Source organism: Mesorhizobium sp. WSM4845 (genome assembly GCF_055811455.1).
Window position 1 is genome coordinate 88088 of sequence record NZ_JBVVQA010000012.1, and the last position, 86568, is coordinate 174655.

Genomic DNA, 86568 nt, shown 5'->3' on the forward strand with positions numbered 1-86568 from the left:
GGGGTTACTCGGCGGGCCCGCCCCCTCTTTAAAACCCTGGGCCCAAAAACCCCAAACCTCGGCCGCCCCCCGGGGCCCCCCCCAACCGGGGGCGCCCCCGCCCGCCCGGGGGGCGGGGGACCGCGTTGCCACCTCGTCGACGCTCATACCAGGCTTGAACAGGCTGGAGCCAAGGCCGAAGACGCTGACACCGGCCGCCTTGTAGCCGGCAAAGTCCTTCTCCGACACGCCGCCGACCGCGCCGACCAGCGTCTCAGCCGGCAAAACGGCGCGCATCGCCGCGATCCCGGCCGCGCCGAGCACGCTGGCCGGGAAGAATTTCAGCGCCGAGGCGCCGAGCCCGATGGCTTGGAAGGCTTCGGTCGGCGTGAATACGCCCGGCATCGTCACCATGCCGTAATTCATGGCGCGACCCATGACCTGCGCATCGATGTTGGGGCTGACCAGCAGCCGCCCGCCGGCCTTGTTCAGTCCGTCGACATCGGCTGCGGTCAACACAGTCCCGGCGCCGACCAATGCCGTCGCCGGCAGCGCCTCAACAATTCTCGCGATGGAGACAAACGGATCCGGCGAATTGAGCGGCACTTCGATCGCTTCGATGCCGGCCTCGAAGATCGCCCGGCCGACGGCCACCGCCTCGTCCGGCTTGAGGCCGCGCAGGATGGCGACAAGCCCGCGCTCGAGCTTCGGAAACGATGCGGTCTCGGTCATGCGGCAACTCCGCTGTTGTCGATCATGTCTGGGCAATCATGCCATTTTTGCGCGCCGCCTCGATGAGGCCGGCACGCACCGCCTCGTCGGCATCGACGGCTCTCACCGCAAGCCCGGCAAGACCGAGCGCCTCAGTGTAGAGGGTGCCGAGCGCGCCGGATGCGACCAGCACGATCGACGCCGCGCCTTTTCGATAGCGGCGGCTGGCCGAGGCGATCTCGCCGCCGATCAGCAGGCCGGACAGGCAGGCAGCGGCATCGTCGGGTTTCAGATCCTGCAATAGGCCCGCAGCGCGGATCGAGAACAGCCTCGATGTGACATCGCCGCCCTCGGCCAGCGCGATCTCGCACCAGCGCTGGAAAAACGGATTGCCTGGTGCAACCGGCTTGGGCTGCTCGCCCAGCGAATGGCGCAGGATCGAATGCGCCGCCAGCACCGAAAACAGCTCGCCGGTCGGCCAGGTGCCAAAACCGGCAACGGCGCCGTCCTCGACCAGCACCCATTTGGAGTGGGTGCCGGGCATGCAGACGAGATGGCGGCCTGTTGCCGGCAAACCGGCGCCGGCAAGCTGCGTTTCCTCGCCGCGCATGACGTCAGGCGCGTCGGCCTGGCGCTGGGCAAGGCCCGGCACGATGCGGATGTCGCGGCGCTGGCCGGGAACGCGCGCAGCACCGGCAAGGATGGCGCCGATCGGCGCCGGCACGCTGACATAGGGCGCCTCCAGCCAGCCCTGGCGAGAGCCGGCCATGCCGCAGATGATCACGGGCATCGCTTCCGGCGCGCCCATCGCCGCCAGATGTCCTTCGAGGAGGGTCGAAAACCCGGCCGCCTGCGCGGTGATCAGCCCGTCGTCGCCGCGACGCTCGGCGAGGACATTTCCGGCCTCATCGACCAGCCAGACCCTGAGACGGGTGGTGCCCCAATCGACGGCGGCCACAGAAGGCACGTTGCTCGCTGAGTTCACAGGAAGCCCCCGTCGACGATCAGCATCTGCGCGGTCAGCATGCGCGAAGCGTCCGACGCCAGGAACAGCACCGTGCCGACGACGTCTTCCGGCTGCATCACCTGCTTGATGCATTGCTTGGCCACGTGGGCGGCGAGCGCCTGTTCGGTGACCCAGAGCTGCTTCTGCCGCTCGGTGATCACCCAGCCGGGTGCGATCGCATTGACGCGAATGCCGTCGGCGCCGAGCTTGCCGGCAAGCCCCTTGGTCAGGCCGACGATCCCGGCCTTGGCGGCGGTATAGGCCGGCATGTCGGGGTGATTGATTAGGAACGACGTCGACGTGAAGTTGATGATCGAGCCGCCGCCGGCGCGCTTCATGCCCGGCGCCACCGCCTGTGCGGAGAAGAAATGCGGGCGCAGGTTGACCGCCTGGTTGTTGTCCCAGAACTCCACGGTGACGTCTTCCACCGCGTGGCGATCGTCAAGTGCTGCATTGTTGACCAGCACGGTGACGTCGCCATGCGCCTCTGCGGCCCTGGCGGCCGAAGCCCGCAGCGCCTCGACGTCGCGTATGTCGGTCTTGAGATAGAGGGGGCGGCGGCCGAGATCCTTTTCGATGCGGTCGGCCAGCGCCAGGCTCGGGGCGTCGGCGATGTCGATGAAGGCGACCTTTGCCCCCTGGCGGGCAAAACCCTCGGTCAGCGCCGCGCCAATTCCGGAGCCGCCGCCGGTAATCAGCACCGAAGCGCCCTCAAGGTCGGCAAAGCGCGCCGATGGCATCATTTTTTTCTCCCTGCGCATGACCCCGAAAATCGGTTTCGATTTTCGGAAACGATCATGCGCAAAATCAAAGTGCTACAGCGTCGTTTGCGCATCCAAAAGGACGCGCGGCGCCGTAGGCTCGGTCGGCGCGCATCCTAGCCAGACCGGTCGGGGGAGCAAGGGAGAAAACGCAAATTCGCGGGCTTATGTCTGACAAGTCGCTCGTCAGATCCCTTGAGCGCAAGGTGCCACGGAGCGAATTTCTGGGATAGCCGAGCGTGGCATCGAAACCAACCGGCCCGCCGAACAGGAATCGTTGCTGCCGGCGCAGCCGAACTGGGCAAGGCGCTCCGCCTGCGCCTCACCTACGCCCAGCAGGCAATCCTCAAAATGTCGCGATTGGCAGATGACCGGGGAGGTTGTAAGGGCAAGCAGCCCATCCGATCCGCCGGAGATCCGCCATGCCTCTGAAAATCGCTGTCCAGATGGACCACATCTCCACCGTCTCGATTGCCGGCGACACGTCGTTTGCGCTGTCGCTGGAAGCGCAGCGACGCGGCCACCAGTTGTTCCATTATACGCCCGACCGGCTGTCGCTGCGCGACGGCAAGGTGTTTGCCGGCGTCGAGGAAATGCAGGTCCTCGACGAGAAGGGCAATCACTATTCGCTCGGCGAGAAAGTGCGCACCGACCTGTCGGAGATGGACGTCATCCTGCTCAGGCAGGATCCGCCGTTCGACATGAACTACATCACCACGACGCACATACTCGAGCGCATCCATCCCAGGACGCTGGTGGTCAACGACCCGGCCTGGGTGCGCAATAGCCCGGAAAAGATCTTCGTCACCGAGTTTCCCGACCTGATGCCGGAAACGCTGATCACCAAGGACAGCCAAGAGGTTGCCGCCTTCCGCAAGGAGTTCGGCGACATCATCGTCAAGCCGCTCTACGGCAATGGCGGCGCCGGCATCTTCCACCTGCACGAGGCCGATCGCAACCTCGCCTCGCTGCTCGAAATGTTCGGCCAGATGTTCCGCGAGCCCTACATCGTTCAGCGTTATCTGAAGGAGGTGCGCGCCGGCGACAAGCGCATCATCCTGATCGACGGCGAGCCGGTCGGCGCCATCAACCGGGTGCCGGCCGAGACTGATTCACGCTCCAACATGCATGTCGGCGGCCGCGCCGAAAAAACGGAACTAACGGAGCGCGAACGCGAGATCTGCGCCCGCATCGGCCCGTCGCTGAAGGAGCGCGGCTTTATCCTCGTCGGCATCGACGTGATCGGCGACTACATGACCGAGATCAACGTGACGTCGCCGACCGGCGTGCGCGAGGTGCAGCGTTTTGGCGGCGCCGATATCGCCAGCCTGTTCTGGGATGCGGTCGAGGACAAACGCAAGTAGCGTCCATGCTTGGCGGAACAGCGGCTTTCCGGTCCGTAGCCGATGCGACGCCATCAAGGCACACCGTTCGATTGTTCCCGTAATGTTCTTGCCTTTGCCCAAAATCTGTGGTTGTCTCAGATGACGCCGTTCGCGGCATGATCGCATGGGCTTCGGGCGAGCCCATGTCCGGGGGCAGAAAAATGGTTGCGCGGGTCCGCACGGTCGCTTTCCAGGGCATCGAGGCCGTGCCGGTCGACGTGCAGGTGATGATCGCGCCCGGCAAGGTTAACATGCACATCGTCGGCCTCGGCGACAAGGCGGTGGCCGAAAGCCGGGAGCGGGTGCAGGCGGCGCTGCACGCATCGGGCCTGTCGATGCCGTCGAAGAAGGTCACCGTCAATCTGGCGCCCGCCGATCTGCCCAAGGAAGGCAGCCATTACGATTTGCCGATCGCGCTTGGCCTGATGGCGGCGCTTGGCGCCATTCCAGGCGACATGCTGGCCGGCTATGTCGTGCTTGGCGAACTGTCGCTCGACGGCACCATCGCCGCGGTGGCCGGCGCGCTGCCGGCGGCGATCGGCGCCAATGCCGAAGGCAAGGGCCTGATCTGTCCTTTCGCCTGCGGCCCGGAAGCGGCGTGGGCCGGCAAGGATTTCGACATCCTGGCGCCGCGCAGCCTGATCGCCATCGCCAATCATTTTCGCGGCACGCAAGTGCTGTCGCGGCCGGAGGCCGGCATCCATGCCTCGGCGCGCGACCTGCCGGATCTTGCCGACATCAAGGGCCAGGAGACCGCCAAGCGGGCACTCGAAGTGGCGGCCGCCGGCGGCCATAACATGCTGATGATCGGTCCGCCAGGATCGGGAAAATCGATGCTGGCGCAGCGGCTGCCGTCGATCCTGCCGCCGCTGGCGCCGCAGGAATTGCTCGAAGTCTCGATGATCGCCTCGGTGGCCGGCGAGCTTGGCGAAGGCAAGCTGACCGACCGGCGGCCGTTCCGCGCGCCGCACCATTCGGCCTCGATGGCGGCGCTGGTCGGTGGCGGCCTGCGCGTGCGGCCGGGCGAGGCCTCGCTGGCCCACCACGGCGTGCTGTTCCTCGACGAGTTTCCCGAATTCTCGCCGCAGGCGCTCGATGCGCTGCGCCAGCCGCTGGAGACCGGCGACTGCATGATCGCCCGCGCCAATCATCGCGTCACCTATCCGGCGCGCATCCAGCTGGTCGCGGCGATGAACCCGTGCCGCTGCGGCATGGCCGGCGAGCCTGGCTATCGCTGCCTGCGCGGCGACCGTTGCCGCACCGACTATCAGGCGCGCATATCAGGCCCGCTGCTCGACCGCATCGATCTTCGGATCGAGGTGCCGGCGGTCTCGGCCAGCGATCTGATCCGGCCGGACCGGGCGGAGAAAAGTGCCGATGTGGCGCTGCGCGTGGCCCGCGCGCGGACAACCCAGCGCGAACGTTTCGAGCGGCTCGGCGCGACCTCCGTCACCACCAACGCGCACTGCTCACCCTCTGTTATCGAGGAGATCGCGATGCCGGATGCATCAGGCCTGTCGCTGCTCAGGGATGCCAGCGAAAAGCTTGGCTTTTCAGCGCGGGCCTATCACCGGGTGCTGAAGGTGGCGCGGACGCTGGCCGATCTCGAGGCCAGCGAGACGGTCGGCCGCATCCATCTGGCCGAGGCGATTTCGTACCGCATGAGTTCGGAGCGAATGGCGCAGGCGGCGTGACGTTCCCCTCCCCCTTGAGGGAGGGTGACCGGCCCGAAGGAGCTCGACAGTCTGACGCTACGCAGCCTGATCGCTATCGCCAGTCATTTCGGCGGCAGCTACTTAACCGGAATCATGAGATGTGCGTAGGGAGTGCCCGCCCACATCACATATGGCTTGGACGTGTCAGGTTTGGGGTCCGCCGGATAGCCCTGCATCATGTCCATTGCATTGACGACCATCACGTGCGGGCCGGTCTCTATCCAATTGTTGCCTTCCTCGGGCTTCGTCGCAAAAGGATCGGTGTTGCTGCCGTCGCTGCCGCCGGCCAGCATATACATGAAGCCGACCTTGCCCTTGGGCGGTTCCTTCTTTTCCATCCACGCCATTGCCCATTCCATCGAGTTGGCATCGCCACACATTGGATCCGGGCCAGGCGTGGCCGGGTGGTCCGGCATGCACCAGAAGCCGTTTGTACCCTCGCGCAGTGTGCGCATCGCACCCTTCTCATCCATAGCGTGGATCGCAGCGCCGCTTGCTACAGCGGGGGGTGCAGCGGATTCAGCGCTCTTGATCATCGCAGCGTCATCGGCGGCTGCGCCTTGCATCGCAACCAAACTGCCCGCCGCCGCAATCGCAGCGACCGTCAGAAGCCGTTTCATGGCCGTTCTCCGGTTTTGAGTTCTTGTGCATGATGTCGGACGCACGGCCTCCCAGAGCCGTTTGTCGGTGGTTAAATCGTAGCAGATCGCGTGCACCGGGACAACGATGTTTTAGCAATTGCTAATATCTGTCGGGCTATACTAAAACTCTGTTCGCGCTATCGAGGGGCTTTCCTTCGCCTTCAGCTCCAGCCGCCGCGCGTGCAGCACCGGCTCGGTGTAGCCGTTGGGCTGGACCCGGCCCTTGAATACGAGGTCGCAGGCGGCGAGGAAGGCGATCGACTTGTCGAAGTCAGGGGCCATCGGCCGGTAGAGCGGATCGCCTGCATTCTGGCGGTCGACGACGCCGGCCATGCGCTTCATCGTCTCCATCACCTGGTCTGAGGTGCACACGCCGTGATGCAGCCAGTTGGCGATGTGCTGCGAGGAGATGCGCAGCGTGGCGCGGTCCTCCATCAGGCCTATGTCATTGATGTCAGGCACCTTCGAGCATCCGACGCCCTGGTCGATCCAACGCACGACATAGCCCAGAATGCCTTGCGCGTTGTTGTCGAGCTCGTTCTGGACCTCCTCCAGCGACCAGTTCGGCCGCACCGCTACCGGCACCGACAAGATGTCGTCGAGCTTTGCCTTGGGGCGGCTCTTCAGCGCCGCCTGCACAACGTGGACGTCGACCTTGTGGTAGTGGGTGGCGTGCAGCGTTGCTGCTGTCGGCGACGGCACCCAGGCGGTGTTGGCGCCGGCCCTGGGATGGGCGATCTTTTCCGCCAACATCGCCGCCATCAGATCGGGCATCGCCCACATGCCCTTGCCGATCTGGGCGCGGCCGGCCAGCCCGCATTCCAGCCCGGTGTCGACGTTCCAGGCTTCGTAGGCGGCAATCCAGACGGCCTGCTTCATGTCGCCCTTGCGGATCATCGGGCCGGCTTCCATCGAGGTGTGGATCTCGTCGCCGGTGCGGTCGAGGAAACCGGTGTTGATGAAGACGACGCGATCTTTGGCGGCGCGGATCGCCTCCTTGAGGTTGACGGTGGTGCGCCGCTCCTCGTCCATAATGCCCATCTTGATGGTGTTTTTCACCATGCCGAGCAGCGCCTCGACACGGTCGAATATCTCGACGGCGAAGGCGACTTCCTCCGGCCCGTGCATCTTGGGCTTTACGACATACATCGAGCCCGCGCGGGAATTGGCGCGTCGTCCGTTCGGGCCGACATCGTGCAGCGCGATCAGCGCCGTCATCGCCGCATCCATTATGCCTTCCGGAACCTCGCTGCCGTCGCGGTCCGTAATCGCCGGATTGGTCATGAGGTGGCCGACGTTGCGGATCAGCATCAGCGAGCGGCCGGGCAGGGACAGCGTGCCCCCATCAGGCGCGGTGTACGACCGGTCGGGATTGAGTTTTCGCGTAAACGTGCTGCCGGCCTTGGTGATCTCCTCGGCAAGGTCGCCCTTCATCAGGCCGAGCCAGTTGCGGTAGACCAAAACCTTGTCCTGCGCATCGACTGCCGCGACAGAATCTTCGCAGTCCTGAATGGTGGTCAGCGCCGATTCCAGCACGATGTCGGCAATGCCGGCCGGATCGGTCTTGCCGATCTGGTTGCTGCGGTCGATCACAATCTCGATATGCAGGCCATCGCGGGTCAGCAGGACGGCTTCGGGATTATCGGCGTCGCCGCGATAGCCGGCAAACTGTTTGGGATCGGCGAGCGTGGTGGCGCCGGCGCCCTCGCCCAGCCGCAGCATGCCGTTGGCCACGGAAAGCCCGTTGACCCCTGCCCATTTGCCTGAGGTGACCGGCACCGACTCGTCGAGAAAATCCTTCGCCCAGGCAATGACCCTGGCGCCGCGCACGGGATTGAATCTCCCGCCCTTCTCGGCGCCGTCGGTCTCGGGAATGGCGTCGGTGCCGTAGAGCGCGTCATAGAGCGAGCCCCAGCGCGCGTTGGCGGCGTTCAGCGCATAACGCGCATTCATCACCGGCACCACCAATTGCGGCCCGGCAACCACCGAGATCTCGGGGTCGACATTGTCCGTCGCTACGGAGAAGGCCGGCCCTTCCGGCACGAGATAGCCGATTTCCCTCAGGAAATCCTTGTAGGCTTCCATGTCGCTGGGCGCGCCATTGTCGTGATACCAGCGGTCGATCTGGCCTTGCAGCGCGTCGCGCTTTGCGAGCAGAGCCCGGTTCTTCGGCGCCAAATCATCCACGATGGCCGAGAAGCCGGTCCAGAAGGCGTTGGCTGCAATGCCGGTGCCCCGCAGCGCCTCGTTCACGACGAAATCATAAAGTTCGCGGGCAATCCGCAATCCGGCGATTTCGACGCGATCGGTCATCGGGGCTTTCTCCAGGCGAAAGGCTTTGGCCGGGCCTTTGACATGTCAGGGTGGCAGGGTCAATTCAGCTTAGGGTGAAGGTAGGGCAAATCGCTTCCATTTCGAATGCCGCCTCACCCTTTGCGTTGACGCAGGCTGGTGCGGCTCCCCCTTCTCCCACAAGGCGCCCTACACCGCGATCCTTGGCCTGCCCGACGCCACTGCCACCACATGCGCCTCGATGAACATGCGCTGGCCCTCGACGGTCGAGACGCGGAATTCGCTGGCGATCTCGATTTCGGCGCTGTCGGTGCCGGCGTCCCTGGCCCGCCCGGCGGCAATGGCGCGGACATCGGTTTCCGCTGCCGCGATCGCCGCCGCCTCGTCATTGAAGTCGCGCACGCTTTCGCCTGAGGCGACGCGAAACAGCCCTTCCTGGGGCTGGCTGACGCGCGCCTCCGCCGAAACCCTGACCTGGCCGACGACGGCGCCGAGCGCATTGGCGACATCGGTATCTTCGGGCACCAGGCAGTCATGGCCGACCAGCGGTGGCAGCCCGGCATAATGCAGCGGCGCCGAGGCGCCGAGGCCGATGACCGGGCGGTCGAGCGCGACGCTCAGCCGTGCGATGCCGGGATGGGAATCGACGGCGCGCTGGACCAGCGCGTGCGCCACGGTCGCCGCGCCATCCAGCCCGTCCTCGGCAAAGGCGGTTTCGAGGATGACTTCCGCCGACAGCCGGGTCAGCGTGGTCAGCACCCGTTCCGAGATCGCCTCCGGCGTGGCGGCGATCGCCTGTCCGCGGCCGTCGCGCTTGCGGGCGAACAGCTCGGCGCCGAGCCGAGCCGTGGCGGCATCCCAGTTGGCCTGCTTGCCCAGCACATGGGCGGCGTCCGACGGCGTGAAGCCGGCGACATGCACCAGCCCGCGCGACACCAACCGGTTCAAGGTGGCGTTCTGGGCGTTTGATGTCAAAAGCCTGTCGACGGCGAGAGGCGTCGAGCCGATCAGCTCATAAAGCTTGGCCTCGGCGCCGGTCAGGCCGGCAGCCAGCCGCTGCGGCACGCCAGTCCTGACCGCCAGCCGGCCATCCATGCGGCTGGGGTTGGCCGCGCGGATTTGGCGTTCCAGTTCGACGGTCACCGCTTCGCCATGCATCATGCCGGCCAGCGCCAGCGGCACCAGGCGGCGCGGCCCGAGCAGGATTCTTGGGTTGAGCGCGCCATCCTCCAGCGCCACTTCGGAATCGCCGCCGAGCCCAAAGGTGCGCATGGCCACCGCCTCGACCATGGTGCGGAAGCCGCCGACGGTGGCGCCTTCCGGGTCAAGCCTGGGACGGCCCTGGTCGAGCACGGCAACGTCGGTGGTGGTGCCGCCGATGTCGGACACGACTGCATTGTCGAGGCCGGTCATGTGGCGAGCGCCGACAAGGCTGGCGGCCGGGCCTGAAAGAATCGTCTCGATCGGCCGCTGGCGGGCGAAGGCGGCCGAAACCAGCGCGCCGTCGCCGCGCACCACCATCAGCGGGGCGGCGATGCCGCGCGCGGCAAGAAAGCCCTCCGTCGCCGCCACCAGCCGGTCGATCATCGAGATCAGCCTGGCGTTGAGCAGCGTCGTCAGCGCCCGGCGCGGGCCGCCGAGCTTGGCCGAAAGCTCGTGGCTGGCGGTGACCGGCAGGCCGGTCTTTTCGCGGATCAGGTCGCGAGCGGCGAGCTCGTGCGCCGGGTTGCGGGTGGCGAAATAGGCGCAGACGGCAAAGCCGGACACCGAGGCGCCGAGTTCCGGCAGCGCAGCCTCTAGCCCGGACAGGTCGAGCTTTGCCGCATTGCCGTGGACATCATGGCCGCCGGGGCAGAACACGACAGGGTCCGTGCCAAGTGCCGCCTTCAGCCCGTCGCGGGCAAGGTCGCCCTCGGCAAAGCCGATCATCACCAGCGCGACGCGGCCGCCTTGGCCCTCGACCAGCGCGTTGGTGGCAAGCGTCGTCGACATCGACACCAGTTTTATCGCTGCAGGGTCGGTGCCTGCTTTCTGCAGCACCGCGTCGACCGCACCCGATATGCCGACGGCGAGGTCGTGGCGCGTCGTCAGCGCCTTGGCCTTGGCCAGCACTTTGCCGTTAGGACCGCCCGCCTCCGACCACAGCACGGCGTCGGTGTAAGTGCCGCCGGTGTCAATGCCGAGGAACAGGGGCGATGGTTTGGTGATCATTCTGGCGGGTCCGGCGAATTTCGTCCCCGCCCCTTAGCCGATACGGAACGGCGGATAAAGCCGCGAGCGCTGGGCCACGATGAAGTTCGATCTCCCCCCTTGTGGGGGAGATGTCCGGCAGGACAGAGGGGGGCGCTGTCCCGCCGGCCTTGCCGTGGTTACATCCCGCCCCGGCCGTTCATTCGGACGGATGCCCCTGGCCAGCCGCAATCACAATATGCTGGCAGACATTGTCGATGTCGCGGATAATGTCGTCATTCCAGAAGCGCAGGACGGTCCAGCCATCCTGTTTCAGCCGCAATGTCCTTGCCTCATCGCCGGCAACAGCATCGCCTTGCGCATGCTGGGAGCCGTCGACCTCGACGATCAGTTTCTTTTCTGGGCAAGCGAAGTCGACGATATAGCCGGCGATCGGGAATTGTCGGCGGAAGCCAAGCCCCATCAGCCGGTGCGCGCGAAGCTCGTTCCAGAGCTTCAGCTCGGCTGATGTCATGACCTTGCGCATCGATCTGGCGTTTGCGCGATGTTTTGGCGGCAACGGCGTGTGAGGCATTGTGCTGCTGAAATTAGCGCTCTACGGCGCCCCCCTCTGTCCTGCCGGACATCTCCCCCACGAGGGGGGAGATTGGCGCTTGGCCGCTGCGCCAGCTACCCCACAAACCCCACGCGCTTGTGGCTGCCGTCGCAAAACGGCTTGTTGGCCGAGTGGCCGCAGCGGCAGAGGAAGGTGCGTGTCGTGCGGTCGACCGTGTGGCCGGTGCCGGTGACGATCTCGACATTGCCTTCGAGCTTGAGCGGGCCGTTGGTCGTCGGCGTCACCGTCAGCGGGCCATTGCGCGCGGCCAGCGCCGGCGTGTCCTTCAGCGCCGGCTCGCCGGTGGCGGCAAAGCCTGATTTGCTGTGGCTGCCGTCGCAGAACGGCTTGTTCTCCGAAGCGCCGCAGCGGCACAGCGTGGCGCGATAAAACGTTTCGCCGCCGAGCACGATCTCGGCATGCAGCGCCAGCGGGCCGTTTTCCCGGATGCGCACCGTGTTGACCACCGGCGGCTTTTCCTGCGGCCCGCCATCCTTCCTTACATAGGTGATGGCGCCCGACGGGCAGCGTTCGGCAATCGCCACGATCTTCTCGACGCTGGCCGCCTCGGGATGGATCCACTGGCCCTTCGCGTTGGGCACGAAGACATCCGGATCGCCCAGCACGCAATTGCGCGAATGGATGCAGCGCCGGCCGGAAAAGCCGACATCGATCTTTTCGCCTTCGACCGTGCCTGCCATAGCTGCGCTCCTTCGCTGAAGGCGTCACGCTATGGCGGTGGCAGGGACGGCGTCAAGTTGGAAGGCGCCCTTCTCCCCCAGCCCCCAGCCTCCGAAATGGCGAAACATCCAACCAACCACCGCGTGGCTGTCGACAAATTCCTTGGTTCGGATCGCATGAAGATCGCTTAGTTTCGATATCGATAATCCTTGCTGATAAATTTTCTAATTATTTCAATATGTTATATTAAGTACCGGAAGTACCAGATGTATCTGAACCCTATGTTGACTTTTAGGATACGTTGGTTCAGTGTTGTTAACGCAGATTCGCAACGGGATATGCCCATGCCAGTTACAGCAGACAAACCAGCGCCATACGCGCCCGCGTCCGCGATCTTGGCCCTTATAGAACGACATCGAAACAAGGGGCTTCCGTCGCCTGTCGACGCTGACGTTCTTGGGCGAGCAGGAATCTCGGAAAGCCTTATCCCACGTACTATTCAAGCACTTCAGACGCTGGATTTGCTAGATGAAAGTGGTAAGCCATCCCCAGTTTTTGAGGGACTGCGGCTTGCGCCAGAAGCGGAATATAAGGCACGTCTGACCGACTGGTTAAACGCGGCCTATGCTGATGCCCTCGCGTACATAGATCCTGCCGTTGACGACGAGACCCGTATCCGGGACGCATTTCGAAGTTACGTTCCTGTCGGCCAACAGGCGCGGATGGTGACGACATTCATTGGTCTTTATGCCGGAGCAGGTGTGCGGCCGGAGCGATCGCGTCCGGCTCCTCGCGCCAACGGAGACCGACCCGCTGCCACAAGGAAACTCTCCCCCCCGAAACCTATGAAGCCACGTATACAGGCTCAGCGAAAGCCGCCGTCTGTCGACGGATCACTGCCGCCCGCCCTTGCGGGGCTTTTGGTCAGCCTCCCAACAGAAGGTCAGTCTTGGACAAAGGTCGAGCGCGACAGGTTCATGCTGACTTTCGGTACCGTCCTCGATTTCTGCTTTCCGACCGACGACCGGCCGAAGCGGAAATCCGAGCAAGAAAATGATGCGGAGGATGCCGACGAATGAGACCTCTATAGCCCCTCGCGCTCTGGCCATCGGCGTCAGAGGGGAGACTACTAGAAAGCCGCCAATCCCGTTTGCACCGGGACGGCGGCTCTAGATGACCAAGCAGTCGGAAAGAGGCGGTAGCCACTGCGACGCTAGGACCACTCCATCCCTAGAATCGCACCTCCGCCGCCTCTTTTCAAGGCCCACCCTTTGAAGAGGTGAAGAAATGGTTTGGGTGAATCCTTACCAGCGCTTCCGCTTTGGCCGCACCGAATCCGTGTGCGGTCATTTCCGTAGCCGATAAATAGGCGGCGGCTATCGCCGCTTCGCCTTCTGAACAACCCAACTGCTGGGAGTCATTCAGGCTCCCGGCCTTTTTCTTGCGCTTCTCGTATCGCTAGTGGCAGTTCATCTGCACCGGCTTCCGGTAGTGCTCATGCCGGAGTTCAATTGGTGGTCACCGATGCGTCCGGCCGCAGGTCGGAGCGCTCAATCGCCCATCTTCAGCGCCTGGATAAACGCCTCCTGCGGGATATCTACCTTGCCGAACTGCCTCATCCGCTTCTTGCCCTCTTTTTGCTTGTCGAGCAGCTTGCGTTTGCGCGAGACGTCGCCGCCGTAGCATTTGGCGGTGACGTCCTTGCGCAGCGCCGAGATGGTTTCGCGGGCGATGACCTTGCCGCCGATGGCGGCCTGGATCGGGATCTTGAACAGATGGTTCGGGATCAGCTCCTTCAGCTTCTCGCACATCTGCCGGCCGCGCTTTTCCGCCGCCGTGCGGTGGACCAGCATCGACAGCGCGTCGACCGGCTCCTCATTGACCAGGATCGACATCTTGACCAGGTCGCCTTCCTTGTAGTCGGTGAGGTGATAGTCGAACGAGGCGTAGCCTTTGGAGATCGACTTCAGCCGGTCGTAGAAGTCGAAGACGACCTCGTTGAGCGGCAAATCGTAGGTGAGCATGGCGCGCTTGCCGACATAGGACAGGTCGGCCTGGATGCCGCGCCGGTCCTGGCAGAGTTTTAGGATGCCGCCGAGATACTCGTCGGGGGTGAGGATGGTGGCGCGGATCCACGGCTCCTCGATGGCCTGGATCTTGACCACGTCGGGCATGTCGGCGGGGTTGTGCAATTCCTTCGTCGTGCCGTCGTTCAACAGCAGCCGGTAGACAACCGAGGGCGCGGTGGCGATGAGGTCGAGGTTGAACTCGCGCTCCAGCCGCTCCTGGATGATTTCGAGATGTAGCAGGCCAAGGAAGCCGCAGCGATAGCCGAAGCCGAGCGCGGCGCTGGTTTCCATCTCATAGGAAAAGGAAGCGTCGTTGAGGCGCAGCTTGCCGACTGCGGCGCGCAGATCCTCGAAATCGGCGGCGTCGACCGGGAACAGGCCGCAGAACACCACCGGCTGCGCCGGCTTGAAGCCGGGCAGGGCCTGCGCCGTCTGGCGCTTGTCCTCGGTGATGGTGTCGCCGACGCGGGTGTCGGCGACTTCCTTGATCGAGCCGGTGAAGAAACCGAACTCGCCGGGGCCGAGCTCATCGACATTAATGCGGGCGGGGGTGAAGACGCCGGTGCGCTCGACCAGGTACTTGGCGCCGGTGCCCATCATGCGGATGGTCTGGCCCTTCTTCAGCACGCCGTCGATGATGCGGACCAGCACGATGACGCCGAGATAGGCGTCGTACCAGCTGTCGACCAGCATCGCCTTCAGCGGTGCTGTGATGTCGCCCTCGCGCGGCGGCGGCAAATCGTTGACGATCGCCTCCAGCACGTCGGGAATGCCGAGGCCGGTCTTGGCCGAGATCAGCACGGCGTTGGAGGCGTCGATGCCGATCACCTCCTCGACCTGCTCGCGGATCCGCTCCGGCTCGGCCGCCGGCAGGTCGACCTTGTTCAGCACCACGACGATCTCGTGGTTGTTGTCGATGGCCTGGTAGACATTGGCCAGCGTCTGCGCCTCGACCCCTTGAGAGGCGTCGACGACCAGCAGCGAGCCTTCGCAGGCGGCCAGCGACCGCGAAACTTCGTAGGCGAAGTCGACATGCCCCGGCGTGTCGATCAGGTTGAGGATAAAATCCTCGCCATTGTTGGCGCGGTACTTCAACCGCACCGTCTGCGCCTTGATAGTGATGCCGCGCTCGCGCTCGATGTCCATCGAGTCCAGCACCTGCTCCTTCATGTCGCGCAGCTCCAGCCCGCCGGTCAGCTGGATCAGCCGGTCGGCAAGCGTGGATTTGCCATGGTCGATATGGGCGACGATGGAGAAATTGCGGATGTTCTTGATCGGCGTGGTCATGTCGGGCGCTTTAGCAGGGGCAGCTTGCCCGGGCAAGCGGCCGGGCGCCCCGCATGAGCCGGCAGCGATCGCAACGTCGTTAAACTTTGCTACATCAGATTGGGGCATAATTCGCGCCCTGCGTAATAGGCCGTCACCTTTTACCGTTTGGGGAACGCGAAATGCCACTGTCCGGAAGCCATTTTCTCAGTTCCGAGAGCGGCTCCCTAGCGCCGATACTCGCCATCATGCTTATCCCGATGTGTGCCGCTCTGGGCCTCTCGGTCGACTATAACGCGGCCATTGCGACCAAGGGCTCGATGCAGAATGCGCTCGATGCCGCGACCCTGGCGATCACCACGCTGCCGACAAGCACGTCATTGGCGGACCGTCAGGTAAAGCTGCAGGAGTCGTTTGCGGCCAATAGCGGGCAAGGCACTGCCAAGCTCGACGGCTTCGTCGTCGCCGCCGACGGCACCGCCAGCATCAATGCTTCGGCCAGCTTTGCCATGCCGACGAACTTCATGCAGATCGCCCGCGTCGATACCGTGCAGATCGGCGTCGCTTCGGCGGTGCGCAAGAGGCCGGCACTGGTGCAGACCACGTTCAAGGTCCAAAAGGTGTCGGGCCATTGGAACAAGACGGTGTCGCTCTTCGGCACGAAATTCACCGAGACGGCGGTCAACCCGTTGATGAAGATCACCTATGTCTATAACAATTTTGGTGATCCGAAAGGCTACGGCACGTCGACAGTGTATACGGTCAATGGAGCGACGGAGACGAAGGTCCAGGAACAAAAATGCACGACCAAGACGGTGCAGAATTTCAACAACCTGCCAACCGGGGCGATCACACAGGTTAGCGGCAACAAGAAATACCTGACCACCTGCACCAACACCATGTACCCGGCGAACGGCGCCGGCGCGGTGATCGATGTCAGCCTTATGGATTCACTGTTTCTGCAGATGGATGTGCCGGATGCCGCAAGAGCAAATCCGCCCAAGCCACCCGTGCTCAGATCCAACGATTCGGCGACATCGAACCGGCTGTACATCGACGGCGTCGAGATCGCGAACGGCGAGAAGGTGGACATCTTCACTGCAGTGCCATGCGGCCAATCCAGCCAGCAGGCCTGGGAGGACGGCGGAAATCCCGTCCCGGCTCCGGTGTCCAACGCCGACTTCTTCTACACCGTGACCGGCAAATGCGACTTCAATCAACGGGCTTCGCAAACAGTGCTTACGCAGTAGCTGGACGGGAAACGGCGCAACGCTCGACCTTGTCGAAGCAAAGCATTCATAACGCCGCCTGCCACCGGGCGGCGTTTTTATTTGTGGGCCAATTCGAGGATGAGCGGAGGTGGGCGATCACGAAGCGGTGATGGCTGTAACGAAGACCCAGGCGGTGGCGAAGAGCTGATGTGTAATGCCATTTCGGCGCATCACCAACTCTTGGAGACCACATATGACCAACCGCCTGACCTTGCCGGCACTTGCCTTGGCGCTTTGCTCGACGGCGATTTTTGCCGGCGGCATTGCGCGCGCCGAAGATGCGATGAAGCCGGCCGATGCGATGACGACTGACGCCATGAAGCCGGCGACCGATGCGATGAAGCCCGCGGATCCGATGGCGGTCGAAAAGCTGAAGGGCTGCATAGACAAGGCTGCCATGGAAACCGACGCGATGAAGAAGGACGAGGCGACCAAGACCTGCGACGCAATGGGCACGGCCAAGTAGGCCACGTCCGGAACGGGGTCGGGCCGGCCGACGCACACGCCCGCACGGCAATGTGAAACCGCGACGAACCTATCTGTCGTATAGTCGAAAACCTCATGCAGGAGAGATCAGAGATGGCCGGCATTGAAAGAACCGCCGCGAAACGATTGACCAACGTCGCCTGGGGCGCGCTTGCGGCGCTGATGCTCGCGGCGGCTGGCGCCGCCTTGTGGCAGACGCCGGCGATCTCGGCCGAGGCGGCGATGGTGATCCCGCCACCGGCGATGGACGAAAAACCCGCCGCCGGCACCGCCAGGGCGATCTTCGCCGGCGGCTGCTTCTGGGGCGTGCAAGGCGTGTTCCAGCACGTCAAGGGCGTGACCAGCGCCGTCTCCGGCTATGCCGGCGGCGACAAGGACACCGCCGTCTACGAGACGGTCGGCACCGGCCGGACCGGGCATGCCGAGGCCGTCGAGATCATCTACGAGCCGTCCAAAGTCAGTTACGGCCAGCTGCTGCAGGTGTATTTCTCGGTCGCGCACAACCCGACGCAGCTGAACTACCAGGGTCCGGACCGCGGCCCGCAATACCGTTCGACGATCTTTGCCGAAAGCGACGCGCAGAAGAAGATCGCCGAGAGCTATATCGCCCAGCTCGACAAGGCCAAGGTGTTTCCGAAGCCGATCGTGACCACGCTGGAGACGGGGAAAAAATTCTATCCGGCCGAGGACTACCACCAGGACTTTTTGACGCTGAACCCGACCTATCCCTACATCGTCTACAACGACCTGCCCAAGGTCGAGAATTTGAAGACGCTATTCCCAGACCTCTACAGCGACAAGCCGGTGCTGGTGCTGGCCGGCAACAAGAGCTGATCTTTTGCCAGTGTACCTGGTGCGTCCTAATGGACGCATGTCGGCGTCAGGTGTGGTGAGGTACCAGGTCAGGCCGCGCCGAAAATGGTGGATTCCGAGAACCGGAACGGAGCGTACTTTCGGGTACGCGAGTAGCGCCGGTTGCAGGCCGGCTGAATATCAACACAGCTTATTGCACGCCCAGAAACTGCCGGAGCTCCGGCGTCCTGGGATTGGAAAAAACGTCCTCGGGGGCGCCGATCTCGTGGACGCGGCCCTGATGCATGAAGACGACGCGCGAGCAGACGTCGCGGGCAAAGCGCATCTCGTGGGTGACCATCACCAGCGTCATGCCTTCCGCCGCCAATTCCTTGACGACGGCCAGCACTTCGGCGACGAGCTCGGGATCGAGCGCCGAGGTGATCTCGTCGCATAGCAGCGCGATGGGCTGCATGGCGAGCGCCCGGGCGATCGCCACGCGCTGCTGCTGGCCGCCGGACAATTCGTCCGGCAACGCATCGAACTTGTGGGCGAGACCGACGCGGTCGAGCATTTTTCGCGCGACCGCCTCGGCGTCCTTCTTCGGCGTCTTCTTCACCACCATCTGCGACAGCATGACATTGCCGCCGGCGGTGAGATGCGGAAACAGGTTGAATTGCTGAAAAATCATGCCGACCTTCAGGCGCAGCGCCTTGAGATGCACCTCGTCGGGCAGGAACTGGGCGCCGGCGACGACGATCGAGCCTTCATCGATGGTCTCGAGCCCGTTGATGCAGCGCAGCAGCGTCGACTTGCCCGAACCGCTCTTGCCGATGATGGCGACGACCTCGCCCGGCGCGACGTCGATGGAAATCCCCTTCAGCACCTCGTTGTCGCCGAAGCGCTTCTTCACCTCAGTGATTGCGATGAGCGACATTGAGCTTCCTTTCCAGGAGCTGGCTGGATTTCGACAGCGGCCAGCACAAAGCAAAGTAGATGAGCGCGACCAGGCCATAGACGGTGAACGGCTGGAACGTGGCGTTGGTGACGATCGAACCGGCCTTCGACAGTTCGACGAAGCCGATGATCGAGGTGAGCGCGGTGCCCTTCACCACCTGCACCGAAAAGCCGACGGTCGGCGGCAGCGCCACTTTCAGTGCCTGCGGCAGGATGACGTAGCGCATCTGCTGGAGATAACCCATGCCGAGGCTGGCTGACGCCTCCCATTGGCCCTTGGCAATGCTCTCGACGCAGCCACGCCAGATTTCGGCGAGGAAGGCTGCGGTCCACAGGATGAGCGCGACACAGGCGGCAAGCCAGGCGGGAACGTCGATGCCAAACAGGCCAAGCCCGAAGAAAGCCAGAAAGAGCTGCATCAGCAGCGGCGTGCCCTGAAACAGCTGGATGTAGCCGCGTGACAGAAACTGCATCCCACGCCGGCCGCCGATGCGCAAGAAAAGCAGGGCCGCGCCGACGATGCCGCCACCGATGAAGGAGACCAGCGAGAGGACAACGGTCCAGCGGGCGGCCAGAAGCAGGTTGCGCAGGATGTCCCACAAGCTGAATTCGGTCATGGCGCCTGTCTCATCGCGACGCCTTCCTCGGGAACAGCATCCCGCCCAGGCCGGCCAGCAGCTGGCGCAGCAGGATGGCGAGCGCCAGGTAGATCAAGGTGGAGACGATGTAGGTTTCGAAGGCCCTGAAATTGCGCGACTGGATAAAGTTGGCGGCGAAGGTCAGGTCCTCAGCGGCAATCTGCGAAACGACGGCCGAACCCAGCATGACGATGACGATCTGCGACGACAGCGCAGGCCAGATGCGCTGCAGCGCCGGGACCAGAACCACGTGCCAGAAGGTCTGGAACTGGGTCATGGCGAGGCTGGCGCCGGCCTCGAACTGGCCGCGCGGCGTGGCCTGGATGCCGGCGCGGATGATCTCGCAGCTGTAAGCGCCGAGATTGACGATCATGGCGAGGTTGGCGGCGGTCAGCTCCGACATCCTGATGCCAAGCGACGGCAGGCCGAAGAAAATGAAGAACAGCTGGATGAGGAAGGGCGTGTTGCGGATCAGCTCGACATAGGTCGCAACGACGGGTTTTAGCCATTTCGGCCCCAGCGCCCGGACCCAGGCGCAGGCAATGCCCAATGCCACGCCGAACACCGCGCCGATCAGGATAAGCTGCACGGTGATCCGGATGCCCTTGAGCAGCACCGGCAGAGATCCGATCAGCCAGCTGAAATCGAACTGATAGGTCATGACTTGCTATCCGACCTCAGCCACACGCGGCGGGCGGCGATCACAGCTCAGCCGGCAGGTCCACCTTCAGCCATTTTTGCGAAATGGCGTTGAGGGCGCCATCGGACCTGGCGGCGGCGATGATCCCGTTGATCTTGGCCATCAACGCCGGCTGCTCCTTGTTCATGCCGATGTAGCAAGGCGAGTTCTTGATCAGGAACTTGAGCTCCGGCCGCTTGGGCGGGTTCTTTTCGAGGATGGCGGCGGCGACGACATTCCCGGTCGCGATCACCTCGACCTGGCCCGAAAGGAAAGCCGAAATAGTGCCGTTATTGTCCTCGTAGCGCTTGATCTCGACGCTCGCGGGCACAACCTTGGTCAGTTCGAGATCTTCGATCGCGCCGCGGGTGACGCCAACGGTCTTGCCGGCGAGGTCTTCCGCTTTTGCGACGGCGACGTCTGCCGGAGCGAACACGCCGTTGTAGAACGGAGCATAGGCTTCGGAAAAGTCGATGACCTTCTCGCGATCGGGATTCTTGCCGAGGCTGGAAATGACCAGGTCGACTTTGTTGGTCTGGAGATAGGGAATGCGGTTGGCGCTGGTGACCGGGACGATCTCGACCGTGGCGCCGAGCTTTTCGCCAATCAGATTGGCGATGTCGACGTCGTAGCCTTGTGGCGTCATGTCGGCGCCGACACTGCCGAAGGGCGGGAAATCCTGTGGAACGGCGATGCGGACGGTGCCGCGCGCCGCGATGTCGCTCAAGGCGTCGGCCCGCGCCTGCGGAAACGAAGCCATGGCCATTCCAACGGCGGCGGAGAAGGCCAGCATGCAGACATTGCGACGGTTCATTATCTTTCCCTTTGACTGGACAAAACCAATTGGTCGCCAGGGCAAAGCAACAGACATGCCAAACCATCGAAATCGCTGCGAATCGGACTTTCCCGGCGGAATTGGCAAGGTGGGATTGGCAAGGCAGTCTTCACGAGCCGCTGCCGCCCGAGCAATCGACTGCCTAAATATTGTGCAGTTCGGCGGTTTGCCAGTCAGTCGTAGCTCAGATCCGTCGCCTTGCCGCCGAAGACGCGGTAGGCATAAAACGAATAGAAAATGATGATCGGCAGCACCACCACCGTGCCGGCCAGGATGATGGCGAGGCTTTCCGGCGCGGACGCCGCCTGCCAGATGGTCAGCCTGTCGGGCACGACGAAGGGATAGAACGACCAGGCGAGGCCGGCAAAGCCCAGCGTGAAGATGGCGGCCAGCGTCAAGAACGGCGTCAGCGCATGGCGGTCGCCGGCGTTAGGCAGATGGAAGGTCTGCCGCCACAGCCATGCGAACAGCACCGCCGACAGGACCGGCAGCGGCGACAAATAGAGCATGGCCGGCCAGACGAACCATTTGTCGAAGATGCGCGGACTGGCGAGCGGCGTGGCCAGCGAGACGGCGACCATGCCGAGCGCGGTCAGCACCAGCGCCCGGCGCAGCCATAGCACCGCCTTCTTCTGCAATTCGCCTTCCGTCTTGTAGATGACCCAGGCTGCGCCCATCGCCGCGTAGGCGGCGGCAAGGCAGAGCGCCACCAGCGCGCCGAAGGCCATGCCGCCGAGGCCGACATCAAGGCCCAGCACATAGGTCCCCAGCATGTAGCCCTGCGCCAGCGATGCGATGACCGAGCCCAGAAAGAAGATGCGGTTCCAGCGATGCTTGTGACCGGCCGGCACCTTGGCCCGGAAATCGAAGGCAACGCCGCGCAGGATCAGGCCGACAAGGAGCAGGAAGACCGGAATGTAGAGCGCGGTGAGGATGGTGCCGTGCGCCAGCGGGAAGGCGACCAGCAGCAGGCCGACGGCCAGCACCAGCCAGGTCTCGTTGGCGTCCCAGAACGGGCCTATTGCGGCGATCATCGTGTCCTGCTCGGCGTCTCCGGCCGCTGCGAACAGGATGCCGATACCGAGGTCAAAGCCGTCGAGGATGACGTAGATCAGGATGGCAAGGCCCATCAGGCCGGCGAAGATGAGGGGGAGCAATGTCGGCCAGTCGAGGGTCATCGCCGTTCTCCTATTTCGCCGCCGGCTGCGACAGCGGCGCGTCGAGAAAGCCCGGCAGCGGCGAGGCATCGCCGTCCTTCGCCGCCTTCAGCGCCAGATAGACCAGCACGCCGAGATAGGCGATCAGAAGCAGCGCATAGAGGATAAGATAGACCGCAAGCGATAGCGCGACCTGGCTGCCGGCGACCGGGCCGACGGCATCGACAGCTTTCAGCACGCCGGTTACCAGCCACGGTTGGCGCCCGATCTCGGTGGTGTACCAGCCGGCCAGTGTCGCCAGCCAGCCGGACAGCGCCATCGGCACCATCACCAGCGCCAGCGGTCTCGGCAGGCTGTGCCGGCGCTTGAGGAAAAAGGCGGCCGACCAGGAGACGACGAGCATCAGGACGCCGGTGCCGACCATGATGCGAAAAGCCCAGAACACCGGGAACACCGGCGGGTGGTTGCCGGCATAGTCGTTCAGCCCCGGCACGACGCCGCTGGCGCTGTGCCTGAGGATGAGGCTGGCGCCATCGGGGATGGTGATCTCGTATTTGTTCTCCCTTGCCGCCTCGTCGGGAAGCGCGAAAAGGACCAGCGGCACGTTGGGGCCGGTGTTCCAGTTGGCCTCCATGGCGGCGACCTTCTGCGGCTGATGCTCGAGCGTGTTGAGGCCATGCTGGTCGCCGGCGAAGATCTGGATGGGGATCAGGATCGCCGCGGTGAAAACACCGGTGCGCAAGGCCTTCCACATCGATTCCGAACGGTCGCCATAGAGATAGCGCAGCGCCGACAGGCCGGCGATCAGGAACGAAACCGTCAGGCCGGAGGCAAGCAGCATGTGGACGAGCCGGTAGGGCATGGACGGGTTGAAGACGATCGCCCACCAGTCGGTAGCGTGGGCTACGCCGTCGCGCATCTCGAAGCCGACCGGCGTCTGCATCCATGAATTGAGCGCGATGATCCAGAAGGCGGACAGGGTGGTGCCGCCGGCCACCAGCACGGTTGCCAGCGTGTGGATGCGGTTGGAGACGCGGCGGAAACCGAACAGCATGATGCCGAGGAACGCCGCCTCGAGGAAGAAGGCGGTGAGTATCTCATAGGCGAGCAGCGGGCCGGCGATGTTGCCGACGGTCTCCATGTAACCCGGCCAGTTGGTGCCGAACTGGAAGCTCATGGTGACGCCCGAAACCACGCCCATAGCGAAGGACAGCGCGAACACCTTCACCCAGGTGAAATAGGCGCGCATCCAGGCGGTATCGCCGGTGGCGTTGTAGCGAAGCTTGAAGAACAGCAGCATCCAGCCAAGCGCGATGGTGATAGCCGGAAACAGGATATGGAACGAGATGTTGGCGCCGAACTGGATGCGCGAAAGGATGAGCGGGTCCATGGCGGGCTCCGGCTGCTGCTATGTCAGGGAAGATAGGCCGGATGCGCCAGGCGGTCAAAGCGGCGTGGCGTCACGCGAGGCGGAACGCCGCAGGACTGCGGCAGCGGTGGATGCGCCGATGTCCAGAATGTCAGGAGTGCCATTGACTTCCGGCCGCGCGCACCGACATTCAGCGGACTAAAATCAACAGACCTCCTTTCAAGCAGCCGTTTTTCAGCCATGCCATCGATCATTGCCATTTCCGGGGTCACCAAGACCTACGCCACCGGTTTCAAAGCGCTGAAGGAGATCAACCTCGATATCGAGCGCGGCGAGATTTTTGCGCTGCTCGGGCCGAACGGCGCCGGCAAGACGACGCTGATCTCGATCGTCTGCGGTATCGTCAACCGCTCGTCGGGCACAGTCAGCGTCGACGGCCACGACATCAGCCGGGATTATCGCGCCGCACGCAGCCTCATCGGGCTGGTGCCGCAGGAACTGACCATCGACGCGTTCGAGAGCGTGTGGGCGACGGTCAACTACAGCCGCGGCCTGTTCGGCAAGCCGGCCAACCACGCCTTCGTCGAGAAAGTGCTGCGCGACCTGTCGTTGTGGGACAAGAAGGACGCCAAGGCGATCACCCTGTCCGGCGGCATGAAGCGGCGGCTGATGATCGCCAAGGCGCTGTCGCACGAACCGAGGGTGCTGTTCCTCGACGAGCCGACAGCAGGCGTCGACGTCGAGCTGCGTCAGGACATGTGGGCGATGGTGCGCCGGCTGCGCGAGGATGGCGTCACCATCATCCTGACCACGCACTATATCGAGGAGGCCGAGGCGATGGCGGACCGCGTCGGCGTCATCAATCGCGGTGAGATCGTGCTGGTTGAGGACAAGGTGCAACTGATGCGCACACTCGGCCGCAAACGGCTGTTGCTGGAATTGCGCAGCCCGCTCGCCACCATACCCGAGAAATTGTCGCGCTACGCTTTGGAGCTTTCGCCGGACGGTGATCGACTGACTTACACCTATGACAACCAGAGCGAGCGGCCGGGCGTCGCCTCGCTGCTCCGCGACCTTGAGAGGGCCGGCATCCAGTTCCGCGATATCGACACGCAAAACAGCTCGCTCGAGGAGATCTTCGTCAATCTGGTGAGGAAGGGCGCATGAACCTGCGAGCCGTCTGGGCGATCTACAAGATGGAAATGGCGCGCGCCTTTCGGACCGTGCTGCAGAGCATCGTCTCGCCGGTCATCTCGACATCGCTCTATTTCGTCGTCTTCGGCTCGGCCATCGGCTCGCGCATCACCGAGATCGACGGCATCAGCTACGGCGCCTTTATCGTGCCGGGGCTGATCATGCTGTCGCTGCTGACGCAGTCGATCTCCAACGCCTCCTTCGCCATCTATTTCCCGAAATTCGTCGGCTCGATCTACGAGCTGCTGTCGGCGCCGGTGTCCTATCTGGAGATCATCATCGCTTATGTCGGGGGTGCGGCGACCAAGTCGATCATACTCGGCCTGATCATCCTGGGGACCGCGTCGCTGTTCGTGCCGCTGACCATCGAGCATCCGTTCTGGATGCTCTCCTTCCTGGTGCTGACGTCGGTGACCTTCAGCCTGTTCGGGTTCATCATCGGCATCTGGGCGAAGAGCTTCGAGCAGCTGCAGCTGGTGCCGCTGCTGATCATCACGCCGCTTACCTTCCTTGGCGGCAGCTTCTATTCGATCGACATGCTGCCCGGCACCTGGCGCACGGTGACGCTGTTCAACCCTGTCCTTTATCTGGTCAGCGGCTTTCGTTGGAGTTTCTACGGCAAGTCCGACGTCTCGATCGGCATCAGCCTCGGCATGACCGTGGTTTTCCTGCTTATCTGCATAGCGATCGTCGCGTGGATTTTCAGGACCGGCTACCGGCTGCGGAACTGACTGAACGGCTTGCCCAGGCGACGCAGCGCCAGCATCCGAGCGATTTTCCCGACCCAAGACGACCAAATCTGGTGACGACGCTTGAAAGCGGCCGTGCGATGGCGGCGCTTGATTTCCATATAACGTTATATATCATGTTATCAATTGCCTGGCAGGTTGATTATGGAAGACGTCATAAGGTCCCTTGGCTTCCTGTGCCTGGGCAGCAGGCTGAAGCGTATTGGCGAGCAATTGCAGGCGGATACGCAGCGCCTGCTCGACTGCCTCGATGTGCCGGTTCAGTCGAGCCAATACCCGCTGCTGGCTGCGCTCGACAGGCTGGGCCCGCTGCCAGTCGGGGAACTGGCGCAATCCCTCGGGGTCGCGCAGCCAGGTGTAACGCGGAGCGTGTCGCTTCTGGCCGAATTGGGACTGGTCGAGGTCAGTCCATCGGATGATGACCAGCGGCGCAGGATTGTCTGCCTTACCCTGCACGGCCAGCGGCTGGTCGATATTGCAAAGCACGACGTCTGGCCGCGCATCGAGAATGCCGTCGCGGATCTGTGCGCGGATCTTTCTGGGCCGCTTCTTGATCAGCTGGCCGCCATCGAGGACGGCCTCGCCGCGGCGCCTCTCGACCGTCGTGTAAAGAAGCCGGAAGGTGCCGCGCAATGAAACACCTGCTTGACCGTCCCGTGTGGAGCGCGCTTCGGACGCGACACCACGCCTTCGCGCAAGGTGACGACCTCGCCATGCGGTATCGGCCCTCGATAGCTCCCTTCGCTGCCAGTGCCGCGGACGATGCGGAAAGCCTGCAGGCGCTCGGAAAACTTGTCTCCCCAGGCGAGAGTGCGATCCTGCTTCAGGTGGACGCCATTGCTCTGCCCGCGGAACTTTCGGCGACTTCGACCGCGCCCGGGGTTCAGATGATTGCCGAGCGGCCATTGCAGATGGTCTCCGACGAGCGCGTGCAACGTCTGACGCGGGACGATGCAGCTGAGATGCTCGCCTTGGCATTGGTGACCAAGCCCGGCCCATTCACGCTCGAAGCCTTGAGCCTCGGCGATTTTTGGGGTGTGAAGATCGAGGGCCGACTTGCGGCGATGGCCGGCGAACGCATGAAGCAACCCGGCTATACCGAACTTAGCGGGGTGTGCTCACATCCGGAATTTCGAGGCGGTGGCCTGGGCAGGCTGCTGTCGCTGTTCGTGGCAAACCGGATAGCGGCGCGCGGCGAAGTTCCCTATCTCCACGCCTTTGCCAGCAACACCACGGCCATCGGATTATACGAGTCCATTGGCTTCAGGTTGAGAAGCATGATGAACGTGGCCGTGGTTCAGCGCGCCGAATGAGCCCATCAGGCGCATTCCCGCGCATCAGGAAAAGGAAGGATTTCGTATCGACGAAATCCTTCCTTGGCGCTGCTAGCGCCTTGCAGTGATTCAGACCGCGATTTTGCCACCGCCCTGTTTGGTGATGGCGACGACCGACGGCCGCACCGGCATATCGGGCTTGAAGTCAGGCCAGCGGGTCGATAGGTCCTCATAGTAGGAGGGACGGCCAAAAGCCTCCCAGTCCTCGCCGCCATCGGCAGGATGCTGGACCGCGACGAAGGCGGTCTGGTCGTCGGGCGTGAACAGCGGGCCGCAGAGTTCGGCGCCGATCGGCACGCGGAAGAACAGCTTCGAGGTCGCCCGCGCCTCGCCTTCGGTGTCGACCGCCCACAGGCCATCGGTGCGGCCGGTCGCCTTCGGGCCCTGGCCATCGGTCGAGACCCAGAGCCGGCCGGCCGCATCGATGGCGCAATTGTCCGGCATGCCGAACCAGCCATTGGCGGTCGTTGCAGTCGAGAAAGTAGCGCCGACTTCGGCCACCGAGGGATCGCCGCATTTCAACATGATTTCCCACTTGCCCTTGGTGGCAGTGAAATCGCCACCGTCCTCAACAATCTCGACGATGTGGCCGAAGGCGTTTTCGGCGCGCGGGTTGGCAGCGTCGACCTGCTCCGTCTTGCGCTTCGAATTGTTGGTCAGCATGACGTAGACCTTGCCGGTCGTCGGGTGGGGCTGAATATCCTCGGGGCGGTCCATCTTGGTGGCGCCGAGAAGATCGGCGGCAAGCCTTGTCCCGATCAGCACGTCGGCCTGGCTGGCAAAGCCGTTCTCGGCGGTCAACGGATCCTGGCCGTGAACCAGCGGCAGCCATTCCAGGGTACCGTCCTCGGCGAATTTGGCGACGTAGAGCGTGCCGTCGTCGAGAAGATCCATGTTGGCGGCGCGGTCCTCGGCGTTGAACTTGCCGGCCGTGACGAATTTGTAGACATAGTCGAAACGCTCGTCGTCACCTTGGTAGAACACCACACGGCCATCCTTGGCGACGATCGATTCAGCGCCCTCATGCTTGAAACGGCCCATGGCAGTGCGCTTCCGCGGCACCGAGGTCGGATCGTTGACGTCGACCTCAACGATCCAGCCGAAGCGATTCGGCTCGTTCGGCTCCTTGCCGATATCGAAGCGGTCGTAATGCGCAGCCCATTCATAGGAGCCGTCGGGAATCCCCAGGCGCTTGTAGTTGGCGGCTTCCTTGTGACCTTCCTGCAGCTCGCCCGAGAAATAGCCGTGTATGTTTTCCTCGGCCATGATGTAGGTGCCCCAGGGCGTGACGCCGCCGGCACAATTGTTGACGCTGCCGAAGACCTTCGTGCCGGTCGGATCGGCACTGGTCTTGACCCGGTCGTGGCCGGCGACGGGGCCGGACAGCGCCATCTCGGTGTTGGCGGTGATGCGGCGATTGAGCTTGCCGTCGCGCACCACCTGCCATTTGCCTGATACCTTGCGAATTTCGACGATGGTGCCGCCGTGCGCGGCTATCTCGATATCGACCTGTTCCTTGCTCAGTGGGGCCTGCTTGGCCTCGCCATCGACGATGCTGACAAGGCCCGGGAACATCAGATGCGGATTGGTGTACTCGTGGTTGACCACCAGCAGGCCGTGCTCGGCCGAGCCGTCTATCGGGAGATAGCCGACATAGTCGTTGTTGTAGCCAAACTGTCTTTCCTGGGCCTGCGCCGACTGTTTTGTCGGATCAAATTCCGGCGAATCGGCAAACAGCGGATCGCCCCAGCGCAACAGCACGTTGGCGTCGTAGCCGGCAGCGACATGGTGCTTGTCGTCGACGCCTGCCTCGACCTCGTCGAAACTGAAGACCGAGCCGCCGCCGGCGCGGGCATCGTCGGCGAGGATCAGCGCGAGCGGGCTGACGGTGGCGGCGATGGCGGTTGCCGCGAGCGATCCCTGCAGAAAACCACGGCGCGAGAATCGCGCGGCGATGATTTCGCCCATCGTCTGGTTGTCAGTGGGATTGGTTCCTGGCCCATCGTTTTCCTCGAGCAGGCTGGTGCGGAAATGGGCGTCGGGGCGATGTTCAGTCATGGGGGCGTGCCTCTGGCTCTTTGGGATGGCTGGAGCGTGTTGCTTGACTGACCGCGTATCGCCAGCAGATCACAGTTTGATGACGTTGCCGACCAATTTCCAGCCCGATTTCATGTCTTTGATCAGGCCGCTTGACCGCGACCGACGCTTCCGAAACAAGATCTGCGGCAGGCGCGGAAGCACTGCGTCGGGAGGAACAAAAAAGTGAGTTTCTGGGGACTGGGGCAGCTCGGCATTTCGACGGTGATCTTCCTGCTGGCGGCGACGGCGGCCAAGCAATGGGGGCTGGCGCCGAGCCTCGGCAAGATCGTTCTGACTCTGGCGCTCTATTCAGCGGGCAATCTGATCATGCTGAGGCTGATCCGTGAATTCGGCATGTCGGTGTCGTTCAGCCTGTCGGCGGTGATCCAACTGGTGTCGGTGAACGTGGTGGCACTGGTGTTCTTCGGCGAGCGCGTCAATTCGTTGCAGGCGACCGGCATCGTGCTCGCCGTCGCAGCGGTGGCGCTGATCACGCTCGGACCCTATCTGCAAAAACTGTAGTTGCGCATGACCCCGAAAATCGGAAACGATTTCGGAAAGGATCATGCGCCAAATCAAAGTGCTACAGCGTCCTTTGCGCGTCCAAAAGGACGCGCGGCGCTGTAAGACGATTGGCCCGATGAAGAATACCGCAAACAAGCTGCTCAACTGGATCGAATTCCCGGTGCTTTTGGCCGGACTGGTCATCGCTGGCGGGCTGTGGGGGTTCGAGGAACTGATGGAGGTGGCGCGGGACACCACGCCGCACGCCTTCGACACGGAAATTATGCTCGCCTTCCGTGAAGCGGGCCAGCCCGACAATCCGATCGGACCGCTATGGCTGGAAGGGGCGATGCGCGACATTACCAGCCTCGGCAGCGCCATCGTGCTCGGGCTGATCACAGTGGCGGTGATCGTCTATCTGCTGCTGATCCACAAGCCGGGAGCAGCGTTTCTGGTCTTCGTCGCGGTGGCGGGCGGGCAGGCCCTGTCGAGCACGCTGAAGCTAGGAATCGATCGGCCGCGCCCCGACCTGGTCTCGCATCTCGCCGACGTGGCGACGCTTTCGTTTCCAAGCGGCCATGCGATGCTGTCGGCGGTGACATATTTGACGCTGGGCAGCATGGCGTCGCGTTTCCTGCCTGGGCGAACGACCAAGATCTATGTGCTGGCACTTGCCGTGCTGACAGCACTGCTCGTCGGCATCAGCCGCGTCTATCTCGGCGTTCATTGGCCATCGGACGTGCTGGCCGGCTGGTGCGCCGGCTTCGCCTGGGCGATGCTGTGCTGGCTGGTCGCATGGGCGTTCCAGCGATGGCGCGGGCAGACCGCCGGCGCCTGAACCGCCCGTTCCGAACGACGCTGCGCCAATTCTCCTCTAAGTTGCGGCGGCTGGGGCGTGCTGGCCCAGCGGGCGCGCAGGCTCGCCAAGATGCAAACGGCCTGGTGTGCACATGTCTGACATGTGCATGATGATGCTTGATCCATCACAATGATGGTATTATACATGGAATGCAGACTCAGACGGGGGTTTTTAGCCGATGATCACTGCCGCGCAGATGCGCGCCGCAAGGGCTCTGGCCGGCATCGATCAGAAGACGCTCGCCGAGCGCGCCGGGGTTTCGCTTCCAACCATTCAGCGCATGGAAGCGAGCGACGGCGTGGTCAGGGGCGTGGTCGATACGCTGATGAAGGTCATCCAGGCCCTCGACCGGGCCGGCGTGGAGCTGATCGGCGAGAACCAGGCCAGCGAGCGCGGCGGCAGGGGGGTGCGCCTCAAGCCGGTCGTGCCGCAGAACCCGCCAGGCTGAGCCGAAATAGAGTCGCGACGGCGACCGCCGACAGTCCTGCCGACGATCCCGCCGCCTGCTTGGTTTTATGCGCGGCCGCTGTGCACTTTGGCGGCATGCATCAGGAGCGGAAGGCAGTCCATGCATCGAACCCGGCAGGCAATTCATCAACCGGCGCAGCCGACATTTTCCGAACTGTTCACGCCGAAGCTGGCGACGGTGCTGCGCGAAGGCTACACATCAGAGCACTTCAAGGCCGATGCCATCGCCGGACTGACCGTGGCCATCGTGGCGCTGCCGCTGTCGATGGCGATCGCGATCGCATCGGGCGTGTCTCCGGAGCGCGGGCTCTACACTTCCATCATTGGCGGTTTCCTCGTCTCGGCTCTGGGCGGCAGCCGTTTCCAGATCGGCGGGCCGGCGGGCGCCTTTATCGTGCTGATGGCGACAACCGTGGCACGGGTCGGCGTCGACGGGTTGCTGCTGGCGACGATGATGGCCGGCGTCTTGCTGCTCGTCATTGGCTACCTCAGGCTTGGCACCTACATCAAATTCATTCCTTATCCGGTGACCGTCGGCTTCACCGCCGGCATCGCCATCATCATCTTCTCCGGCCAGATCGTCGAGCTGTTCGGGCTAAAACTCGCCGGCAAAGAACCTGGACCGCTGGTGCCGAAGCTGATGGCGATCGGCGAGGCGGCCGGCACGATCAATCTCGCCGCCACCTTCGTCGCTCTGCTGACCATCGTCGCCATTGCCCTGATGAAACGGTGGCGGCCGAAATGGCCCGCCATGCTGATCGCCATCGGTCTGGCGTCGCTTGTCGTGGCGCTGTTTTCTCTGCCTGCCGAAACGATCGGCACGCGCTTCGGCGGTATCCCGCGCAGCCTGCAAATGCCGGCCTTTCCGCCGATCAGCTTCGGCAGGATGATCGACGTCCTGCCGGACGCCCTAGCCTTTGCGCTGCTCGGCGCGATCGAATCGCTGCTGTCGGCGGTGGTCGCCGACGGCATGACAGGAAGGCGGCACCGCTCCAACTGCGAACTCGTGGCGCAAGGCTTCGCCAACATCGCGTCCGCCCTGTTCGGCGGCATCTGCACCACCGGCACCCTAGCCCGCACCGCGACCAATGTGCGAGCCGGCGCGCATGGACCGGTCTCGGGCATGATCCACTCGGCCCTCCTGCTTGCCCTGATGCTGGTGGCGGCGCCGCTGGCCAGCTACATCCCGCTTGCAGCCCTTGCCGGCGTGCTGGCGGTGGTGTGCTGGAACATGTTCGAGAAGCAGGCCTTTGCCACGCTGCTGCGTGCCTCGCGCGGCGACGCGCTGGTGCTGATGGCGACTTTCCTGATCGTCATCTTCCGTGATCTCACCGAAGGCATCGTCGTCGGCTTCGCGCTGGGCTCGATCCTGTTCATCGACCGCATGGCCAAGAGCATTGCGGTTGAGCCGGATCAGGGACTGGTGCAGGACGATGTCGCCGACAGAACCGGCGCCGCCAGCGCATACGATTCCAGCGAGGCCAGCGATGCCGACACCGTCGTCTACCGGATTTCCGGCGCCTTCTTCTTCGGCGCCGCCTCGACCGTCGCCACGGTGCTGGACCGCATCGCCGACCAGCGCAAGAACTTCATCCTCGACTGCTCGGCCGTGCCATTCTTCGATTCAACGGCGGCCAACGTCATCGAGAGCGCTGCCCACAAGGCGAGGCGCGCCGGCGTGCGCTTCATCATATCAGGCGCTTCGCCGCAGACACGCCGCATGCTGATCAACCACGGCGTCAAACGGCCGCTGGTGACATACGCCGCCTCGATCGGGGACGCGCGAGCGCAGTTGAAGAAAGCCGCGCCGGGAGAGGTCTAACCCTCTCCTCATCGTCAGCGATGTCGGACGGACGCAAGCACCGCGTCAGGCAGCGGCGCCGGGCGCGCTGGCGTCTTCGTGCGGCGCGGCGGCCAGATCGGTGCGCGCCTTGCGCGCGAGTTTTTTTGTCGAGCGCCTGGGCCTGTCGCCGAACAGATCGGCTGCCGCCGCAAGACAGGTCTTTTTCAGGCTTTTCTCCGAGCGCTTCAACAGCTTGCTCGGCAGTCGCGTTTCCTGGGGAGAGCCGAGCGGCCGGTCGTGGGCCTCGAGGAGCGTGCGCAAGACGAACACATCATGCAGTTCGCCCAGCTTTTCGCCAAGTTCGTCGACCGCCTTGCGCCGTGCCTTGATCGGTGTCGGCCACAGCCTTCCAAGCAGCGACAGATGCATGCCGTGAGTCTTTGCCGCCTTGCGCAGATCGTGGAAATCGTCGGCATCACCGCGGGAGCCCGCCTTGTCCAGCGCCTTTCTGGCGCGACGCAGAGTGATGCGGGCGCCTTCGGCAAGCACATCGGCGGCCTGTTCGGGCTGGTCGGGCAAGACCAGAGTATCGATGCGGCTGATGCCATCCTCGCAAGCGGCAGTCGCGGCAGCTATCGCGGCGCCGAGGCCAACTCCACCATGCAATTGGTGCTGGCGCGCCACCAGCGTGTCGCGAACGGCATCGAGACCGCCGCCGGCGCTTTGCTCGGGAAAGTTTTTTGCCAGCCGGTCGATGGTTTCAACCAGCGCGGTCGCCTCGCGCGGGCCGGCAAGCAGGGCAGCCATCTCTCGGTAGCATTGGTTCTCGGTACTGCAAAATGTTTCGTCTCCGGGACGGACCAGGCGCAGCAAGGCACGCACCTTCTTCAGCCGCCTGCGGCATTTGTGCAGCGCCTGCTCCGGCCTGTCATGCGCCGCGTCCAGATGGACGAGCGCCTTGCCGATCTCCTCAGCGAGGATGCGCCTGACTTCGCCGGTCAACGGCAGGCGCGGATCGATGCGATAGCTCATGCGGCGATCTCCGGAATCCCCTCGAGGGCGAGCGACGCGTTGTAGAACCTGTGCTCGCCGGTGACTTCGCGGCCGAGCCAATCTGGCAGCATTTCGCCCTGCACGTCCTGCGGCGTCTCAAGCTCGGCGACCACCAGACCGCTGAGCATCCCGCCGAAGACATCGACTTCATAGAGATGGCCGCGATGCCTAACATGGTGGCGTGTCTTCTCGATGACACGACCGATTGCGAAGGCCAGCATCTCTTCCGCATCCGCCAGAAGGATCGGATATTCGAATTCGTCGCGTTCGCGGGCCTTGCTGCCGAATTTGAGCGTCAGCTTTGCCGAGGCGCCGTCGCTGATACGCACGCGGACCGAGCGGTCGGGCGCGGCAACGAGATAGAACTGGCGAATGCGGATGTCCGCTTCGATCAGATCCCGCCAGCCATCGCCGGAGACCAGGAACTTGCGCTCGATTTCCTTGACCATGGCTCCACACTAAAGCGCGTGCGGATGGAGATGGCAAGGTGGAGATCGACAGGTGGAGATCGGCAAGGCTTGACCTTAATCATTCGATTGATTAAACTGCGGGTCATGAGCAAACCGAAAAACGCTAAAATTCCGCGCCGCGAGGCATCCCCCGCCGAGATGACGCGCGCGGCACTTGTTCGCGCAGCGCTGAAGCTGTTCGGACGCCAGGGTTTTGACGGCACCTCGACGCGCGAGATCGCGGCTGAGGCCAGGGCCAATATCGGCTCGATCGCCTATCATTTCGGCGGCAAGGAAGGGCTTCGCACCGCTGCGGCCGACTATATCGTCGACACGATCCAGACCATTGCCGGCCAGGCGATCGGCAATCTGCAGGGCTCAAGCGAATCAGAAACGGGCGAACCAGAAACGGGCGACGCCGAAGCGGCGCGGGCACAACTGTTCACCGCGCTGGAGCGGATGGTGGCTTTCATCGTGGCAAGGCCGGAGGCCGGCGAGATCGTGCAGTTTGTCCTGCGTGAGCTGTCGCATCCGACGGCGGCACTCGACCGCATCTATGACGGCGTGTTCGAGCCGACGCATCGCCGGCTCTGCCTGATCTGGGAGCAGGCGACGGGCGAGGCGGCCGAAAGCGAGGCTACCCGACTCACCGTTTTCACGCTGATCGGCCAGGTCGTCTATTTCCGCATCGGCCGCGAGGCGGTGATGCGCCGCATGGGCTGGCGCGCGATCGGCGACGCCGAGGCCACCAAGATCGCGGCGGCAGTGACGGATAATCTCGGCGCGATTTTGGCTCGGCGTCACTTAACCGACCGGAAGGATCGTAGATCATGAGTTTCCTCTGCTCTGTGCCGCTCGCCGCCCTGCTTTTCAGCACCTGCGCACCGGCGGCGCCGCTCGCCGTCGGCTATGTCGAGGGCGACTATGTGCTGCTCGCGCCGATCGAGGTGGCGCAGGTCGAGACGATTTCGGTCAAGCGCGGCGATCGCGTCGCGCCGGGCACGCCAGTGGTGACGCTGGAAAGCGCCGACGCTAAAATAGCCGTCGCGCAAGCCGAGGCGGCCCTTGCCCAGGCCCAGGCGCAACTTGCCGACCTGCAGGTCGGCAAGCGGCCGGAAGAGATTGAGGTGCTCAAGGCGCAGGTCGACATGGCCAAGGCGCAAGCCGCCGACGCCAAACGCAGATACACCCGCGCTAGCGATTTGTTCAAACGCGGCACCGGCACCCAGGCCGATTATGATACGGCTTCGGCGTCGCTGGAAACTGCCAACGCGCAGCTCGGCCAGGCGGAAGCCAATCTCGCTGTCGGAGGCCTGCCGGCGCGGCCCGAGACGATCAAGGCCGCCGACAATCAGGTCAGGCAGGCGCAATCGGCGCTGGAGCAGGCGCGCTGGCGGCTGTCGAAGCGTGTGCTGGCGGCGCCTTCGCCCGGCCGCATCAACGATGTGATCCGCTATCCCGGCGACACCGCCGGGCCGACCGCGCCGGTCATTTCGATTCTGCCGGACGGCGCGGTGAAGCTCAGCGTCTATGTGCCGGAAAGCGCGTTCTCGTCGGTGGAAGTCGGCACGCTGCTCAACGTCCATTGCGACGGCTGCGGGCCGGACGTGAAGGCTCGCGTCAGCTACGTGTCGCCGGACCCGGAATTCACGCCGCCGGTGATCTACTCGCTCGAGACCCGGCAGAAGCTGGTCTATCTGGTCGAGGCGCGGCCGGAGGGCGACGCCGGCGCGCTGCAACCGGGGCAGATCGTTGATGTCGAACTGGCGGATATCGGCAAATGAACGTCATCGACGTCCACGGCCTGGTCAAGCGTTTTGGTGACAAGACCGTCGTCGACCATGTGACGATGACGGTGGCCGAGGGCGAGATCGTCGGCTTCCTCGGCCCCAACGGCTCTGGCAAGACGACGACCATCCGCATCATGTGCGGCCTGCTGACGCCGGATGAGGGCGAAGGCACGGTGCTCGGCTTCGACATCCGCACCGACAGTCTGAGGATCAAGCGCGAAGTCGGCTATATGACCCAGAAATTCTCGTTCTACGAGGATTTGACCATCGCCGAAAACCTGGAATTCGTAGCGCGGCTCTATGGGTTGAAGCCGCTCAACGAGCATGTCGCCAGGACGCTGGAGGATCTTGGCCTCACCTCGCGCAAGGACCAGTTGGCCGGCACGCTGTCCGGTGGCTGGAAGCAGCGGCTGGCGCTGGCCGCCTGCATCATGCACAAGCCCAGATTGCTGCTGCTCGACGAGCCGACGGCGGGCGTCGATCCGAAGGCGCGGCGTGAATTCTGGGACGAGATCCATCGGCTGGCCAGCGGCGGGCTGACCGTGCTGGTCTCCACCCACTATATGGACGAGGCCGAGCGCTGCCATCGCATCGGCTACATCTCCTACGGCAGGATGCTGGCCACCGGCACGGTCGACGAGGTGGTCAGGAATGCCGGGCTGACGACCTTCGTTGTGCAGGGTCCGCGCCTCGACCAGGTCGCTGCCGCACTCAGCGGCCGGTCCGGTGTCGACCAGGTGGCGCCGTTTGGCGCGACGCTGCACGTCGTCGGCTCCGACAAGACGGCGCTTCAGGCTGCGCTCGCCGATGTCGAGAAAGACCTCAAGGGCGTCACGGTGACGCCGGGCGAGACCAGCCTGGAGGATGTGTTCATCCAGTTCATGTCCGGCTCGAAGGACAATATGGGATGAAAAACGGGATAAACAGCGTCTTTTCCTTCGCCAGGCTCGGCGCGCTGCTGATCAAGGAGTTCATCCAGATGCGGCGCGACCGCATCACCTTCGCCATGATGCTGGGCGTGCCGCTAATGCAGCTGGTGCTGTTTGGCTATGCCATCAACAACGATCCAAAGAGCCTGCCGGCCGCCCTGGTGGCGATGAGCAGCGATCCCTATACGCGAGCCATGGTTTCGGCGCTGCAGACCACCGGCTACTACCGCTTCGACCATGTCGCGCAAAATGCCGCCGAGGCGGAATTCCTGATGGCGCGTGGCGACGTCGCCTTTGTCGTCACCATTCCCGCCGACTTTGCCCGGCGAGTCGAGCGCGGCGACCAGCCGCAAATCCTGATCGAGGCTGATGCGACCGACCCGGCAGTCGCCAGCGGGGCCATTTCGACGCTCGGCACCGTTGCCAACCAGGCGCTGCTCAGGGCGCGCGGCATGCAGGAGACGGCCGCCGAAGCTGCCCGAGGCCAGCTCGAAGTCGTTGTGCACCGACGCTACAATCCGGAAGGCATCTCGCAATACAACATCGTGCCCGGCCTGCTCGGCGTCATCCTGCAGATGACGATGGTGATGATGACCTCGATCGCACTGACGCGCGAGACCGAGCGCGGCACGATGGAAAACCTTCTGGCGATGCCGTCCAGCCCACTCGAAATCATGCTCGGCAAGGTGCTGCCCTATCTGGTGGTCGGCGGCGTGCAAGTGGCGGTGGTGCTGGCGGCGGCCAAGCTGCTGTTTGGGGTTCCCTTCACCGGGTCGTTGTCGCTGCTGCTTGCGGCGGTTCTGGTCTTCGTGCTGGCGCTGGTGCTGCTCGGCTACACCATCTCGACGATGGCGCGCACGCAGATGCAGGCACTGCAGCTCACCTTCTTCTTCTTCCTGCCGTCGATCCTGTTGTCGGGCTTCATGTTCCCCTATCGCGGCATGCCTGGCTGGGCGCAGATCTTCGGCGAGATCCTGCCGCTGACGCATTTCCTGCGCATCATCCGCGCGGTGATGCTGAAGGGCGCCGACCTGCCGGCGGTCGCGACCGAAATCGGCTGGCTGGTCGTGTTCGTGGCGCTGTTTGCCGGCGTGGCGCTGGTGCGGTTCCGCCGGACGCTGGATTAGGATCCAACTCAATAGCTCACGCAATGGCCGAGATGTCACCTTGGATGCATGACCATTTATTCGGATCGAGATTTTATGCCGGTCTGGCCTGATCCGGGACCGGCGGCAATTCAGGCGCATCCAGTCCTTTGAAGGGATCGCGCCAGGCGTCGATCTCTTCAAGCTGGCGATACCAACGACTGACCGAAGGATAATCGTCGAGCGGCAATCTGGCGATATCGTTGAAAGGCAGAAACGTCGCCATTCGAAAGTCGGCATAGGAGACCGAGTTTTCGACCAGCCAGTCTCGCTCGGAAAGCGCGGCCTCAAGTGTTGCAGCGGCCGTGCGAAAGTCTCTCAGCCCCTCCTCAACCCGGTGCTGATCGATCGGGCCAATCCCATATCGCTGCTTGGTGCCGCGTTCGAAATGCACGACGTCGCAAGCTCTTGCGAAGCTCTCTTTACCCCAACTGAGCCATCGGATCATCTCGGGTTCGTCGTCGCCGGTGCGCCAGAGATCCGAATGCGCGTCGCGTGAAAGCCGGCAGGCTATGGCGTCAGCCTCCCAGAGGCTGTTTCCCGAGCCTACGAGTATCGGCAATGAAAGATTGGGATTCAGCGGGCGATATCGCTCAGCCTGCCCGGGAGCGAAGGGCGATGCGAACTCAAAGTCGAGCTTTGCGTCGAGATAACGTGCCACGGCGACCGCGAGGCGAGGATTGGGATTGCGGCTGAAGAGCAGTTTCATTTCGTGTCAGCCTTTTTTGAATGGTGCCGGTTCGGTCGCCACCTAAGCCGCCGCCATGATCTCCGCATAGGTGCCGAAATCGACATTGCCGCCGGACAGCACCACGGCGACGCATTTGCCTGATAGCTCGATCTCGCCCGATGACAGCGCGGCCAGCCCGACGCAGCCGCCGGGCTCGACCACCAGCTTGAGATGGGCCATGGCGTCGCGAATCGCCTGTGCCGCCGCTCTGTCGGACACGGCAATGCCGCCGGCGAGATTCCTGCGGTTGATCTCGAAGGTGATCGCGCCCGGCTCGGCGGTGAGGAGCGCGTCGCAGATCGAAGTGTGGCCGGGTTCGATCGAAACCCGAGCACCTCTGGCCAGTGAACGACAGGTGTCGTCGAAATGCTCGGGTTCCACCGCCCAGACGGCGGTGCCCGGCGAGGCGTCCTTGACCGCGATGGAGATGCCGCTGCTCAGGCCGCCGCCGCCGCAGGGGATGACGACCGCGTCGAGGCTCACCCCGAGTGCTTTCGCCTGCGCCATCAGTTCGAGGCCGATCGTTCCCTGGCCGGCGATGATGGCCGGGTCGTCGAAAGGCGGCACCAGGACCATGCCCCGTTCCATGTACGGGCGAACCACCGCCATGCGATCGTCGCGAAACCGGTCGAACGGAACCACTTCGGCGCCCATTTTCCTGACATTGCCGACCTTCATTGCCGGCGCATCGGTGGGCATGGCGATAACCGCCTTGACGCCGAACATCGCCGCCGACGCGGCGACGCCTTGCGCGTGGTTGCCCGACGAGAAGGCGACGACGCCGCGGCTGCGCTGCTCATCGCTCAGCGACGACAGTTTGTTGTAGGCGCCGCGGAACTTGAACGAGCCGGTGCGCTGCAGCGTCTCCGGCTTGAACAGGATCCTGGCGTCGAAACGCTTGTTCAGTTCCGGTGATTCGATCAGCGGCGTTTCGACGATCAGGCCGGACAATCGCGTTGCTGCGCGGTGGATATCGGCGATGCCGGGAGGGGTGGTCATGGTGAGGTCCTGCAGAATGAAACCGCCCCATGGTGCACGGAAAACCAGGCCGCGCACCACTGGAAAAATGTGACCGAGACAATTCGTGGATTGCGAGCAGAGAGTGGCGCTCCTCGCCGATCGCTCCTCACCCCAAAAGCGTCCGTTGCCGTTTGGCGCCGCCCATCTTGCGCCAGGTGTTGAAGCGATGGGTGGCGGCGGCGAAGGATATCTTCATCTGCTGGGCAACCGAATAGCGCGACTTGCCCTCGTCGAACAGGCGGTAGCAGCATTCGACGCCCTCCTCGGTCAGCTTGCCGTCGGGGGCCTTGTTGTGCGGATTGGCCGGGTCGAATTTCTCGACCTGCTGCTCGACCAGGCCCCTCAGGCGCTGCAGATCGGCCTCGATGCTGGCGATCAGGTCGAGAACGGGTTTCGGGTCAAATGCATGGGTGGGCTGTTTTGCCGGCATCCGGGTTCCTTTCGCTTGGCTTAAGCCCACTATATAGGTGAACATTCGCCAATAATGAAGGGCGCTGGCGGAGGATTCCCGCAACCATAAATTTGAACCTCCGGCTACAAGCGATTGACCAACGGTGCACCAAACTCTAGTTTAGAATAATTCTAAACTAGGGCGGATTTCTCATGCTTTCCCGTGTTTTCGATTTTGGTCGCCGTCCCTTCGAGTCGCTTTCGGAGCAAGAGATCCTGGCGCTCGCCATCTCTTCCGAAGAGGATGACGGGCGTATCTACCGCGCCTATGCCGACGGGCTGGCGGATAGGTTTCCGCATTCGGCCAAAGTGTTCGAGGAAATGGCGGAGGAGGAGGATGGCCATCGCGACTCGCTGATCGAGCTTCACCGCGAGCGTTTTGGCGAGCGCATTCCGCTGATCCGGCGCGAGCACGTAAAGGGCTATTACGAGCGCAAGCCCGACTGGCTGGTCCGGCCGCTCGGCATCGAACATGTGCGCCAACAGGCCGAGTCTATGGAGCGTCAGGCCTACCTGTTCTATGTCGAAGCGGCGAAACGCACCAGCGACGCCTCGACGCGAAAGCTGCTCGACAATCTGGCGGTGGCCGAACAGGGCCACGAGACGCTGGCGCAGCGGCTGGAGCAAAAGCATGTGTCGGGCGCGGTGAAAGCCGAGGAAGCAGCGGCCGAGCAGCGCCAGTTCATCCTGACCTATGTGCAGCCGGGACTGGCCGGGCTGATGGACGGATCGGTGTCGACGCTGGCGCCGATCTTCGCCGCCGCGTTCGCCACGCACGACACGTTCCAGACCTTCCTGGTCGGGCTTGCCGCCTCAATCGGCGCCGGCATCTCGATGGGCTTCACCGAGGTCGCCTCCGACGACGGCAAGCTGTCGGGCCGCGGCTCGCCGGTGAAACGCGGCATCACCACAGGCGTGATGACGGCGCTGGGTGGCCTCGGTCACGCCTTGCCTTACCTCATTCCGTATTTCTGGACCGCGACAATTCTCGCGGTCGTGGTGGTGTTCTTCGAACTGTGGGCGATCGCCTTTGTGCAGAACCGTTATATGCAGACGCCGTTCTGGCGCGCCACCTTCCAGGTGGTGCTGGGCGGCGCGCTGGTGTTTGCGGCTGGAGTGCTGATCGGGAATGCCTAGCAGCCCTCTTGCCTTCTCCCCTTGTGGGGGCCGAAGGGCGGGCGAGGCCCGTGACTCGCCCCGGGCGGTGGATCGGCGCGCAGCGCCGAGACGGAAGAGGGGTGTTGGACGGAGTACTGTCGGTGCCAAGCTGGAACACCCCTCATCCGTCGCCTTCGGCGACACCTTCTCCCACAAGGGGAGAAGGAAGAGCCGCCCCACTCACCCGTTCGCCGCCCGGCTGTCCTCAGGCGCCTCGCCAGAACGACAGCGACAGGATGCGGCTCGGGTCGACAAGGCTCTGGAAGCGCTCGATCGACAGAAAACCGTCGATGCCGTCGAGCAGCGGGCGCAGGTCGGCGGCGAGGCCGAGATAAGCGTCGCGCTTGCCCGCTGCCGGCTCGACCTCGAAGATGACGGCGATCACAGTTTCACCAGAGGGGCATGCGGCCCGGATGCGAGTTTCAAAAAAGTCCGATGCTCTTTCAGGATGAATTTTTCACGCCGGGCGAACTCGTAATTGGCCTTGCCGGCCGGGTCGGCAGCGAGCCTGATACGGTAGGCTTCGTAAGCCGCCAGGCTGTCGATGTTATAGGCGGCATAGGCTGTCGTGGCCGAGCCCTCATGCGGCGCGAAATAGCCGATCAGATCGGCGCCGCAGCGCGGGATCGCCTGGCCCCAGTTGCGGGCATACTCCTCGAACGCCGGCTTGCCGAACGGGTCGATCTCGTAGCGGATGAAGCAGGTGATGGTCATCTTTTGTCTCCTTGCTGAATCTGATTTGTTGCGGCGACAGTTCGAGCGGTGTCGAAACCTTCTTTGGTTCCATGTGCTAGGCAATTTTCCATGCTGATCACGCTTGCCAGAAGGATTTCGCGCATTCGCGGCGAACGTCTTGTGGCGTCAGGCCAAGATCGCGCAAAAGATGCTCGTCAATCTCGGCGAGGTCGAGGCGTTGCAGATGGCGGTCATACCACCGCGCCAGCAGCCGCAGATGCGCCCGGCGCAAGATCATGAACGGAGACGGCCGCCGGCCGAAGCGGCTGACAGGCACGGTGTGGGAAGCGGTTCTTGCGGTCATCGTCATCTCCTTGATCTCAGCGCAGGATAATGGTTATCTGACGCCCATGCTTCGATGAAGGCCGAACTATGCGTGAAGGACCAGATATAGCCCGCATCGCCAGCCTGGTCGGCGATCCGGCGCGGGCAAACATGCTGACCGCACTGATGGGTGGCACGGCGCTGACAGCGAGCGAACTGGCGCTCGAGGCCGGCGTGTCGCTGCCGACCGCCAGCTCGCATCTGTCGAAACTGATGGAAGGCGGGCTGCTGACGCTGGCGAGCCAGGGGCGGCATCGCTACTACGGGCTCGCCGGGCCGCAGGTGGCTGGTATGATCGAGGCGATCACCGGCGTCGCCGCCGCGGTCGGACCGCAGCGGGTGCGGCCGGGTCCGCGCGATGCGGCGATGCGCGTGGCGCGGGTCTGCTACGACCATCTCGCCGGCGAGCAGGCCGTGGCGATGCTGGACCGTCTAGTCGCTCGACAAGTGCTCCTGCGCGACGACAAGGAGATCCTGCTCGGGCCGTCGGCCGCCTCGCATTTTGCCGCGATCGGCATCGATGTCGAGAGCAAGGCGCGACGACCGGTGTGCCGGGCTTGCCTCGACTGGAGCGTGCGGCGCTCGCATCTGGCCGGCACGCTGGGCGCTGCCATCCTCGATAAGATCCTTCTGGAAAAATGGGCGCGGCGCGAGAAGGACAGCCGCGCGGTAATCTTCTCGCCGATGGGCAAGCAGGCCTTCGAGAGGGTGTTTCTCGCTTGATTGTCAGCCGCGCTTGAGCGGCTTGCCCTGCTTGAAAAAATCCGCCCAGGGATCGGCTTTCGCCAACTGTTTCAGCGTCGTCTTGTCGCCGATCGGAAATGCGTTCGGCGCCAACCCGGCCTCGACCTCGGCCCAAATCGCCGGCATCGATGCCGTGGCGCCCTTCTTGGCGCGCGACGAATAGGGGGCCACCGTGGTCGAGCCGCGGCCGTTGCGCAGATAGTCGACGAAGATCTTGCCGGTGCGCGCCTTCTTCGACAGCGTCGCTGTATACCGATCAGGGGCGGCCTGCTCGAGGGCACGGGCGAAATCATGGGCGAAGTCCTTCACCTCATCCCAAGCCGCCGACGGTTTCAGCGGCACGACGACATGGTAGCCCTTGCCGCCCGAGGTCTTGACGAAATTCGGCAATGACAGTGCATCGAGCCGGCCGTGAATTTCGAGCGCCGCCGCGCGCACCGCTTTCACGTCGACGCCTTCGTCGGGATCGAGATCGAAGATGATCTGGTCCGGCTTGTCCAGTTCGTCGATGGTGCAGCCCCAGATATGGATCTCGACCACGCCGAGCTGGACCAAGGCAGCGACACCGTCGAAATCGCGGATGAACAGGATCTCCTCGCCGTCGGTCGGATCCTTCATCTTGGCGATCTTGTCATGCATGCCCGCGGAGGCATGCTTCTGAAAAAAGCGTTGGCCACTGACGCCGTCCGGTGCCCGCACCAGGCTGAGCGGCCGATTGACGACGAATTGTTGCATGCGCGGCCAGACCAAAGCGTAATGATCGAGCAGGCCCTGCTTCGATATCTTCTCCTGCGGCCACAGAAGCTTGTCCGGGTGAGAAAGTTTTATGACGGTGTCTGCCGCCTCCGTGGATTTGACAGCGGCGGATGTCTCGCCCTTGCCGCTGGCAGGCTTTGCCTTGCTGTCGGCCCTGCCAGCGGGTGCTTTCGGCTTTTCCTGCACGACTTCCTCCGCCGGTTTGTCCTCGCGCAATCCCTGGAACGAGCGTGGCCCATTGTACGGTCGAAGCCCAGCTACGGAAAGTGAGGCAAAGCCGGTTGTCCGGCGTTGCCTCGATCGAGCTTCTACTCGGCGGCCTGAAGGTTGACCTTGGCTTCCGCAATCTCGGTGAGCTTGCGGTCGGTCGCCTGCTCTTCCTTGATGTTGTTGGCCAGGACGTTGGCGCAGTCGGTGCGGCCAAGCTGCTTGGCCCAGGAGATCAACGTGCCGTAGCGGGTTATCTCGTAGTGCTCGACCGCCTGAGCGGATGCGATCAGGGCGGCGTCGAGAACGTCCTTGTCGTCGATGTCGCCGCTGACTTCATCGGCTTCCTCGAGAATGCCGTCGATGGCCGGACAGTGGGCCGTCTTGGCCTTCACGCCATGCAGTTCGAACACCTTCTCGACGCGCTCGATATGACCTTTGGTCTGGCCGAGATGCTTTTCAAGGCCGGCTTTCAGCTGCGGGTCGGTCGCCTTGTCGATCATCTTCGGCAGCGACTTCTCGATCTGTTTCTCGGCGTAATAGATGTCGCGCAGCGTGTGGACGAAGAGGTCGTCCAGCGTCTTGATGTCTTTCGAAAAGAAACCCATGGCTTTGCCTTTCCATTGTTCTTGCTGTGTTGGGGGTTCCGGCGGCGGTTCCGCTCGGAAGCCGCTGGGCCGGGGTTGGTCCCGGCTCTCAGCGTCAACGTGCTTCTATCGGACGGGTTCCTGGCTTTCCCGAGTAATCAGGGAAATTTGCGCAAGCACGGAAATTTCGCGGCACCGGCCAAAGTTGAAACACAAGCGCGTCGGAGCGACATCCAAACGAAACATATGTGATGCAAAAGTCACACTAGCCGGAATGCCGACGAACTGCATGGAAAGACCCCGAATCAGCCGCATTCCAGCCACGAACCAAGGCCTTTTTGACCAAAGATTAACATCGTGTTCACCGAGTATTCACGCCTCGACGCTATGATCCCACGCAATTCGGAAGGGACATCCGAAATCGGGACAGGGACAGGGAAAATGAACTTCTTGACGCACCTCATCGGCTACGCTGCTGCCATCCGCGAATTCGTCGCGCCGACCTACCGGCCGGAGCGCTATTACATGCGCGGCCCAGGCCCCGCTTGCGCACGCCGCGGCCACACGCTCGGCATCAGCGCGCACTGATGACGACCATGGAAAGCCGTCACGATAGCCGGATCTGCAGGCCGGCCGCCGATCATCGTGCGACCACCTATCGCACGGAACGTCCTGGGCTCGCCGACAGGCGGCTTGCGACAACGCCAAGGGTCTGAGTTTTCAGAATTTTGAGATTCTGGGGCTTCGAGATTCTGGGCTTCGAGATTCTGGGGCTTATATCTCGCCGCCGGCAAGCTAAGTGCCGTTTGACGCCAGGCAGCCGGGACTCGCGTGACCGCCCAGTAGCTGCAAGATCCCTTCCGCCAAGTTGCCTCCGAAAAGCTAGAGCGGGATTGCGGTCGTCTCCTTGGCGGTTCGAATCACAAACATGGTGTAATACCGCGCCACATTCGTCCGATCTCGGAACAGCCGCTCGCACAAAGTGTCAAACTCGTGCATATCCATCAGCCGCAGCATAAGGACAGCGTCGGTCGAGCCGCTCACGCTGTAGGCCTGGATCACCCCTGGTTCCATGGCGGCAAGCTCGAGGAAGCGGCGCATATGCTGCTCGCCGTGGCGCTCCAGCTCGACCGTGACGATAGCCTTCATCCCCCTGCCGGCCTTGGCCGGATCAAGAAGCGCGACAACGCGGTCGATGACACCGACTGACTTTAGCCGCCGTATGCGGCGCAAGCAGCTAGAGGGTGAAAGCCCGACCTCCGCCGCCAGGTCGGCATTTGTTCGCGAAGCGTCTTCTTGCAAAAGCTTGAGAAGCTTCCCGTCGATCCGGTCCATTCCGGTCCTCCGTCGTCGTCTACTGGTCTGCAATTTTATTGCACAAGTCCGAAAATTTTGACCACAAATGCGAACCGTCTCACGGTAGTCATTTGGCGTCAATCACGGAGACAATCGCCATGGCAGTGCAGACCGCCCTCTATCGAAAGACGCTGGAAACGCTTGAAATCTATTGGGAATTGGTTCGGATTATCGTTCCGGTCACGATAGCCACACAGATCCTGCAGGATCTTGGTGTCATCCGGGCGATCTCTCCGTTCTTCGCGCCTCTCATGACGCTGGTTGGACTGCCGCCCGAGCTCGCTCTTGCCTGGCTAACGGGATTGCTGGTGGGAATTTGGGGCGCGGTGGTGACCGTGTTCACTCTGGCCCCGGTTTCGACGTTGAGCACTGCCGACATGACCGTTCTTTCAACCCTTTTGCTATTTGCGCATGCCATTCCGATTGAACAACGCATCATTCAGAAGGTTGGGCCAAGCTTCGTGGTCACTGCAGCACTTCGCATTGGCGGGGGACTGATCCTTGCCATGCTCCTGCACCAGATATTCGCAGCAACCGGATGGCTATCCGAGCCGCTGAAGCCGGCGTGGATACCAATGGTCGAAGGCACTGATTGGAGCAGTTTTTTTCCAGGCATGCTCAAAACCCTGTCAACTATGCTCGTCATCCTCCTCGCACTAAGCTGGCTGATCGAGCTACTCAAGATGTCGGGCATCCTGGGTTGGCTGAACAACGGGCTTTCACCGCTGTTTCGCCTTGCCGGCATCCAGTCACAAGCGGTGCCGTTCACTGCGGTCGGTCTGTTTCTTGGAATTTCCTATGGCGCGGGACTGCTGATCCGCGAGGCGCGCACGACCAGTGTAGACCCGCGCCAGATCTTCCTCGCTTGCGTGTTCATGGGCTTTGCCCACAGTCTCATAGAGGACACGCTGGTTGTCATCGCTCTGGGTGCAGACTTCACCAGTGTGTTTTTCGTTCGCCTGATCTTTGCCGTGCTCGCAACCGCGTTGATCGCCCGGGCAATCAGGTCGGCTTCCGACATTCTGTTTTTCAAAGCATTCTTCCGCAAGGAAGAAAGTCGGCTCGCTCAGTCGGAATCCGGTTTTGGCGGCTAACGATGGAGCGTCTTTGGTCTGCTTATGTGGCTGTGCCCGGAACTCGACATCCGACAACGCCCTGGAGGACGAGGTCCCGCACCCGCTTGCCGACCGTCCGCTACCGCGGCTGGCACTAACCTTCGCACAGCTCCAGCACCGTCGTGTCGCCTGCCGCCTTGCCCAGTTCGCGGCAGCCCTGAACCGTGCACAGCGTCCAGCCGTCACCGGTCGCGCCGGAGGCCGCGAGCACAAGGCGCCGCTGCGGCGCCATCTTGGGTTTATAGACCCACCAACCGTCCCGCAGCACCGAGCCTTCCGGCGGTTCCATGCCGGCGCCCGAGCCCTTGATCCGTGCCTCGGCGATCTCCAAGCCGGAAGGCGTCACCTTCCAGTCCTCCTGCCAATGCGTCTTTTCCACCGAATGCGTCCAGGCGAGCGTGAAGGCGGCGACAGTGAGCGTCACCGTCTTGCCGGCTGCGAGGATACAGAGGCTCATGCGGTGCCGGTGGCCTGCCGCGCCCGCCAGCAGTGCCAGCCGATCCAGGCGACAGAGAGTGCCCACCCGGCTTCGTCGGTTACAGGCAGTGCGGCAACCAGCAGCACGCCGGCGGCGAAGGCGACGAGACGTTCCCACCAGGCCATGCGCCGGGCCAGGAACCCGACGGCGGCTGCGCCCCACAGGGCAATACCCATGCAGGCCTTGGCGACGATATAGGCGACCTCGACGGGATAACCGAACTGGGCGGCGATCGGACCGGGGTCCTGCAGCATCAGCGCCGGGGTGTAGACCGCCATGAACGGCACGACGAAGCCGGCGACGGCAAGCTTGGTGGCCTGGATCCCGATCTTGAGGCCGCTCTCCTTGGCCATCGGCGCGGCGGCGAAGGCGGCCAGCGCCACCGGCGGAGTGAGGTCGGCCATAATGCCGAAATAGAAGACGAACATGTGGCTGACCATCAGCGGCACGCCGAGTGACAGCAGTGCCGGCCCGGCCAGCGACGAGGTGATGATGTAGTTGGGGATCGTCGGTATGCCCATGCCGAGCACCAGGCAGGTGAGCATGGTCAGCACCAGCGACAGGAACAGATTGTTCTCGCCGATGGAGATGATCCAACCGATGAAGGTGGAGGCGATGCCGGTGAGCGTCAAGGTGCCGATGACGACGCCGACGATGGCGCAGGCGATGCCGACCGGCAGCGCGTTCTTTGCTCCCTCGGCTAGCGAATCTATGCATATCTGCAGCGTCTCGCGTCCGCCCCTGAAGGTGACGCAGGCGATGACGAGCCCGGCGATGACAAAACTGAGGATGTTGACGCCGAACCTCATGAAGGAGGCGGCGGCAAGCCCCAGCGCCAGCCAAAAGACGATGCGGAAGGCAAGCGGCCCGATCAAAGCCGCCAGCGGCGTGCCGAGGATGAGCACGATGGTCAGCGCCAGCCCCATGGTGCCGGCGAAGATCGGCGTATAGCCGGCAAACAGCAGATAAATGAGCGCGGCCAGCGGCAGCACCAGCGGCCAATGTCGTCTCACCGCGTGCCACGGATTGGGCAGGTCCGCCTTGGCCATGCCCTGCAGGCCGGCCTTGCCGGCTTCCAGGTACACCTGCCAGAAGCAGGCACCGAAATAGAGCAGCGCCGGGATGATCGCTGCCTTGACCACCTCGGCATAGGGGATGTTCAGCGTCTCGGCCATGATGAAGGCGACCGCGCCCATTACCGGCGGCATGATCTGGCCGCCCATCGACGAGGTCGCCTCGACCGCGCCGGCGAAAGCCGAACGGAAGCCGAAGCGCTTCATCAGCGGGATGGTGAACTGGCCGCTGGCCACCACATTGGCGACGCCGGAGCCGGAAATGGTGCCCATCAGCGCCGACGACAGGACGCAGACCTGGGCCGGGCCGCCGCGCCACGTGCCGACCAGGCCAAGCGCGAAATCGTTGAACAGCGCGATCATGCCGGCGCGTTCGAGAAAGGCGGCGAAGACGACAAAGATGAAGATATAGGCGGCCGAGACGTAGACCGGCGTGCCGTATATGCCTTCGGTGCCAAAGGCGAAGGTGTCGATGAGCTGTGCGAAATCATAGCCGCGATGGATGAAGGGCGGCGGCAGGTGATTGCCGAAGGAAGCGTAGGCGAAAAAGATCAAGGCGATCAGGGCAAGCGGCAGCCCCATCAGCCGCCGCGCGGCCTCGAAGACCAGCACAACCAGCACCGTGCCGACGATCAGGTCCGGTGTGTTGAGGAAGCCGGAGCGCCGGATGAGATCGGCATAGAACACCCAATTGTAGAGGCCGGTGCCAAAGCCGAGCAGGCCGAGCGTCCAGAATGCTGCTTTCGCCGGTGTGCTTGTGGCGCGCAGATTGGCGATCAGGCCAAAGCCGAGCAGCAGCAAGAAGCCGACATGCATGGCGCGCACCACCTGGCTCGGCAGGCTGCCATAGGCGGCGATGTAGATCTGGAAGACGGAGAAGGCGATGGCGATGAGAAAGGCGGCCTTGCCGGCGAAGCCGTCGCCGAAACCCGGCGGCAGCCCTTCGAGCGGGGCTTCGGCGGTGGGGGAAAGAACGGTCCGCGTTTCGGGATGGGCGTCGGTCATTGGCGGGTTCCTGGCGGGCGCAATCCCTCCCCCTTGAGGGGAGGGTGGACAGCCGCCGAAGGCGGATGGACGGGTGGGGTCGTTGCGGCAGTGCGCGGCCTGAACCGACCCCACCCGCCTCGCTTCGCTCGGCACCCTCCCCTCAAGGGGGAGGGAGTACCCCTATTTCACCAATCCCTTTTCCTTGTAATACCGCTCGGCACCGGGATGCAGCGGCACCGGCATGCCGTCGAGCGCCTTGGCCATGTCGATCGCCTTGGCGGCGGCGTGGGCAGCAGTGAGCTGGTCGAGATTTTCGAACAGCAGCTTGGTCATCTGATAGCCGGTCTCGTCGGAGACGTCGGCGTGGGTGATGAGGAAATTGCCGACGGCGGCGGTCGCGACGTCCTCGGTCTGGCCTTCATAGGTGCCCTTGGGAATGGTCACCGAAAGATAGGGCGAGCCGATCTTGGCGACGTCCTGCGCCGGTACGGCGACGACGTTGATCGGCACCGAAGTGGCGAGGTCGCGGATCGAGGCGACGCCAAGGCCGGCCGATTGCAGCGTGGCGTCGAGCTGGCGGTTCTTGATCAGCTCGACCGATTCGGCGAAGGGCAGATACTCGACCCGTCCGAGATCCTCGTATTTCAGCCCGGCGGCGGCGAAGATGGCGCGGGCGTTGAGCTCGGTGCCGGAGGCCGGCGCGCCGACCGACAGGCTCTTGCCCTTGAGGTCGGCAAGCGTCTTGATGCCGGATTCCTTGCTGGCAACGATCTGGATATAGTTGGAATAGATGGCGGCGACGCCGCGCAGCTTGTCGAGCTTGCCCGGGAAACCGGCCTCGGTGTTGCCCTCGGCGGCCAGTTTGACGGCATCGCCGAGCGCGAAGGCGATCTCGCCCTTGCCCTGCTGCAACAGGTTGAGGTTCTCGACCGAGGCCTTCGTCGCCTGCACCTGGGTGCGGGCGCCCTCAATGCCCTTGCCGTAGATTTCCGACAGTGCGACGCCGAGCGGATAATAGACGCCCGAGGTGCCGCCGGTCAGCACGTTGATGAATTCCTGCGCCTTGGCCGACATCGCGCCAAGGCCCAGCGACAGCGCCAGCGTGCCGGCGACAATAAATTTCGTCCTGAAATTGTGCATGTGATCTCCTCCCTGAAATATCTGCCACCGCGCGACCCGAGGCGAGTTTAGACAGCGGGCGGGAAATGCCAACCCGCAATAATATCCATTAGACGAACGGCTGATTGATGCCGCAACGCATAGCCGCTTGCGCGATGTGCGATCGGAGCCGAAAGATTTTCGCAGAGCCTGTCGAAATCGCGCGAGGCCGCGCGACATACGTTCGGCTCGCAACGATGCGGCCTTCGAAAATGGAGAAGACCATGCGATACATGCTTTTGATCTACGTGAACGAAGCCGCGATGGCGGCCGCGCCGACGAAGAAGACCTACGAGATCAGCGCAGCCTATGGCGCCTATACCGAGGCGTTGAAGAAGTCCGGCTCCTGGTTGGCCGGTGACCGGCTGAAGCCGACCCAAGCCGCGACCTCGGTACGGATGGCCAACGGCAAGACCAACGTGCTCGACGGTCCCTACGCCGATACCAAGGAGCAGCTCGCCGGTTTCTACATGATCGAGGCGGAGGACGCCGACGCGGCTATTGCCTGGGCGGCGCGATGCCCAGCTGCCAGCACCGGCACAGTCGAGGTGCGGCCGATCTGGGAACAAACCATGTGATGACGAATGACCTGGAGGTCGCCCGGGCGGCGGCGGAAGCGGCCGCCCGGCAAAGCTACGGCAAGCTCATCGCCTTCCTCGCCGCCCGCACGCGCGACGTGGCCGGCGCCGAGGACGTGCTGGCCGACGCCTTTGTGGCGGCGCTGGAGCGCTGGCCGCAGACCGGCGTGCCGCAGAAGCCAGAAGCCTGGCTGCTGGCGGTGGCGTGCAGACGCCGCGTCGACGCGATCCGGCGGCGGCTGACCAGCGAGGCGAGCCGCGACCATCTCAGGCTGATCGCCGAGGAGATCGAGGCCCGCATGATCGATGAAGACCTGCCCGATGAGCGGCTGCGACTGATGTTTGCCTGTGCCCATCCGGCGATCGAGGCTGGCGTACGCGCGCCGCTGATCCTGCAGGCTATTCTGGGCTTCGACGCAGCGACGATCGCCTCGGCCTTCCTGGTATCGCCGGCAACGATGGGCCAGCGCCTGGTGCGCGCCAAAAGCCGCATCCGCGAGACCGGCATTCCGTTCCGCGTGCCGGAGCGGGCAGAGCTTGGCGAGCGGCTGGATGCGGTGCTGGAAGCGATCTACGCCGCGTTCGCCGAAGGCTGGTCCGACCCGGCCGGCACCGAAACCCGCCGCCGCAATCTCGCGACCGAAGGCATCTGGCTCGGCCGGCTGGTAGCCTCGCTGATGCCGGATGAGCCGGAAGCGCTTGGCCTGCTGGCGCTGATGCTGTTTGCCGAGGCGCGGCGTGCGGCGCGGCGCAACGCCGCCGGGGACTATGTGCCATTGGCCGAGCAGGAGCTTGGGCTGTGGGACGGCGCGTTGATTGACGAAGCGGAGACATTGCTGAAGCACGCCGCGGCCAAGCGCGTCGTCGGCCGCTACCAGCTCGAGGCAGCCGTGCAATCCGCCCATACGACAAGGCGGCTGACCGGCCGGACCGACTGGGCCGCGATCAAACAGCTCTATGATGCGCTGTCGGTGATTGCCGGCTCGCCGGTGGTCTCGATCAACCGCGCGGTGACCCTTGCCGAGGCCGACGGCGCCGCGGCGGGATTGAGTGCACTTGATGAGCTTGGCGACGACAAACGGCTGCATGATTATCAGCCTTATTGGGCCGCCCGCGCGGGCCTTCTGGCCAGGCTCGGCAAAACTCGGGAGGCTACCGAGGCCTATAACAGGGCGATCGGCCTCGAACGCGACCCGGCCGTGCGCCGGTTCCTGCAGGCACGACGGGCTGGGCTCGCAGCCGAAGAATGAGGTCAGGGAAAGGCCGGGGTCAGACATGATCCGATGTTTGGGATCTAAGGCCGACCGCTGGTGCCGCCCCTCATTGCCCTGCCCGTCCTCCGCAGCAGCTGCGGAGGGTGGACCGGGCATTTCTCCCCGTAAACGGGGAGAAAGAGGCTGGTCGCGGTGTCGGCACTTTTTTCTGCAACGCTGGCGATTGGCGAACCCGTCAATGAGAGCGCCCCCTCGCCCCATTTACGGGGTGCGGATGCCGGCAGGCAGGTGAGGGGCGGCGCCGGCTTCGACAATTGGCGGGGCGCTACGGAGGCGCGGGAAACCGCAACCGCAGGCCGGCACAAATATGCCCTAAGCCCCCAGCCCTTCGAACAGGATCGTCGACAGATAGCGTTCGGCGAAGGACGGAATAACGACCACCAGGTTCTTGCCCTCATTCTCCGGCCGCGAGCCGACGACGATCGCCGCCTGCAGGGCAGCGCCCGACGAGATGCCGACCGGCACGCCTTCGAGGCGGGCGACGAGCCGCGCATTGGCGACCGAATCCTCGTTGGAGACCTTGACGATCTCGTCATAAATGGTCGTGTCGAGGATCTTCGGCGCGAAGCCGGCGCCGATGCCCTGGATCTTGTGCGGGCCGGGCTGGCCGCCCGACAGCACCGGCGAGGCTTCCGGCTCGACGGCGACGACATGCACGGAGGGCTTGCGCTGCTTCAGCACCTGGCCGACGCCGGTGATGGTGCCGCCGGTGCCGATGCCGGCGACGAAGATGTCGACTTCGCCATGAGTGTCGTTCCAGATTTCCTCGGCAGTGGTGCGGCGGTGAATTTCCGGATTGGCGGGATTCTCGAACTGCTGCGGAATGATGGCGTCGGGCAGCGTCGCGGCCAGTTCGTCGGCCTTGGCGATGGCGCCTTTCATGCCTTTCGGCCCTTCGGTCAGCACCAGTTCGGCGCCGAGCAGCGCCAGCATCTTGCGGCGTTCGACCGACATGGTTTCCGGCATGGTCAGGATCAGCTTGTAGCCCTTGGCGGCGGCGGCGAAGGCGAGCGCGATGCCGGTGTTGCCCGAGGTTGGCTCGATCAGCGTGGTCCTGCCGGGCGCAATCCTGCCCGATGCCTCCAGCGCCTCGATCATCGAGACGCCGATGCGATCCTTGACCGAGCCGATCGGGTTGAAGAATTCGAGCTTGGCCAGCAGATTGGCGACGACGCCCTTTTCCCCCGCGAACTTGTCGAGCCGCACCAGCGGCGTGTCGCCGATCGTCTCGGTGATCGAATTGTAGATGCGGCCGCGGCCGGGCACAGGCACGGTGGTGGCGGGCTTGTTCATTGGTTTCGCTCCCAAGAGGTCAGATGGGCAAGGGTCAGGCAATCAAGTGAGTCAGGCAACTAAGTCTCGACCAGGCAGGATAAAGCCTTCGGCCGCGCAAGCTAGTCTGCCGTTTGAAAATATCCGACGGGGTCGCATGCTGAATACATCCTCGCCCGCAGGTGACGGCCAGATGCAACCGCCGCCGCCCTCGGGGCACCGCATCACTTGCCGGTCGGCCCAGACCGCGTCGCCGGAGACGACGAAGCCGGTCACGAGATCCTCATGCTCGCCGGTCGGCTAGCCGTCCTTGCACCTTTCGGGCTCAGTTCCCGGCGGCGTAGAAATCGTCGTCGAGGCGCTTTTCCAGCGCGACGAGATCGGCCGGCAGCGGCAGGCCCATGGCGCGCATCTCCCCCAGCTTTTCGCGCAACTGCTCCTGCACTTCATGCTGATCCTCGGGCTGGTTGATCATCTGCTCGAGCAACAGGCTGATCTGAGCCTTGAATGATTCCAGCGCCATTTTTTTCTCCTTGAGGTTCCCTTAAGCATGTCGCGTTGGAAGGATCCGTGCGACGCGCTTCGGTTTTTTGGGCGACATGCATTATCGCAGCATGCGGGAAATAAGCTGCGCGGTATAGTCGACCATCGGCACGATGCGTGCGTAGTTCAGCCGGGTCGGGCCGATGACGCCGAGCGCGCCGATGACGCGGGCGTCCTTGTCGCGATAGGGCGCCACGACCAGCGACGAGCCCGACAGCGAAAACAGCTTGTTCTCCGAGCCGATGAAGATGCGCACGCCGGAGCCTTCCTCGGCGAGGTCGAGAAGCTGGATCAGCCCGTCCTGCGTCTCCAGATCCTCGAACAAATGCCGCAGCAGCTCGATGTCGGCCTGGGCGGTGACATTTTCCAGCAGATTGGCGCGACCGCGCACGATGAGACGCGCCGGCAAGCCGCTCTCGGCGCCTGCCCAGACAGCAAGGCCCTTCTCGACCAAATCCTGCGACAACGTGTCGAGGGCGGCCCTGGTTTCTTCCTTGATGCGGGCGATCTCGACCCGCGCCTCGGCCAGCGTGCGACCGCGGATATGGGCGTTGAGGAAATTCGAGGCTTCGTGCAGTTGCGAGACGGTGATGCCGGCGGGCAGGTCGACGACGCGGTTTTCGACGTCGCCGTTCTGCGACACCAGCACGGCCAGCGCCTTGTTCGGCTCGAGCTGGATGAATTCGATATGCTTGAGCGCCACCTCGTTCTTGGCGGCAAGCACGAGGCCGGCGCCGCGCGACATGCCGGACAGCATCTGGCTCGCCTCGGTGAGCATGTGCTCCAGCGTCGCACCAGAGCCGGAGGCGCGTACCTGCGCCTCGATGGTGCGGCGCTCCTCGTCGGAGAGATCACCAAGCTCCATGAAGGCATCGACGAAGAAGCGCAGGCCGGCCTGGGTCGGCAATCGGCCGGCCGAGATATGCGGCGCGTAGATCAGGCCGAGATGCTCGAGATCGCTCATCACATTGCGGATGGTGGCCGGCGACAGCGAAGACGGCAGGATACGCGACAGGCTGCGCGAGCCGACCGGCTCGCCGTCCTTCAGATAGGAATCGACAATGCGCCGAAAGATGTCGCGCGAGCGCATGTCGAGCGATTGAAGGGCGGGCGATTGAAGCGCGGGGGATTGGAGCGCTGCCGCCGACTGGGAACCGGGATCGACTGCCTTGGTCATTCGAGCCAAATACCTCCGGCCCAAGGATATAGACATCGGCCTCGCCCGCGCAACTGGTCCATTTTCCTTTGCGCCTCTCGTCGCGTGCGGCTACAAGCCGGCCACGACTCCTAAAACGACAAGAAAGAAGCCTGAATGCGCCCTTCCAAACGCCAGTTCGACGAAATGCGAGCCATCTCCTTTGAGCGCGGCGTCTCCAAGCACGCGGAAGGCTCGTGCCTGGTGAAGTTCGGCGACACCCACGTGCTGTGCACCGCCAGCCTCGAGGAAAAGGTGCCGGGCTGGATGCGCAATTCCGGCAAGGGCTGGGTGACGGCGGAATACGGCATGCTGCCGCGCTCGACCGGCGAGCGCATGCGCCGCGAGGCTTCGGCTGGCAAGCAAGGCGGCCGCACGCTGGAAATCCAGAGGCTGATCGGCCGTTCGCTGCGCGCAGTGGTCGATCTGCAGGCGCTGGGCGAGCAGCAGATCACCGTCGACTGCGACGTGATCCAGGCCGATGGCGGCACGCGCACCGCCTCGATCACCGGCGGCTGGGTGGCGCTTTACGACTGCCTGCGCTGGATGGAAGCCCGGCAGATGGCCAGCGTCGCCAAGGTGCTGAAGGACCATGTCGCGGCTATCTCCTGCGGCATCCACGACGGCCAGCCGGTCATCGACCTCGACTATCTCGAGGATTCATCGGCCGGCACCGACGCCAATTTCGTCATGACCGGCAAGGGCGGCATTGTCGAGATACAAGGCACGGCCGAGGGCGAGCCTTTCTCGGAAGAGCAATTTGCGGCGCTGATGGAATTGGCCAAGAAAGGTATTGCGCGACTGGTCAGCCTGCAGCAGATGGCCGTGGCGTAGTCCTGCAAATGCCGAGCTTGTCCGCCCCCCTCTGGCCTGCCGGCCATCTCCCCCTCAAGGGGGGAGATCGGGTATCCAATCGGCTTTCGCCAACTGTCGGCGGCGTGGGATGTGCGGAAGCGCTGAAGCTGCCAATCTCCCCCCTTGAGGGGGAGATGCCAAGTTTTGGCAAAGAGGGCAGGCCAGAGGGGGGTGCCTCGTGACACCCTCTGCCATCCTCGAATCAGCGCTGTACGTCACCGACCTCGATGCCGCGGAAAAATTCTACACCGATGTGCTCGGGCTCGATCTGCTGGGCAAGGTCGACGGCAGGCATCTTTTCTTCCGCTGCGGGGACGGCGTGCTGCTCATCTTCAACGCCGAGGCGACCAAGGTGCCGCCGGCGCCCGATGCCAGGCTGAAAGTGCCGCCGCACGGCACGGTCGGCGACGGCCATCTCTGCTTTGCGGCGAGCGCGGACGAGATCGTGCGCTGGAGAGCGCATCTTGAGCGAAAGAAAATCGCCATCGAAAGCGAGTTCGAATGGCCGCAGGGTGGCCGCTCGATCTATGTTCGCGACCCCTCCGGCAATTCGATCGAATTCGCCGAACCAAGAATTTGGGGCATCTGATGCATTCGCTTGATGGACATGAGATCGTTGTCGCCAGCCACAATGCCGGCAAATTGCGCGAATTCGCCGATCTGATGGCGCCGTTCGGCATAGAAGCGAAGTCGGCCAAGGAATATGGCCTGCCGGAGCCGGACGAGACCGGCACCACCTTCGAGGAGAACGCCTATATCAAGGCCTTTGCCGCCGCCAAGGCGACAGGCCTGCCGGCATTGTCGGACGATTCCGGCCTGTGTGTCGATGCGCTGGGCGGAGCGCCCGGCGTCTATACCGCCAACTGGGCCGAGGCGCCCGACGGGAGCCGCGACTTCGGCATGGCGATGCAGCGAGCCGAAGTGGCGTTGCAGGAAATCGGCGCGGTTGCGCCTGCGCAGCGCAAGGGCAGCTTCGTCGCCGTCATCTGCCTGGCCTTTCCCGACGGCGCGGCCGAATTTTTCCGCGGCGAGGTCGAGGGCACGCTGGTATGGCCGCCGCGTGGCGAACTCGGCTTCGGCTACGACCCGGTGTTCGTGCCGGACGGTTTCGAAAAGACTTTTGGCGAGATGACCGCAGAGGAGAAACATGGCTGGAAGCCAGGCCAGCCGACGGCATTGTCGCATCGCGCTCGCGCCTTCCAGAAATTCGCGCAGGCCAGACTGGATTTGGCGCGATCGGCGGTGAAATGACCATGCTGCTCGACCGCAGCCCCGGTTTCGGCGTCTACGTGCACTGGCCGTTCTGCGCGGCCAAGTGCCCCTATTGCGACTTCAACAGCCATGTCCGCCACCAGCCGGTCGACCAGGAGCGTTTCGCGCGCGCCTTCGAGACCGAGCTTGCGACGATGCGCAACCGCACCGGACCGCGCGAGGTGACCAGCATTTTTCTCGGCGGCGGCACGCCATCGCTGATGAAGCCGCAAACCGTGGCGACGGTGCTGGACGCGGTGGCGAAGAACTGGACGGTGCCTGCCGGCATCGAGGTGACGCTGGAAGCCAACCCGTCTTCGGTCGAGGCCGAGCGCTTTCGCGGCTATCGGGTGGCAGGCGTCAACCGGGTGTCGCTCGGCGTGCAGGCGCTGAACGACAAGGATCTGCGCTTTCTCGGCCGGCTGCACAATGTCGATGAAGCGCTGCACGCGATTGGCCTGGCGCGTGAGATTTTCCCGCGGCTGTCGCTCGATCTGATCTACGCACGGCCCGGCCAGACAGCGGAAGCGTGGCAGGCGGAGCTCGAGCAGGCGATCGGCCATGCCGCCGACCATTTGTCGCTCTACCAGTTGACCATCGAGGAAGGCACGCCGTTCCACGCGCTGCATGCGGCCAGGAAATTCGCTATTCCCGACAATGACCATGCCGCCGATCTCTATGCGCTGACGCAGGAGATCACCGCTGCGCATGGGCTGCCGGCCTATGAGATTTCGAACCACGCCAGATCAGGCGCCGAAAGCCGGCACAATCTCACCTATTGGCGCTATGGCGAATATGTCGGCGTCGGTCCCGGCGCGCATGGCCGCTTCGTCGAAAACGGCCGTCGCGTGGTGACGATCGCCGAAAGAATGCCGGAAACCTGGGCCAATCTGGTCGAGGCCAAGGGCCATGGCGTCACCGGCGGCGAGATCCTGACGCGCTCGGAAGAGGCCGACGAGTTCCTGTTGATGGGGCTGAGGCTGGCCGAGGGCATCGACCTCTCTCGCTATGAAGCGTTTTCCGGCCGCGGCCTGTCGACGGCGCGGCTGTCCATGCTGCAGGGCGAGGGGCTGGTGGCGCCGATCGGCAATGCCCGCCTGCGCGCCACGCCGTCCGGCATGATCGTGCTAGACGCTGTGGTGGCGGATCTGGCGCGGTAAAGCTTGGGCCAGGAGCTGGCCTGTCCCAGACAATTTGTCGGCTCACGCAAGGATGCTGGAAATTCGGCTTGCTTGGCCGAATGGCCATCCCACTGCCATCCGCAGCCGATAATTACTTGCAAGCGTGGGCCTGACTGGTCAAGCTTCGGTCGGGCGCCGCTAATATGCGGCTGAAGCAGAGCACGGGGCTAAAATGCGCCTCTTCAACATCGCGCTTGCTGTCATTGCTCTGATCGGAGGGCTGGAGGTGGCGTGGGCTGAAAAACGTGTTGCGCTGGTGATCGGCAATTCGAGCTATCAACGGGTCGCAAGACTTCCCAATCCGAACAATGACGCTGCTGACATGGCGGCCTTGCTCTCAAAGGTAGGATTCAAAGTATCTCGCAAAATAGACTTGGACCATACCGCGTTCAGGAAAGCTCTGCAGGAGTTCGGTCGCGAGGCGGAAGGTGCTGATTTCGCAATAATCTTCTTCGCGGGACATGGGGTTGAGGTTGAGAATAGAAATTTTCTCGTTCCTACAGATGTCAGCCTGAGCGCTGATTCCGACGTGGAGTTTGAGGCAATCCCGCTGGATCTGGTGATGAACGCGTTGTCCCGTGTCTCCGGCGTGCGGGTGGTTCTACTTGATGCTTGCCGGGACAACCCTTTTATCACGGCCATGCGAAGATCAAATGCAACGCGTTCCATCGGCAGAGGCCTGGCTGCGATTGAACCGGCAGCCGGAACCCTGGTCGGGTACGCTGCGAAGGAAGGTACAACCGCTTTCGATGGAGCGGGACGGAACAGTCCCTACACTGCAGGGCTGTTGGCGCATTTGGGTGAACCCGGGGTAGACATCCAATTCGTGTTCCGCAAGGTTCGCGACACTGTTCTGGCCGCGACAGGCGGCAAGCAGGAACCATTCACGTATGGATCGCTGCCTGGCAGGGAAATTTTCATTGCCCCTCCTCGTGGCGCAACGGCAGTGTCGCCAGCCAACAACAGCAGCCGAGATGCGAGCCTGACGGAAATCGAGTTGTGGACCTCAATCCGCGGCTCCAAAAGCAGCGGAGCGTTAAAGGATTATCTTCAACTGTACCCGGACGGCCTGTTTGTGCCTCTCGCCAGACTCCAAATTCAACAGTTGGAGAATGCAGATCATCAATCGGGCGCCAGCCAGGAAGATGCCCCGAACGAGTTGGCGAAGCGGATACAGCGCGAGCTTGGCCGCGTTGGGTGTAATCCGGGAAACCCAGACGGCATCTGGGGTGGAAGAACCCGGGAGGCGTTGCGCCGTTTCGCTCGCTACTCCGGCGCTGAGATCGACATGGCGAAACCGACAACAATTGCTTTGAAGAAATTGGAAGGAAGCACAGCTCGCGTGTGTCCGGCGGTTGCCCGGCCGAAGTCGATAGAAGAACCCCGCCATGCGAACAACCCGAACACCCGGCCACGACCGACAACGGAACAGAAGCGTGCCGCCGCTGCTCCGAGCGCGAGCAGGCCGGCTCGCGTTTGCAGGGCAGAAACCCGCGATGAGTGCAGGGTCAGAGCGCGGGCCGCCGGGGCTCGCCGGGGCAGCGGCTTCTGCCGCAATCCAATTACAATTTGCGAGTGACGTGCGGCAGAGGTTGCCGATCTGGCGTCGCCCAGCGACCACGAGCCCTGTTGAAGCCGGCGACAACCGGTAAGCGGCAGCAGAAAGCTATGCTCCTGCTGGCGCGCCTATTCTAGGCTGAATACCTCGATCATCTCGGCGCGCCCTTTGACCTCGTGATACCCGCAGGACTTGAAATATTGTCTACCTTCAGGCCAGTGCTCGACGAACTGGGCGCTGACCAACAGCGGCTTGTCCAGTTTTCGCGTCAATCCCTCAATACGAAAGGCCAAATTCACGGCATCGCCCAGCGCGGTGTTGATGCCTTTGCCCATAGCGCCGATAGCAACTTCACCCACATGAAGGCCAATGCGGCAGTCGAGTACGATGTCTTGTTGTTCCCTGACCAGTACTCGGGTTGGCGACGTGGCCGCGTCTTCCGCAGCGCGGAGCGCCTGGGCAGCCTGAACCGCAGCGACACAGACATCCGCTGCCGTCTCGTGCCAATAAGCAAATACACAATCACCGATGAATTTGTCGATCGAGGCACCGTAGTGCTTCAAGATCATATTGCAGTCCATATACCACTCGGCCAGGAGGGCCGCCACCTGTTCCGGGGACAGCCTGGCGCTAATTCCGGTAAACTCCTTCAAATCAGCAACGAACAGCGTGGCCGGCCGGCTCTTGGGGGCTGCCGGGTTGCCCCATTGAGTTTTTGTGTTCGCCACTTGCGAATCTGGATCGGGGGCAGTCGTGCCCTGGTCGAAAAGAAAAATCGATCTGCCGAACTGGACGCGATCGCCGGTGTGCAGCACACGCGCGGTTGTGAGCGCCACGTCATTCACATAACTGCCATTGGCACTGCCGACATCAACAACCCAGTAGTTCGCGCCGTCGCGCCGGATCGTTGCATGCTGGCGCGAAACTTCCCCGTCTTCCAAGCGTATGGTGGAATGTTCGCCACGACCAATCAGGTTGAAATCTCCCAGCCTGTAGGCCTCTCTGCTGCCCACTGCGGTTAAAGTTGCCGACATGATCCTCTCCCGTACGCTCAAGCGCGCGCACGCAGGTTCAATATTAGCACGTTACGAACAGAGGCTGGCGACATTCCAGAGGACGATGAGTTCGTGGACCCAGCGTCTGCTGGAAGCGCGCGTCTCAAACTATCCGGGTTGAATGATCTGGCCGAGCGTTTCCCCCACGCTTTAGAGAGAAGTGTCTCGGCCAATCGCGAAGGTCGCGGTAGTCAGGCGTCGTGCTTGGGGCGGCGCCTGACGTGGTCTTTCTCGGCGTCCGCCTCACCGTCGCGAGCCGGCTTGGCCTCGCCCTTGTCGCGGCGTGCACGGTATCGATCGCTTCTCGGATGTGGGGGCGCTCCATTGCGGGAGCTTTTGGTTTCAAGGCGGGTGATGAAAATGTCGAAGCGATTGGGCATCGTCTGGTCAGTGCTCCATCGTGCTGCCGGTGCCGGTCGAGGGCTCGATCTCGAGCTTGGTTGCCTTTGACGGACGACGCTTTCGCGGCTTTTTAGCCGAGCCGGCGCCGGCTTTGGCAGGCAGGCCCTTGTCCTTTCGCACGGCAAAGCGCTTGCGGCCTGCATAGTAGGGTTCGAAAACGTCCTGTATCTTGAGGCTGTCCATCCTGCTCCTCCCGAGATCAGGCATAAATCCGCGGGGCACGGTTTCGTTCCGCAGTGTGGCAAAGGCATGACAGCCGCATCACTTCGGCATGGGTTTTGCAACCCGGCGTCAGCCGTGCCAAACAGGGCCGAATGCATTCAAGGTCAGAGCCTGATGGGGGATACCGGTGACCGGCGAGTCGGCAAAACGCAGCTACGTGATCGGCCAGACCGAGATACCGGCCCGGCCGCTCGAGCCGGCGCTCTACCTGGTGGCGACGCCGATCGGCAACCTCGCCGATATCACGTTGCGCGCGCTTGAAACGCTCGCCGCAGCCGACATCGTCGCCTGCGAGGACACGCGTGTCAGTCGCGTGCTGCTCGACCGCTACGGCATCCGCCGCCGCACGTCAGCCTATCACGAGCACAATGCCGGCGAGGCCGGCCCAAAGCTGATCGCAGCCCTGCTGGCCGGGCAGAGCGTGGCGCTGATCTCGGACGCCGGCACGCCGCTGATCTCCGATCCCGGCTACCGGCTGGTCGGCGAAGCGCTCTACCAGGGCATTCGCGTCGTGCCGATCCCCGGCCCGTCGGCGCCGCTCGCGGCGCTGACGGCCTCCGGCCTGCCCTCAGACGCCTTCCTGTTCGCCGGCTTCCTGCCGGTGAAGACCGGCCAGCGGCTGGCGCGGCTGGAAGCGCTTAAAACCGTGCCGGCGACGCTGATCTTCTTCGAATCGCCGCGCCGTCTGGCCGAGACGCTCGGTGCCATGGTCGAGGCGCTGGGTGGCGCCCGCAAGGCCGCGATCGGCCGCGAGTTGACCAAGACCTTCGAGGAGATACGGACCGGCAGCCTGCAGTCGCTCGCCGATCATTACGCGGCGGCCGACACGCCGAAGGGCGAGATCGTCATCTGCGTCGGCCCGTCGGACGCAACGGCCGACGAGCCGGCGGACATCGACCGGCTTCTGCTTTCGCTTGCCGCCGAGATGCCGGCCTCCAAGGCGGCGGCGGAAGCCGCCAAGATGACCGGCGGCCAGAAGCAGGCGCTTTACCGACGGCTGCTCGAACTCAAGGATAGTAGGAAAGCCGGCGATGGCTGAACGCCCGGTCGCCAGCCGCCAGCGCGCCTATCGGCGCGGCCACCGCAGCGAGTGGCTGGCGGCTGCGGCATTGATGGTGAAGGGCTATCGGATCCTGGCGCGCCGCCACCGCACGCGGTTCGGCGAGATCGACCTGATCGCGCGGCGCGGCGACCTGGTGCTGATCGTCGAGGTGAAGGCGCGCCGCACGCTGGTGGAAGCGATGGAGGCTGTTCGCTACGAATCGGAGCGCCGCATCGAAAGCGCCGCCGATATCTGGCTGTTGCGCCAGTCCGACTATGGCAGATTGTCGGTGCGCTTCGACATGGTCGCGGTGCTGCCGTGGCGCTGGCCGGTGCATGTCGAGAATGTTTTTTACGGGCAGAGCTAAGCCCAGGCCTCATTGATCGGCGCCAACGGTAGCCGCAACGCCGAGAAGAAACGTGCGGGCGCTACCGCTTGTGGGTGCGCCATTTCCGGACTTTTGCGATCGCAGCGCGAAGGTTTCGTCCCGGGAAGCAGTGCCGACTTTCAAACGCTAGTTGACTTTCGGCGACAGGCGCCGATTCTCAAGTCCAAGGCGGCCTGTCCAAGCAACATGCCGCCCGAACGATCAGCACGATGATCGAGAGCTGCTTTGAACCTGGTCAATCCGCCGAGCCTTGTTCTAAACGGTGTCGAGTTCGATTTCGACGCCGGTCTCCTGCACGGCGAGCATGGTGAAGATGTCCCGCTGAGGCCTCAATCGCTCGCGGTGCTGAAGCATCTGGTCGCCAACGCCAACCGTGTCGTGACCAAGGAGGAACTCCTGGACGCTGTCTGGCCCGGCATCGCGGTGACGGAAAACAGTCTTTCCCAGTGCATCAGCGAAATCAGGAAAGCCATCGGCGACGAGAAGCAGAGCCTGCTCAAGACAGTCGCGCGACGGGGATATCGCTTTGTCGCCGAATGCCAAGCGCCCGGCATACCTCACGATCGCTACCCGCAGGTTCACGGCACTGCCTCTCCCGACCAGCACGAGACCAAAAGCCGGCGAAGCCTGATATTTGTAAGCGCTGTACTGGCAATCATTGCCGCAGTCGCGGCGTTCATCTGGAGGCCTACATTTGATACGGGAGTGCCGACCTCGCTCTCGATCGCGGTGCTGCCGTTCGCAAATCTCAGCGAAGCCGAGGAGCAGGCCTATCTTGCCAACGGTTTCGCGGACGATCTGACGACAGAGCTGGCGCGCGTTCCCGGCCTGTTTGTCGTCTCGCGCAATGCCGCGCGTGCATATCGCAACAGCGGTCTGCCGCCGGCGAAGATCGCGAAAGAGCTCGGCGTCCGCTACCTGCTGGAGGGCTCGGTTCGACGTCTCGGCGATGAAGTGCGCATCAATGCGCACTTGGTCGATGCCTCGACGGTTGGCCAGATCTGGGCCGAGCGGTTCGAAGGTCCGTTCAGCGATGTGTTCAAGCTCCAGGACCAGGTGACCGGCCAGATTGTCGCCGCACTGCAGCTAAAGCTCGTCCCGGGAAAAGCAAACCTGGCCGTGTCCGGCGATACTAACGATCCGGAAGCTTACCAGGCTTTTCGGCGCGCTATCGAGGCGCGACGAACGGATACACCATCAGGCACCGTGGACGCATCTCGCTACCTGCGCCAGGCCCTGGCGCTGGATGCCGATTTCGGCGCGGCGGCCGCGGAATTGGCATGGCTCCACTGGGATGCCGACGACGCGAGGAGACAGGCCCTAGGGCTTGGTTGGACCGAGATCGACGACGAGCTCTACGGCAATCTGGCCATCGCTGCCGGAAATCCGTCGCCTGGTTACTACCAGCTGATTTCCGAGCTTCTGGTCCGGGAGCATAGGTCCGACGAGGCGGTGGCTGCCCTGCAAAAGGCGATAGCGCTCGACCCGAGCGATTCCTGGACCTACGAAGGGCTGAGCCAGGCCCTCATCTTCAACGGCAGGCCGGCTGAGGGGCGAACCTTTCTCGAGGCGGCCCTACGCGTCGATCCCGGGTGGACGGAGTGGCGACACTATCAGGCTGGCTTGGCGGCGTTCGGCCAGGGCCGCTACGAGGAGGCGGTCGCGCAGCTTGAGCAGGTCGATGTTCGGTCGCCCAATCCCTGGACGAAGTTCTACGGCCTGCATGTTCTTGTCGCAGCGCTTGCGCATCTCGATCGCCTGCCGGAAGCGGCCTCTGCCCTGGAGCAGCTCCGAAGCGTGCTGTCGGAAAGGCAGGAGGGTCAGCCGAACCTGCTGATCGCGCAGCAGTTCTTCGTCTACAAGCGACAGGAAGATATCGTTCGCCTGCTCGATGGCTTGAGGAAGGCAGGGGTTTCTGAGCTTCCTGCCGGAATGGAACCCGAATCCGCTGAACGGATGAATGGCGTCGACATCGGCAATCTCATGATCGGACACGAGCTGACGGGACGCCAGGTTCTGCCCGATGTCTTGGCTTACCATGCTGTGATTGCGGCAGACGGCAGCGTGACCCGAACAGTTGGTGAGGAGGTCGTGACCGGTCGAATGTGGGTGCAGGGCGACAGCTTGTGCACCGCCTATCCGCGTAAACTGACGGGCTGTGGCGCCGTGTTCCGCAACCTGAGCGTCACACCCGGAGCCCCGAACGAATACATCCTGCTGCCTCGCTTCAAGCGTTATGAATTCTCGGTGACGAAGTAGCAGCACTTCGCTGCGTTTACAGCGGCCATGAGAGATTGAGGTTCATTTCGCTCTTGCCTTCGGTGACGTACGGACCACAGCGCTTCAATGCATCCGCGAAATCCCTGGCCACGTCCTTGAACGTCTCGGACTGCGGCGCTACGTCGACGATTTGGATGGCACTGACGTGCCCCTCGCGGGTGAAGCTGACGTGGACATCTGCACTGAAGCTGATCCCGCGCATCGCCGTCTGCGTAGGCCAACAGCTTGCTGCCCGTTCGAGAATGTGGCGGCTCAGACCATCACCAGCGGACGCGGTGGTCGCGGCGCCGATCACGAGAACTCCCAAGATGCGGTTGATCATCCTTTATCTCCTCAGTTCGACGCCCGAACCGTGTGGGAACGTCGTGGGAGAGAGGACGCGAGGGCTCGTTCGAAGTCATGATATCGGCGTGAAAAAGTTCTGAAGAGTGGTGAACACAGTCGATTCGGCCATCAGATGCATTCAAGCGGGCGAGAACGACCCCGCGATGACGGCTTGGGTTGGAGGGGCGGGTCTACGCTGGTCGTCCCCCACCATCAGCCGACATTGTTAGGCCAAACGAACAAATAGAGCCCTTGGCGACAAAATAAGCATGCCGCCTCACCCCCGGACGAACAGCGCCGCCAGGCCGACGGTGCCGATAACCAGCCGCCACCAGCCGAACAGCGAATAGCCGTGGCGCGAGACGTAGTTGAGCAGGAAGCGCACGACGATAAGCGCCGCGACGAAGGCGGCGATGAAACCGGCGGCGATGATGGGCAGATCGGCGCTGGTCAGCACATTGCGGTTCTTGAACAGGTCGAAGGCGAAGGCGCCGACCATCGTCGGCATGGCGAGAAAGAAGGAGAATTCCGCCGCCGCGCGTTTGTCGACGCCCAGAAGCAGCGCGCCGACGATCGTCGAACCGGAACGCGACGTGCCGGGGATCAGCGAAAGGCACTGGAACAGTCCGATCTGCAGATAGAGCCGGAGCGGAAACCGCTCGACGTCGTGATAGAGCGGCTTCGGCTTGAAGCGATCCACCCACAGCAGGACCAGGCCGCCGATGATCAGCATGACGCAGATCAGCCTCGGCGATTCAAACAGCACCGTCTTGATGAAGCCATGCGCCAGCGCGCCGATGACGGCCGCCGGCAGAAAGGCGACGAGGATGCCGAGAACGAAATGCCGCGTCACCCGATCACGCGGCAGGTCGACCAGCATCTGCCACAGGCGATGGAAATAGACGCTGAGGATCGCCAGTATGGCGCCGAGCTGGATCAGGATCTCGAAGGCCTTGCCGGTCGAATGGAAGCCGAGAAAATGACCGGCAAGCAGGATATGGCCGGTCGACGAGACCGGAATGAACTCGGTCATGCCCTCGATCATGCCGAGCAGCAGCGCTTCGACAATGGTCTGGCTTTCCATGGAAACCTCGGCGTTCGAGTGAGAGCTTTGAAGAACGGCTTGCTTGTCATGGCGCGGAACTCCTCCTATAGGTCGCAGCACCCTGACGGCCCTTTGAATCGGGGCGGCCCCCTGAATCGGGGCGGCCAAGACTTACCGGCGCAGCCGGCGATTTGCCAGTGCGCTCTATTATCGCGGGACCATGCTGACGCTTTTCCACCACCCGATGTTCGCCACCTGCCGCTTCGTTCGCCTCGCTTTCGGCGAGTATGGCGAGGAACTGGCGCTGATCGAGGAAAAGCCGTGGATGCGGCGCAAGGAGTTCCTGGCGCTGAACCCGGCCGGCACGCTGCCGATCCTGCTTGCCGAGGGCGACGTGCCGATCGTCGGCGCCATGGTCATCGGCGAATATCTCGACGAGACGCGCGGCGTGCTCAAGCGCGACAAGCGGCTGTTCGCCGAGGACCCGATGGAGCGCGCCGAAATCCGCCGGCTGACCGACTGGTATCTCAGCAAGGCCGATAGCGAGGTGACGCGGCACCTGGTGCGCGAGCGCGTGCTGAAGCCGATCATGCCGGAAACGGCGGGCGGCGGCTCGCCCGATTCGGCGGCGATCCGCGCCGCGCGCGCCAACATCCGCCAGCACATGAAATACACCAACTGGCTGGCCGGCACCCGCCATTGGCTGGCCGGCAGCAAGGTCACCTATGCCGATCTCGCGGCTGCGGCTGCGCTGTCCGTGCTCGACTATCTCGGCGAGATCGACTGGCGCGAACACGCTGCCGCGCGCGAATGGTATGCACGGGTGAAATCACGGCCATCGTTCCGGCCGCTTTTGTCCGACCGGGTGCGCGGCCTGTCGCCGGTGTCACATTATGCGGACCTCGATTTCTAGAGCGCAAAACCTGCGCGCGCTGATCGACCGCGAGGCGCGGCGCGCCGGTTTCGATGCCGTTGCCGTCACCACGCCCGATGCCATCCCGCAGGCGTCGGCCCGGCTTGCCGCATTCGTCGCCGACGGCTTCCACGGCTCGATGGGTTGGATCGCCGAGACGCTCGAACGCCGCGGCGAGCCGATGGCGCTTTGGCCCGAAGTTCGCTCGATCATCGTGCTGGCCATGAACTACGGGCCGGACCACGACCCGCGCGCGGTGCTGGGCAAGCGCCAGCTGGGCGCGATCTCCGTCTATGCGCAGAACCGCGATTATCACGACGTGATGAAGGGCCGGCTGAAAGAGATCGCCGGCAAGATCGTGGGGCACTCTGGGAGCGACGTAAAAGTGTTCGTCGACACCGCCCCGGTGATGGAAAAGCCGCTGGCAGAAGCCGCCGGCCTCGGCTGGCAAGGCAAGCACACCAATCTGGTCAGCCGCGAGCACGGCTCCTGGCTGTTCCTTGGAACCATCTTCACGACGGCCGAGCTTGCATCCGATACGCCCGAAGACGACCATTGCGGCTCTTGCCGCGCCTGTCTCGACGCCTGCCCGACCGACGCCTTTCCGGCTCCCTACCGGCTCGATGCGCGCCGCTGCATCTCCTACCTCACCATCGAGAACAAGGGGCCGATCCCGCACGAGTTCCGCGAAAAAATCGGCAACCGCATCTATGGCTGCGACGATTGCCTGGCCGCCTGCCCATGGAACAAGTTTGCCCGGGCAGCGTCCGAGGCAAAGCTCGTCGCCCGCGCGGACTTGCGCGAGCCGCCGCTCGCCGATCTGTTGGCGCTCGACGACGCTTCCTTCCGGTCGTTCTTTAGCGGTTCGCCGGTCAAGCGCATCGGTCGCGACCGCTTTGTCCGCAACGTGCTGATCGCCGCCGGCAATTCCGGCGAACCCTCGCTCGGAAACGCCGTGCGTGCGCTGCTCGGTGACGCCTCGCCGCTGGTGCGCGGCGCAGCGGTATGGGCGCTGTCACGGCTTGTGCCGGCTTCGGATTTCGCCAAATCGGCCACCGCTGCGGTGAAAGCAGAAGGCGACGAGGCCGTGCGACGCGAATGGCGCCTAGCGCTGGCAAACCAGATCGAGGCGCATGCATGAGCGAGAAGCAGATCCTCATTTTCGGCGCCGGCTATTCGGGCAAGGCATTTGCCCGCGCCAGCAAGGATGCCGGCACGATCCTTGGCACGACACGCGCAGCGGAGAAATTCGAAGCGCTGCGGCAAGCCGGAATCCAGCCGCTGCTTTTCGATGGCGCGCTGACGCTTGAAATCAGCGACGCGCTCGAGAAAACAACCCACCTCGTCGTCTCGGTGGCGCCGGAAGAGGCCGGCGACCCGGTGCTGAATGCGGCGCGCCAGGCAATCGCGAAGATCCCGGCGCTCGAATGGATCGCCTATCTCTCCACCGTCGGCGTCTACGGCGACCATGGCGGCGGCTGGGTCGACGAGACCTCCGAATGCAGGCCGCTGTCGAAGCGCTCGATGCTGCGTGTCGCCGCCGAGCAGGACTGGCTGAAGCTGGGTCGAGACATCGCCCGGCCGGTGGCGATCCTGCGGCTTTCCGGCATTTACGGGCCGGGCCGCAATGCCCTGGTCAATCTGGAAAACGGCACCGCGCGGCGGCTGATCAAGCCCGGCCAGGTGTTCAACCGCATCCATTGCGACGACATTGCCGGGGCGCTCTGGCATCTGCTCGAGGACATCAGCGGCGGCATCTTCAACGTCACCGACGACCTGCCGGCGCCGCCGCAGGACGTCGTCACCTATGCCGCAGGGCTGATGGGCGTCACACCGCCGCCGGAAATTCCGTTCGAGACCGCCCAACTTTCGCCCATGGCGCGGTCCTTCTATGGCGAGAACAAGCGTGTCGCCAACACGGCGATCAAGGCGGCCGGCTATCGCTTCCGCTTTCCCGACTACCGGTCGGCCTTCGACCATATGTGGGTTTTGGGCAACTGGCGCGATGGCGAGGCGCGCAGCCCGATGAAGCGGTCGTGATCGAAATCGCGCGCCGGGCGTGATATGATTCGACCAATTTGCAGAGGGGTTCTGCTTTCATGACGATGTTGAAGCGACCATTGCCCGGCAAATCGTTGCTGCTGAAGCGCGTCGCAACGCGCTTTAGATTTCTGTTTACGCATGTCGTTGTCCCAAAACCGCTGCGCACTTTTGGGCGACATGCATTAGCAGCACTCGCCGTCCTCGCCTTGGCGGGGCTTGCAGCGCGACCTGCGGCGGCCGAGGAACTGGCGAAAAACCTGTTCGGCGCCAAAAAACTGCCGGCCGTGGCTTCGCCGCAGTCGATCGGTTTTTATTCCAAGGGCTGCTTTGCCGGCGGCGTCGCCATACCCCTGAACGGCCCGAAATGGGAGGTGATGCGGCCTTCGCGCAACCGCCGCTGGGGCCATCCGACGATGATCGCGCTGATCGAGAAACTGTCGCGCGACGCCGCGGCCGATGGCTGGCCCGGCCTTTTGGTGGGCGACATTTCGCAGCCGCGCGGCGGTCCGATGCTGACCGGCCATGCCTCGCACCAGATCGGCCTCGACGCCGACATCTGGCTGACGCCAATGCCCGACCGCAAGCTTTCGCTCGAGCAGCGCGAAAACATGAGCGCCACCTTGCTTGTCGACGAAAAGACCCATTTGGTTAAAGATGCGCTCTGGGCGCCGGCGCATACGCGGCTGCTGAAGCGCGCGGCAAGCTATGCGGAAGTCGAGCGCATCCTGGTCAATCCCGGGATCAAGAAGAAGCTCTGCGACACGGTGAAAGGCGACCGTGGATGGCTGCGCAAGGTAAGGCCGTTCTGGGGCCACGACTATCACTTCCACATCCGCATCGGCTGCCAGCCCGGCTCGCCCAAATGCAAGGCGCAGGAAAACACCGCGCCAGGCGACGGCTGCGACCAGTCGCTGGCATGGTGGTTCACCGAGGAGCCGTGGCGCCCCAACAAGAACCCGGACAGGCCGAAAGCGCGCGACCTGATGACGATGGCGAGCCTGCCCGCAGCATGCCAGGCCGTGCTCGACGGGCCAAATCCGGCTTCGGCGGAGGCGGTCACCTATTATGGCGACGGCGTGCCGGTCGCGGCTGCACCCGTTCTCACCAAGGCTCCGTCGCCGGCGCGGGCATCGGCAAGCGGCGCGGCAGCCCTCCCGGCCACGGCCAACGCCTACGCCGAAACGCCCGAGATCGGCATTCCGCTGCCGCGACCCCGGCCGGGGTATTGAGGCCAACAACCAACTGTTGGGGTCGGCGCCGCCCCTCATTGCCCTGCCGGGCATTTCTCCCCGTATAGCGACGGGGCTGGCCGCTGCCTTCGCGCCCTGCCTGCGACGCTGGTGATTGGCGAAACCGGTGACAAGAGCGTCCCTCTCCCCGTCACTATTCGGGGAGAGGATGCCGGCAGGCAGGTGAGGGGCAGCGCCAACGCTGAATGAGGTTAGTACGAAATTCGGACCGGAAGTGATTGCTCCGGAACTGACCCTGAAGCGACTTTCCCTTTCCCGGGTCATGCGCTAGTCAACGAAAGAACGGAACGCCACTGGGAACCGGGACGGACGAGAGCATGCCAGACGACGACACCGTGCTGCAGTTTCCGGTCCTGATCGGCGACATTGGCGGCACCAATGCGCGCTTTTCGATCGTGCTCGACGCGGATTCGGAACCAACCGAACCGCAGATCGTCCAGACCGCCAATTTCAACACGATCGACGCGGCGATCCAGGCGGCGGTGCTCGACCGCTCGTCGATGCGGCCCAACTCCGCCGTGCTGGCGGTGGCCGGCCCGGTCGACAGCGACGAGATCCCGCTCACCAACTGCCCGTGGATCGTCAAGCCGAAAAAAATGTTTGCCAGCCTCGGCCTCGGCGACGTCGTGGTGCTCAATGATTTCGAGGCGCAGGCGCTGGCCGTCGTCGCGCTCGGCGAAGAGCATATGGAAAAGATCGGCGGCGATGCGCCGGAGCCGAATGCCGGGCGCGTGGTGCTCGGCCCCGGGACCGGGCTCGGCGTCGCCGGCCTGGTGCACGCGCTGAACCACTGGATCCCGGTGCCCGGCGAGGGCGGGCACATGGATATCGGGCCGCGCTCGCCGCGCGATTTCCAGGTGTTTGCGCATATCGAGAAGCTCGAGGGCAGAATCTCCGGCGAACAGATCCTGTCCGGGCGCGGCCTGGTCAATGCCTACCGGGCGGTGGCCAAGGCGGACGGCAAGCCGGCGCCGTTGACCACGCCGGCCGAGGTCACCGCCGCGGCGCTGGCGAAGTCAGATCCGGTGGCCGAGGAAGCGCTGTCGCTGTTCGTCACCTGCCTCGGGCGCACCGCCGGCGACCTTGCGCTGGTGTTCATGAGCCGCGGCGGCGTCTTCCTAACCGGCGGCATCGCGCAGAAAATCCTGCCGGCGCTGAAAACCGACAATTTCCGCGCCGCCTTCGAGGACAAGGCGCCGCACAGCGAGTTGATGCGCACCATGCCGGTCTATGTGATCACCCATCCGCTGGCAGCGCTTTCCGGCCTTGCCGCCTTTGCCAGAAACCCATCGCTGTTCGGCGTCCAGACGGCGGGGCGACGCTGGCGGGCGTGACCCCACAGAGTTTTTGCCGGCCTCGGCCATAGGCAAGCCGGCACCGGGGCGCTAAGAGGATTGCCGAATTAACCCGGCCGCGGAGCCGGACCGACATCACGGAACGATCCCGACTTGAACCAGTCGCCAAACCACCAAGCCAAAGCCCGGCCCGGCGAGGTCGTGGCGGTGATCCGCCGCATCCTCGCCGAGAACGGCCGCGACTATCGCTGGTATTATGTTCTGGCCGTTCTGTGCCTGGTGATGGTTGCGGCCACCACCGCCTTCACCGCCTGGATCATGAAGGATGTCGTCGACCAGATATTCTACCAGCAGCGCGGCGATCTGATCGCGCTGATCTGCTTGTTGATCCTGGGCGCCTTCATGCTGCGCGGGCTGGCCACCTACGGCCAGGCGGTGACGCTGGCCAGGATCGGCAACAATCTGGTGGCGCGCTACCAGCGCCGCATCTTCGCCCATCTGATGAAGCTCGGCATCGGTTTCTTCAACGACACGCGCTCGGGACGGCTGGCCGCCCAGATCAACGAGAACGTCAACGGCATCCGCGACCTGCTGTCGATGACGCTGACATCCTTGGCACGCGACGCCGTATCGCTGATCGCGCTGATCGGCGTCATGATCTGGCAGGATCCGATGCTGTCGCTGATGTCGCTGCTGATCGGGCCGCCGCTGATCTACACCGTCGTCTATCTGACCCGCAGGATAAGGCGCGCCACCCGCGAAGCCGTGCAGATAAACGCGCGGCTGATCGGCGCCATGCAGGAAGCAACGCAAGGCATCGCCATCGTCAAGGCGTTCACGCTGGAGAACGAGCTGTCGCGCCGCATCGGCGATCTTGTCGCTGGCGCCGAGCAGCGGGCAAACCGCATCGCCCGCGTCTCGGAACGGTTATCGCCGATCTCCGACATGCTGGCCGGTTTCGCCGTCGCCGGCGTCATCGCCTATTCCGGCTACCGGGCAGCCGTCGGCGGCCAGCCGCCCGGCGCGGTGTTTTCCTTCATCACCGCACTGCTGCTTGCCTACGACCCGGCCCGGCGGCTGGCGCGCATGCAGGTCGGCATGGAACGGGCGCTTGTCAATGCGCGCATGATCTACGAGTTGCTCGACCTCGAGCCGCAGCAGGGCGACGCGGCCGGCGCGGCCGAAGTGAAGATCACCCGGGGCGAGGTGCGCTTCAACAATGTGTCGTTCGGCTATGTCGCCGACGCCCCGGTGCTGCAGGATCTCAGCTTCGTTGCCGCCGCCGGCAAGATGACGGCCATCGTCGGCGCCTCGGGCGCCGGCAAATCGACGCTGGTGGCGCTGCTGCAGCGTTTTTACGATGTCGAGGCGGGCAGCATCGAGGTCGACGGCCAAGACATTTCGCAAGTCACCAAGCAGTCGCTGCGCCGCTCCATCGCCTATGTCTCGCAGCAGCCCTATCTGTTCGAAGGCAGCATTCGCGACAACATTCGCTACGGGCGGCTGAGCGCCAGCGACGCCGAGATCGAGCTGGCCGCGCAACAGGCCGAGGCCGATGGCTTCATCCGCCTGCAGCCGCAGGGCTATGACACCCCTGTCGGCGAAGGCGGCCTGACGCTGTCGGGTGGCCAGCGCCAGCGCCTGTCGATCACTCGCGCCATCGTGCGGCAGGCGCCGATCCTGCTGCTCGACGAGGCGACCTCGGCGCTCGACAACGAAGCGGAAGCGCGCGTCCAGCAGGCGCTGACCCAGATCATGGCGGGGCGCACGACCATCGTCATTGCGCACCGGCTGTCGACCGTGGTCAATGCCGACCATATCATCGTGCTGGACCAGGGCCGGCTGGTCGAGCAAGGCACGCATGCCTCGCTGATGGCCGACCCGCACAGCGTCTATGCCCGGTTCCATCGGGTGCAGGGCAACAAGGGGCTGGGGCTTGTCGACGACGGCAAGCCAATCCAAACTCCGCTGCGGCGCGCGAAAAAGGCGATTGGGAGAAATTTATGAGCGGTACGCCCACAAACGACCCCCCCGTCAGTGAAATGGGCCTGGTGGTGGTCGGCGCGGCCGGTCGCATGGGCCAGGCGCTGATCCGCGCCATCCACACCATTCCGGGCGCCCGCGTCGCCGGCGCGATCGAGCGGGCCGGCTCGCCCCATCTCGGCAAGGATGCCGGCGAACTGGCCGGCATCGGCACTATCGGCGTGGTGATCGGCGACGATCCGCTGCCGGCTTTCGCCAGGGCCGACGGCGTCCTCGATTTCACCAGCCCGGCGGCGACCGTGGAATTCGCCGGCTATGCGGCGCAGGCGCGCATCGCCCATGTCATCGGCACCACCGGCTGCTCGGCGGACGACAATGCAAAGATAGCGGCGGCGGCGCGCCATGCGACGATCGTCAAGTCAGGCAATATGAGCCTCGGCGTCAATCTGCTGGCGGTGCTGGTGGAGCAGGCGGCGCGCGCGCTCGATGCCGACGATTTCGACATCGAGATCCTGGAAATGCACCACCGGCACAAGGTCGACGCGCCGTCGGGAACGGCGCTGCTGCTCGGTGAAGCCGCCGCCGCTGGGCGCGGCATCGATCTTGACGGGAACAGCGTGCGGTCGCGCGACGGCCATACCGGCGTGCGCAGGACCGGCTCGATAGGCTTCGCCACGCTGCGCGGCGGTTCGGTGGTCGGCGACCACAGGGTTCTGCTGGCCGGCACCGGCGAGCGCATCACGCTCGCCCATCACGCCGAGGACCGGGCGATCTTCGCCCGCGGCGCGGTCAAGGCCGCACTGTGGGCGCGCGGCAGGAAGCCGGGACTGTATTCGATGCGCGACGTGCTCGGACTCGCCTGAGACGATCTCATCCACCAAACCTAAGGAGCAAAAATGTCGGGAACTCTCGTGCTCGTGCGCCATGGCCAGAGCGAATGGAACCTGAAGAACCTTTTCACCGGCTGGCGCGACGTCGACCTGACCGAATTGGGCCACGCCGAGGCCAGGGAGGCGGGCGCCAAGCTGAAGGCGCGCGGCATGAAATTCGACATCGCCTTCACCTCGTCGCTGATCCGGGCGCAGAAGACCTGCCAGCATATTCTCGACGCGGTCGGCCAGGGCGATCTCGAGACTATTCGCGACCAGGCGCTGAACGAGCGCGACTATGGCGACCTCTCCGGCCTCAACAAGGACGACGCGCGCAAGAGATGGGGCGAGGAGCAGGTGCATGTCTGGCGCCGCTCCTACGACGTGCCGCCGCCCGGCGGCGAAAGCCTGAAGGACACCGGCGCGCGCGTCTGGCCCTATTATCTGCACGACCTGCAGCCGCATGTGCTGCGCGGCGGCACAGTGCTGGTGGCGGCGCACGGCAATTCGCTGCGCGCGCTGATCATGGCGCTGGACGGCAAGTCGGGCGAGGAGATCGTCAGACTCGAGCTCGGCACCGGCGTGCCGGTCATCTACAGGCTCAACGCCGATTCGACGGTGGCATCCAAGGAAGTGCTGGCCGGCTGAGCCGGCGGGGCAGCTTTCAAAAAAGCGCGTTGACACTCACCGTTTGCCCGCCTAAAGAGCCCGCACCAGCCCAGATGGCGGAATTGGTAGACGCGCACGGTTCAGGTCCGTGTTCCGCAAGGAGTGGAGGTTCGAGTCCTCTTCTGGGCACCAATCCCTTTGTAAGCTCTTGATCTCCTGGAAACCATAGGTTTCCGGGTCATCGGCTGCTACACAAAGCTGTCGCCTTGCGAATGACCTCACCCAACAAGGCGTCCTGATACGCCCCCTGGTTCGTAAGGCGCATGCCTGCGGACATCTCTGAGGTTGTCGCGCGGCGGCCGTGTCTGAGCATCTTCCCATACGGAATGTCATCGAGTAGCGTGCAGGGGCGGCATGTGACGGCGCTCTCCTTGGCGAATGCACTGCTGCACCTTCAGCAGTTGCCGTCAGACCATTGGGCTGCTGTCACAACCCGGTGCTTGCCGTGACAGATTGTTCCCGTCCCGGTTCTTTTCGGCACCGAAACGAGGGGAAAGAAATGCACAACCGATTTCGGCGGTGCCTGCGGAGAATGTCGCTGGCGGCATTGACGATGCTGGCGGTTCCGGTCCACGCGGCTGATCTCGTCATTGCAATGCCGAACTGGCCGTCGGGCCAGGCGACGGCAAACATTCTCAAGGTCAGCCTGAAGCAACATTTCGGGCTCGATGCCGATGTGCGCGAGATGGGGACGCTCATTGCCTTTGCCGGCCTCGATTCGGGCGAGGTGGATATTCATCCCGAAATCTGGCTGCCCAACCTGGACAATCTGCTGAAGAAGTATGTCGACGGCGCCGGCACGGTAGCCATCAGTCCCATCGGTGTGCCGGCATGGCAGGGGATATGCGCCACCCGCGAAACTGCCGACAAATTTGGCATCCGCGACATTTCGGATCTCACCGACCCGCGCAAAACCGCCGCGTTGGACACGGATCGGGACGGACGCGGAGAACTCTGGATTGGCGCCGAGGGTTGGTCCTCGACGGCGATCGAGCGTGTCCGCGCCAACAGCTATGGCTACGCCGAGACAATGACATTGCTGGAGACGCCGGAGGATGTCGGAATGGCGGCTGTCGATGCCGCGGTTGCCACGGCTCATCCGATGGTGTTTGCCTGCTATGCGCCGCATCACGTGTTTGAACTGCACGAAATTGTCCGGCTTGCCGAGCCGCCTTTTGACCCGGCAAAGTGGAAGATCGTGCTGCCTTCCGAGGACCCGCTCTGGGTCTCGAAGTCCAGCGCGCCGGTGTCATGGGATACGGCACATTTCCACATCGCTTACGCCACCTCGCTGCGCAAGAAATATCCTGAGGTGGTCGCGTTCCTGGAACGGGTCGCCCTCAAGCCCGAGGACGCCACCAAGATGAGTTATGCGCTCCAGGTGGAGCGCCAGGATCCTTACGAGTACGCCAAACAATGGGTCGCCGCGCAGGGCGCTCGGGTGCAAGGGTGGGCAAATCCATGACCGGAAAGCTGACGATCGCGGGACGCACCGCTCTCCAGCGGCGCTGCCTGACGGCAATTGTCGCGGTAGCGCTCGGTCTTGTCGCGGTGGCGGCGCTGGCTGCCGGAACCCAGGTTTTCGATCCGAAAACCCGCAAATGGGTGGACTATGACCGCGCCAAGGCGCGCAAATACTATGCCGCGCATAATCAAGTGCCAGAGGCGTTTCGCCCGCAGATGGTCAAGTTCCGCACCGCGGAAGCGCCCGGTACGATCATCATCGACGGCAACCAGCATTTTCTCTACCTTGTGCAGCCGGGTCAGCGCGCCATGCGCTACGGGATTGGCGTCGGCCGGGAAGGCTTTGGATGGGCCGGAATCGTGCGCGTCGGCCGCATGGCGGAATGGCCGACCTGGACGCCGCCGGCCGAAATGGTCGCTCGCGATCCGAATGCTGTCAAACATGCGGGAGGCATGCCGGGAGGGCCCGACAACCCGCTCGGCGCCAGGGCGCTCTATCTGTATGAGCGCGACCAGGACACGATCTACCGGATACACGGCACGCCGGAGCCGTGGACGATCGGGCTCGACGTGTCATCAGGCTGTATCCGGATGCGGAACGACGACATCACCGATCTGGCATCGCGCGTCAAGGTTGGCGCCAAGGTCATCGTCCTCATGCAGGGGGCGGCACTTTACAAGGGTGTGTGAAGCCCGGGGTGTGTGAAGCCGGGCGTGTGAAGCCGGGGTGTGTGAAGCGGCATTCGGAGAGGGACCAAGCAATGTCGGCAAAACCTGCAGTGAGAACTTCGATCCGGGCAACAGCAATTGGATTCTTGGCGGGGGCCTTGAGCGCTTGCGTCAGCGCGCCGCCGCCGCCGCCTCAGGACCAGATGTCCAGGACCCAGGTCGAGACGGCCCCGGCGGACCTTCAGCTGCTTTGCGCCGACGCGGCCGCCAAGGCGAGCGGTGCCGACAGCACCAAAATACTTCCGGTTTCATCGAGCAAGATCGATTCCAAAACCTATCAGGTCGAACTCGATGCCAGCGGCAAAAAGACAAGCTGCCTTGTCGATACGGACGGCAATGTCAAATCCGTTCAGCCCACCTGATCCGCACTGGTCGAAGGGTTTTGCGGCGATCTGACGATTGCCGCGAACCTGGCGTCTACTTTTGACGTGACGAAGTTGGCGACCAGCCGGGGTGAAAGATTCAGAAACCACGAGAAAAAGCCCGGCCGACCGCAGCGTGCCCCAACCCAGCGGCATCATCGTGATTGGCACGTTCGGGCATTGGCTGTACCATTCCTGCGCCGGGCGCCGAAATTGCGCGTTCCGGCAAGGGAGAAACGTCCATGTTACGATCAATTTCGCTTGCGGTTTTCCTGGCGGTCATTCCTGCGACAGCCTTTGCGAATTCATGCCCGACCATCATGGCCAAGATCGACGCGGCATTGCCGACCGCGACCATCGCCGAGGCGGACAAGACCAAAGTCAAGGAACTGCGCGCCCAGGGCGAGAAATTGCACGCCGCCGGCGATCATGCAGGATCAGAGGCTGCGCTCAACCAGGCCAAGTCGATCCTCGGCATATAGATGCTCCCCCTTCTCCACCGCCCGCGTGATCACCCCAAGCCGATGCGCCTGGCGCCTTGCCGGAACATGGCCTCGGCGTCCGGCTCGAAGCGGAAGGTGCCGATGAAATCGTCGGCGCAGTAGTTCGGCAGCGTCTTGCGGATAGCGGCCGCGAAAGTGCGGGCCTCGTCAAGCCGGCCCGCCAGCGCCAGGCAGTGCGCCGCGATCGCCAGGATGATGGCATGGGCGTTGGGACGGGCGGCGGCCTTCAGCGCCCATTCGGCGGCCTCGTCGAACTGGCCGAGGCGGACATGCGCCATCGCCCTGGCGCCGAGCATGCCAAACAGCAGCGGATCGAACGGACTGAGATGGCGCGAGTGATCGGATGAACCGATCGCCGCGTTCGGATCACCCGACTGCGAGTGGACAAACGAAAGCGCGTAATGACCGAGCGCGAAGTTCGGGCTGAGGTCCACCGCCCGTTCCAACTCGATGAGGGAGCCGTCCTGCTCGCCGCGCAACCACAGCGCCCGGCCCATGGCCCAGTGCGCGGCCGGATTGTGATCGTCGATCAGAAGACTTTGGCCGGCGGTCTCGAAGGCGAGCGCGCTTTCCTGGTCGCGGTCTCCCCAGCGCTGAAAGGCGTTCTGCCAATGGGTGAAGGACAGGCCGGCATAGGCGCGGGCGAAGGTCGGATCGAGCTTCAATGCCATTTCGAAGAAATGCCGGGCCTGCTCGTTTTCCGTGCGGGTGAAGCGATACATGTGCCAGAGGCCGCGATGGTAGGCTTCCCAGGCGTTCAGCGAGCTGGGGGCTTTCAGCATGGCGCGGTTGCGTTCGACCATCTCGATCTCGGCGGAGATCGACGAGACGATGCTGTTGCCGATATCGTCGAGGACGGCAAAGATGTCGTCGGGCCTGCGTTCGAAGGTTTCGGCCCAGACGATCCTGGCCGTGCGCACCTCGACAAGTTCGACGCTGACCGCGACACGGCCAGCCTGGCTGCGCACCGTCCCGGTGGCGACGTAGTCGACATTGAGCCGCCGGCCGGCATCTTCCGGCGCGATGTTCTTTTCGGCCAGCGCAAAGACCGAGCCGCGGGCGATGACGAAAAAATCCCTGAGCTTGGCCAGACGGGTGATGATGTCGTGGGTGAGGCCGTCGGCCAATCCACCGCAAGAGGGGCCACCGCAAGAGCCGCCGACAGCTGCCTCCTCGACAAACGGCATTACCGCGAGCGACGCCTTGCACGGTGCAGCAACACCGGAATCGGGAAGCACAATTGACGTTTTGGCGGCTGCGGGCGACAGCGCCGGCTGCGGCCGGAGCGTCGCGGCAGGTCGTTCGCTGCGGATCGTCCGCCATGCCTCACGAACGGGTCCGAAATCGAGATCCTCCGAGGCAAATAGCTGCGCCGCCGAAGCAAGATGGTCCTCGCAGGCGGCGATCTGGCCATGCCGCGCCAGGCTTGCCAGAAGAGCCACGTGCGCGCGCGCGTCGAACGGATTGAGTTCCAGCCATTTCTCCAGATGCGCGGACATTTCGTCGGCATCCGCCGGGAGCTTGCTGACGAGCTGTTCCAGAATGGCGGCGTGCCACGAGCTGAAGCGGCGGCGTTGCGCGATCAGCCAGCTGTTGAAATGCGGGCTGCGGTCGATCTCCAGCCCGTCGAGGAAGTCGCCGACGAATAGTCTGGACAGGGCCTGCAGCCGCTCAAGATCGAGCGTCTCGATGCCCGTGGCGGCGGCCGAGGCGACATCGAAGGCGTCGACGGAAACGCCCTTCAGATCGAGCGCGACCGTGTCGCCTGATGTTTCGATCCTGTGGCGATCCGGTTCGTCAAGAATGCCCCTGAGCTTGCTGAGGCACCAGCGAAGCTCGCCGCGCGGATCGTTCGGCACATCCCACAAAAGCTCGCACAGACGGCTGCGGCCGACGGCATGCGGCGCGAGCCCCAGATAGGCGAAGAGCGCGCGCAGCTTGCGCGATGCCGGCAGTTGCACGGTGGCGCCGTCACGGATGACCGTCAGCGGCCCGAGCAGCCGCACGGACAGCCCGGCCGCTGCGCCGTCCAGGCTCGATCGAGCGGATTCCACGTGCGTTTCCACGCTTGCTCCCACGCTGGCCAGTTGTCCTCTGTTTTACCATCGAAAGCGATCGAGGGCATCCGGCAACGAATTTTCCGCGCCGGTTGCCCGCATTGCCAGCTTTCCGGGCCGCGTTGACGGCAACGGACCGTATCGCGGCAAGGTCTCGAAACCTCGCCGCCCAAGCCGCCGGTTTGTAACCGGCTCGTGACAACGAACACCTCGTGACGACAACAAAAAGGGGAGAGCAGACATGTTGCAGCAACGGAAAATCAGGACCACGGCCGGTCGCGGCCGCCTGTTCGACAGCATTATCGACACGGTCGGCGATACGCCGGTGATCAGGATCAACAATCTCGGCCCCGATCATGTGACGATCTATGTGAAGGCCGAGTTCTTCAATCCGGCAGCGTCGGTGAAGGACCGGCTGGCGCTCAACATCATCGAGGAGGGCGAGCGCAGCGGCGCCCTGAAACCGGGCCAGACCGTCGTCGAGGCGACCAGCGGCAACACCGGCATCGGTCTGGCCATGGTCTGCGCGCAAAAAGGCTATCCGCTGGTGGTGACGATGGCCGACAGTTTCTCCATCGAGCGGCGCAAGCTGATGCGCATGCTGGGCGCCAAGGTGGTGCTGACGCCGCGTGCCCAGAAGGGTTTTGGCATGTACAACAAGGCGGTCGAGCTCGCCAAGGCCAATGGCTGGTTCCTGGCCCGCCAGTTCGAGACCAAGGCCAATGCCGCCATTCACGAGGCGACGACGGCGCGCGAGATCATCAACGACTTCGCCGCATCGCGGCTCGACTGCTTCGTCACCGGCTACGGAACCGGCGGCACCGTCGTCGGTGTCGGGCGCGTGCTGCGCCGCGAGCGTCCCGAGATCCGGATCGTGCTGGCCGAACCCGCCAATGCCCAGCTCATCGGCAGCGGCAAGGCGCAGGAGCGCGGCGCCGACGGCGCACCCGCCGCCAGCCATCCGGCCTTCGAGCCGCACCCGATCCAGGGCTGGACGCCGGATTTCATTCCCAACGTCCTGCAGGAGGCGGTCGACGCCAGCCTCTATGACGAGGTCGTGCCGATTGCCGGGCCCGAAGGCATCAAATGGGCCAAGGCGCTGGCGCAAAAGGAAGGGATTTTCACCGGCATCTCCGGCGGAGCGACCTTTGCCGTGGCACGCCAGATCGCCGAAAAAGCTGCACCCGGCTCGGTGATCCTGTGCATGCTTCCCGACACCGGCGAACGCTACATGACGACGCCGCTGTTCGACGGCATCGAAGCCGAGATGGACGCGGAGGAAATGGCTCTTTCGCAGTCGACACCCAGCGGCCAGTTCCCGGCCGAGTAGCGGGAGAGGGAGAAACCACCATGGACGCGACGCCAAAATCCTCCGGCATGGCTTTCGAAGAAACGCTCGACATGCGCCGCCTGCAGCAGGGGGAGTGCGTCGTGCCAATCGCCACCGTGTCCAGCCGGATGCTCGCCGTCACAGAGGAAATGCGCACGGTCATGGATTTTGCGCGAAATGTCCTGGAGGGCGACGGCCTGGGGCCCGATGCCTGCGATTTCATGTTCGGCAATCCGCAGGAAACGCCGTTGCGTGGATTTGTCGATGCATTGATCCGCCACGTCGAGCCACAGGATGTTCACTGGTTCGGTTATAAAAAGTACGATGCGCTGGCGCGCGAAACGGTGGCCCGTTCGCTCAGCCAGGCGCGAAGCCGAAACTACAAGCCAGACGACATTGCGATCACCGCGGGAGGGTTCGGCGCGATAGCGGCTGCGCTGCTCGCCGTGCTCGAGGTGGGAGAGGAGGTCATCTATCCGCGTCCCGGCTGGTTCGCCTATGGTGCCCAGATTCGCGGCGCGGCAGGGACACCCGTCGCCGTCGACCTAGCACCGGGAACCTATGACCTCGATCTCGAAAGGATTGAGGCAGCGATCACCCCGCGCACCCGCGTGGTGGTGGTCAACACGCCGCACAACCCGACCGGCCGCATCTTTCCCCGCGCTCAACTCGACGCGCTCGCCGACAAGCTCGCGGCCGCGTCCGAAAGATTTGGCAAGGTGATTTATCTCCTTGCCGACGAGCCCTATGCGCGACTGGTGTTTGACGGCCATGCGCATATCAGTCCGGCCGAGAGCTATCCGCACACGCTGATCGCCTATTCCTTCGGCAAGACCTTGCTCGCGCCCGGCGAGCGCCTGGGCTGGCTCGCACTCGGGGCGGACATGCCCGAGGCCGATCGCATACTGTTGCGCGAGGCTGTCGACATAGCGCAGGTTTCGCACGGTTGGGCTTTCGCCGGCCGTACCCTGCAGCGGGCACTGCCTGATCTCGAGAAGCTCAGCATAGATGTCGCAGCCCTTGCGCGGCGCCGCGATCGCATGGTCGAAGGCTTGAGGGCAGCGGGATACGACCTGCCGGTGCCTGAAGGTACCTTCTATCTCATTCCACGCTCCCCAATACCGGACGACATGGCCTTCGCGGCACGCCTCGCAACTGACGGTGTCTGGGTGCTGCCCGGCAGCGTCGCCCAATTGCCTGGACGTCTGCGGATCAGTTTGACTGCAAACGACGGCATGGTGGAGCGCTCTTTGCCCGTCTTTGCGCGAGCGATCCGGGAAGTCGCAGCCTAACTCCTCCTGGCGAGCAGGAGCTTACACAAGGGCTTCTGGTCCATCGCTTGAGCGATGGCTGGCGGCCCGTTGCAATCGACTGCTGAATGCCAAATTAATAGGTCCTGATCCTAGTCAGGGATGCTTCAGCGCATCGCAAACCCTTCGCGGTCACGCCGGAATATCTGGAATCGACGCCGCGCGGCCTCGCGTCGGGCCAGTGGCTGCATGATTTTGGCCTGCAGACGTCACGCGGTTTCAGGGCGCTGAAAGTGTGAATGGCGCTGAAGCAGCACGGCATCGAGAAATTCGGCCGGCTGATCGACCAAAACATCGCACAAGGCCACTATTTCTCCGGGCTGATCGAGGCTGAACCGACCCTCGAGCTGACGGCGCCGACCAGCATCAACATCGTCTGTTTTCGCTACCGCGGCGACGGGCTGACGGCAGAGCGGCAGAAGGCGCTCGACACCGAGATCATGCTGCGGCTGCAGGAAGACGGCATCGCCGCCCTTTCGGACACGACGGTGCACGGCCAGCATTGCCTCAGAGTAGCGATCAACAACCACCGCACCAGGCGCGACGATCTGGATTTGTTGGTGCGGGAAACGGTGCGGCTTGGGCAGGAGATTTCAAGGCCTGGCGTCGCCGGCTAAGGATCCTGGCAGTCACCTCAGACAAATCACAGCGCCCAAGCGTGTGGGGTGATCGACTGTTGATGTCGGCGCTGCCCCTCACCTGCCTGCCGGCATCCTCTCCCCGTAGAACGGGGAGAGGGGCGCTTTCATTAATGGTTTCGTTCAATCACCAGCGTTACAGGAAGGGCACCGGCATTGAGGCCAGCCCCTTCTCCCCGTCACTATACGGGGAGAAGTGCCCGGCAGGGCGATGAGGGGCAGCGCAAACCTGAAACGATTGCCCCTGTGCCCCGCAACGAGGATCACGCCTCGAGCCAGACCTTCTCGAAATGCTGCTCCAGAGACTGATGCTGCTCGCAGCCGTGCACGCCCTTGCGGAACGTCCGGTAGACCGAGCGCCAGTAGGGCTGGATGATGATGCCGGAATCGCGCAGATTCCGCTCGATCTTGGCCATGATCTCCTTGCGCGCGCTGGCGTCGGGTGTGGCCAGCGCCTTGTCGAGCAAGGCGTCGAACTCCGGATTGGCGTAGGCGGTCTCGTTCCAGGCAGCGCCCGATCTGTAGGCCAGCGCCAGCACCTGGACGCCCAGCGGCCGGCCGAGCCACTCGGTGCAGGAGAAAGGATATTTGCTCCAGTCGTTCCAGAACGTCGCCGCCGGCAGCACGGTCCGTTTGACCTTCAGCCCGGCGTCGCGCATCTGCGCGGCGATCGCGTCGCCGGTGTTCTTCTGCCAGTCGACATCGACAGAGATGAGCTCGTATTCGTGATCGGACTTGCCGGCCTCGGCAAGCAGCGTCTTGGCTTCGTCGACATTGCGGACGGCCGGGCCGATATCGGCGTATTCGGCATGCATCGGGCCGACATGATGGTTCTCGGCCGGCTTGCCGCGGTCGTCCATGCCGATCTTCAGGATTGCGGCATTGTCGACGGAGAGCTGGGCGGCGCGCCGCACCCTGATGTCGTCATAGGGCGGATTGCCGACGTTGAAGCGCGCGACGATGGTCGAGCCGGTGGCAAGCTCGGAATTGCTCAGACCCATGGCGTCGGTCTGCGAGACGGTATCGGCGGCGGTTTCGTGGTTGGTGTCGATCTCGCCCGATTCGAAGGCCGAAAACATCGCATTGGGATCGGAGCCGTAGTCGACCCATTGGATGCCGTCGAGCCAGAAATCGCCCTTCCACCACGGCTTGTCCTTGCGGCGGACCTCGGCGCCGACCTCGGCGTCCCATGCCACCAGTTCGCAAGGTCCAGTGGTGATCGCCAAGGCCTTCAGCGGATCGCCGTCGCCGTCGTAGCTGCGGTGCATGATCAGCGCCGGATAGTCGGTCATGCCGGCAATCAGCGAAATGTCGGGCTTCGGCAGATTGAGCCGGACGGTAAAGTCGTCGACACGCTCGATGCCGCCGTCGATCGGCTTCTTGGTGGCGGCGTCGACCAGCGCCCCCATCCGCTCGGCGACCGAATTGCCGGCGACGCCGGCGTCGCACCAGCGCGTCAGATTGTGGACGACATCGTCGGCGTTGAAAGTGTCGCCGTTCGACCAGGTGATGCCCTTGCGGACGTGCAGCGTCAGCACGCGGGCGTCGTCGCTGGTCTCCCAACTCTCGAGCAGCCACGGCTCGAAGGTGAAATCGCGGTTCCAGCGCACCAGATATTCGTTGCAGTGGCGGGCGACATTGGACATTTCGACGCCGTCGAAGGTGCGCGGGTCCTTCCAGCCCTTGACGTTCATGGCGACGCGCAAGACGCCGCCGCGCTTCGGCTCCTGCGCCCTGGCCGGGGAAGGCGCGAGACCGACAAGCGCCAGCGCGCCGGCGACGCTGACGCCAAGTGCTGCCATGGTGGCGAGATATTCGCGCCGGTTCATGCTGCCTTTTTTAAAACCGTCGGCGACGGGCTCGGCCTGCGGATGCAGCGCTCTTTCGGTCAGCATCAACTTCATCGTCGAATCCTCCCTGTCGGGGGGGGGGGGGGGGGGGGGGGGGGGGGGGGGGGGGGGGGGGGGGGGGGGGGGGGCGGGGGGGGGGGGGGGGGGGG

General features: G+C 63.7%; 84 protein-coding genes, 1 tRNA gene and 4 pseudogenes. 49 read left to right on the forward strand and 40 right to left on the reverse strand.

Features of this window, described 5'->3' with window-relative positions; translation table 11 throughout:
- From AC0L2C_RS15875 to AC0L2C_RS15885, 3 genes are all read right to left on the reverse strand, one after another.
- On the reverse strand, positions 1–711 hold a 711-nt coding region (locus AC0L2C_RS15875), incomplete at its 3' end, for a 2-dehydro-3-deoxy-6-phosphogalactonate aldolase (protein ID WP_473523800.1).
- A gap of 22 nt (positions 712–733) precedes the next feature.
- A complete protein-coding gene (locus AC0L2C_RS15880) occupies positions 734–1675 on the reverse strand; it encodes a 2-dehydro-3-deoxygalactonokinase (protein WP_473523801.1) in 942 nt (313 codons plus the stop codon).
- Positions 1672–2439, reverse strand: a complete 768-nt coding sequence (locus AC0L2C_RS15885) for an SDR family NAD(P)-dependent oxidoreductase (RefSeq protein ID WP_023801440.1) — start codon at positions 2437–2439, stop codon at positions 1672–1674. Before AC0L2C_RS15885 ends, AC0L2C_RS15880 begins: the two co-directional genes overlap by 4 nt.
- Positions 2440–2879: 440 nt before the next feature.
- Here AC0L2C_RS15885 and gshB point away from each other — a divergent pair, with 440 nt between their 5' ends.
- Together gshB and AC0L2C_RS15895 are read left to right on the forward strand one after the other, a co-directional pair.
- Entirely contained in the window at positions 2880–3821 is a 942-nt protein-coding gene (gshB, locus tag AC0L2C_RS15890) for a glutathione synthase (protein ID WP_128185709.1), read from the forward strand.
- A 182-nt stretch (positions 3822–4003) separates the two neighbouring features.
- Positions 4004–5536, forward strand: coding sequence for a YifB family Mg chelatase-like AAA ATPase (locus tag AC0L2C_RS15895; protein ID WP_473523802.1), 1533 nt, complete (start codon positions 4004–4006; stop codon positions 5534–5536).
- A gap of 98 nt (positions 5537–5634) precedes the next feature.
- On the opposite strand, the gene AC0L2C_RS15900 is transcribed toward AC0L2C_RS15895, so the two are convergent.
- The 5 genes from AC0L2C_RS15900 to AC0L2C_RS15920 form a co-directional block, all read right to left on the reverse strand.
- Positions 5635–6177: a hypothetical protein gene (locus AC0L2C_RS15900; RefSeq protein ID WP_473523803.1), complete on the reverse strand. Its 543-nt coding sequence runs from the start codon at positions 6175–6177 to the stop codon at positions 5635–5637.
- A gap of 141 nt (positions 6178–6318) precedes the next feature.
- Positions 6319–8511, reverse strand: a complete 2193-nt coding sequence (locus AC0L2C_RS15905; protein ID WP_473523804.1) for a malate synthase G — start codon at positions 8509–8511, stop codon at positions 6319–6321.
- A 168-nt stretch (positions 8512–8679) separates the two neighbouring features.
- The gene (locus AC0L2C_RS15910) at positions 8680–10701 is read right to left on the reverse strand and encodes a hydantoinase/oxoprolinase N-terminal domain-containing protein (protein ID WP_473523805.1); all 2022 of its coding nucleotides are present in this window, start codon (positions 10699–10701) and stop codon (positions 8680–8682) included.
- 178 nt (positions 10702–10879) lie between these two features.
- On the reverse strand, positions 10880–11254 hold the full coding sequence (locus AC0L2C_RS15915; RefSeq protein ID WP_473523806.1) for an endonuclease domain-containing protein: 375 nt from the start codon (positions 11252–11254) through the stop codon (positions 10880–10882).
- A gap of 95 nt (positions 11255–11349) precedes the next feature.
- Positions 11350–11976, reverse strand: a complete 627-nt coding sequence (locus AC0L2C_RS15920; protein ID WP_473523807.1) for a CDGSH iron-sulfur domain-containing protein — start codon at positions 11974–11976, stop codon at positions 11350–11352.
- A 324-nt stretch (positions 11977–12300) separates the two neighbouring features.
- Between AC0L2C_RS15920 and AC0L2C_RS15925 the strand changes: the two genes are divergently transcribed.
- A complete protein-coding gene (locus AC0L2C_RS15925) occupies positions 12301–13035 on the forward strand; it encodes a DUF5343 domain-containing protein (protein WP_473523808.1) in 735 nt (244 codons plus the stop codon).
- A 471-nt stretch (positions 13036–13506) separates the two neighbouring features.
- Here the strand turns inward: AC0L2C_RS15925 and lepA are convergent, their stop codons facing one another.
- Entirely contained in the window at positions 13507–15312 is a 1806-nt protein-coding gene (gene lepA / locus AC0L2C_RS15930; RefSeq protein WP_473523809.1) for a translation elongation factor 4, read from the reverse strand.
- 161 nt (positions 15313–15473) lie between these two features.
- On the opposite strand from lepA, the gene AC0L2C_RS15935 reads away from it, so the two are divergent.
- The 3 genes from AC0L2C_RS15935 to msrA all read left to right on the forward strand — a co-directional run bounded on the left by AC0L2C_RS15935 (position 15474) and on the right by msrA (position 17882).
- Positions 15474–16541: a TadE/TadG family type IV pilus assembly protein gene (locus AC0L2C_RS15935; protein ID WP_473523810.1), complete on the forward strand. Its 1068-nt coding sequence runs from the start codon at positions 15474–15476 to the stop codon at positions 16539–16541.
- A 214-nt stretch (positions 16542–16755) separates the two neighbouring features.
- A complete protein-coding gene (locus tag AC0L2C_RS15940; RefSeq protein ID WP_473523811.1) occupies positions 16756–17028 on the forward strand; it encodes a hypothetical protein in 273 nt (90 codons plus the stop codon).
- 113 nt (positions 17029–17141) lie between these two features.
- On the forward strand, positions 17142–17882 hold the full coding sequence (gene msrA / locus AC0L2C_RS15945) for a peptide-methionine (S)-S-oxide reductase MsrA (RefSeq protein WP_473523812.1): 741 nt from the start codon (positions 17142–17144) through the stop codon (positions 17880–17882).
- A gap of 169 nt (positions 17883–18051) precedes the next feature.
- Here msrA and AC0L2C_RS15950 read toward each other — a convergent pair whose 3' ends face one another.
- The 7 genes from AC0L2C_RS15950 to AC0L2C_RS15980 form a co-directional block, all read right to left on the reverse strand.
- The gene (locus AC0L2C_RS15950; protein ID WP_027154711.1) at positions 18052–18777 is read right to left on the reverse strand and encodes an amino acid ABC transporter ATP-binding protein; all 726 of its coding nucleotides are present in this window, start codon (positions 18775–18777) and stop codon (positions 18052–18054) included.
- Positions 18755–19414, reverse strand: coding sequence for an amino acid ABC transporter permease (locus tag AC0L2C_RS15955; protein WP_473523813.1), 660 nt, complete (start codon positions 19412–19414; stop codon positions 18755–18757). Before AC0L2C_RS15955 ends, AC0L2C_RS15950 begins: the two co-directional genes overlap by 23 nt.
- A gap of 10 nt (positions 19415–19424) precedes the next feature.
- Positions 19425–20096, reverse strand: coding sequence for an amino acid ABC transporter permease (locus AC0L2C_RS15960; protein WP_473523814.1), 672 nt, complete (start codon positions 20094–20096; stop codon positions 19425–19427).
- A 40-nt stretch (positions 20097–20136) separates the two neighbouring features.
- Complete coding sequence (locus tag AC0L2C_RS15965; protein WP_091592422.1) at positions 20137–20907, reverse strand: transporter substrate-binding domain-containing protein; 771 nt, start codon at positions 20905–20907, stop codon at positions 20137–20139.
- A 215-nt stretch (positions 20908–21122) separates the two neighbouring features.
- Positions 21123–22127, reverse strand: coding sequence for a cytochrome d ubiquinol oxidase subunit II (locus tag AC0L2C_RS15970; RefSeq protein ID WP_473523815.1), 1005 nt, complete (start codon positions 22125–22127; stop codon positions 21123–21125).
- Between the two features lie 10 nt (positions 22128–22137).
- Positions 22138–23496: a cytochrome ubiquinol oxidase subunit I gene (locus tag AC0L2C_RS15975; RefSeq protein ID WP_473523816.1), complete on the reverse strand. Its 1359-nt coding sequence runs from the start codon at positions 23494–23496 to the stop codon at positions 22138–22140.
- 23 nt (positions 23497–23519) lie between these two features.
- The gene (locus AC0L2C_RS15980; RefSeq protein WP_091591945.1) at positions 23520–23729 is read right to left on the reverse strand and encodes a hypothetical protein; all 210 of its coding nucleotides are present in this window, start codon (positions 23727–23729) and stop codon (positions 23520–23522) included.
- Here AC0L2C_RS15980 and AC0L2C_RS15985 point away from each other — a divergent pair.
- The 4 genes from AC0L2C_RS15985 to AC0L2C_RS16000 all read left to right on the forward strand — a co-directional run bounded on the left by AC0L2C_RS15985 (position 23716) and on the right by AC0L2C_RS16000 (position 26731).
- Positions 23716–24642 (forward strand): ABC transporter ATP-binding protein, encoded by a 927-nt coding sequence (locus AC0L2C_RS15985; protein ID WP_473523817.1) that lies wholly within the window; start codon positions 23716–23718, stop codon positions 24640–24642. The genes AC0L2C_RS15980 and AC0L2C_RS15985 overlap by 14 nt on opposite strands.
- A complete protein-coding gene (locus tag AC0L2C_RS15990) occupies positions 24639–25400 on the forward strand; it encodes an ABC transporter permease (protein ID WP_027154718.1) in 762 nt (253 codons plus the stop codon). The genes AC0L2C_RS15985 and AC0L2C_RS15990 overlap by 4 nt, the downstream gene beginning before the upstream one ends.
- Positions 25401–25562: 162 nt before the next feature.
- Complete coding sequence (locus AC0L2C_RS15995; protein WP_128169309.1) at positions 25563–26054, forward strand: MarR family winged helix-turn-helix transcriptional regulator; 492 nt, start codon at positions 25563–25565, stop codon at positions 26052–26054.
- Positions 26051–26731: a GNAT family N-acetyltransferase gene (locus AC0L2C_RS16000; RefSeq protein WP_473523818.1), complete on the forward strand. Its 681-nt coding sequence runs from the start codon at positions 26051–26053 to the stop codon at positions 26729–26731. The genes AC0L2C_RS15995 and AC0L2C_RS16000 overlap by 4 nt, the downstream gene beginning before the upstream one ends.
- Positions 26732–26821: 90 nt before the next feature.
- On the opposite strand, the gene AC0L2C_RS16005 is transcribed toward AC0L2C_RS16000, so the two are convergent.
- A complete protein-coding gene (locus tag AC0L2C_RS16005) occupies positions 26822–28810 on the reverse strand; it encodes a PhoX family protein (RefSeq protein WP_473523819.1) in 1989 nt (662 codons plus the stop codon).
- Between the two features lie 204 nt (positions 28811–29014).
- On the opposite strand from AC0L2C_RS16005, the gene AC0L2C_RS16010 reads away from it, so the two are divergent.
- The 4 genes from AC0L2C_RS16010 (at position 29015) to AC0L2C_RS16025 (ending at position 32484) form a co-directional block, all read left to right on the forward strand.
- Positions 29015–29353 carry a hypothetical protein gene (locus AC0L2C_RS16010; RefSeq protein WP_027154722.1) on the forward strand — a complete coding sequence of 113 codons (339 nt, stop codon included), beginning with the start codon at positions 29015–29017 and terminating at the stop codon, positions 29351–29353.
- 118 nt (positions 29354–29471) lie between these two features.
- Positions 29472–30173, forward strand: coding sequence for a phosphatase PAP2 family protein (locus tag AC0L2C_RS16015; protein WP_287344283.1), 702 nt, complete (start codon positions 29472–29474; stop codon positions 30171–30173).
- Between the two features lie 199 nt (positions 30174–30372).
- Positions 30373–30642 carry a helix-turn-helix domain-containing protein gene (locus AC0L2C_RS16020; protein ID WP_023801411.1) on the forward strand — a complete coding sequence of 90 codons (270 nt, stop codon included), beginning with the start codon at positions 30373–30375 and terminating at the stop codon, positions 30640–30642.
- 120 nt (positions 30643–30762) lie between these two features.
- Positions 30763–32484: a SulP family inorganic anion transporter gene (locus AC0L2C_RS16025; RefSeq protein WP_473523820.1), complete on the forward strand. Its 1722-nt coding sequence runs from the start codon at positions 30763–30765 to the stop codon at positions 32482–32484.
- A gap of 45 nt (positions 32485–32529) precedes the next feature.
- Here the strand turns inward: AC0L2C_RS16025 and AC0L2C_RS16030 are convergent, their stop codons facing one another.
- Positions 32530–33477, reverse strand: coding sequence for a CHAD domain-containing protein (locus AC0L2C_RS16030; RefSeq protein WP_473523821.1), 948 nt, complete (start codon positions 33475–33477; stop codon positions 32530–32532).
- A complete protein-coding gene (locus tag AC0L2C_RS16035) occupies positions 33474–33947 on the reverse strand; it encodes a CYTH domain-containing protein (protein WP_023801408.1) in 474 nt (157 codons plus the stop codon). Before AC0L2C_RS16035 ends, AC0L2C_RS16030 begins: the two co-directional genes overlap by 4 nt.
- 105 nt (positions 33948–34052) lie before the next feature.
- Between AC0L2C_RS16035 and AC0L2C_RS16040 the strand changes: the two genes are divergently transcribed.
- From AC0L2C_RS16040 to AC0L2C_RS16055, 4 genes are read left to right on the forward strand one after another with little or no spacing between them, the layout of a single operon-like run.
- The gene (locus AC0L2C_RS16040; protein WP_128173929.1) at positions 34053–34781 is read left to right on the forward strand and encodes a CerR family C-terminal domain-containing protein; all 729 of its coding nucleotides are present in this window, start codon (positions 34053–34055) and stop codon (positions 34779–34781) included.
- Positions 34778–35731: an HlyD family secretion protein gene (locus AC0L2C_RS16045; RefSeq protein ID WP_023801406.1), complete on the forward strand. Its 954-nt coding sequence runs from the start codon at positions 34778–34780 to the stop codon at positions 35729–35731. The genes AC0L2C_RS16040 and AC0L2C_RS16045 overlap by 4 nt, the downstream gene beginning before the upstream one ends.
- Positions 35728–36648: an ABC transporter ATP-binding protein gene (locus tag AC0L2C_RS16050; RefSeq protein WP_473523822.1), complete on the forward strand. Its 921-nt coding sequence runs from the start codon at positions 35728–35730 to the stop codon at positions 36646–36648. The genes AC0L2C_RS16045 and AC0L2C_RS16050 overlap by 4 nt, the downstream gene beginning before the upstream one ends.
- An 8-nt stretch (positions 36649–36656) precedes the next feature.
- Positions 36657–37793: an ABC transporter permease gene (locus tag AC0L2C_RS16055; RefSeq protein ID WP_473523838.1), complete on the forward strand. Its 1137-nt coding sequence runs from the start codon at positions 36657–36659 to the stop codon at positions 37791–37793.
- A 73-nt stretch (positions 37794–37866) separates the two neighbouring features.
- Here the strand turns inward: AC0L2C_RS16055 and AC0L2C_RS16060 are convergent, their stop codons facing one another.
- The 3 genes from AC0L2C_RS16060 to AC0L2C_RS16070 all read right to left on the reverse strand — a co-directional run bounded on the left by AC0L2C_RS16060 (position 37867) and on the right by AC0L2C_RS16070 (position 39991).
- On the reverse strand, positions 37867–38520 hold the full coding sequence (locus AC0L2C_RS16060) for a glutathione S-transferase family protein (protein ID WP_128173931.1): 654 nt from the start codon (positions 38518–38520) through the stop codon (positions 37867–37869).
- A 42-nt stretch (positions 38521–38562) separates the two neighbouring features.
- Positions 38563–39540, reverse strand: coding sequence for a threonine/serine dehydratase (locus tag AC0L2C_RS16065; protein WP_473523823.1), 978 nt, complete (start codon positions 39538–39540; stop codon positions 38563–38565).
- A 127-nt stretch (positions 39541–39667) separates the two neighbouring features.
- Complete coding sequence (locus AC0L2C_RS16070; RefSeq protein ID WP_473523824.1) at positions 39668–39991, reverse strand: hypothetical protein; 324 nt, start codon at positions 39989–39991, stop codon at positions 39668–39670.
- Positions 39992–40164: 173 nt separating this feature from the next.
- Here AC0L2C_RS16070 and mbfA point away from each other — a divergent pair, with 173 nt between their 5' ends.
- A complete protein-coding gene (mbfA, locus tag AC0L2C_RS16075; protein WP_023801400.1) occupies positions 40165–41148 on the forward strand; it encodes an iron exporter MbfA in 984 nt (327 codons plus the stop codon).
- Between the two features lie 235 nt (positions 41149–41383).
- Here mbfA and AC0L2C_RS16080 read toward each other — a convergent pair.
- The 3 genes and pseudogenes from AC0L2C_RS16080 to AC0L2C_RS16090 form a co-directional block, all read right to left on the reverse strand.
- Positions 41384–41554: pseudogene (locus tag AC0L2C_RS16080) on the reverse strand (antibiotic biosynthesis monooxygenase family protein); the annotation flags it as partial.
- Positions 41551–41883 carry an NIPSNAP family protein gene (locus AC0L2C_RS16085; protein ID WP_128173933.1) on the reverse strand — a complete coding sequence of 111 codons (333 nt, stop codon included), beginning with the start codon at positions 41881–41883 and terminating at the stop codon, positions 41551–41553. The pseudogene AC0L2C_RS16080 and the gene AC0L2C_RS16085, both read right to left, overlap by 4 nt.
- 97 nt (positions 41884–41980) lie before the next feature.
- Complete coding sequence (locus AC0L2C_RS16090; RefSeq protein WP_023801397.1) at positions 41981–42208, reverse strand: DUF1127 domain-containing protein; 228 nt, start codon at positions 42206–42208, stop codon at positions 41981–41983.
- Between the two features lie 68 nt (positions 42209–42276).
- On the opposite strand from AC0L2C_RS16090, the gene AC0L2C_RS16095 reads away from it, so the two are divergent.
- Complete coding sequence (locus AC0L2C_RS16095; protein WP_128173934.1) at positions 42277–42951, forward strand: ArsR/SmtB family transcription factor; 675 nt, start codon at positions 42277–42279, stop codon at positions 42949–42951.
- A gap of 3 nt (positions 42952–42954) precedes the next feature.
- Here AC0L2C_RS16095 and ligD read toward each other — a convergent pair.
- Both ligD and AC0L2C_RS16105 read right to left on the reverse strand, forming a co-directional pair.
- Positions 42955–43956 (reverse strand): annotated as a pseudogene (ligD, locus tag AC0L2C_RS16100) (DNA ligase D); the annotation flags it as partial.
- A gap of 80 nt (positions 43957–44036) precedes the next feature.
- Positions 44037–44543, reverse strand: a complete 507-nt coding sequence (locus AC0L2C_RS16105) for a YciE/YciF ferroxidase family protein (protein ID WP_473523825.1) — start codon at positions 44541–44543, stop codon at positions 44037–44039.
- Between the two features lie 420 nt (positions 44544–44963).
- Here AC0L2C_RS16105 and AC0L2C_RS16110 point away from each other — a divergent pair, with 420 nt between their 5' ends.
- Entirely contained in the window at positions 44964–45110 is a 147-nt protein-coding gene (locus AC0L2C_RS16110; protein ID WP_023801394.1) for a hypothetical protein, read from the forward strand.
- 294 nt (positions 45111–45404) lie between these two features.
- Here AC0L2C_RS16110 and AC0L2C_RS16115 read toward each other — a convergent pair whose 3' ends face one another.
- Positions 45405–45857, reverse strand: a complete 453-nt coding sequence (locus tag AC0L2C_RS16115; protein ID WP_023801393.1) for an Lrp/AsnC family transcriptional regulator — start codon at positions 45855–45857, stop codon at positions 45405–45407.
- Between the two features lie 119 nt (positions 45858–45976).
- Between AC0L2C_RS16115 and AC0L2C_RS16120 the strand changes: the two genes are divergently transcribed.
- Positions 45977–46972 carry a nucleoside recognition domain-containing protein gene (locus AC0L2C_RS16120; RefSeq protein WP_473523826.1) on the forward strand — a complete coding sequence of 332 codons (996 nt, stop codon included), beginning with the start codon at positions 45977–45979 and terminating at the stop codon, positions 46970–46972.
- A gap of 115 nt (positions 46973–47087) precedes the next feature.
- Here AC0L2C_RS16120 and AC0L2C_RS16125 read toward each other — a convergent pair whose 3' ends face one another.
- The 3 genes from AC0L2C_RS16125 to AC0L2C_RS16135 form a co-directional block, all read right to left on the reverse strand.
- Positions 47088–47450 carry a DUF1850 domain-containing protein gene (locus AC0L2C_RS16125; protein WP_128169301.1) on the reverse strand — a complete coding sequence of 121 codons (363 nt, stop codon included), beginning with the start codon at positions 47448–47450 and terminating at the stop codon, positions 47088–47090.
- Positions 47447–49549: a TRAP transporter permease gene (locus AC0L2C_RS16130; RefSeq protein ID WP_287246943.1), complete on the reverse strand. Its 2103-nt coding sequence runs from the start codon at positions 49547–49549 to the stop codon at positions 47447–47449. Before AC0L2C_RS16130 ends, AC0L2C_RS16125 begins: the two co-directional genes overlap by 4 nt.
- A 162-nt stretch (positions 49550–49711) precedes the next feature.
- Complete coding sequence (locus AC0L2C_RS16135) at positions 49712–50671, reverse strand: TAXI family TRAP transporter solute-binding subunit (protein ID WP_473523827.1); 960 nt, start codon at positions 50669–50671, stop codon at positions 49712–49714.
- Between the two features lie 242 nt (positions 50672–50913).
- Here AC0L2C_RS16135 and AC0L2C_RS16140 point away from each other — a divergent pair, with 242 nt between their 5' ends.
- Together AC0L2C_RS16140 and AC0L2C_RS16145 are read left to right on the forward strand one after the other, a co-directional pair.
- The gene (locus AC0L2C_RS16140; RefSeq protein WP_473523828.1) at positions 50914–51267 is read left to right on the forward strand and encodes a YciI family protein; all 354 of its coding nucleotides are present in this window, start codon (positions 50914–50916) and stop codon (positions 51265–51267) included.
- Positions 51267–52517 (forward strand): RNA polymerase sigma factor, encoded by a 1251-nt coding sequence (locus tag AC0L2C_RS16145; RefSeq protein WP_128169298.1) that lies wholly within the window; start codon positions 51267–51269, stop codon positions 52515–52517. Before AC0L2C_RS16140 ends, AC0L2C_RS16145 begins: the two co-directional genes overlap by 1 nt.
- Positions 52518–52853: 336 nt before the next feature.
- Here the strand turns inward: AC0L2C_RS16145 and cysK are convergent, their stop codons facing one another.
- From cysK to hrcA, 3 genes are all read right to left on the reverse strand, one after another.
- The gene (cysK, locus tag AC0L2C_RS16150) at positions 52854–53834 is read right to left on the reverse strand and encodes a cysteine synthase A (RefSeq protein ID WP_023803671.1); all 981 of its coding nucleotides are present in this window, start codon (positions 53832–53834) and stop codon (positions 52854–52856) included.
- Between the two features lie 304 nt (positions 53835–54138).
- The gene (locus AC0L2C_RS16155; RefSeq protein WP_023803672.1) at positions 54139–54336 is read right to left on the reverse strand and encodes a hypothetical protein; all 198 of its coding nucleotides are present in this window, start codon (positions 54334–54336) and stop codon (positions 54139–54141) included.
- 81 nt (positions 54337–54417) lie between these two features.
- Complete coding sequence (hrcA, locus tag AC0L2C_RS16160; protein ID WP_027155899.1) at positions 54418–55533, reverse strand: heat-inducible transcriptional repressor HrcA; 1116 nt, start codon at positions 55531–55533, stop codon at positions 54418–54420.
- Positions 55534–55668: 135 nt separating this feature from the next.
- Between hrcA and rph the strand changes: the two genes are divergently transcribed.
- The 5 genes from rph (at position 55669) to AC0L2C_RS16185 (ending at position 60417) form a co-directional block, all read left to right on the forward strand.
- Positions 55669–56385 (forward strand): ribonuclease PH, encoded by a 717-nt coding sequence (gene rph, locus AC0L2C_RS16165; RefSeq protein WP_023803674.1) that lies wholly within the window; start codon positions 55669–55671, stop codon positions 56383–56385.
- Between the two features lie 199 nt (positions 56386–56584).
- The gene (locus AC0L2C_RS16170) at positions 56585–56995 is read left to right on the forward strand and encodes a VOC family protein (RefSeq protein WP_023803675.1); all 411 of its coding nucleotides are present in this window, start codon (positions 56585–56587) and stop codon (positions 56993–56995) included.
- Entirely contained in the window at positions 56995–57657 is a 663-nt protein-coding gene (gene rdgB / locus AC0L2C_RS16175) for an RdgB/HAM1 family non-canonical purine NTP pyrophosphatase (protein ID WP_473523829.1), read from the forward strand. The genes AC0L2C_RS16170 and rdgB overlap by 1 nt, the downstream gene beginning before the upstream one ends.
- On the forward strand, positions 57654–58817 hold the full coding sequence (gene hemW, locus AC0L2C_RS16180; RefSeq protein ID WP_473523830.1) for a radical SAM family heme chaperone HemW: 1164 nt from the start codon (positions 57654–57656) through the stop codon (positions 58815–58817). Before rdgB ends, hemW begins: the two co-directional genes overlap by 4 nt.
- A 193-nt stretch (positions 58818–59010) precedes the next feature.
- Entirely contained in the window at positions 59011–60417 is a 1407-nt protein-coding gene (locus AC0L2C_RS16185) for a caspase family protein (RefSeq protein WP_287066809.1), read from the forward strand.
- Positions 60418–60524: 107 nt separating this feature from the next.
- Here the strand turns inward: AC0L2C_RS16185 and AC0L2C_RS16190 are convergent, their stop codons facing one another.
- Together AC0L2C_RS16190 and AC0L2C_RS16195 are read right to left on the reverse strand one after the other, a co-directional pair.
- The gene (locus AC0L2C_RS16190) at positions 60525–61430 is read right to left on the reverse strand and encodes an adenylate/guanylate cyclase domain-containing protein (protein WP_287066808.1); all 906 of its coding nucleotides are present in this window, start codon (positions 61428–61430) and stop codon (positions 60525–60527) included.
- Between the two features lie 408 nt (positions 61431–61838).
- The gene (locus AC0L2C_RS16195; protein WP_023803681.1) at positions 61839–62036 is read right to left on the reverse strand and encodes a hypothetical protein; all 198 of its coding nucleotides are present in this window, start codon (positions 62034–62036) and stop codon (positions 61839–61841) included.
- A 166-nt stretch (positions 62037–62202) separates the two neighbouring features.
- On the opposite strand from AC0L2C_RS16195, the gene rsmI reads away from it, so the two are divergent.
- From rsmI to AC0L2C_RS16215, 4 genes and pseudogenes are all read left to right on the forward strand, one after another.
- Positions 62203–63114 carry a 16S rRNA (cytidine(1402)-2'-O)-methyltransferase gene (rsmI, locus tag AC0L2C_RS16200; RefSeq protein WP_287066806.1) on the forward strand — a complete coding sequence of 304 codons (912 nt, stop codon included), beginning with the start codon at positions 62203–62205 and terminating at the stop codon, positions 63112–63114.
- Complete coding sequence (locus tag AC0L2C_RS16205; RefSeq protein WP_473523831.1) at positions 63107–63484, forward strand: YraN family protein; 378 nt, start codon at positions 63107–63109, stop codon at positions 63482–63484. The genes rsmI and AC0L2C_RS16205 overlap by 8 nt, the downstream gene beginning before the upstream one ends.
- Positions 63485–63847: 363 nt before the next feature.
- Positions 63848–63973 (forward strand): annotated as a pseudogene (locus AC0L2C_RS16210) (winged helix-turn-helix domain-containing protein); the annotation flags it as partial.
- Between the two features lie 261 nt (positions 63974–64234).
- Positions 64235–65764 (forward strand): tetratricopeptide repeat protein, encoded by a 1530-nt coding sequence (locus AC0L2C_RS16215; protein WP_473523839.1) that lies wholly within the window; start codon positions 64235–64237, stop codon positions 65762–65764.
- A gap of 16 nt (positions 65765–65780) precedes the next feature.
- On the opposite strand, the gene AC0L2C_RS16220 is transcribed toward AC0L2C_RS16215, so the two are convergent.
- Positions 65781–66107 carry a hypothetical protein gene (locus AC0L2C_RS16220; protein ID WP_473523832.1) on the reverse strand — a complete coding sequence of 109 codons (327 nt, stop codon included), beginning with the start codon at positions 66105–66107 and terminating at the stop codon, positions 65781–65783.
- A 279-nt stretch (positions 66108–66386) separates the two neighbouring features.
- Positions 66387–67193 (reverse strand): undecaprenyl-diphosphate phosphatase, encoded by an 807-nt coding sequence (locus tag AC0L2C_RS16225; protein WP_023803684.1) that lies wholly within the window; start codon positions 67191–67193, stop codon positions 66387–66389.
- Between the two features lie 181 nt (positions 67194–67374).
- Between AC0L2C_RS16225 and AC0L2C_RS16230 the strand changes: the two genes are divergently transcribed.
- The 13 genes from AC0L2C_RS16230 (at position 67375) to AC0L2C_RS16290 (ending at position 79213) form a co-directional block, all read left to right on the forward strand.
- Positions 67375–68067 (forward strand): glutathione S-transferase family protein, encoded by a 693-nt coding sequence (locus AC0L2C_RS16230; protein ID WP_128169289.1) that lies wholly within the window; start codon positions 67375–67377, stop codon positions 68065–68067.
- A complete protein-coding gene (gene queG, locus AC0L2C_RS16235) occupies positions 68048–69208 on the forward strand; it encodes a tRNA epoxyqueuosine(34) reductase QueG (protein ID WP_473523833.1) in 1161 nt (386 codons plus the stop codon). The genes AC0L2C_RS16230 and queG overlap by 20 nt, the downstream gene beginning before the upstream one ends.
- Positions 69205–70107 carry an SDR family oxidoreductase gene (locus AC0L2C_RS16240; RefSeq protein WP_473523834.1) on the forward strand — a complete coding sequence of 301 codons (903 nt, stop codon included), beginning with the start codon at positions 69205–69207 and terminating at the stop codon, positions 70105–70107. The genes queG and AC0L2C_RS16240 overlap by 4 nt, the downstream gene beginning before the upstream one ends.
- 59 nt (positions 70108–70166) lie before the next feature.
- Complete coding sequence (mepA, locus tag AC0L2C_RS16245; RefSeq protein WP_287344332.1) at positions 70167–71339, forward strand: penicillin-insensitive murein endopeptidase; 1173 nt, start codon at positions 70167–70169, stop codon at positions 71337–71339.
- A 338-nt stretch (positions 71340–71677) separates the two neighbouring features.
- Positions 71678–72694: a glucokinase gene (locus tag AC0L2C_RS16250; RefSeq protein ID WP_128169286.1), complete on the forward strand. Its 1017-nt coding sequence runs from the start codon at positions 71678–71680 to the stop codon at positions 72692–72694.
- Between the two features lie 114 nt (positions 72695–72808).
- Complete coding sequence (locus AC0L2C_RS16255) at positions 72809–74662, forward strand: ABC transporter ATP-binding protein (protein ID WP_473523835.1); 1854 nt, start codon at positions 72809–72811, stop codon at positions 74660–74662.
- Positions 74659–75501, forward strand: a complete 843-nt coding sequence (gene dapB / locus AC0L2C_RS16260) for a 4-hydroxy-tetrahydrodipicolinate reductase (protein ID WP_128245721.1) — start codon at positions 74659–74661, stop codon at positions 75499–75501. The genes AC0L2C_RS16255 and dapB overlap by 4 nt, the downstream gene beginning before the upstream one ends.
- Positions 75502–75534: 33 nt before the next feature.
- Entirely contained in the window at positions 75535–76155 is a 621-nt protein-coding gene (locus AC0L2C_RS16265) for a 2,3-bisphosphoglycerate-dependent phosphoglycerate mutase (RefSeq protein ID WP_128245722.1), read from the forward strand.
- Between the two features lie 68 nt (positions 76156–76223).
- Positions 76224–76308, forward strand: a tRNA-Leu gene (locus AC0L2C_RS16270).
- A 367-nt stretch (positions 76309–76675) separates the two neighbouring features.
- Positions 76676–77641 carry an ABC transporter substrate-binding protein gene (locus tag AC0L2C_RS16275; protein ID WP_128169283.1) on the forward strand — a complete coding sequence of 322 codons (966 nt, stop codon included), beginning with the start codon at positions 76676–76678 and terminating at the stop codon, positions 77639–77641.
- Entirely contained in the window at positions 77638–78330 is a 693-nt protein-coding gene (locus tag AC0L2C_RS16280) for a L,D-transpeptidase (protein ID WP_287065731.1), read from the forward strand. Before AC0L2C_RS16275 ends, AC0L2C_RS16280 begins: the two co-directional genes overlap by 4 nt.
- 182 nt (positions 78331–78512) lie before the next feature.
- Positions 78513–78731, forward strand: a complete 219-nt coding sequence (locus AC0L2C_RS16285) for a hypothetical protein (RefSeq protein WP_353842955.1) — start codon at positions 78513–78515, stop codon at positions 78729–78731.
- 242 nt (positions 78732–78973) lie between these two features.
- Positions 78974–79213, forward strand: a complete 240-nt coding sequence (locus AC0L2C_RS16290; protein ID WP_128245741.1) for a hypothetical protein — start codon at positions 78974–78976, stop codon at positions 79211–79213.
- Positions 79214–79242: 29 nt separating this feature from the next.
- Here the strand turns inward: AC0L2C_RS16290 and AC0L2C_RS16295 are convergent, their stop codons facing one another.
- Entirely contained in the window at positions 79243–81288 is a 2046-nt protein-coding gene (locus AC0L2C_RS16295) for a BTAD domain-containing putative transcriptional regulator (RefSeq protein ID WP_287362975.1), read from the reverse strand.
- 244 nt (positions 81289–81532) lie between these two features.
- Here AC0L2C_RS16295 and AC0L2C_RS16300 point away from each other — a divergent pair, with 244 nt between their 5' ends.
- From AC0L2C_RS16300 to AC0L2C_RS16310, 3 genes and pseudogenes are all read left to right on the forward strand, one after another.
- Complete coding sequence (locus AC0L2C_RS16300; RefSeq protein ID WP_128176608.1) at positions 81533–82621, forward strand: PLP-dependent cysteine synthase family protein; 1089 nt, start codon at positions 81533–81535, stop codon at positions 82619–82621.
- 20 nt (positions 82622–82641) lie between these two features.
- On the forward strand, positions 82642–83913 hold the full coding sequence (locus AC0L2C_RS16305) for an aminotransferase class I/II-fold pyridoxal phosphate-dependent enzyme (protein WP_128176606.1): 1272 nt from the start codon (positions 82642–82644) through the stop codon (positions 83911–83913).
- Between the two features lie 110 nt (positions 83914–84023).
- Positions 84024–84548 (forward strand): annotated as a pseudogene (locus AC0L2C_RS16310) (pyridoxal-dependent decarboxylase); the annotation flags it as partial.
- A 284-nt stretch (positions 84549–84832) separates the two neighbouring features.
- Here the strand turns inward: AC0L2C_RS16310 and AC0L2C_RS16315 are convergent.
- Positions 84833–86473, reverse strand: coding sequence for an ABC transporter substrate-binding protein (locus AC0L2C_RS16315; protein ID WP_128245743.1), 1641 nt, complete (start codon positions 86471–86473; stop codon positions 84833–84835).
- Positions 86474–86568: the final 95 nt, after the last annotated feature.

Excerpts from the sequence above, each read along its gene's own strand:
- AC0L2C_RS15885 (WP_023801440.1), bottom strand. The coding sequence starts at position 2,439 with ATGATGCCATCGGCGCGCTTTGCCGACCTTGAGGGCGCTTCGGTGCTG.
- gshB (WP_128185709.1), top strand. The coding sequence starts at position 2,880 with ATGCCTCTGAAAATCGCTGTCCAGATGGACCACATCTCCACCGTCTCG.
- AC0L2C_RS15895 (WP_473523802.1), top strand. The coding sequence starts at position 4,004 with ATGGTTGCGCGGGTCCGCACGGTCGCTTTCCAGGGCATCGAGGCCGTG.
- AC0L2C_RS15900 (WP_473523803.1), bottom strand. The coding sequence starts at position 6,177 with ATGAAACGGCTTCTGACGGTCGCTGCGATTGCGGCGGCGGGCAGTTTG.
- AC0L2C_RS15905 (WP_473523804.1), bottom strand. The coding sequence starts at position 8,511 with ATGACCGATCGCGTCGAAATCGCCGGATTGCGGATTGCCCGCGAACTT.
- AC0L2C_RS15910 (WP_473523805.1), bottom strand. The coding sequence starts at position 10,701 with ATGATCACCAAACCATCGCCCCTGTTCCTCGGCATTGACACCGGCGGC.
- AC0L2C_RS15915 (WP_473523806.1), bottom strand. The coding sequence starts at position 11,254 with ATGCCTCACACGCCGTTGCCGCCAAAACATCGCGCAAACGCCAGATCG.
- AC0L2C_RS15920 (WP_473523807.1), bottom strand. The coding sequence starts at position 11,976 with ATGGCAGGCACGGTCGAAGGCGAAAAGATCGATGTCGGCTTTTCCGGC.
- AC0L2C_RS15925 (WP_473523808.1), top strand. The coding sequence starts at position 12,301 with ATGCCAGTTACAGCAGACAAACCAGCGCCATACGCGCCCGCGTCCGCG.
- lepA (WP_473523809.1), bottom strand. The coding sequence starts at position 15,312 with ATGACCACGCCGATCAAGAACATCCGCAATTTCTCCATCGTCGCCCAT.
- AC0L2C_RS15935 (WP_473523810.1), top strand. The coding sequence starts at position 15,474 with ATGCCACTGTCCGGAAGCCATTTTCTCAGTTCCGAGAGCGGCTCCCTA.
- AC0L2C_RS15940 (WP_473523811.1), top strand. The coding sequence starts at position 16,756 with ATGACCAACCGCCTGACCTTGCCGGCACTTGCCTTGGCGCTTTGCTCG.
- msrA (WP_473523812.1), top strand. The coding sequence starts at position 17,142 with ATGGCCGGCATTGAAAGAACCGCCGCGAAACGATTGACCAACGTCGCC.
- AC0L2C_RS15950 (WP_027154711.1), bottom strand. The coding sequence starts at position 18,777 with ATGTCGCTCATCGCAATCACTGAGGTGAAGAAGCGCTTCGGCGACAAC.
- AC0L2C_RS15955 (WP_473523813.1), bottom strand. The coding sequence starts at position 19,414 with ATGACCGAATTCAGCTTGTGGGACATCCTGCGCAACCTGCTTCTGGCC.
- AC0L2C_RS15960 (WP_473523814.1), bottom strand. The coding sequence starts at position 20,096 with ATGACCTATCAGTTCGATTTCAGCTGGCTGATCGGATCTCTGCCGGTG.
- AC0L2C_RS15965 (WP_091592422.1), bottom strand. The coding sequence starts at position 20,907 with ATGCTGGCCTTCTCCGCCGCCGTTGGAATGGCCATGGCTTCGTTTCCG.
- AC0L2C_RS15970 (WP_473523815.1), bottom strand. The coding sequence starts at position 22,127 with ATGACCCTCGACTGGCCGACATTGCTCCCCCTCATCTTCGCCGGCCTG.
- AC0L2C_RS15975 (WP_473523816.1), bottom strand. The coding sequence starts at position 23,496 with ATGGACCCGCTCATCCTTTCGCGCATCCAGTTCGGCGCCAACATCTCG.
- AC0L2C_RS15985 (WP_473523817.1), top strand. The coding sequence starts at position 23,716 with ATGCCATCGATCATTGCCATTTCCGGGGTCACCAAGACCTACGCCACC.
- AC0L2C_RS15980 (WP_091591945.1), bottom strand. The coding sequence starts at position 23,729 with ATGATCGATGGCATGGCTGAAAAACGGCTGCTTGAAAGGAGGTCTGTT.
- AC0L2C_RS15990 (WP_027154718.1), top strand. The coding sequence starts at position 24,639 with ATGAACCTGCGAGCCGTCTGGGCGATCTACAAGATGGAAATGGCGCGC.
- AC0L2C_RS15995 (WP_128169309.1), top strand. The coding sequence starts at position 25,563 with ATGGAAGACGTCATAAGGTCCCTTGGCTTCCTGTGCCTGGGCAGCAGG.
- AC0L2C_RS16000 (WP_473523818.1), top strand. The coding sequence starts at position 26,051 with ATGAAACACCTGCTTGACCGTCCCGTGTGGAGCGCGCTTCGGACGCGA.
- AC0L2C_RS16005 (WP_473523819.1), bottom strand. The coding sequence starts at position 28,810 with ATGACTGAACATCGCCCCGACGCCCATTTCCGCACCAGCCTGCTCGAG.
- AC0L2C_RS16015 (WP_287344283.1), top strand. The coding sequence starts at position 29,472 with ATGAAGAATACCGCAAACAAGCTGCTCAACTGGATCGAATTCCCGGTG.
- AC0L2C_RS16020 (WP_023801411.1), top strand. The coding sequence starts at position 30,373 with ATGATCACTGCCGCGCAGATGCGCGCCGCAAGGGCTCTGGCCGGCATC.
- AC0L2C_RS16025 (WP_473523820.1), top strand. The coding sequence starts at position 30,763 with ATGCATCGAACCCGGCAGGCAATTCATCAACCGGCGCAGCCGACATTT.
- AC0L2C_RS16030 (WP_473523821.1), bottom strand. The coding sequence starts at position 33,477 with ATGAGCTATCGCATCGATCCGCGCCTGCCGTTGACCGGCGAAGTCAGG.
- AC0L2C_RS16035 (WP_023801408.1), bottom strand. The coding sequence starts at position 33,947 with ATGGTCAAGGAAATCGAGCGCAAGTTCCTGGTCTCCGGCGATGGCTGG.
- AC0L2C_RS16040 (WP_128173929.1), top strand. The coding sequence starts at position 34,053 with ATGAGCAAACCGAAAAACGCTAAAATTCCGCGCCGCGAGGCATCCCCC.
- AC0L2C_RS16045 (WP_023801406.1), top strand. The coding sequence starts at position 34,778 with ATGAGTTTCCTCTGCTCTGTGCCGCTCGCCGCCCTGCTTTTCAGCACC.
- AC0L2C_RS16050 (WP_473523822.1), top strand. The coding sequence starts at position 35,728 with ATGAACGTCATCGACGTCCACGGCCTGGTCAAGCGTTTTGGTGACAAG.
- AC0L2C_RS16060 (WP_128173931.1), bottom strand. The coding sequence starts at position 38,520 with ATGAAACTGCTCTTCAGCCGCAATCCCAATCCTCGCCTCGCGGTCGCC.
- AC0L2C_RS16065 (WP_473523823.1), bottom strand. The coding sequence starts at position 39,540 with ATGACCACCCCTCCCGGCATCGCCGATATCCACCGCGCAGCAACGCGA.
- AC0L2C_RS16070 (WP_473523824.1), bottom strand. The coding sequence starts at position 39,991 with ATGCCGGCAAAACAGCCCACCCATGCATTTGACCCGAAACCCGTTCTC.
- mbfA (WP_023801400.1), top strand. The coding sequence starts at position 40,165 with ATGCTTTCCCGTGTTTTCGATTTTGGTCGCCGTCCCTTCGAGTCGCTT.
- AC0L2C_RS16085 (WP_128173933.1), bottom strand. The coding sequence starts at position 41,883 with ATGACCATCACCTGCTTCATCCGCTACGAGATCGACCCGTTCGGCAAG.
- AC0L2C_RS16090 (WP_023801397.1), bottom strand. The coding sequence starts at position 42,208 with ATGACCGCAAGAACCGCTTCCCACACCGTGCCTGTCAGCCGCTTCGGC.
- AC0L2C_RS16095 (WP_128173934.1), top strand. The coding sequence starts at position 42,277 with ATGCGTGAAGGACCAGATATAGCCCGCATCGCCAGCCTGGTCGGCGAT.
- AC0L2C_RS16105 (WP_473523825.1), bottom strand. The coding sequence starts at position 44,543 with ATGGGTTTCTTTTCGAAAGACATCAAGACGCTGGACGACCTCTTCGTC.
- AC0L2C_RS16110 (WP_023801394.1), top strand. The coding sequence starts at position 44,964 with ATGAACTTCTTGACGCACCTCATCGGCTACGCTGCTGCCATCCGCGAA.
- AC0L2C_RS16115 (WP_023801393.1), bottom strand. The coding sequence starts at position 45,857 with ATGGACCGGATCGACGGGAAGCTTCTCAAGCTTTTGCAAGAAGACGCT.
- AC0L2C_RS16120 (WP_473523826.1), top strand. The coding sequence starts at position 45,977 with ATGGCAGTGCAGACCGCCCTCTATCGAAAGACGCTGGAAACGCTTGAA.
- AC0L2C_RS16125 (WP_128169301.1), bottom strand. The coding sequence starts at position 47,450 with ATGAGCCTCTGTATCCTCGCAGCCGGCAAGACGGTGACGCTCACTGTC.
- AC0L2C_RS16130 (WP_287246943.1), bottom strand. The coding sequence starts at position 49,549 with ATGACCGACGCCCATCCCGAAACGCGGACCGTTCTTTCCCCCACCGCC.
- AC0L2C_RS16135 (WP_473523827.1), bottom strand. The coding sequence starts at position 50,671 with ATGCACAATTTCAGGACGAAATTTATTGTCGCCGGCACGCTGGCGCTG.
- AC0L2C_RS16140 (WP_473523828.1), top strand. The coding sequence starts at position 50,914 with ATGCGATACATGCTTTTGATCTACGTGAACGAAGCCGCGATGGCGGCC.
- AC0L2C_RS16145 (WP_128169298.1), top strand. The coding sequence starts at position 51,267 with ATGACGAATGACCTGGAGGTCGCCCGGGCGGCGGCGGAAGCGGCCGCC.
- cysK (WP_023803671.1), bottom strand. The coding sequence starts at position 53,834 with ATGAACAAGCCCGCCACCACCGTGCCTGTGCCCGGCCGCGGCCGCATC.
- AC0L2C_RS16155 (WP_023803672.1), bottom strand. The coding sequence starts at position 54,336 with ATGGCGCTGGAATCATTCAAGGCTCAGATCAGCCTGTTGCTCGAGCAG.
- hrcA (WP_027155899.1), bottom strand. The coding sequence starts at position 55,533 with ATGACCAAGGCAGTCGATCCCGGTTCCCAGTCGGCGGCAGCGCTCCAA.
- rph (WP_023803674.1), top strand. The coding sequence starts at position 55,669 with ATGCGCCCTTCCAAACGCCAGTTCGACGAAATGCGAGCCATCTCCTTT.
- rdgB (WP_473523829.1), top strand. The coding sequence starts at position 56,995 with ATGCATTCGCTTGATGGACATGAGATCGTTGTCGCCAGCCACAATGCC.
- hemW (WP_473523830.1), top strand. The coding sequence starts at position 57,654 with ATGACCATGCTGCTCGACCGCAGCCCCGGTTTCGGCGTCTACGTGCAC.
- AC0L2C_RS16185 (WP_287066809.1), top strand. The coding sequence starts at position 59,011 with ATGCGCCTCTTCAACATCGCGCTTGCTGTCATTGCTCTGATCGGAGGG.
- AC0L2C_RS16190 (WP_287066808.1), bottom strand. The coding sequence starts at position 61,430 with ATGTCGGCAACTTTAACCGCAGTGGGCAGCAGAGAGGCCTACAGGCTG.
- AC0L2C_RS16195 (WP_023803681.1), bottom strand. The coding sequence starts at position 62,036 with ATGGACAGCCTCAAGATACAGGACGTTTTCGAACCCTACTATGCAGGC.
- AC0L2C_RS16205 (WP_473523831.1), top strand. The coding sequence starts at position 63,107 with ATGGCTGAACGCCCGGTCGCCAGCCGCCAGCGCGCCTATCGGCGCGGC.
- AC0L2C_RS16220 (WP_473523832.1), bottom strand. The coding sequence starts at position 66,107 with ATGATCAACCGCATCTTGGGAGTTCTCGTGATCGGCGCCGCGACCACC.
- AC0L2C_RS16225 (WP_023803684.1), bottom strand. The coding sequence starts at position 67,193 with ATGGAAAGCCAGACCATTGTCGAAGCGCTGCTGCTCGGCATGATCGAG.
- AC0L2C_RS16230 (WP_128169289.1), top strand. The coding sequence starts at position 67,375 with ATGCTGACGCTTTTCCACCACCCGATGTTCGCCACCTGCCGCTTCGTT.
- queG (WP_473523833.1), top strand. The coding sequence starts at position 68,048 with ATGCGGACCTCGATTTCTAGAGCGCAAAACCTGCGCGCGCTGATCGAC.
- AC0L2C_RS16240 (WP_473523834.1), top strand. The coding sequence starts at position 69,205 with ATGAGCGAGAAGCAGATCCTCATTTTCGGCGCCGGCTATTCGGGCAAG.
- mepA (WP_287344332.1), top strand. The coding sequence starts at position 70,167 with ATGACGATGTTGAAGCGACCATTGCCCGGCAAATCGTTGCTGCTGAAG.
- AC0L2C_RS16250 (WP_128169286.1), top strand. The coding sequence starts at position 71,678 with ATGCCAGACGACGACACCGTGCTGCAGTTTCCGGTCCTGATCGGCGAC.
- dapB (WP_128245721.1), top strand. The coding sequence starts at position 74,659 with ATGAGCGGTACGCCCACAAACGACCCCCCCGTCAGTGAAATGGGCCTG.
- AC0L2C_RS16265 (WP_128245722.1), top strand. The coding sequence starts at position 75,535 with ATGTCGGGAACTCTCGTGCTCGTGCGCCATGGCCAGAGCGAATGGAAC.
- AC0L2C_RS16275 (WP_128169283.1), top strand. The coding sequence starts at position 76,676 with ATGCACAACCGATTTCGGCGGTGCCTGCGGAGAATGTCGCTGGCGGCA.
- AC0L2C_RS16280 (WP_287065731.1), top strand. The coding sequence starts at position 77,638 with ATGACCGGAAAGCTGACGATCGCGGGACGCACCGCTCTCCAGCGGCGC.
- AC0L2C_RS16285 (WP_353842955.1), top strand. The coding sequence starts at position 78,513 with ATGTCCAGGACCCAGGTCGAGACGGCCCCGGCGGACCTTCAGCTGCTT.
- AC0L2C_RS16290 (WP_128245741.1), top strand. The coding sequence starts at position 78,974 with ATGTTACGATCAATTTCGCTTGCGGTTTTCCTGGCGGTCATTCCTGCG.
- AC0L2C_RS16300 (WP_128176608.1), top strand. The coding sequence starts at position 81,533 with ATGTTGCAGCAACGGAAAATCAGGACCACGGCCGGTCGCGGCCGCCTG.
- AC0L2C_RS16305 (WP_128176606.1), top strand. The coding sequence starts at position 82,642 with ATGGACGCGACGCCAAAATCCTCCGGCATGGCTTTCGAAGAAACGCTC.
- AC0L2C_RS16315 (WP_128245743.1), bottom strand. The coding sequence starts at position 86,473 with ATGAAGTTGATGCTGACCGAAAGAGCGCTGCATCCGCAGGCCGAGCCC.